Genomic DNA, 115,343 nt, shown 5'->3' on the forward strand with positions numbered 1-115,343 from the left:
AAAAATTGCTCTTAAATTTCTGCCCCCCAAGGCAGGAAATTTAAGAGCAAGTACATTGAAATGAATTCACTTTGGTTTACATGGTCTTATAACCTTGATAGTCTTCAGTTCTTAACAAACGTTTTGCGTTCTCTACCCGTTCCTGAGTCGGTGGTTCGATCCCTTTTAATGGATAACGAATACCTAAAGCTTCATATTTATATACGCCTAACTTATGGTAAGGCAAGACTTCAAACTTCTTTACATTATTTAAAGTAGCGACAAAATGCCCTAATTCCATTAATAGTTCATCGTAATCTGTTCGACTAGGGACCAAAACATGACGAATCCAGACTGGTTGATTGACTTCAGATAAGTACTTGGCTAGTTCGATAATATTATCATTAGGTAGACCGGTTAATTTGATATGACCATCGCGGCGAATATGTTTCAGATCATAAAGAATCAAGTCGGTGTATTCTAACAATTCATTAAAGGTCGAAAACCATGGGTCTTCACGAGTAAACGGCGCCCCGCAGGTGTCGATACAAGTATTAATGCCTTGGGCCTTGGCCAATTTGAAATATTCTAACAGGAAATCAACCTGTAACAAAGGCTCGCCCCCAGAGACAGTGATGCCACCTTTATCTCCCCAGAAAGCAGAGTATTGAATCGCTTCGTCCAATAACTCTTGAGGCGTGTAAGGTGTTCCTTTTTGTAAGTTCCAAGTATCTGGATTATGGCAGAATTGACAGCGCATCCGACATCCCTGCATAAACGTGATAAAACGAATTCCTGGACCATCCACAGAACCAAAACTTTCGGTAGAATGAACGCGCCCAATGACTTCTTTCTTAACTTCAGTCATATACATCCTCCTTATCATCCTTGCTGATAATAAGAATGCTGCTTAATTAAGAATTAAGCAGCAGTTCTTAATTATTTTCCTTTAAGCAATCTTAGCATGGATAAACTATTACATTGATTCGTGCATTGTTCGATTAATAACATCCATTTGTTGTTCACGAGTTAATTTAATAAAGTTAACCGCATAACCAGATACACGAATGGTCAATTGTGGGTAATTTTCAGGGTGTTCCATCGCATCTAATAATGTTTCACGGTTGAAGACATTAATATTTAAATGGTGACCGCCTTTATTTGAATAGCCATCTAACATTTGAACGAGGTTATCGATTTGAACAGAATCTTCCTTACCTAAGGCTTTAGGGATGATGGAGAAGGTATTTGAAATACCGTCTAAGGCATAATCATAAGGAATCTTAGCAACGGATAATAAGCTAGCTAGCGCTCCGTGGGTATCGCGACCATGCATTGGGTTAGCCCCTGGTGCAAATGGCGTTCCACCTTCACGACCATCTGGAGTATTTCCAGTCTTCTTACCATAAACCACATTTGAAGTAATAGTTAGGATAGAAGTTGTGTGGATTGAATTTCTATAAGTTGGATGTTTCTTCACTTTAGTCATAAAGGTCTTCAATAATTCAACACCGATTTGATCGGCACGATCATCATTATTACCATATTTAGGGAAGTCACCTTCGATTTCAAAATCAACGGCTATCCCATTTTCATCACGAATTGGACGAACTTTAGCGTATTTAATCGCTGATAGTGAGTCGATAGCTACTGAGAATCCTGCAATACCTGTGGCCATGGTCCGTTTGATATAAGTATCATGAAGAGCCATTTCTGCAGATTCATATGAATATTTATCATGCATATAGTGGATGCAATTAAGAGTATTAACATATAAAGCTGCTAACCATTCTAACATTTGGTCATATTTAACCATCACTTCATCATAATCTAAGTAGTCTGAAGTAATTGGTCGGTAAGCAGGACCTACTTGAGCTTTAGATTTTTCATCGACCCCACCATTGATCGCATATAATAAAGCTTTCGCTAGGTTAGCGCGCGCACCGAAGAATTGCATTTGTTTACCAATTTCCATCGCAGAAACGCAGCAAGCAATTCCATAGTCATCGCCGTATTTAGGTCTCATGACTTCATCGTTTTCATATTGAATGGCTGAAGATTGAATAGACATCTTAGCTGCGAAACGTTTGAAGTTCTTAGGTAGACGTTCAGACCAAAGGATGGTCAAGTTTGGTTCTGGAGCTGGACCTAAGTTAGATAATGTGTGTAAGAAGCGGAATGAGTTCTTAGTTACTAACGGTTGGCCATCTACAGTCATCCCACCAATACATTCAGTAACCCAGGTTGGGTCTCCTGAGAATAATTCGTTGTATTCTGGGGTACGGACGAATTTAACTAAACGTAATTTCATAACAAAGTGGTCGACAAGTTCTTGAGCTTGTTCTTCAGTTAAGGTTCCATTTTCTAAATCACGTTGGATATAGATATCTAAGAAGGTTGAAGTACGACCAAGAGACATTGCAGCCCCGTTTTGTTGTTTAATCGCAGCCAAGTAGCCCAAATATAACCATTGGAAAGCTTCTTGAGCTGTTTCAGCTGGACGACTTACATCAAAGCCATAGATATTACCTAATTCAATAATTTCTTTAAGCGCACGATATTGTTCAGAAACTTCTTCACGAAGTTGAATCACATCGTTAGACATTTGACCATTGCCAATGTTGCCGTAGTCTTTTTGTTTCTCTTCCATTAGACGTTCTACACCGTAAAGAGCAATCCGGCGGTAGTCACCGATAATCCGACCACGGCCATAAGCATCTGGAAGACCGGTAATCACACCAGAGTGACGAGCTGCACGCATTTCTGGTGTATAAACATCAAATACCCCTTGGTTATGGGTTTTACGATAATCGTTAAAGATTTTAATAACTTCTTCATCAATTTCGTAACCATAAGCTTTAGCAGCACTCACCGACATACGGATACCGCCAAATGGTTGTAAAGCACGTTTGAATGGTTGATCAGTTTGGAAACCTACAACGGTTTCTTTGTCTTTATCTAAATAACCAGGACCATGAGAAGTAATTGTAGAAACTAATTTGGTATCTAAATCATAAACGCCACCACGTTTGCGTTCTTCTTCAGATAACTCCATAACTTGATTCCAAAGTGCCGTCGTATTTTCTGTTGGACCCGCTAAGAAACTGTCGTCTCCTTCATACAAAGTATAATTATCATGAATAAAATCACGTACACTAATTTCTTCTTGCCATTTTTGTCCTTTAAAGCCTTGCCAAGCATCTTGAGTGGCTGGATTGACAATCTTTTCCATTTATATTTCCTCCTTGTGGATAGTTTGTTAAAGCTTTCCCAAATTTACAAGTTCATTATATCACGATCTGTTGTGCTTTTAAAGAGCAAACTGTATTTATTTACCCTTGTGAAAACAATGTAGTTTGTGAAATTATTTCGAGTATTTTCAATGAAAACTTGTGATGTCAAGTATCATCAAGTGTTTTTGCTTACATTTTCTGTGCCAACCAATAATGCAACAGACGGAAGATTCTGTTTCTTTCTGTACTAATCTAGAAATTATATAATAAATAGACTGGTAAAAATTTTTTTAGCTCTAGAGATACAAAAAAATACCAAATATTTCTCTGCCAATAATTCGGCTATCAGCTAGATGATTTGATTCAACTGGATCCAATCATCTTGCTTCGTAAATCCTTATTCAGCAGTTAAATATTTGGTATTTTCTAAAACTTTATGATGTTTGTTAAAGTTTCTAAATTAAGTCCTGAATTCGGTTGACCTAATTACTAGCTCGGTCTTTATGAGTGGATAGCCGTTTCAATTCGGCTCATCGCCTCTTCAATGATAGAGCGCGGGCTGGCAATATTGAATCGACAGAAACCTCTACCTTGCTGACCAAAGATGCTTCCATCCTCAATAATAATCTTACCCTGATGGATGAGCCGATGCATCAAAACTTCTGGATCTCGGCTAACTTCGGTGAAATCTAGCCACATGAGAAAGGTTCCTTCTGGTCGATGCGCATCAACCTCTGGAAGTCGCTCAGTTAAATAATCCAAAACATAGTCCACATTGGCTTCAATATAAGTCAAGGCCTGATCCAACCAGTCTCCTCCATAACGATACGCTGCTGGAAATCCGGCCGCTGCAAAAGAATTCATATGCATAAACCCTGAACTACATAACCCTTCCTCAAAACGCTGACGAATTTCTGGATTGGCAATGATAGCCACTGACTGACTCAGACCAGCCACATTAAAACTTTTACTTGGAGCCATCAGTGTGATTGTTTGTTGATCAATGGCCGAAGATAAACTAGCTAACGGTGTATGTTTATAACCCTTAAAAATTAAATCCGAATGAATTTCATCAGCTACTATAATAACCCCATGTTTCAAACATAGTTCAGCCATTTTTTGCAATTCGTCTACTCGCCAGACTCTTCCTACCGGATTGTGTGGACTACACAATATAAACATCTTACAGGTCTTAATTTTCTCTTCAAAGTCGGCAAAATCGATGACGTATTGGTCTGCTTTTCGAATCAGTGGATTCTCAACCAAACAGCGCTGATTAGTCTCAATGGCTTTAAAAAACGGATAATAGACGGGCGTTTGAATTAAAATTCGATCTCCGGCTTGAGTCAAGATACGAATCGCATTACAGATTCCCGGCACCACTCCACTCACAGGAACTAAAAAATCGGACGACACTTGCCAATGATTTCGCTGTTCTTGCCAGTCGATAAAACTCGAAAAGAAGTCATCCGCAGGTGCATCATAACCGTAGATACCATAATCAACAACTGCTTGCAAAGCTTGGCGAATCCGTGGCTCACATTTAAAATCCATATCAGCAATCCAGAGTGGTAAGATTTCGTCAGAAACCGGAACACCAAAGTGCTGGTAAGCCGTCCATTTCTTTGATTGTTGTTGTCGACGATTAACGACTTGATCAAAATTATATTGAACCTCCATATAAGCTTCCTCCTGATTATCCGTATCTTTTTCTATTCCAATAGGATAAGTAAACTATGTATTTACTATAGCACAATTTTGGAGGAGGGCCTATACTATTTCTTCTATAATATAGCGCTCATTCTCTAACTAAGGGTTCGTCCCTTCATCGTCAATCTGATCCGTCAGAAAAGCTTTCGCACTATCACGCACAAAATCCAATTGATCAATCATAATATTATGACCGGCATTCTCAATCAAATAGATCGAGGCGTTGTCTTTATCGATAAAAGCTTTAATTTGATCTTTAAAGCCAACAATTTGATCATTTCGGCCAAGAATTAGACACAATTGAGGATCCATGGCATACATTTCTGCTTCAAAAGGAAGCTTAAGATAGCGCTGATCTTCTCGCTGAAGAAATTTATCATAATCTGAATCAAAAACTTCAATACCTGGCAAACTAATACGCTGATAACGTCTCAAAGTTTCAGGACTAATGACCACACTCATATTATAGTAGGCTTTGGCATATTTAGGATCGATTTCAAACTCAGAGAAACAGACATTCTTATGTTCGGCTAATTTTCGTTCTTCTTTGATTGCTTTTACCGGAGGACAGGTTAAGAATATTTTCTTAATTCGCTCAGGCATTAGATAATTGATAGCTAATGATAAATAACCTCCATACGAATGGCCAAAAAGTATAATTTGATCATCCGGTGTCAAAGACTTAATCAGTTCGACTAAAGCTTTGGCAATGGCATGACTCGAATCCAATTGATAGTCTGCAACACTTTGGCCCATGCCCGGCAAGTCAATATAGATCCGTTGATAGTTTGACAAATCTGAAAAAATTTTCTCATAAGTTTCAACCATGGACACCAGTGATAAACCGTGTCCGTGAATAAAATAAATTGATTGCCCTTGACCATAAATCTCGTAGTGCATATAATTCCTCCTTTTCTAATAAAGACAAAATGTTCAAAATACTAGTCTTTCAAGTATTTTTTAAGAAAAAGTAAAACTTCTTAAAAAATTCATAAACATTTCTTATTAACTTCATCGTAACCACCTTGTAACAATTGTGTAATATTGTTACAATATAGCCAAGATAAGGACTTATATATTACATTTATATTTCAAAGAAAGGATGCGAGTTCCATGACCCCATCATATAAACAAATGATTCTTCCACTTATAGCAACTGCCAGCCTATCTTTAGCTCAAACCGTAGCCGCCGAAGAAACCTACCACACTGTTCAAGCAGGTGAGACGCTTTATTCAATTTCTAAACGTTATGACATCAGTGTCGAAAATCTTAAAAATTGGAACCAACTTCAATCCAACAATTTAAACGTCAATCAAGTATTATTAGTGGCTCAAGATACAGAACAAGTTGATAGTTCAACTGATCAAGAAGAAAATCTTACAACAACAGAAGAAGAAAGCCCAAGCCTAGAAATAAGTTCAGAAAATACACCTGAATCAGTATCTAATCCAAACTCTCAAAATACTTATACCGTCAAAGCGGGTGAAAGTGTTTATATTATTGCCTATAAATTTAATATTACCGCAGATCAGCTTAAAGCCGCAAATGGACTTAAATCAGACTTAATCCATCCCAACCAAGTTTTGATTATTCCAAGCGCTAATCATGAAAAACCAGCAGAGCCGAAACCAACCCCACAACCCGATAAAAATACCTATACGGTCAAAGCCGGTGAAAGCTTATACATTATCGCCAACAAATTTGGGGTAACCGTTAAAGAGCTTAAAGCGGCCAATGGGCTTAAATCTGACTTAATCCATCCAAACCAAGTTTTGATTATTCCAAGCGCTAATAACGAAAAGCCAGAAGATCCTAAACCAACCCCACAACCCGATAAAAATACCTATACGGTCAAAGCCGGTGAAAGCTTATACATTATCGCCAACAAATTTGGGGTAACCGTTAAAGAGCTTAAAGCGGCCAATGGGCTTAAATCTGACTTAATCCATCCAAACCAAGTTTTGATTATTCCAAGCGCTAATAACGAAAAGCCAGAAGAACCAAAACCAACGCCTCAACCGGATAAAAATACCTATACGGTCAAAGCCGGTGAAAGCTTATACATTATCGCCAACAAATTTGGGGTAACCGTTAAAGAGCTTAAAGCGGCCAATGGGCTTAAATCTGACTTAATCCATCCAAACCAAGTTTTGATTATTCCAAGCGCTAATAACGAAAAGCCAGAAGAACCAAAACCAACGCCTCAACCCGATAAAAATACCTATACAGTCAAAGCCGGTGAAAGCTTATACATTATCGCCAACAAATTTGGGGTAACCGTTAAAGAGCTTAAAGCGGCCAATGGGCTTAAATCTGACTTAATCCACCCCAACCAAGTATTAATCATTCCTACAAGTCAAGATCAGGATACAGATAAAGAAAAGCCAAAAACACAAATCGAAAAGAATGTCTATCGCACCTTAGACTTAGCAATTAAAGCCGCTAAAGATCACTTCAACTACAAGATTCACTCCCAATGGTACGTGGATTGGACAGCAAATGGTTACAAAGTACGTTACGATTATAAATAAAATTCTAGCTGAGAGCAGCTGATAATAATATCCCGAATTCTCGCCAGATAACCGACCCTGGCAAAAATTCGGGATATTTACCTTGGATTGATAAATCTATTCAGCTAAATGTTGGGCATGAAAAGCCAAATGATCCGCAATAAAAGTTTGAATCATATAATAAGAATGATCATAGCCTTCTTCCAAATGATAAGACAAAGGATAATCTAGCTCGTCAACTAACTTCAACAAGGCTTCAGCGCCAACCTGAACTGGATAAAATTCATCGTGATCGCCTTGACTAATCAGGATTGGCACTCGTTTCTTAACTTGTGTCAATAAATGCAAAGGATCCCATTCTTGCCATGAATCTTTATTAGCTCCCAAATAAGCCTCAAAAGCTTTCTCACCCCAAGGAACATTTTGCGGGTTAGAAATGGGAGCAAAAGCTGACACCGATTCAAAACGATTCTCATCGCGCAAGGCTGATACCAAAGCGCCATAGCCTCCCATCGAGTGGCCAGCGATACTTTCTTTACCGGTAAATTGAGGAATTAAACTATATACAAGTGGTGGCAATTCATCACTTAAATAACTCGCCATTTGATAATGATCACGCCAAGGATCTTGAGTCGCATTCAAATAAAAGCCAGCCCCTTGTCCTAAATCATAGGCTTCATCATCAGCAATATCCTCACCTCTAGGTGAAGTATCGGGAATCGCTACAGCGAGACCATATTGACTAGCAAATTGTTGAAAACCAGCCTTAGTAGAAAAATTCTGATCAGTACAGGTTAATCCCGATAACCACCATAATAATGAAACCGGCTGTTCTTGAGCCTGCTCTGGTAGAAAAAGACTAAAACGCATGGTACAATTCAAAACCTGGGACTCATGTTCGTACTGACATTGACTTCCGCCAAATACCTTATGTTGGTCAATTAATTTAAGCAATGTATTCGTCCTTTCACTTAAATACTAAAATATCACGAAGCGACTTTCCTTGTTCTTGAAGCTCAATAGCGTGATTAATTTCATCGATTGACATTCGATGGGTAATAAAAGGATCTAAATCTATTTGTCCTTGTCGATAATCCTCAAAGACCTCTGCTAAACCAGTCCGCCCGGTAACCCCACCAAAGGAACTACCTTTCCAAGTTCGGCCAGTAATTAGATGGAAAGGACGGGTCTGAATCACTTCGCCACTGGCAGCGACGCCAATGATAATACTTTCTCCCCATCCCTTATGGGTACATTCTAAGCCGGCATTCATGGTCGGCGTATGACCGACACAGACGAAGCTATAATCGACGCCTCCATCGGTTAATTCAACAATATAGTCTTGAATCGGTTGATCGATTTTGGCTGAATTAATGAAATCCGTCGCACCGAATTGTTTGGCCAAGGCTTCTTTCTCATCATTAATATCAATTGCAATGATCCGACCAGCCTGACGTTGCTTCAACATTTGAATCGCTGCTAAACCTAAAGTACCTATGCCAAAGACAGCAGCTGTCGAGCCAGCTTCTACTTGGGCATCATTCTTAACTGCTCCCATCCCGGTAGTCACTCCACAACCTAACAGAGCTACTTTATCATAGTCCACTCCTTCAGGAATCTTAGCAACAGCAATATCAGCAACTACCGTATACTCGCTAAAGGTTGAAGTCCCCATAAAATGATAAATGGGTTTACCTTGATAAGAAAAACGAGTCGTTCCATCGGGCATTAAACCTTGACTCTGGGTCTCACTAATCGCCGAACAGAAATTTAAGCCCCGCTTACAATATTCACACTCTCCGCATTCAGGTTTCCATAAAGGAACCACCTTATCTCCTACAGCTACATTAGTCACACCAGGGCCCACTTTTACCACGGTTCCACTAGCCTCATGTCCGAGAATGCAAGGAAACTTTCCTGAAGGATCCTTACCTGACAAAGTATAAACATCCGTATGACACACTGAAGTAAAGTCAATCTTAATCATTACCTCGTGGTCTTTAGGATCTTCAACATCAATCTCTACGATTTCCAAGGCTTGCCCGGGGGCAAAAGCCACTGCTGCTTTACTTTTCATAAGCATCTCCTTTTCAAAACTAGTACCTCTTAATAACAACCGCTAATTATAAATTACCATTTTTTAGGCTAAATAAAAAGGAAAGGCCTCTAATCAGAAGCCTTTCCCAACTTATCAAGCTATTCTGCATCAGCCTGATAATACCATTGTCCAAATACGTCTTTGATATCAACATTTTCAGTTAATTTGAAATTAAAGGTCTCATTTCGTTGGCTATCTTGGCTGACCCAAACTTGGGGAGTCCCCTCAACATCCACCATCACATAAGTGATTGGGCCTACTTGGTTATAAGAATCGGTCCCAACGGTTGAATAAATAGCATATAAGCGATAGCCCTCTGCATTGTTTAAATCGATGGATTCACCTTCAAAGGCCATATGAGTGAGCACCTCTTGAGAGAAACTATTGACTACCGCCTGATCATCTTGCGGATAGTAACGAATGTATTCTTGTCCCATATTTTCTTGCCAGACTGCCATCGCCTGATCTAGATCAGCAATATTTAAGTCGGCAGAATTATCTGGAATCACTTCAGAAAGAACTTGGTAATACCCCTGTTGACTTTCTTCAACATTCCCCGCGTAGTTCGGAATCAACATCTGAACGCCACCCATAGAAGCTAGATCAGTTAAATAAATTGTCCCTTGATAATAATCCCTTGGAGGATCGGGGATAGTAATCGCAATCGTTGACTGGTAGTTTTCGCCATCCGGTAGCACAGGAACTTCTGTCGGCTCAATTTCTTCAATTTCAATCGGCATGACCTCGTCTTTTGATGCATCATCTAAATTCCAAACCATGCGAATCTGCGGTTGATCAGAATCTAATTGCTCAAGACTTACCTGGATAGGGAAGTTAGGTAATTCCCGATATTGACCATCTACCTCAGGGTTTCGGAATATAATTTGTCCACCAGAATTTTCCACGATGGAGTCTAATAAACTACTTGCTTGAACACTTGGCACAAAAATAAACAAGAGACTTAATCCTAGTAAACTCAAATACGAAAGTACTTTTTTCATTTTTTGCCTCCTTTTGTAGTTCAATAGTGACATCCTACTAATTTAATTATAACAAGACTAAACATTATTAAAATTGATAAGCCTTATTCAGATATTTATCATATCAAGACGACGATTTAACTATTCGAGAAGTTGACGGTCTGCGTTCTCAAAGATAATGGAAACGTCATTTCGCTGATTCCATCCTTTCTCGATCCTTTGATTCAAGTTTTCCCGGGCAAAACCTTGTTGATGGGCAAAAGAGAATAATATAAGCGCAAATAAAGCTAAAACTGTCAATATTTTCTTCATCTTCTTCACCTCAATGCTTTCCTTAATAACTTTCTATTTTTATTATAGACTTTAAACGCAAAGAATTTTTGAATAGTCAGCCTAAATTTTGTGATATTTCAGTGCAAATTATGAATAATGTTTGAGTTATGAATCCCTCTCTCTTTAAGTCATAAACTCTCTTTTATCTATGGACATGAAACTATCTCAATCATTTATTATTTTTTCAATAAAAATAAGACCCGAGTTAGTCCTCGGATCTTATCTGTGGTGTGACCATATAAGTTCTTGATTTCGTTAGCTTATGTTCAATAGTCTGCTTATTGTTTTTTCTTCCAGAAAAGCAAGCTCGTTCCTAAGGCCGTTAAGCTAGTAGCCAATAAGGTTAAGCCTTGACCTTCACCGGTTTCTGGTAGCGACTTCGCACTTGATTCAGGTGCAGTCTCCATCATTTCTTCCCCACTATCTTCCATATCTTTTTCAGGTTCTTCAGGGGTTTCTTTAGGATTTGTTTCTTCCGCACCGTCACCACCAACTAGCGGTTTATCTTCGACTTCTGGTTTTTCTGGTGCAGGGGTTACCGGTCCATCTACAATTGGTTTTTCTGGTTCTTCAACTTCAGGAACATCTACACTAGGACTGGCTGGATCAGCCATGTTCATCAATAAGTTATAAAGAATCGCTGAATAACTGTATAAGTGGTCTTCTACCCGTCCTGGGTATGTTTCATTTAAGAATTCAAGATTATCCATACCAGTATGGAAGATAGGTCCATTATCTTCAGTTTGAACATAACCATCTTTATCGCCAATTTCCCAGTTTGTTCCTTCAAAATAAACAATTGGAATTCCTAACTTATTAAATGGCGCATGGTCACTCCAGTCTCCTGTTTCAGCAAAAGGATAATCTTCATTCAAGCCTGGATTCGGTTCCATATCATCGATTTTTAGGAGTTTAGCAATATCAAAGGCTTGATTAAGGGCCCAATGTTCGCCACCCATTCCAGCGTGAATGTATTTCTTATCGCCAGCAATCAGTGAGTCCATATTGATCATCGCTAGGGTATTCTTAACTTGATCTTCCGTCATTGAGGCTGCATAAGCTTTTGACCCTTTTAAACCGACTTCTTCTGCGCTAAAGGCGATAAACTTCAAGGTAAATTTGCTGGCTTGATCTGCAAATCGTTTGGCGGTTTCTAAAAGTACACCAATCCCTGAAGCATTATCATCCGCACCGACAGATCCACCAGAGTTTACTGAATCATAGTGAGCCCCGACAATGACTTCCTTATCAGATTCTCCTTTTTTGGTAGCAATAATATTATGTGAAGTATATTCTTTCTCTTTTACCTTATAGGTAAAGGTTTGAATTTCAGGTTTATAGCCAAAACTGCTCAATTGGTCTAAGATATATTTCATAGCCTGTGCTTCACCTGGCGTGCCCACTACCCGACTACCAATCTCTCCTGAAAGCACTTCGACGTGTTCTAAAGCCTCTTTACCAAAGTCTGGATCTTCTAAAATGTCCGCCCCTTGTTCTTTCAAGGTTGGATCATTTCCGACGGTTGGTGTTTCTTCTTTTTCAGTGGTTTCTTCCTCTGTTGTAGTCAGGTCAGGTTCTTCATCAGCCAAATCCCCTTCGAGAACGGCTGGGTCTTCTTCATCTGTCACAACGGTTTCTTCAACAGCGATCTCTTCAACCGCTTCTTCAGCTTGAACTTCAGTCTGTCCACCGAAGAATAATAATGAGGCAGATAGAACTGATACCACTCCCACACTTAAACGACGAATTGTAAATCGTTGTTGGCGGTCAGCCAGTCGACGACCTTTCTCAACAAAATTATTTCTTCCTAACATAGTATCCTCCCATTTTCTGCTTTTCACTTTCGTGAAAGCGTTTTATTTACTTTCATCATATCACGTTCTCATGTGAAATACTATGCTTTTAATCGTAATATAATTATCTTAGCATTTACTCATAAATATTAGGTGAAGATAATAGGAAAGCGAATCCTAATAGTTTGATAATTATCTTTCTGCGAAGATTAGCGCTGTTTTATGATACAATGAAACAAATTTAAATGAGAAATATTGTTTTTGGCGCCAAATTTTAACTTTATTTTAAATTTGAGACGATCTGATTGAAGAGCTGAACAAGTTCTTCTTGAGCGTGCTCGGTCCGTCCCGATACAATCTTGGGTGAGCCGCCTCCTCTTAAATTAATTTCCGCTTCTAAAGAATTAAGAATGTCTCGTGCTTGACCTGCAGGAGAAACAATAGAAAAATGGCAAACACCGTCTTCTTGGTTGGTTAATATTTTTAAATCAATTGGGTGTTTGAGCAAGTTCTGCGAAACCTGACGCATACTCTCGATGGCAACCTGGTCTTGAATAATTATCTCAGGACTTTGAGCAATCGCCTCACTTTGATAGTCTGCTAGAGAATCCGATAAAACTTTCAATCGATCTTTATTCTTTTTCTTAAGATCAATCAGCTCTTCAATATCTTCTACTATAGTTTCTTCTTTAGTATTCAGTAAATGACGGATAGCTTCTACTTTATGATTCTTAGCTTGCAAAAGCTGACTCGCAGCCAAACCGACGGCGATTTCCACCCGAGTCTGGTCTCCATGTTTCTTCTGTCCTAAGATTACAAAAGAAGCAATCTGACTGGTATTGTTGACATGAGGGGTCCCACAGGGTTGACGATCTAAATTACCAAAACTCACCACCCGAACTTCATCGTGTTGGGCATAAGCTGGGTCGGGATATTTGGAGCCAGGATAGTATTCGTAAGTCACTGGAATCGCGGCTAAGATAGCATCTTGCATATGGTTCTCAACCTTAGCCAAATCTTCTTCTGTCACTTGATTGCGATTAATTTGATACCATTGGTTTCCTGGCTCAACCGACACAGCAGTTAACTGAATATCATAAGGTCGATAGTAACCATCTAGTAAATGTAAGGCTGATTGAATTTGACTATTCAATAGACGACGCTTCCCATCTAAAGCTAGATGAATCGGATTACTTAAGGGCTCAGCAACCTTATGAAAGAGTCGATCCCCTTCCCATTTAAGATCGAGGACCGGCTGTCCGTTAATCGTACCGTGATCGGCCAGCATTCCTCCTTTGGCTCCATAAAAAATAGTATCTTCAAAGCGATAGTAACCATCTTGCTCTTCTGCAATGGTCGTTGTCAAATTCCAATCAAACAAATCATCATAATGTCGTAACATATTATTTCCTCCTCTTCCCAATCCACGTTCTATTCCTTTCCATTGTACAATATCCGCTAGAAATAGGAAGCTGTCTGAATTTTAGATATATAAAAACTGCCCAGTCTTAATAAACTGAGCAGACTCATCAACGAATATTCAATTAAAGATTAATATTCTGACCACCTGTGACGCCGTAAATCTGTCCGGTCACATAGGAAGCTTGTTCAGAAGCTAGGAATACATAAACATCAGCCAATTCGACCGGTTGACCCGCTCGGCCGAGTAAACTATTTTGGCCGAAGTCCTTCAGTGCCCCAGGAAGTTGTCCGGCATCCAATTGGAGCGGTGTCCAAATTGGACCAGGGGCCACCCCATTGACCCGAATTCCTTTCTCAGCAAAATATTGGGACAGATTGATTGTTAAGTTGCTGATTGCAGCCTTTGTCGCCGCATAATCTAAAAGTTGAGTACTTGGATTAAATGCTTGCACAGAGCTGGTTGTAATAATACTTGCTCCCGGTGCTAAATTGGGTTCAGCTTCTTTAATCATCTCAATCATCGTAAAGAAATTAACTTGGAAAGTCTGTTCGACTTGTGCTAGCGACAAATCACTTAAGGAAGCGACAGCAAATTGCTGGGCAGCATTCAAAACTAAAATATCTAAATGGCCGAGGACTGTAAAAGCTTCTTTCACCACTCGCCGGCCTTCTCCTGGCTGACAAAAATCAGCAGCGATTATTTCAATGGAATAGCCATCTTGACTCAATAAATCTTGTAACGATTCAGCATCTTCCTCTTCTCCTGGTAAATATTGGACACAAACTTGAGCACCCTCACGAACGAAAGCAATGGCCACCGCCCGGCCGATTCCAGAATCTCCACCAGTGATTAAGGCTTTACGTCCTGAAAGGCGTTGTTGACCTTGATAAGATTGCTCTCCGCAATCTGGCAGCGGGGTCATTTCACTTTGTAGCGCAGGAGATTTACTGGATTGCTCAGGAAAACCATCCGCCTTATATCGATCTCTAGGATTAGTCGTCATGATTTCTCCTCCTTCAACTTAATTTGTTATTACTTAATTAAAGTATAAATGAGATAACTGAGAACTTCTAACTATCTGTAAAGTATTATATAAGCATCTTTTGAAAAATTAATATTGACAATAATCTATCAAATAATTATACTCTAATAGTAATAGTTACTTTTTAGGAGGAATTTGATGTTAAAGAAGAAATTTTATCGTTGGCTGGCCGCAAGTACTTTGTTACTAGCTATTTCAAGTGAATCGAGTTCACTGGTTTTGGCCGAAGAGATCGATGCTCCGCAGAATGCTGGGGTAGAAGACTACGGCGGTGGCACAAACACTGACAATAATGGTGAAGAAGATTTAATCATCCATATCGGTGAAAGCAGTAGTGCCCAACTTAGAATTGTTTATAGCAATGGACTGCCAGTAGACGAAGGCAGCCTAGTTCGCTTGAGCAATGGCATCCATCAAATGGAAAGAATGACCGATGCCAATGGCTACGTACAATTCTTACCTTCCGATGGCTTGGAAAATGGACAAACTTATCAGGTGAGCGTTAACCAACAGGCCAATGTTTTTAGCTTTACTAGTCAAGGGGAGCAGGAACATGTGATTTCACTACCACTTCCGGGAGCAGTAGATCCTTTACTACTGATCTTACAATTATCTTATCAAGATGGTAGCTCACTACCGGTGGGAACACCCATTACCTTGACCAATTTAAAAGATGGTAGCCAATTCACTAAGAACATAACTGAAGAAGGGGTCTTACTACTTACCGAAGCAGATGGCTTAAAGAAAGAAGTAAATTATGAAATCAGTGTCGATGGAACGAACATTGGTTCGACTTTCCGCTATGACCTTGGTGGTGAAAAAGAGCTAGCTGTTGTGGTACCTGACTATGCTAAAGCCAAGGAAGTCAGCCAAATTTATTTAATCTTACGCTATACCAACGGTCTTCCTGTTGAAATTGGTCGCAAAGTAAGTCTCAGTCATCAAGACCAAAAGATTACTAAAACTATCGAATCTGCCGGAGATTTATCTTTCAGCGAAGAAGATGGGCTAATTCTTGGTCAAGAATATCAAATATCGGTTGACGGACAGGAAAACATTACTTCCCTAACAGCTGAAGCAGATCAAAGCTATCGAGTATATCTTCCTTTAGCCGGAGCCAAAGATCCGCTACAAGTTGAGCTTGAACTTCATTATAAAGACGGCAAGAAATTAGCTAAAGGAACCCGCCTAACTTTCCGCGATCTTAAATCCGACCAAAGCTTCAGCAAAACTCTGGAAGAAGATGGACAACTTACCTTGCTTGAAAGCGACGGCTTAAAGAAAGAAGTTAACTATGGCATTGAAGTAGACGGAACAAATATTGGTTATACCTTCCGTTATGACTTAGGCGGACCAAAGACGCTATCGATTGAATTGCCTGAATACATGACTGAAGATGAACAAAATAATTCAGACTCAGAAGATTCAGCAAAACCCGATCAAGATAAAGACCAGTCCAAACCAAACCAAGATGATTCAGTAAAAGAAGAGCAAGATCAGCCAGATCAAAATAATCAAGCGTCCGATGCTAAAGAAAAAGACAAACAAACAGATTCTGCTGCGAAAGATTCCCAATCTAACTCAGATAAGAATGCTTCACCTGCTCCTCATCAACCAAACGATGGACAAAAAACGCCTGAGTCAAATGCTTCAACCGACGCAAAGACAAAATCTATAAAAGAAACACAAAAGATGAACAGCCAAGCAGAAGCTAACAGTCAAACCACTACAGAAGTTATGAAAGAAGATGCAACCCAAAACAGTCAGACTGATCAGAAAATGAAGCAAAAAACAGAAGAAAAGACAACGACAGATGGACAAAGTCAAAAATTGCCTGAAACAGGGGAAGCTTCATCCTTAAATCTTATTCATGGTTTAGCTATGCTTATCTTATTAGCTGCCCTTAGCCTGTTTAAGAAATTAACTGAAGAACATTAATCATCAGCTGAAAAAGAGGAAAACATACCAGCGAGTATGTTTTCCTCTTTTTTCTTTAGCTAGATTTTATTCATCTTGGCGTTTTTTGTTGATGAATGATATACCGACGATTTAAGCAGACGCATACTGTTTAAGGTAACTAATAAGGTGGCACCGATATCAGCGAAGACAGCTAACCACAAGGTCAGCCAGCCAGGAATGACTAATAAGAGGGCAATCAATTTTAACCCGAGTGAAAAGATAATATTTTCTTTTATAATCCGTAAGGTTCGTTGACTCAGTTTGACCGTTGCCGGAACTTGTAGAAGATTATCTGACATTAATACAATATCTGCCGTTTCTAAGGCTGTATCGGTGCCGGTTCCACCCATCGCTATCCCAATATTCGCCGCAGCTAAAGCGGGCGCATCATTCACGCCATCACCGACCATCGCAATCGGAGCTTGAGAACCTAGTTGACGAATGACAGCTAATTTGTCCTCTGGTAACAAAGAAGCCTTAATCTCTTCAATCCCTACTAATTGTCCCATGGCCTGGGCTGTGGCCAGATTATCTCCCGTTAACATCCATGAAGTTAAACCTAAATCATTCAAATAGCCAATAGATTCAGCAGCCTGATCACGAACCTGATCAGCTACGGCTAAAATTAATTGAATTTCCTGCAGATTACCGAATAAAACCACCGTCTGACCCTCTTCTTGTAATTCGGTCAACTGTTCGCTAATCCTTTTATCGATTGAATCAAGATGATTCTGCCAAAGAATGGGTTGACCCACATAATAAGTCTTTCCTTGATAAATCCCCTTTAGACCCTTTCCAGTGATGGACTGAAATGCTTCAAGATCGACCATTTTTTTGTTATCTAATTTGTTGGATAGACCTTCTACGATAGCCTTAGCTAAGGGGTGGTTAGCCCGGCTCTCTAAAGCGATTAAAATTTCGTAACGAGGTTGGTCCACTAAAGCAATGGTCTGATTCAATTGTGTTTGACCTTGCGTCAGGGTTCCTGTCTTATCAAAGGCAATGGTACGAATCTTGGCCAGGTTCTCTAAATGGCGTCCCCCTTTAATTAGAATACCCTCTTTGGCTGCTGTCCCAATGGCGGTTAAAATCGCTACCGGTGTAGAAATCACCAAAGCACAAGGACAACCAATAATTAACACAGCGAGTCCTTGATAGAACCAATGAGACCAAGAGAGATTGAAGAATAAGGGTGGAATAAGCATCACCAAAGCCGCGATGACCATAATGGCTGGCGTGTAATATTTAGCGAAACGATCGATGACAGATTGGACGCCAGCTTTTTCTTCCTGAGCTTCTTCTACTAAATTGATAATATGAGCCAAGGTGGTATCTTCAGCTAGTTTAGTGACGCAGACATCAATCACACCTTCTTCATTAAAGGTCCCCGCATAGACGGTATCACCAAGTTCTTTGACCACTGGCATGCTTTCTCCAGTGATCGTTGCTTGATTAATACTTGTACTGCCTTTGATAACTTCTCCATCCAGAGCTACCCGATCGCCTGGTTTAATTCGAATAATCTGGTTTAGCTGGATTTGACTGACATCTTTTACAATCTCTTGATTATCTTCAATCACCCAGGCTTGATTTGGTGCCAATGAGATTAGGCTAGCCAATGAATGACGGGCCTTGTCGGTTGAGTAACTTTCTAAGGCTTCACTGATGGCAAAAAGAACAACGACCATTGCTCCCTCGGCCCATTGATGGATGGAAACAGCGCCAATAATAGCCACGGTCATTAAGGTGTTCATATCAAATTCGAGTTGAAATAAATTCCGCAGACCGGTTCTAAAGAGGTCCCAGCCACCGACAACAATCGCTAAGATATAGCCATATTCGATCAAGTCTTTTTGACCAGGATTGAAATAGCCCAATACGAAGGTTAAGACCATGATCAAAGCAGCTAAGAAAGCTGGCAGATTCTCTTTCTTAAATATAATAGGCTGCGAAGATGTCGTCTGATCTGGGCGCGCTACTTTAATATTATCGAAAGCTCCAGCTTGTTCGATTTCTTCAATGCTGGCGGTTCCGCTAATCCGAACCTTGGTCGCTGCAAAATTAACCGAAGCTTGAGAAACTGAATCTAATTTCAATAAATTCTCTTCAAATTTCCGCGCACAATTTGCACAATCTAAATTCATTAATTGATAAGTACGTTCGCTTGCATTCATTAATCTTCCTCCATATGTTCAATCGTCTTATTGATAATTGCTTGAACATGTTCATCTTCTAAAGAATAGTAAACTTGTTTGCCTTCTTTTCGATCCTTAATCACCCCTACTTTATATAACTTGCGCAGGTGACTGGAAGCATTGGCTTGGCTAATGCCCAAAATATTGGCAATATCACAGACACATAATTCTGGGTAACGACTGATAGCCGTGACAATCTTAGTCCGATTATCTTCGGCAATCGCTTTAAGAAAATTGGTAACTTTATCTAAGGGTAAACTTTCTAATTCTTGGCGAACTTGTTTTACCCGGTCGGGATGATTTTGAAACTCTTGGCATACCGGCATGGTCATTTGGAACACCTTCTCATTCAATTATTTAATTGAGTATAGTATAACAGAAAAGTCTTGGTCATTCAATTATATAATTGAATGATAACCATTATCCTTAATCATACTTTATCTTTCAATTTTTTAATGAGCCCTCGATAAAGCAAAATAAAAAAACTACCCCTATCCCTAGACTAAATTGCTAAGGATGAGTGAGTAGATCAATTTTATTGGTTCTATAATTTTCTATATGTGAAAGTTAAATCGAGATCCAATCAAATACTGATTAAAAAAGCTTCAGCCTGCGCTAGTTTTAATATCTTAGCCTAGCGGTTTAGTGGCTTCACTAGATGGACAAAATGGTATAATCGAAACCAATCGCTTTCAAGAATTTAAATAGATCGGTGGTTTTCAGGAAAAGTGTCTTCTCATTGGTATTAGGATGGAAACTCATTCGTTCTTCATCAACAATTTCTTGGTCAAAATAAACTTGAATATCCTTCTCCTGATTATTCAATAAACCAAAGGGAGAAACCACACCAGCAGGTAAGGCCATTTTCTCGAAAAGACTATCTTCAGAAGCCATACGGATTTTATTGGCTTGAACTAATTCTTTGAAATGATTCATGTCAAGTTGTTTGCTATCATCCATAATTAAGAGGTAATAGGCCGTCTTCTTTTTATTGGTTAGAAACATGGTCTTGGTCCGGACCCCTTCAACCCCCTCAATAAATTGATCGGCTTGCTCCGTGGTTAAAGCAGGAGGATGTTCGACAATCTCAAAAGGAATGTCGAGTTTATCCAAGGCTTCTTTAACTTGATTATATCCTTCCATGATATCCTTCCTCTCTCATTTTACTCTCATTATATCATAGAAATGGATTGATATTGCTAGGACTTTCTCAGTGATTCAGTTGAAATACCAGAAAAAACCGATGATCAAAATGACCGCTCCAATTAAATGGAAGGCTAAAGCTAAGCGCGCTCTCTGCTTATAATGCTGAACTTTTTCTGGATCAATGATGCTTTCATCTTTAATCGGAAACTGACGCCGACCTAGTAAATATAACAAAATGTTGCCGCCGCCATTATTACCACCGAGATTGAAGATGCCCCAAAATCGTGGATAAGGTAAGTGCCGAGCCTTGGCATCCATCACCGTGAGTCGATAGATCATTCGTGCTAATTGAATTCCTCCGAATACACAAATCGCCAGACCACAAACAAATATTATTAAGCGCGTATCCATTCTTTTCCCTCCTTAAAGTCGACGAATGAGTTCAAAATAAATGAAACCAGTCATACATAGAGCCAAGATAAAAATGGTAACTAAGCCATAAATCTTCAGGGGTAAGAAATAATTAATCAGTAAAACTATTAAAATTAGTAAAATGTTGATTACAATCGCTTTGATAAGTTTTCGGTTGCTTTTAACCACATTGGTATTGTCATCAATATGTTGAACAAATTCTTTATTCTTCTTCAACAAGGCATCCAGACTCAACTGATACAGTTCACTTAATTCAATGACCGTTCGTACATCGGGATAACACTTATCATTCTCCCAATTAGAAATCGTCTGCCGACTAACATCTAAGGCTTCTGAAATCTCTTCTTGGGTCATACCTGCTTGCATGCGAGCAGTCTTTAATTGCTGACCTATTGTCATCGCAATCCCTCCTTGTGTCTCTACTGTATTCATTTTATTGATCGATGTCTATCAAATCTTTTAGACAAGGCCATTTTTTCGTCAAAAATTCCCTGTCAAACTTTTTTGACAGGGCTATAAATGGTGATTTAATGCTATTTCGAAGGTCCATCCTCAAATAATAATTGACTCCCTTTAAGTTGATTAAATTCGCTGATAAATTTTTCTACATTGACTTCTAGCGGAAATTCTAACTCGATGAGATAAGCCTGATCCGACTTATGCGTCGAACAGGGTCGTATTTTATTAATCGTAATCAGAGAGTCATTGATAAAGGCGATGGCTTGATTAAAACTATCTATGTCTTGGGTTTGGAGAATAAATTGTTCATAAGGCGATCGATCTTTAAGTCGATGTTTAACCTTTTGCAAATAGACGAGAGTGATAATCAATATGATCGCAACCACTAAGGCGACCTCATAGAAACCAATGCCCACCGCTAAACCTAAACAGGCTGACGACCACAAACCGGCTGCTGTGGTTAATCCTTTGACCTTATCGCGATTGGTAATCAGAATCATCCCAGCGCCAAGAAAGCCGATACCACTGACCACTTGAGCACCCATCCGACTCGGATCCACTCCTGGATAGAATTTGGCGACAAATTGATTGGTCATCATTACCATGGCTGAAGTGACACTGACGAGGATATAAGTTCGCATCCCGGCCGGTTGATTATTTAAACCACGCTCAAAACCAATTAAACCACCCAGAATCATGGCCATCAAACAGCGAATCAAAATGGTTATAAAATTTAATTCTTCAAAGTTAATCGCTGGTATCTTCATTTAATCCCTCCTCTCTGTCAAACATCCGTTTTCCTTGATTCTATTATAGCGTAAAGCTATGCTTTTCTATAGATATGTTGTCTTGGGTATGATTTAACCAAGATTTTTACCAAATCCGCTATTGACTGAGGATCTAGTTAAAGAATAAGCTCTGATGAATAATTTGTGCAAATCTGTTGGATAAAAGGATTCATCCTTAGAAATGACAAATTGACCATAGAAAGGAATGCTAATGCTATATATTATTCGAAAAGGAGATTCAGTACCTTCTCATTTGTTAGTAGCTATTGAAGCCATCGATTGGCCAGCTGGAACTTATGTAGCCGATATTTTGCGTCAGCAATCGATGGCGCCCTCCGATTATTACTTCATATTAAGTCAAGATAGCCCCGATGCTAATAAAAAAGACCAACTGGTGGCCTTCGCCGCTTATGTCGAACAAGATATTATTGCCGATCCAGCCATTTGTCCTTGTATTGCTACTGTCTATGTTGAGCCTAGTTTCCGTCAACGCGGCTTAAGTCGAGACCTCGTTCACTTAGTCGAGCTCCACGCCAAAGCCCAGAATCAGCAAGACTTATATATTAACACTCAACATCAAGGTTTATACGAGCCTCTGGGCTATCAGCAGTTTGACTGCCAGATTGACACCAAGGGCCGAACAATTTATCTCTATCATAAAACACTGTATTAGATTAGAATAGTGCTAGCCCGAAAGCCAGACTTTTTGGTGTTTAGAAAATAGACAAACCGAATATTTACCGGCGACCCGACCTTTATAGGTCTATGTTTCCCCTAAAGTAATGCGATCCATAATTGTCTAGCTAAAACTTGCCAGACAATTGGGCTGAATCTATGGGGAAATTTCATCGGTAAATATTCGGCTATTTGTGTTTCTATTTTATCGGCCTTCTTCCAAAGGATAGGAGGTGATAATCATTCAGATTCATTTTTGTCTTCTCTAATTCATGGTGACCACTAAACACTGACATCTCATGACTTCAACACTCATCCTAAAACTTATTTTTCATTTTGTTTCTTGCCTTCTTTGGTATAAGGTACCACTTTAGATTCTTTATTCTTAGCTATTTCTTTAGCCCGTTTAATCGCCTCAGCCTTACTAGCAAAACTGTCAGAAGCTCTTTTCGCTTTCTTAGTCTTAACTTTCCACTGGTCATCTTCAAAATAAACTTCAACATCTTCATCTAATAAATCAGGATTGGTCGAATCACGGTCATGTTTATCTCTTTTAGAAGGATTCGCTTCTGCTTTAAGCTCCTTCAATTCTTTATCAGTCGCCTTGGCAAACCACTTCTTTCCTTCAGCAATGGCAATGGGGATGGCCCGATCTTCATCGTAACCATTGGCTAAGAGGGCATTGGCAATATCAATCATCTTCTTCCGCTCTAAGGTTTCGAAATTCTTAAACGATGGCGGATAATCTTGCATATTCCATGGCATACGTCTCACCCTTTCTATTGAAATTATAACATGCATCTACTGCCAACCCTATTAAAGCGAATTAAAAAACCAGCCCCGTCAAGGGACTGGTCAATAAATTCTATTCTTCATGACCAAGGATTTGATTAATTTCCTGGCTATATAAATCTGACTTGCCACCGAAGACTGCTTGAATTCCATTAGCAACGTCGACAACTGCCGTAGCTCCAAGTTGTTTCAACTTAGTCTTATCAACTTGCTGGGTGTCCACCACGGATACCCGCAGCCGTGTGGCACAAGCAGTTACATTTTCAATATTTGTTGCTTGACCCAAAGCCGCAATGATTTCTTGAGCTCTTTGACTTAAATCTGTCGATGATTGTTCGGTTCCAGATTCAAATTCACCCACATTCAACTCCATACCAGGTACGGCTACTTTGAATCGTTTGACTAAATACCTAAAAATAAAATAATAAACCAGTGCCCAAATAATTCCGACCGGCAGAACGCGCAACCAATGAGTTTGCGCTTGACCTTGCAAAGGTCCAAAAATAGTAAAGTCAATCAGTCCACCAGAGAAAGTATTACCAATTCGGATTTGCAATAAATCGGCTACCAAGAAAGAGACACCATCTAAGAAAGCGTGAATGACGTATAACCAAGGTGCTGCAAATAAGAAAGAAAATTCAATCGGTTCGGTAATCCCAGTTAAGAATGAGGTGAGTGCACTAGACATATAAAATCCGGCATTGGCTTTGCGATTTTCTTTAGGAATAGCATGATACATCCCTAAACATGCAGCAGGCAGACCAAACATCATTGTAGCAAAACGCCCAGCAAAAAAACGCGTTCCATAAGTGAACAATCCGCTAAAGTTTGGATCCGCAAGTTGAGCGAAATAGATATTTTGAGCACCCGAAACTGTTTGTCCCGCCACCGTTTCTACCCCACCTAAGGATGTATACCAGAATAATGGATAGATGGTATGGTGTAAACCTACGGCTCCTGTAAGCCGTAAAAAAATCCATATAGGAAAGAACCCAAGCTACCCATTCGAGCAATTTGTTCACCCAAGACTACTAAGAGATTTTGAATGGGGGGCCAGATTAAATAGAAGATACTACCTAATACAATGGCTGATAACGATGAAACAATCGGAATAAATCGTGATCCGCCAAAGAAACCTAAAAATTGTGGTAGCTCAATTTTACGATAGCGATTATGTAAATAAGTTACCGTCAACCCAATGACCAAAGCACCAAGAACACCAGTATCAATTGTCGCGTCAGCGTCAGAATACAACTGCAAAAGTGAACTAATAGTTGCTGTAAAGACTAGAAAAGCAACTCCAGCCGACAGACCCGCAGTTCCTTTGTCACCTTTAGCCAGTCCCACAGCAATACCAATAGAGAAGATCAATGGTAAATTGGCAAAGACCGCATTCCCGGCTCCAGCCATTACTGCAAATACGGACTGAATCCATTCTGCCCCTAAAAAGGGGAAGGCAGCAATAGCAGCATCATTTGATAAAGCAGCTCCCAGACCGAGTAATAGCCCTGCTACCGGCAAAATTGCAATCGGGAGCATAAACGCTTGGCCTAACTTCGAGAATTCTTTAAACATATGCTTTCCTCCTTATCCTTCTAATCCTTTAATAAAACGTTGAGCAATTTCTTTAGGTCGAGTAATCGCCCCACCGACAACGATTCCAGTCGCCCCGAGTTCTTTCATTTTTCGCGCCTGTTCAGGATAATGAATCTTTCCTTCAGCAATGACGGGAATTCCTTCAGCCACTAAATTTTTTACCAATTCAAAGTCAGGCTGATCTGATTGACGACTATAGTTGGTATAACCAGAAAGTGTCGTTCCAACAAAATCAATACCTGCTTGATAAGCTGCCAAGCCTTCATTAAAGGTCGATATATCTGCCATAAATAACTGGTCAGGATATTTAGCTTTAATCTGTTGGATAAATGCTTCAATGCTCAAACCATCATACCGGGGTCGCTGTGTACAATCTAAAGCAATCACTTCAACTCCAGTTTCAATGAGTTGGTCTACTTCTTTCATCGTAGCCGTAATAAAAGGTTCTTGAGGTGGATAATCACGTTTAATTATCCCAATCATCGGCAGATCTACTTGCTGACGAATGGCTAAAATATCACGCACTGAGTTGGCTCGCAATGCAACTGCTCCTGCTTCTTGAGCTGCCAGAGCCATATAAGGCATCAAACCTTGACCTTCTTCTATATATAGAGGTTCTCCTGGCAAGGCCTGACATGACACAATCAAACCTTTTTTTATAACATCTATAAAATCCTGTTTATTCATCTTTATTATCCACTCCTTTTTCTATCGCAAATAAAGTATCTAGGAAAACTTTTCCTCGTTGGACTCGGTCGAGGTCCATAATATAATCATAAATAATATCAATCACCATCAAGATGGGTAATTGGGGCGAGATTCGATTGCCAAAATTTAAATTCGCCAGACTGGCACAATTCAGAATCACCTGAATTTGATCATCATAAAGCGGTTTGGCTTTAGAAGTAATCAATAGGGTTTTGGCCCCTTGGCTAGCAGCTTGTTTTAACGATTTTAGTACAGAAAAAGTCTCACCAGAAATTGAAAAACCAATGACTAGACAGGTCGAATTCAGTACAACTTGATTCATTGCCATCATTTCAGGATCAGTAATCGCATCAACCGTCAATCCTAAACGCATTAAGCGATAACGCGTCTCTTGGGCAGCGTAACCAGAACTTCCAATTCCATAAATATATATTCTTTGCGTTTCAGAGATGAGTTGAGCAATATGTTTCAGTTGTTCTTCCTTCATCAAACTATAGGTTTTATTAATAATTTCAGAATAATCCTTTAAAACATTCTCAATCGCCAACGCATTATTCTGATAATTGGGTTGATCCTTCTGTCGGTATGCAAAGATAAATTCCCGATAACCCTGATAGCCACACTTCTGGGCAAATCGAGTCAGTGAAGCTTCCGAAACATGGAGAGTTTGAGCGATAGATTTGGCAGAATAATCTGATGACTCTGTCGGCGGCTGAATAAAATACTGAGCAATGACTTTCTCTGTCTCAGTAAATGAAGGATAGAGCGACTCGATTACTGGCACTAAGCTATCTTTAATTTCCATCTCAATCTCCTTTTCTTTAACAAACTAAATAACCTCAACCGCTTACAAATATTTTATTGGAAATTGTTTAGATTTTCAATATTAATATATTTTCAGAAAGTACTTTCAATAAACAAATCAAAAAAACCAGCCCCGTCAAGGGACTGGTCCATTCACTTTAACTTATTTCTTTTCAGAAAGTCCGTCTACAAAACCTTTAGCTGCGTTTGAAGCATCTTCGATAACTTCTTTCGCTTTACCTTTGGCTTTTTGAGTAGCACCTTCTGCTTTTAATTTTTCGTTATCTGTTACTTTTCCGACAGTTTCTTTGACTGAACCAGAAACTTTATCAAACATTGAGCTTTTTTTCTTTTCTTCTGACATGAGTAATTCCCCCTCTTTATTTGATAAGTATATTATAAACCAGATAGAGGCAGATGTATAATGATATGATTTATATACGAATTCCTAAACAAGATATTCTGAGTTAGACCCAAATTACTGATAAATAGACACTAAATGATATTTGGATTAAATTTTCCGGTAATTATAATGAAAAAGTTAATCTATTGCTAAAAGCTATATGGATATAATTATTACTTATAGGACTTATCATTGCAGTTTATGGATTTATAGCTTATACTCTTGTTAGCGTTTCCATCAGGGATTGTTGTAGGTATATGGGTATCTATTTTTCTTGGTTGAGACGAAATTATCGAGAGGAGTTATGGAATGAGTCATAAGAAATTTAATTTTGTTGGAGCTTCAATGGTAGCAATTCTGGCCTTAGGTGTTGGCGTACAAAGCGCCCCAATTATTTGGCAAAGTCCTATCGTTCTAGCTCAAGAAGAAGAAGCGAGCACTGAGATTCCAGATTATAAGGAAGATTTCTTTGAGGCTGTCAATAAAGAATATTTAGATAATATGGAAATGGCTGCTGACGAAGTCGCTATCGGAGTCAATGATGAATTAGATGAAATTGTTGATGAACGTTTGAAGACCATCTTAGGAGATCTTAAAGATGGTAAAGTTGAACCTCAAAACGAAGAAGAACAACAAATGATGAATTACTATGATTTAGCCTATGATTTCGATCGTCGTGAAGAAGAAGGCGCTGAACCGGTTAAACCATATTTAGAAAAGATTGAATCGCTAGAATCTGCTGAAGATTTAGCTGATCGTTTAGGTGAATGGATTGAAGAAGACCTGCCATTACCTTTCTATGTGTATAGTTCACCAGGTTTGGAAGATCCTAAAACCAATGAATTAATGATCGCATCTGGTAGCTTAATCTTGCCAGATACTTCTTATTATGATGAAGGTAATGAAGATGCGCCTGAATTACTTAAAGTTTACCGTGAATCAGGCGAAAAAATCTTAGTTGCTATGGGATACAGCGAAGAAGAAGCAGCTAAACATCTAGAAAATACTCTTAATTTCGATGCTTTGATGGCTGAATACCGTACGCCAAGTGAAGAACGTCCTAAATATAGTGACAATATCTTCTCAATTTCTGTGGAAGATGCACAAGGCATGACCGATAGTTTCAAATTATTATCAGCTTTAGAAAATATTATCGGTACAAAAGTTGAAAAGATTAATATCGATGATAAATCATTCTCTGGTGGTCTTGCTGATATGATGGGTGAAGAACACTTTGAAGAATTGAAATCATGGATGTTAGTTAAACAAGCCATCGCAGCTGCTCCATATTTAACCGAAGAACTTCGTTTATTACAAGCTGAATATGGAATGGCTCAACGTGGTATTGAAGAACCAACACCTCAAGATAAAGCCGCTTACAAAGAAATTATCTACCAATTCTATGATGTTATCGGTAATGCTTATGGTAAAGAATACTTCGGTGAAGAAGCTCGTAAAGAAGTTGAAGATATTACCTATGATATTATTGATATGTACAAAGAACGCCTAAATAATAATGAATGGCTAAGCCCAGAAACCCGTAAAAAAGCCATCGAAAAATTAGACAAGATGGATGTTATGGTCGGATATGGTGATGAATATAATAAGAATACCCCTGACTATAAAGTAGACCCAGAAAAATCATTCTTTGATGGTATTAAAGGAATTAATAAGGTCGATGTGGTAAATGATTTGAAAGATTATGACCAACCTGTGGCCGAAAACCAATGGGGAATGGAACCATTCGCTGTCAATGCGTATTATAGCTCAACTTCAAACTTAATTTGCTTACCTGCAGGTATCTTGCAAGCACCATTCTACGATAAAGATCAAACAGATAGCCAAAACTACGGTGGGGTAGGTAATGTGGTTGGTCACGAACTGACTCACGCTTTCGACCCAAGTGGTGCAGAATTCAATGCCGATGGTGCATTCGAAAACTGGTGGACTGAAGAAGACTACGCTGCCTATGAAGACCGCACTAAAGTGATGATTGATCAATATGATGGCTATGAAATCTATGATGGCCAAGTTGACGGTGAACAAACTTTAGCTGAGAATATTGCCGATAATGGTGGTATGTCCGTAGCTTTAGAAGGTTTGAAACGTAAAGGAGATCCTAACTACAAAGAATTCTTTGAATCTTATGCTCGCACCTGGGCCATTAAACTTCGTCCTGAATTTGGTAAGATGAGACTAGTCACTGACGAACATGCTCCAGCCGAAACACGGACAAATATCCCAGTGCAAAACTTTGAAGAATTCTATGAAACCTATGGTGTACAAGAGGGCGATCCAATGTACATGGCACCTGCTGATCGCATGATTTTCTGGTAAACTTTCACAATAAGTTAGCTCGTCCAAGAATTATCCCTATTGACAATATAACGTTCATAACTTTACCTACAATTCAAGTCTAGTCCTTGAATTTATCGATGTAGCTAACTTGTTTGAGAGCCACCCTCTATTGCAAAGAGTGGTTAACCTGTTCGCTTGGCGGGCAGGTTTTTTGATGCGTTTCTATTTATGGTTCACGTTGGCAACCATAAACTCGTAACATTGAATGGTTAGTCATTCTATTTTAATTCATTTACCTATATATCAAATAAACAGTAAACAAAAAGAGACCCCTAAAGTTGGACTAGAAAATCCGACTTTAGAGGGTCTTTCCGCATTTAATTTAAAGCCTACTGCTTTTATTAAGCTTTTATTTTATAATTCATTTTCTGAGCTTCCCTTAGTTAAGACATCGTTGAAATTATCATAAGAAATCTCAATCATGTTGGTCAAAGCTTCATCCGTATTAGACCCAACGTGAGGTGTTAATAGGACTCGTGGGTATAAATTCATCAAGTCAAGCACATCTTGACGAGGGACTGGGTTAGCTTGATCAAATTTCTTGAAGAAGACATCACTTTCGCCAGGAAGCACATCGGCAGCAAAACCGTAAAGTTTATTGTTCTTAATCGCATCAATAATCGCTTGGTTATCTTGCAATTCGCCGCGGGCGGTGTTAATTAGAATCGCGTCATCTTTCATTTTGCTGATAAATTCCCGATTGATCATGCCTTCATTTTCCCCTTTAATTAATGGGACATGAAGCGAGACAATATCTGATTGAGCTAATAGGTCGTCTAGTTCCACAAATTCAACCACTTCTTTAGCAGCCTCAGATTGAAACACATCATAACCTAGGACTTTGGCTCCTAAACCTTTAAATAATTTGGCTTCGGTTAATCCAATTCGACCGGTACCAATAACACCTACTGTACAATTCCGCACTTCACGACTAAACATCCGCGGGGTTACTCGGAAATCTTGATTGATTGAAGTATTGTGTGCGGTGTACTGTACATTGCGCAATAAGGTCATCCCTAGAGTGAGAGACAATTCGGCAATGGCATTAGGTGAATAACCAGGAACTCGTGCTACTTTCATACCCAAACGCTTAGCTTCTTCAACATCGATATGATTAAAGCCAACCGTCCGCGTAAAGACATATTGAATCCCATATTCTTCGAACTTAGCTAAATTTTGCGCATCAGCAATACAATTACCACGAAGTAGAACTGCATCGTGACCTTCAGCTGTGGCAACATTCTCATGATTTAAATATTCTGAATACAAAGTCAAATCATAATCATATTTGTTCAATTTATTGAAGAATTCAACTTCATTCTCCCGTACACCATAACATGCAATCTTAAACATTCTATCGCACCCTTTCTATAATATGCCTGTTTGACTAATAATTTCTAAAATTACAATCCAAAGTGGAATCATGATTACTGCGGCTAAGGTTGACAATAAAGAAGCATTGGAAGCTAAGACAGCATCCTTATCAAAATTAATGGCATAAGCGGCTGCAACGGTAGCAGTTGGGGTTGCCATCATAATGACTGTGGTTGCTAAGCTAGTTGGATTGAAATGTAAGAGCCCCGTCCCATGTAATAGATAAATGCCTAGAATGTTAATCACTGGCACAGCGATAATTTTCATCACCGTATAATACCAGGCTGTGCGGTTGGAAGCTGCTTGTGAGAACTTCAGACTGCCCAAAGTGGCCCCGATCGATAACCAAGCTAACGGTGAAGATAATTTAGCCAAATATTCTAAAGGTTTATATAACCAAGGGGCGGTCGCATCAATCCGCAAGAATGCCACGGCTCCATCAGCAGTCTGAACTTGTGGCAGTTGGTCTTGGAAGAGCCAGATGAATAAGCCACCAAAGGTCGCTAAGACAATTGGATTTAAGAACATGGTTTTGACATTCTTCTTATCCATTTTCAATCCAGACATAGCAATGAAACCATAAGAGTATAAAAAGATACGATAACCAATATTAAAGATATTGGCATAGATTACCCCTTCATCACCATAAATCGCCGAAATAATTGGAATCCCGAAGAAAGTCGTTGAACCAAAGATGGTCAAGATTTCTAGCGTGGTCTTGCGATCGCCTTCATACTTCAAATAGAAGATCTTTGTCACAAAGATTAAGACGATGTAAATCAAGATCCCCCAAATCAGCACACTCATTCCTTGTTGGAGTTGTTCCTGATTGATTGGTTTCATAAAAGCATTGAAAGCCAATGCAGGTAAAGCAACCGTCAAGACTACCTTAGACAAAATCTTGCTCACTGCTTCAGAAAAAATCTCGCGCTTCCGACAATAGTAACCGACCAAAATAACAAAGACGGTCGAAGTAATGGCACTGACCACATTCATGTCGGTCAGCGTCTGCTCAAAAATATTCAATAAGTCCATAAGAAAAATCCTCTCATTGATGAAAACTCATCATAAAATTTACTGGTAGATTATAACATAAAAAGTTAGTTGTTTTCATCACAAAGTTAATTTAATACGTTTTCATAGAATTATCATGAAAATATTTTGCTATAGACTGGTTGTAACCCAAACATATCAACCATAACAATCGTTAGGGAAATTTACAAAACTTTTACATTTCTCTACTCCAAATTTACATAAATTAAAAAATTAGCCCTTATAATGAAAGTAAATCTAGCCAAAAAGGAGTTAATGAAATGCGCAAATTTCCTATCACTGCTGCAAGTCTACTATTATCATCAATGACGTTAGTTGGCTTAACGGCTAACCAATCTGTCGAAGCTAAGACAGTAGAAGAAGTCCAAGCCATGATAGATCAGGCCCCTGAAGGATCGGTTCACACTACCGTGAATGAGAATGGTGAAAACGAAGTTGAAAATACCGGTGATTATTATAATGCCGATGCCGACCCCCTTAAACTTGCTGACCAAGGTCAACTCGCTGAAGACCCTACCGTTCCTAGCGAAGAACGAATTGTTACCGGTGAATTTCATAATCATACCAATCAATCGAACGACGCCTCTGAGAAATATATGACTTTAGAAAATGTGTTGAATGCAGGATTTCGTGAAGATTTAGATCAATTACCTGAAGAAGCTTATCCTAACCTGGATTATGGTCAAGCCTTCGATTATTATATGTCGCAGGATCATTTCCGCAAATCTCCTCGCAATATTAATGGCGATCCGCTGGTCAAAGATGGGAACGGATATGAAAAGCCAACCTGGAAAACCATCCAATCTCAAATTGATAAATATAATGAGCTTAAAGCCCAAGGAAAATATAGCGGTAAAATCTACTATCCTGGTTTTGAATGGGACTTATTCGGCCTGGACCATGTTACTGTAGGTATTATCGAAGATTCAACTAACCGAGTACCCCTGGATGCGATCCGTCATTTCGAATGGTTATATTCATACGATACTCCTACTTCCGCTTTTACGGATAATGAATTGGAAGTCTTCGGGCCAAGAGACAATGTGAAGGCTGATAAGACGAATGCTTATGATGGCCTCCGTTGGTTACAAAAATACTACCCTCATTCATTCTTCTTAGTCAACCACCCTTCCCGACACAATGGCGGGGGCGGTGAAGTTCGGGTCGAAGATATTCGCGATATGTTGAACGTTGCCCCCGACATCGTTGCTGGCTTAGAAGGGATGCCTGGAAATCAAATGGGAGGCGACCGTGGTGAAATGCGAGATATCTATGGGGGCGCCGACCTGATGATTGCCAAAGTTGGAGGCGTCTGGGATTCCCTGCTTGGTGAAGGTCGTCAATTTTACAACTATGCAAATTCTGATTTCCACTTTAAGATTTCGTCGAATGGAATCTACTCTTCAGGCTATTGGCCATCAGAATATTCCCGCAATTATACTAAGGTTTCAGGCAACACCTTCCAGGATATCTCTGAAGGATTAAAGATAGGAAACTCTTGGTCAGTCTATGGCGATCTTATCTCTGGCTTAGAATTCTATGTGGAAGCAGATGGCAAAAAGGTTGAAATGGGCGGTACACTTGAAGTTGCTAAAGACACTTTGGCAAACCTCACCATTCGCTTCAAAGATACACAAAAGAATAATTATAAGCCCCTCTCTGCTGATCACCGATCAAATGTAAGTAATCATCCCATTTTAGACCATATTGATTTAATTGTAGGTAATATCTTTGGCGAAATGGCAGACAAAACTACTGCAGAAAACCCAACCACCCGGATTGCCAGACGATTTGATCAGACAAATTGGTCTCAAGCAGATGCTGACGGTTGGCACACAATCAAAGTTCCTTTCATTATTAATCAAGATATGTATATGCGTCTTCGAGGAACCAATCATGGCCTTGGTGTAGCTGGAGAGACCGACCAAGATGGCAATCCACTTCTCGATGAAGAACTGAAGAAACCAATGCCTGCCAATGAAGCGACCTACGATTGGAGTCATCCGACCGAGGAATACAAGAAACAAATGATGGCGCATTTCAACCGGATTAACGATCGCAATTACAGTGATCTATGGTTCTACGCTAACCCGATTCGTCTCATGGTAGCAGATAGCACCTACACCATTCCTAAAGAATATGAAGCGATTGTCAAGAATTTAGTCAAGGACCCTAGCTCGATCAACCAAGTTGAGAATGATATTGCAAACAATACCCCAACGATTCCACAACCCGAGAAACCGGAGATTGATCCTGAGCTCCCTGATCAATCCGGAGATAAAGATAATCAAGCTCCCGATAAAAATACAGATGCCAACCAAGAGATTGATGACACAGATAAAACCACAAATGATACTGAAAAAGAAAATATTTCCACAATAAAAGATAACAGTCTCCCTCAAATTTCAAATGCTTCTGATATAAATATCCAAGCTGCTGGTAGCTTACCAGAAACCGGTGAACAAGATCCAAGCCTTATCTTCACTGGCGCAGCCCTATCTATTATCGCCGGACTTGGATTAATTAAAAGTCGGAAACCGTAGACTGATAAAATATTTTCGCAAAATATATAGAAGACCCCTAAAGTTGGCTCTTATTATTCCATCTTTAGGGGTCAATGTAATGTTTCAATGTATTTTCTGATCACATTGGATTCTTAGGTTATTAAATGCTTAACTCATTTTTTTCACGGCTTCATTTAAGCCTTGTAAGTATGTAAGCCCCAAAGCCCGATCATAAAGTCCGTATCCTGGGCGAGAAATTTCTCCCCAAATAGTCCTTCCATGATCCGGTCTAACAATACCGTCGAATCCGATATCGTATAGTGCACTCATTATAGCAAACATATCTAAAGAACCTTCTTCACTAAAATGAGCTGATTCAATAAAATGTTTATCGCCCAAGACTTTGACATTTCTAAAATGAACAAAGTGAATTTTTTCTTTAAAAGAATAAACCATATCTACGAGATCATTTTCAGGATTAGCCCCCAACGATCCTGTACAAAAGGTTACACCATTACACGGAGAATCTACAGCATTTATAATTCGAAGAATATCTCCTTTGTTCTTAGTAATTCTAGGATAATCGAATAGTTCAAACGGAGGATCGTCTGGATGAATCGCCATCTTGACTCCCACTTCTTCACAAACTGGAATAACCTTATTAAGAAAATATACTAGATTTTCAAAAAGTTTTTCCTCAGTAATTCCTTCATACATTTTTTGTAATTCCTGAAATTTTTCTAGTCGCTCTGGTTCCCATCCAGACAATTGAAAACCTGAAGTCTGTCCAGAAATCAGTCCATACATTTGTTGGGGTTCAATCGTTTGGACAATTCGATCATCATATTCTAAAGTCAGTGAGCCATCCGACAACTTGTACTGCATATTGGTCTTAGCCCAACCAAAAATCGGCTTAAAACTATAACAAATTAACTTCACACCACATTTGCCTAAATTACGGATTGTCTTTTGATAATTATGAATATAAAAATCACGATCACTAGTTTCAGCTTTGATAGCATCATGAACTGATACTGATTCAATTCCAGCTAATTTTAATCCATGCTTTTCGACTAGGTTTTGTAAGGTTTTAATTTCTGATAACTCCCATACACTTCCTGGTAATTTTTCAACAATTGTTCCCACTACACCATGCATGTTTGGAATTTGCTTAATATTTTCAAGGCTAACAGTATCTTGTGGGCCATACCATCTAAATGTCCATTTCATCCCATTAATCACCCCGAGTATTCTTAAATTCTAAATATTTTTCAAGTTTTACATAGACTTCAGCTAAGATTTCTTCATTAATCTCCAGTGGTAACAAACGAATTTTTTCTTTGCTGACCATAAGTTTAGTGATCTTACTCATCTCTTCATCGGTAAAAGGATATAGCCCCATCTCTGTCAGAGAAGTTGGTAATCCCAATTCACGATAAAAAGGCAACAATCTATCAATTTCTTCCCATTTCTCTTCTAAAGCTAATTGGTAAAATGTCCCATAAGCCACTTTTTCACCGTGTAAATATTTATGAATACCAGGAAGTATCGCAGATAGAGCATCATGAACGGTATGAGCTGCTGTATTTCTAGCATATTTCCCAGCTAACCCGCCAACAAGACCAGAAATCACAATAACGACCTCAGATACATTGTAAAATGCTGATGAGCATTGTCCGTTTTCCATATCTTTTATGGCTTGAGTTGCTTGGTTAAGAATGGTCTCTTTACACAATAAAGCTGCATATCTCCCCATTTTTACCAGAGGTGAATCTTGTAAAAAATCTTGAGAAGTAACTAAATCAGATTCATACCATTTAACAAGTGTATCCGCAATCCCTGCTACAAAATATCTGACCGGAGCATCAATGACCAAAAGTGGATCGGCAATAAGGAAAGCAGCGTTATGATTTTGATGGGCAGATTTCCCTTCTGACATTCCATTTTCTTTGTACATCACTGATAATGCAGCCCATGGAGCACAATTTGATGCTAACGTAGGAGTCAAACCAAAAGGGGTCATTGTGTATGAAGTTGCCAATAACGTCAAGTCACATAATTTGCCCCCTCCAATACCAATAACGAAATCTATATTATTTTGTACTATAATCTCTGAAATTCTCGTTGCCTCTAAATATGAACACTCCCCAGAATATTTCTCGAATACAAAATCAAAATCACTTGTAAATACATTCGAAAAAAATGGTTTTGCTTTTTCCCATGATTTCTTTCCATGAAGAATTAGTACCTTTTTAGCTCTATATTCATCTAATAATTTGGGGATATTATCAATAGCACCTTTTCCATAAGAGTAATATTGTGGTCCAGGTTTAATGGTTAATTCTACACTCATAAATTTCACACTTTCTGACTAGTAAAACAAATTTCTATTAAAATTCATCTTCATCCTCAAGATTAAAATCTAGTTGATTAATATTCCAATATCCTATTGATTCTTTTCCTTGAGAAGTTATCGAATCGATGGTTTCGTGAATATTCGTTCCTAAAATTTGATGATTTACTGCTTCCAAAACCATTGGTAAATTAACTCCACCTACGACATAAACTTTATCTTGAAAATTTAAATCAACTTCTTTTATGGCTAATATTGATTGATTATATGGACTGGCTGAAACTAAATCAGTGAATATAATAACTCCAGTTTCTTCATTCGTTTCGTTATCTGCTTCTTCGACAGTTTTTAAAATTTTATCTTTTAGATTTTCTATTGATTTTCCCGATAATAAATTTATAGTTTTTATATTTTTACTCTGTCCAATTATCGTATTAACAGCGTCTTTGAAGCCATCAGAAAGTGTCCCATGAGTTACGATAATAATTTCAAACATGTTGAACCTCCTTATTGAAATAAAAAACTCTCAATGATATTTAAATTTTCATCTTCGATTTCTTGTAAGTCAATAATTCTTCGTGGCAAAAAATATTTATCTTTTTCTTTTATAGCTGAAAAAATATAATTTATTCCCTTTATCAATTTGTCACATCTGAAATTAGTTATGGTTTCATCTTGTTTTATCCATAGTTTTTCTTTAGTAGCTATCGAATCTAAATAAACAATTTTTGCTGAAGATTTTACTGCGGAATTCAAAGCTTCTAACCCATGATTATTTGTTACCCCATTATCTAAAAAGGCAAAGGCATATTCTTTGCCATGATAAACTTTAATCATATTAATCATCCAAATAATCGCTACTGTATTGCGAACGAGATTTTTTGAACGAGCTATCCCTGAGGAGAAATGACCAATAGACCATGACAGAGAGAAATATACCAGAATAACCAAGCACATTGATACCGGAGATACATTAGACTGATTGAAAACTGGGATAGTAACAAATATCGTAAAAAGAATTCCTAAAATAATAAATAAAACAGAAAATATAGCATTGAATAAAAGAGTCTTTTCAAGCTGATTTTTTTCGTCAAAAAAAGAATATGGTCCTAGATGAGCGGCTGGAGTATCATAATAACTGGATATAATTAATTCAGCATTTTTAACATCACCAACATAAATATTTCGACTGATTGTAGACTTATTGTTTATATCCTGTGCTTCAATCACTCTAATATCATCACGAATTCGACTGAGATCTGAGAGCAAACTTCTTATAAATCTACTTTTTTGTTTGTCAGTTTTGCGCTTACCTAAAATATAATTATATCGAATTATTAAATCCTCTGTTTGCAAATCTAATTCCATATTCATCACCATCTATAAATTAAACATTGAAAGAACAGTCTCTAGTGAAGTTTTTTCTGCAGAGGGGGTTGACTGAAAATAGATGTCTTCAACGCCAAAATTTTCATGCAAATCTTTTAACTTTTCTGCATCTGCTTGATTTAAATAAACTGTTTTCGTTACTTGTTTATCGGTTGAATTTTTTTGAGCAATTCCTCCTAAATTCAACTCTTTCATAGGGATACCATATTTCACTAGTTCATATATCACATCAATCGTTTTACAGATTAATATCGCTGAGTAATCTTTAAATTTGAATTCATCCCAATAAAATTTTGCTTTATCTGTTGTCATCACAATGGTTTTTTGACCAGTCCGCCCACCAGCAGATTTATACAAGTCTTTCATAAATTTATCCTTAGCCACAACATCGTCAACAACAAATATCGAATTTACTCCTTTTCGTTGAGATAATGTAATCATGACTTGACCATGAATAAGTCTTTCATCCACTCTAGCTAAGTTAACTTCTCCCATTCTCTAAGCGCTCCTTTATTATAAAATCCCAGTTATAGCTAATACGATCAAAATTCCTGTTAGCCACAACATTGCTTTCATTACATTCAAACCATATTTAGTATAAAACCAATATACAAACATAACGGTCGCTAAAGGAATAATCCCTGGTAATATTTTATCTAATAACTCTTGGAAAATGAATTCTTTTCCTGAGATTGTAAAGGTCAATGATGAACTTAATTTAATATAGCTTCCTGCTAAAACACCCATCATAAATAGACCTAAAACTGATAAAAATTCAATTACATTTTGGATACTTGAGTCTGCCATTAAGCTCGTAGCATTTCGTCCCATTTTGAAAGATTGCTTAGCAAAGAATAATCCAACTAATAGTTGGTAAATAGCAAAACATATAAAAGGAAATAGTGCACCCATTGCAGACCCTTGTTGTGCCCATGGAACTGCGATAGCAATAAAAATATATTGAACTGTACCTGAATCTATTGCATCACCAATACCCGCTAATGCCCCCATTAACCCAGCTTTGGTATTGTACATTAAATCATCGGTCATAGTTACTGGCTCATTATTATTAATTTGTTGAGCACGAGTTTGCTCCATTGAAGACATTAATCCAGTGATTACTCCGCCTCCCCAAGTCAATTGGGTGTTAAAAAAGAGCAATTGTCTTTTATATGCAGCTTTCAAATCTTCATCATTTTTATACAACTTTCTCAATACAGGCATCATCGCGTAAAGTAATGATGGTGCTAAATATCTATCAAAAGAATGAGGAATTTCATTTGCAAAGTGCCAACGCAAATAGGCTTTGGTAACATCTTTTTGGTTAATTATTTCCTGTGTATTCGAATTATTAACATTAGTCATTATTTTTCCTCCATTCGTTTAAAAATCATCGTCATCATCAAAATCTGTGGCGACTGAAGCTGAACGACTTTGTTTTTTTAAGGTAATAAATATACCTGCACAAATTGCTCCTAAGATTGCATAAGTTACCATCGTGACTTCTAGAGGTTTAAAAATAACACTTAGGAAATAAGCCAAAAAGAAAAAGACCATTAAATCTTTTCGACCAATTACATAAATCGTTGTAGCAATACCGATAGCTGCAAGTCCGCCACCTAAAACATCTAAAACATGAATGGCAACTGTACCTTCTAATCCACTGATGATATCAGCTATGACAGGTGCTCCCCAATACAAGGCAACAAAAACAAGCGGAACAAACAAAATAAATGAAGTTAATGTAGGAATTAAAATAATTGCTCGAGAAATACTTCTATCATCAAGTTTCTCTACCGCTTTATCGATAAGACGACCAGTGAAGGTATTTAAAAAAAATCTGAATTGATATAAATATGATCCCATTAAACCAACAGGCACTGCGACGGCAACAGCTGCTTCAGGATTCATATTTCCTAGTAAAGCTACTGGTACGGCAATCGCCGCTGCAATGGATGGTTCAGATGGCATTGATCCTCCCGGAGAGAAAACTCCCATATAAATCAATTGTAAGGCGGCGGTTATTTTCATCGCACCTGCGATATCTCCCATTACGACCCCTACAACAAATCCAGTCATCAATGGAGAGAAACGTAGAGTTAAGGTAGCCCCTCCCCCTAACCATCTTGACATAACTGCTGCGGTCCATAAAGCAATAATCAGGCTTTGTGTCATCGTCAATGTTTGCATTTCAATACTCCTCCTATCCTATTTAAACTTTTTTAATATAAATACTTTGAGATTGGACAGATCTGACTGGAAATTTTCCATCCATTACTTTTAGTACGTCTTCTACACATTTATTTCCCATGGCTTCCAAACATTCCATTGTATATGCGCCAGTATGGGGAGTGATAATCACATTTGGAAAGTCTAATAACGGATGTGATGCTCTACCAGGCTCAGTTTCTAATACATCCGTAGCATAGCCTGCGATTTTTTTAGTTCCTAGACCCGATAATATCGCTTCTTCATCCACAAGGGCACCACGGGCACTATTCGAAATATAAACACCTTCTTTCATTATTTCGACTTCTTTATTTCCAATCAGATGTAAAGATTCTTGGGTTAAATTTGCAGATAGGCAAATTACATCGGCACCCTTTAGAAGGCTTTCTAAGTCTACTTTTTTTACCCCAGACATTTGCATTTCTAATTTCGACTTATTAGGATCATAAGCAATAACTTCACACCTGAACCCGTTTCTAAGTGTCTCAGCGATACAGGATCCCGTATTACCTAATCCAATAATGCCAACTGTTTTATTAAAAAGTGTATGACCTACAAAGTTTGCCCTGTTTTCCCATCTATCTTCTTTTACTTCCTGATACGAAAGACAGACCTTTCGCATAAGATTTAATAAATTAGTAATAGTTTGTTCGGCAACAGAATCTCTTTCTACTAACGCAGGAACAAGCGAAACAATGGTATTGTGCTTTGCGGCAGCTTCCAAATCTATATTATTATACCCTATACCATGGCGAGAAATTAAACGGAGATCCTCTATATTCTCGAAGAATTCTTTAGTAAAAAAAGGCGTTACACTAGCAATGATATAATTATACCCTTTTAATGCTTTTGCAAGTTCATTACCTGGAATATTTTGATCAAATTGAAAAAATTCTACAGATCCAACTTTTTTTAATTCATTAATATGTTTGGGGAAAATTTTTCCGAAGGAACTGGAATTAACAATAGCTATCTTGTTATTTTTCATAAACTCCCTCCTTTGTACGCACGATATTAGTTTCAGAAAAGGACCTACCTGAAGATAATATATCACTTAATATTTTTTGTGTAAAGGTTTACAAAAAAGAATTTTTTTCTTTTTTTAGAATATCTTTAGTGTAGAATGAAAGTGAAATATTTGTAGGAGGTGATAAGTTTATGGCGAATACTTATTTGAAACAGTTGATTAAGAAAAATAAAAAGAACTTCTCAAAATCAGAAAATCTGCTGGCTGATTATTTTATGAACATTGGAGAAGATTTAATCAATAAAACAATTTCTGAAATCTCTCTGGAATCAGAGATTTCACAAACAACAGTATTTAATTTTGTAAAAAAATTAGGCTTCTCCGGCTTTCAAAATTTTAAAATTGAATTAGCTACTAACACTAGCAATAAATATCAAAATGGTCCTTTAACAGCCTATAGCGATATTACTGCTCATGATTCGCCCATGGAAATAGCTCACAAAATCATTTCTTTTAATATCCAATCATTAAAAAACCTCGTTAACAATCTAGAAGAAAATGACATTAAGAATGCTGTGAGCCTGGTAAACTCATCGAGTGCTTTACATTTTTTTGGACAAGGTGGCTCTTCTGTAGTAGCTTTTGATGCTTATCATAAATTTCTGCGCAGTACTTACAATTGTAGCTATAATCCTGATTACCATATACAGCTTAGTTATGCCACAAAACTAAATAAAGGGGATTGTGCGTTTCTCTTCTCACATAATGGTGAAACTATTGAAACTATTAATATTGCTAGAACTTTAAAAAACAGAGATTGTTCCGTTATTTGTTTGACCGGAAATCCTTCAAGCCCCCTCCTTGAGTATGTTGACCAAGCGTTTATTATTACTTCCGATGAATCTAAATTCCGAACCGAAAGTTTAACATCACGCATTCTCTATCTCACTGTAATAGATATTATCTATACTCTTATCATGTATTTAAATGAAGATGAAAATTACTCCAATATTGAAAATATTCGTCATACACTAGAAGTTACCAAATTTTTATAAGAAAGGAATGATTTGGGTTGAACACCTTAAAAAAACAGCTTAAACACGAAAAATTACTTCCTCTATATACTTCAACTAATCTTTCTATGCTACCTCTACTTGAAGATGTTCTAGTTGAAAATGAAATTAATTTTATTGAAATTGCCTATCGAAGCGAATTAGCCAGTCAAGCAATCAAAAAACTTGCTATTTCTAATAAACTTATTGTTGGAGCTGGAACCGTTTGTGATTTAAGGACAGCAAAAGATGCGATTAATAATGGCGCTAAATTTATTGTAATGCCAGGGATCAATGAAGAGGTTATTGAGTTTTGTTTAGAAAACAATATTTTAGTGGTTCCCGGCTCAGTTACCCCTACCGAAATTATTCAAGCCAAAAATCTTGGATTAGATACCGTTAAGTTTTTCCCTGCAAATATTTACGGTGGTATTGCTGCTTTAAAAGCATTATCTGGTCCGTTTCCTGAAATTAATTTTGTCCCTACTGGCGGAGTGACTAATGAAAACTACATCGAATATCTTAATCTTAATTCCGTCCTTGCTGTTGGCGGTTCATTTATCATTTCTGAAAAAAGTTTGGAAAATGATAATGGTATTTCTGCTAAAGAAAACTTACAAAAAATTACAGCTTCTATTCATAATACTAACCAATAACAATTTGATGATTAACTTTATAGAATAATTATAGACCTTTGCTAGAATAGTCTTACTAGCAAAGGTCTGATTTAATTTATTAGCTTTCTTCTTAGTAAATCATTATAGACTTCTTTAAAATCTGCAAATGTGCCTACCACATAATCAGTTACTAATACCTCTGTTTGAATCAATGATTGATCAGGAATGAGGAATACTGATAAATTTGATTGCGAAGCTGCTTGTACCCCTGCCCACGAATCCTCCATAACAATAGCTTCGTCCGAAGATAAATTAAAATGCATTAAACATTTCTGATAAATTTCTGGTGCTGGTTTTAAACTTTCTACCTGATCACCAAATATTTTATAATCGAAATAATTAGCCAATCCTAAACTATCTAAAATTAAAGTTCCTCGTTCACGATAAGTGGAAGTTGCAAGACACAATTTTATTCCTTGATGTCTCAGTATGTTCATAAACTCATAGGCAAATGGCTTTACTTGAACAAATCCTTCAGACAAAACTTTATTAAAATAATTCTCTCTATGTTGACGAAGTATAGGTACTATCTCACTATTCCCTATATGGTTAGAAATAATCTTACTAGTATCCTTCGCACTTAAACCGACCCATGATTTAAGTATTTCATCATCCATCGAGATTTTTTCTTTGTTAAAAGCATATTTCCATCCATTAAAATATGCTCGTTCGGAATCAACTAATGTTCCATCCAAATCAAAAAATACAGCCTGTAGTTTTCCCATATTATCTCCTCATAAAATCTATCTCATGAAAATTGGAGGATAGATACATCTATCTTCTATCATCTTGCGTCCGAAGGATACAATCAGCTTGTATAATATCAATATCTGACCATTAATAACATAAAAATCCATCTTTCTATGTTAAATAGAATATACTTTCCATAATTATTCCGCTCTTTTTATTGGTGTGATTTTTATTTTGTCACGCGAATATTTCGGATTGTCTTCATTCAACTGATATGTTGCGCCATTTAAATAAGTAGCAAAAGCTGACCAGGCCACATAAGGAATCAGTATACTACCCGCTAATTTATTTTTTTCGAAGAATTTAACGGTTGTAGTTATGACACTCGCCAATAAGATAAAACTTTCAATAAAAGCGGCTCCCCGAAGTTTAAACTTAAAATAAAGAACGGACCAGAGATAATTCAGAGCGAGTTGAAGATCATACTTCGCGATCGCGTCTTCCTTATCTGCTTCATCTTCAATCAGACAACGGGCAATCCCCATGGCCGTATACAATAAAGGCCATACGATTCCAAAGGTTTCTTTAGGGGGAGCAAAAGTAGGTTGCTTAAATTCTTGGTAATCTGCCTTAGCATGAGGCGTCGTCAATTTTCCAACCACAGCACCACCCAATAAAGGGGCTGCCACTAAAAATAATTTTTTAATCGACATACAAACACTCCTCTCCTTCTATTATATCTAACTTTGAGGAAAGCTGATAATGTTATAGTCTAGTGGATTTTTGCCAAATTTAGCAGGTTGTTAATTTCCATCTTAAAATCTTATATCCTTCAAACTGGATTTATATAGTTTCCCTTGCCTTTTCTTCCAACTCAAATTCTAACTCTAAATTCAAAGTTTCGGGGAAGGAAGCATGGTCAAGATGGCTAAAAAGCATGGTTAGCCAAATAAAAGCAATCATAAAAGATATGATCTCAAAGGCAGTTAGCGTTATATAATTGCCAAATTCGTAAGTGACATAGAATCCAGCCAGAAATATTGCTACACCATAAGAAAGCCATTCAAAGGAAGGGTGATTTTTGGGCAAAAGCCAACGGTTGCAAAACATCATTGTAGTTACCAGGACAACCATTAGCTCGGCAAATTTATTGTGCAGAAAAGGTTGAATGCGAGGCCCATCAAATGGAAATAACCCTACCATGGCGAGACTAAAACCAGTCGCATAAAGCAAATAACGCAATATTCGTAATCCTTGGTGAGCTGGGAGATCTTTCTCTAAAGTGATAAAAATTGAATCAACCAAAGCAATCATCAACAAACCTGATAAAATCAAAGTGAGATTGAATTGCCATGCGTTCAAAGCTTTGGATGAGCCCAGAAAGCTTAAATGACGCTGCCACCACAAAGTTTCCGAATTGGTAATGATGGCAATAACTACACCACCAACCATCATCCGAGTCAATAATTGAGTCAAGCTGGTTGTCGACATGGTGAAGATGAAATACAAGACTGCATAATTGACGACTCCTAAAATTATACCAGTCATAACACTCGTTAAATAAATATCCAACTGCAGACCGTGAAATAATTTATCAAATAAATAAAAGAAAAACAGCAAACTTACTAATGTAATAATCATTAGTGATAAAAGTAAGGCTGGGTAATGGCGCCAAGGAAACCGGCGAACATAATCTAGCTGCTTCTTCTTACCGAGAACAAAGGAACTCGTAAATAAAACAAAGACACCAATAACCCCTAAAATAACCGTTGCTTGTGACATCGACGTTTGACCTGAAATCGGGATCAAGTCAACTTTTCGCCAAATAAAATATAAGACAAACAATCCCATTTGCAGAATTGTTGGTAGAAAGACCCAATGCAAAGCATTCTTCTGATCTTCTTGATGGCGATTACGTTTGATTTGGTATAGGGCCTGGGGCGTGGTAATCCTTAGATTATCATGTTCTTCAATCTCGGCCATGATTTGCGAAGATGTTTTGATAACCAGCTTTTGCATGAGAACCTCCTGACTAACTTATTAACCATAAATAACATGTTAATCAATCTACATCTATCTCGAAATTGTATTTTTATCACTCGCATCAATCTGCAAGGCGTCATAGTCAATATGGTACAAATCAAAAAGCTTTTGAATAACATTAAATTTATCCCCATTATTAATACCTTTTTTTGCATAAATTCCTTCAGTGACCTTCTCAAAACCTTTTTCTGCTTCTATTGAGATATAATTCTCCCAACCTTTTTCTTTTTTAATCTGGGCAACACTTAATAAAAGATTATAATCAATTTTTGCAAGTTCTCCTAATATATCAATATATAAGTCAATCCATACCCTTGTAGGTTGGTACCCTTTATCTTGGAAGATATATCCGCTGAGTGAATAATTAGAAAATGACATATCACCGTCGTAAATAAATAATTCTGGTTCCTCTTTTGTGACTGCAAGACTAGTGGTGGGATATGGCCAAACTTTCAAAGCAATCTCAAGTAATTCTTCTGTTCTTCGCTTAATTTCATCCTTACCCCACTGACTCACTTCTTTTGGAATACGATTTAAATTCACAAAATGACTCTCATCATAACCTTTTTCCATCGATTTTTTCTCATCGAAAGAATAATTACTATACTTACTGTTATATCCAGTTAATGTCAAATTACCCATTTGATTAAGGTAGGTTTCATGGATTTGTTTATAATCTTCGCCAAGTTCTTTAATCCAACTATCTGATAATTTCTGAGGCATTATATGTTCGATAGAATATTGTCCCTCACTGATACCCTCATATATATTCAAAGCCTCAATATGATTATGATTCTCTAGTCTTTCAAAAATATAGGTTCGATAATCCTTGTTCATATTATAGAAATTGCGGGTTCTAAAGCTGTTGATAAAATCTATGTCCTTTGGAAAAATACCTGTATTTTCTTTTTTCAACAATAAATATGCAAGTATATCTCTCGAAGTATGATTACCGTACTTACACGGGTTATTTAGGATTGAACTGTAATCCTTGTAAAGACTTGCAAAAATTTTATTTAATCCACTCGAAGGAGTTTCCGTAATTAATCTGCGGACAATGTAACTTTCTACTAAGGACAACATTTCTAGTAAGTTGTCTTCGGAAAGTTGATTATTATTAAATTCATATAGGAGTTGCATCAAAAAAGGCTTCACTACACTAACTCCTAAGAAATTTAAGCGAAAAATTATTCGATTAACTTTCTTTTGACGGATACTGTTATTAATAATTTGCTCATAGATATAAGCATAGTCATTGAGTTCATCAAAAAGCACATCTTTTGAAATAGCCTTTGCATTAAAGTATGTCTTAAAAGATTCATACAATCTACTTTTTACAGGAAATGAATTTTGCTTAATTGTTAAATAGTATCGAAAGAATTCTGATAAATCATATTTAGTTCTCTTTTCAATAGGTTCCCAGTAATTTGAGAAATAGTAATTTTGCTTCTCTGTATCTTCATTCATCAATAGAAAATTTCTGATCTTATCTGCTTCTGATAGTTCTAATCCAGTTGAGTTTAAACTTTCAAATATTAATTGGGCATCATCATCTGGTGAATTTAAATTTACAACCATGACTTGAAGTTTAAGAATTGATTGCATTAATGCTTCCAGGGAAATATCATAAAGATTTAATTTTTTTATTTCTTCAAGATAGTATTTGTAATTTAAGGTAATGTTTGATGGCTCATATAAAAACTTTGAATCCCCGTATAAACTTCTATAAGCCTCTTTATCATTTGGATTTGGTACTAGTTTCTGTTTATACGTTTCCATCGCAAAATCGTCAACCAAAAAGGCTGATTTAATGTTATCTTCTCTATATCTTCCATCAGTGATGTTATTATCATGCAAATAATTACTGATTGCTAACAAAAGTAAGGAAACACTCGTTATTCTTTGTTGACCATCGATGACAATCGTTTCATTATTCTTATCTCCGGGTTTTACAACTATATTACCAAAGAAGTGTGTGGCTCTACCCTCTTTATGTATCTTTAATAAATCTAAAAATAATCTTTCACAATTATCTATTTTCCAATCATAATTTCTTTGATAAACAGGAATAATAATTCTACTTTGACCTCGCATAAAATTTAATAAATGCTGAATATTTCCATCCATCAATTGTTCCTACTTTCCTGAATCATACTTTAATGATTGACTATATTACTTCACAAGCTATTAAATTTAACTAACTTGCTTCACCCACACCAAGCATGGGTTATGTTCGTCCCAAAGGTCGGGGAAGACTTCGAGCTTTTTGAACCCGCAATGTTGATAAAATAAATTAGTTGCATCGTACTCTTTATAATATCCTTGATCGACGGTCTTAACTTGGAGCAGAGAATAATCTTTGGCAGACCATTCTTCAGCTTTCTCAAATAGCTGGCTGCCGATACCTTGATGGTGATAAGCTCTCCTGACGCCCATGCAGACAATTTCGGCACAATCCGGGCTAGTTGGCGTCAATGTGATGAAGCCAACCGGCAGATGATCATCATAAGCGACAAAACAGGTACTAATCTTAGCATTGTCTATATACCACTGTGTCGCTTCTTCGATTCCGAACCATTCTGGCAAATCTCTCAAAATATCAGCCACGATTTCGGCTTTCTTTTCTCTCTGAATTTCTTCCTCAATCGTATACACAATATGCTCCTTTATTGCAACCACACCATCATAAATCTCTCTTGATTATAGCATAATTTAATATATTTAAACCGTTGACTCTGTTTTACAAACAGAAATGATGCTACCTTCTACTCGTTGACTATAACTTTCCGGTCAGACCAGACGTTCACTTTCATCAACATCACTGCTAATATTTCCTCAGTAATCTATTTTTTATAAAAGAAATGGCCCCTTCAGCGATTGCCGAGGAGCCTTCATCAATTACTTCAGTTTGTTAATCATTTATTTTCAATTCTATTCTATGCTTTGATCCATCAAGTTGGTCAATACAAGCAATATTAAACATTAGATAACACTTAATTTTATGAATCATTCTTTTCTTTCTCGGATCATACTATCTATTTGTTTATCTAAGCATTGAGCCCTTATTATTCTCTGGATTTTTGCAATCCTGTTAATCACGAGCTACGAGTTGTTCTAATTTAATGGATCCCGCTGTAAAAAGAACCAGACCCATCAAGATGATAATCCAACCATAAGGCCAGAATGTTGAGTATTCCAATCCCTTAAGTACCCAATAGAAAGGTGAGATGACCCCTAAATATTCCATGCCAAATTGATCGGCAAACATGGGTAAGAAGACAAAAGCGATACCTATGACAACACAAATACTTTGTAAGACTTCAACCGATTTAAAGACTCTAAAGAGGGCCATGATATAACCTAAGACAAAGATTATATTAGCAGCCAGTAAAGCAATCATCAGTCCCAAATTATTCATCTCTACTTGGAAAATTTGAGTCAATGCGAAAATTGAAACGAGATTTGCCACTAATAATAGAAAACCATACGTTAGGAGCAGACTAGCCATAATCATCCAATTTGAGGCTTCTGAAACAATTGACCGTTTCAGAACTTGACTTAATTTCATCTTCAATAAATCACCTGATAGGATCGAAGCATTCAGATACATGAAGTAAAAGATCATGAATAAAATCATCAACATCATGACTGAAAAAGCAGCCCGTTCTTCTTGGACTTTAATTTCGGGAGCTTGTTGCCGATTCTGACTCAAGCCAAAGGTCTGGTATAGATCATCTTGGCGTTGCTGATACCATTGCTTGTGGACATCTTCTTGAAAATACTGGTCTTCAACGTCTCCTTCTAATGACTGAGCAATAATTCGTCCCGTCGATTCAAAGTCTTGTGGAATCTGATAGATAATAGAAATTTCTTTTTGTTCTAAGGCGGCTAGTTGATTTTCACTATTGACCAAGGCTTGTTGATGTTCTTTCAATAACTTTGGATAAACCTTCTGATTGAAATATTCCGACTGACTGTCAATGACGAAGTCGCCCGTACTCTGATTACTCCGACTGGCCATCAAAAAGGCCATAAAGGATACCGTCACTACTGGAAAAATGATTAATAATAGCAGTTTCGGATTCTTTAGAATGCGTTTGAGATGAAAAATACATAATTGCCGAAAAATTCGCATCTACGCCACCGCCTTTCGTCGAGAAATTAGGTAATTCAGTAATACTAAAATGAACACAAGCCCAAGTAATATAAGGTAAATTGAACCATGTTCGAAGACATGATGCCCTAAGAGAATATCCTGCATGGGTTGGAAGAATAATTTCTGACCCCAATTTTGTTTGAATATTTGGCCGAATTCCCCGCCAATTATATCGCCCATGGGCACAATGCCAACGAAAGCAAATAGCAGAGAAATCACTTGAACACTGACCATCACCGCCATCTTCGAACCGATTTGACTTAATACTTGGCCCAATCCAATAAAAAGTCCGGCATAGACTAACATCCAAGGAATTAATTTCCACAACGTATTAATAGTAAAAGCAGGATAAAAGCTGACCAGGATCATCAGTAATATGGAAAAGAAGGTTATCTGCAAAGTATTGGACGACCAATTAAAGAACGTTTTCTGCCATTGATTAAGAGGCACAATCGCTAATCGTTTATTTAATCCTTTGAAGTCATCCTTAATGACAAAGGTCGTGGAGGCATTCATACCAATCATACAAATATAGAGAATCGCTACCACAAAGTAATATTCAACCGCCTTCAGTGATGGAGTCGTTTGCATTGCTTGAAAACTTACGAAATCTTGTTGGTAACTCTGGTTCAATGCTGCTAATTTCTTGTTAAAGGCTTCAGCCTGCTGACCTTCTAACTGCTGAGTTTCTTTGGCTAGGTTTTGCTGGTCAATGATGGTCTGGTGCCAAGATTGCATGAAATTCTTGACCAGGCTTAAATCGATTTGTGAGTACTTGCCTGAAGTGATGATTTCAATGTTTTCTTGAGCTGGATTGGCCGAGAAATTCTTAGGAATCACGATTTTAATGGCTGCATCTTCCTCAAGTTGAAAGTATTCTTTCAACGGCTCTTGGGCTAAATAACTTTGTAATGACTTGCCTAAGTGCCCCTGATCAAGATTTTCAATAGCCAGAGGCAGCTCAATGTCTGTAGATTCCGCTTGAAATACTGAAGACATCGAAAGCGTCATTATGGCCATCAAACAGATGGGTAAGAATAAGTATAAAATTATGACTTTCTGCCAACTCTTAAATGCTAGGACAAAATCATTCTTCAGATAGGCAAAATATTTTTGCATCTTGCTCCCTCCTATTTATCTCGAAGACGCTTGCCAGTTAACTGCAAGAAGGCTTCTTCTAAACTTAATTCTACTTTAGCTAGCGCGATTAATTCCAAGTGACGATCGTGAATAAAATCAATTAATGCACTCACTTTAAACTGACTGGGATCGACCACTAAATCAAAGCGATTGAATTCTGCCTGCAATTGTTCAATGCCGGCAATCTTTGCTTGCAAGTTTTCTGCTAAGTCACTGGGTGCTTTTGCCAATTCTAATCGCCATTTTACGGTGTCTTGAACCATGGCTTTAATCTCGTCCTGTGTTCCATAAGCCACTTGTTTACCTTGGTCGAGAATAAATAGCCGCTCAGTGAGTGCTTCAATCTCTTCCATGTAGTGTGAAGTATACAGGACGGTTGTTTGATAATTCTCATTCATAAATTTAACAAATTCAAAGATTTTATTACGTGATTGTGGATCAACACCTACGGTCGGCTCATCTAATATTAGCAGTTTAGGATGATGTAAGATGGCTGCGGCAATATTTAGGCGCCGTTTCATCCCGCCGGAGAAAGTTTTGGTGGCTTTTTTAAGGTGGTCTGTTAAACCGGTAACCTCTAGTGCTTCATCAATTCGTGTTCTGAGTACTTTGCCCGATAGGCCATACAATACACCAAAATATTCTAAATTCGATCGGGCATCTACGTCTTCTAAGAGTGCAATCTCTTGCGGCACTAAACCAATATTCTGGCGAATTTGAACCAAGTTCTTCTTTAATTCTAGACCATCTACATAAATATCTCCTGAATCAGCAGCGACTAAGCCGGTTAGAATATCAATTAAGGTTGATTTACCAGCCCCATTCGGCCCGATTAAACCGAAACGTTCGCCAGATTCAATCATTAGCGACACATTTGAAAGGACTTCCTGTTTACCATACCGTTTAAAGATATTATTAATCTGTACTTGACTCATCGAGAACCCCTCCTCTTATTTACAACTCCATTATAGAAAAAACGACTAGGCGAACCTAGTCGTAAAAGTCACGATATGGCATGACTAAAGTCACGATTATTTAAATCCTACTTTATGTAAAAAGTCATTCATTCGATTTCAAAGCTATAAACTCCTGGAATAGCCGTATTTTTAGTCTAGATTTAACTGATTCAGTCTTGGGCCAGACCATGTTTAAAGGCAAAGATGGCTAATTGGGTACGATCTCGTAAATTCAGCTTAGTCAACAGATACGAGACATTATTCTTAATGGTCCCTTCAGAAAGAAACATCGCCTCGGCAATTTCTTTATTATTTAAGCCCTGAGCCAAATACTCCAAAATTTGAATTTCTTTGGGGGTTAACTGATATTGGTCAAGCCGTTCTGATTGGGGTTGCACTGAGTCTAGCTTGATAATTTTATCGCTGACACCCTGATCCAATACTAATTTATTTGACAAAGATAATTTAATACCATCATAGATATCCTGATGACTGGAATCCTTTAACAAATATCCAGAAGCTCCTAATTGCATGGCCTGGGAGATATATTCCATATCTTGAAAAGTTGTTAAAATAATAATTTTAATCTCAGGATACAAGTTTTTTATTTGTCGGGTAGCTTCAATGCCATCCATCACTGGCATCTGGACATCCATGAGGATCACATCTACTGCGTGTTTCTGCAGACAGTCGAGTGCTTCTTGACCGTTCGCGGTCTCTGCCACCACTTCAATATCTGTAAAACTAGATAATAAAATCGCTAAACCGGAACGAATCAGCATCTCATCATCAACGATCATTAATTTAATCAAGTGTATCTCCTCGTTTCAATACAATGCGTGTCTGAAAACCCCGACCTGGGCTAGTGGTAAAGCTTACTTTCCCACCTAAGGCATGAATTCGTTCTTCCAAGCCCATTAATCCCATATGGGGCACAATTTTTTGGGCACCCTGGCCATTATCCTTCAGGGTCAGAATATATTCTAAATCTGTATAATGTTCGTTAATCCGAATTTGATCCGCTTGAGCATGCTTGTTGCTATTGGCTAAAAACTCCTGAACAGCACGGATAACTACCTCTTCCATTGCTGTAGTTAGTTGCCAACGACTTGGATTACGATTAATTAATACTGCAATCTTGGTTAATTCTTGAAATTCCTTGGTCAGTCCTTCGATGCGCGCAGTAAAAGCATAGTCCTGATAATCGTCGGGTTTCATTTGATGAACAATCTGTCTGACTTCTTGCATTCCTGATTGGGCAAAAGCTCGCAGATGTTCAGCCATCGCAGAAGCCTGTGGAGAACTGTCTTCGCTAAGCTTGGCGATAGCTCCTAATTGCACAATAATCGTGGTTAAGACATGACCGACCGAATCATGGATATCGCGCGAAATTCGATTGCGTTCTTTGCTGACATAAAGTTCACGCATTAAGTTGATATGATTCTGCATGGTTTGGGAATCCGCTTGCCATTGGTCAGCTTGCTTGATGTTCTCAAAATGTTCTTCTTTCAATTCGCGATATTGTCGCAGATAAGGCCGGAAAAACAACAAAGCTAAAACCAGTGCCATTAAAAAAAGAAACGAAGGTAAAACCTGTCCCAAAGGAAAATAAAAAGCAATGATGGCTAAGGCCAGTATATTCAACAAACTGTAAGATAGAAAATAAGGTTGGCTCAACGCTAGGAAAGCTTCAAAGAGACTCAATCCAATCAATATCTGGGGGAAAGCCTTGAATTGAAGGAAGATCGCATATATCAAAGCTTGAATAATAAAGAGCATTCCGACTTTTAATCGATTTGAGTGAATTAAATACCAATGTAATTGGAAGGCTAAAAGCAAGAACAAGATAAGAATCGTGGTCTGCCAGTTGAGTTTGACTGAACTGGACACAATTATTTGAACTAAACCCAACAATAAAATGATATAGCGAAACACACTCGTCTTCATTTCCCACCTCCTATCCTCCCTATTGTAGCAAATTCAATCTATAAAACGTAATTTAAATTTATTGAATGATATGCTGAGAAATAATCTTCGATACTTCGACGATGTGTTTCAAAAATATTCCTCTTAAGCAAATAAAAAGCAACCCCGCAGGATTGCTTTGCTCTATTCAAATAAAGAATTGAGTTTCAGATGATTGAGCCTACATCTCAATATCTTGACCAATATTTTTGACGAGGGCTTGTTCATAAATCGCTTTGGCGACCACGATATCTAAAACAGCAGAACCTGTCGTTTTAAAAATGGTTATCTCGTCGTCTGTTTGTCTACCCACAGTCTTATCAGCTACCAATTCACCTAATTCACCGGTAATATCACTTTCTTGGATAATTCCAGCTTTTAAAGGATTTATCAAATCACCTGATTCATTTAATACGCCATCACGCGTATCAAGATATATCTTGCCCGCCTGACCGAATATTTCTTCTGGAAGTTCTTGCATTTCAGGGGTATATGATCCGACTCCATTAATATGAACTCCAGCTTTAATATCGGCCAGATCAAAGACCGGCGTCTTAGTGGTGGTAACTGTGGTAATAATATCTGCATCTTGGACGGCTTCAGTTGGTGAGCTAGCCGCCTGAATGCTTACCTCAAAACGCTCGCCAAAGAGTTCATTCATTCTATGCGCAAAATCTTTAGCTCGATCCAAATCAATATCGTAGACCCAGACTTTCTCAATCTTTCTAACGGTCAATATAGCTTCAAGTTGATATTGCGCTTGACCCCCAGTACCGAATAAGGCGAATACCTTAGCATCTTGACGGGCTAATAGGTCCGTTGCCGCTCCTGAAATAGCGCCCGTCCGTAGACGTGTTAAGTATGTTCCGTCCATTAGGGCGGAGACTTCTCCGGTCTTTTCATTTAACATAATCATGGTTGCCGGTACAGAATTGATTCCTTGTTTAATATTATTAGGGTAGACGGAAACAATCTTAATACCGGCCGCATCCCCAGCTAAGCCAGGCATGTATAAATTTTGCCCTTGATAAGCAGTGACGTCAATATTGGTGCGCAATGGGATATTAGACTTGCCTTCTGAATATAAGCGAAGTGCTTCTTTATCTGCCTCAATGGCTTCCCCCATGGTCATGACTTGCTTCATATCACTTTCATTAAGTACACGAATTTTCATTAATTATCCTCCTTGAATAAATCTGAATATCATTCATCTGTCCCAAGCTGGCTATCTTTATCATAAGCCTTTAGATTATAAACTTAAAGTAAAGTCCTTGGATTATTAATTATTCTTCTTCACTCTGACGCAAACTTGACAAAAGGCTCAAAGCTGAATACAAAATCACTGCGACCACTACCCATTGTAAGATGGATACATCAAGACTCTTTACAATAAATACGGCTATCAAGACCCCAATCACTCCAGCCGTTGCAGAGAAGAGGGTAATCTTCCGTGAATAAGCATCTAATTTAATAAATTGCATGGAGCCAACAGGGACCGAGAAAGTACAAGCACCCATCATGATTGGGAATGCAATTCTTGGATCAAGTCCCAAAGCAAAGACAGTAGCCATGGTTAATGCATAAGAACCGATACCCATATTATTAAAGGCACCGAAAATAAAACTACCAATTCCTAGCACCACTAACTTCCAACCCGTTAAGCCTGTCGCTGTTCCTCCTGCTGGCATCCAACCAAATTTCCCAGCTAGAATCACAGCAGCAGCGACAAATAAACCAATTGATACAAGATATTTAATCGTTCTTGCGGGTAATTTAACAACGAACTTCGGACTGATATAGGCTCCTATAACTTGAGCTACAATAGCCACGATCAAAGTTGGCAATGCAACTTCAATCGAGGTAATATAAGCCAGCGCCATGGTAGCTACTGGGATAACACAGGCCGTGTTTAAGGTTCCGGGAAGCCGCTTAGCATTGACCCATTTCATTTTTGGATATAAGGCTGCACCAATAGCAAAGTCTGAAATACCAAAGGTGGACAAGAAATAAATAATAAATTGACTAATGAACATCGTGATTGGATTTCCTGGTTCATCCTTCAATTCTGACCAATGTAACTTAAGATCTTTGATAAAACTATAAACAAATAAGCCATTCACAATCACAATTAAAGTTAAAATGATGTTTACAAGCACGTTAATGCTCCTTTCTTATTCAAAACTCTTAAAAATATCTCGAATGCCAATTAAATTCTCACCAAAAATAGCTTTTAACTCAGGCATGGCTTTCTCTTCAATACGCAAGCAATAAGCATCATGTTGTACATATTCTCTCGAGAAAAAGACAAAGCTTTTATTAGACGTATAAGTCGCCTCAGCAGTCAAACAATCTTTGATACTGGCGTAAATCATTTCCTGATTATCGACGGCTAAGTTAATCCATCGTGTTTGATGGCGTTCTTCAAGTTTCTCTTCTTCAAAACCATGGATATAACAATTTTTCATTTTCTTTGAGAAGGCATATTTTTTGTCCGGGTCAAAAAGAATGATTACAATTTTTAGCCCAGCTTTTTCTTTTCTTAATAGAATTTCTTGGAGCTGATCAGTTAAATCTTCAACCCAGATATGAAGTAAAATCTCTTCTTCAGCCTGTTCAATCATCTGCTGAGTTTTTAATAAAATAGCTTGATAATCTGACATATGCCACAATTGATCATTAAATTCATTCGGTTGGAAAAAGTTGGTAGCTAACGATAGATCGCGTAAGGCTTTCTCCGTATTTAATCTTAATTTCTCAATTAAGAATTCACTGGATTCCGCCTGATAATAAGATACTTTATCCTGATTATTAACTCTGACGACCCCTTTGCTGACTAAGTTAGCCAAGACGCCATAGACTTTCGAGCGGGCGACACCTGATAGTCTTGCTGTTTCATAGCCTGATAAAATGCCATTCTGAAGTAAGGTTAAATAAACTTTCGTCTCACTCTCTGAAAAATCGAACTGCTTCATCAAGTTGATAATGTCCAAAAAATTCCCCCTTTCATATTAGCTACCTTCAGTAACTATTATAATTTCTTGTGATTTTTTTATCAATGTTTTTTAAAAAATTTATTGCCTTTTTCAAAGGGAATTTATTGTTTTTAAAACTCAATTGTGATATTTGTAACTAATCAGAAGAGTTTTAAACAAATAAAAAAGACCAGCCACTCGGACTGATCCTTGTAAATAATATGATTGGTACTCGATTTCTGACGAAATCTCCGTCCCCAAATACATCCGTAACTCGCTCTGCTCGAACGGCTGTTGTACTAACGTTTTGAGAATTGTGAGCTCTTACGGGCTTTCTTACGGCCTGGTTTCTTACGTTCAACCATACGTGGGTCACGGGTAAGTAAACCAGCTGTCTTAAGGGCTGAACGAAAGTCTGGATCTACATTAAGTAGGGCACGAGCGATTCCGTGACGGATTGCGCCGGCTTGTCCTGAGACACCGCCACCTTGGACGTTCACCAAGATGTCATAAGTTCCCATAGTTTCGGTAACTGCGAATGGTTGGTTCATAACCACGTGTAAGTGAGCGAAGGGAACATATTCTTCTAATGATTTACCGTTGATCGTATATTTTCCAGTTCCTGGAACTAAACGAACGCGGGCTGTGGCATTTTTACGACGACCTGTACCTAAATATTGAACTTTAGCCATTTATTTATTTCCCTCCTTAAATTAATGTGTTGATGTCTAGTAATTCTGGTTTTTGAGCTGCATGTTTGTGATCAGCACCAGCATAGACAAATAGCTTGTGGAATTGTTTGCGTCCTAAGCGGGTGTCTGGAAGCATTCCTTTAACAGATAATTCAACAAGGCGTGGTGAGTTCTTAGCACGCATTTCACCTGCTGGAATGGAAGTTAATCCGCCTGGATGTCCTGAGTGACGGTGGTACATTTTATCAGTAGCTTTATCTCCTGTTAGAGCTACTTTGTCTGCATTAATAATAATTACGAAATCTCCGGTATCTACATGGGGAGTAAAGCTTGGTTTGTTCTTACCACGTAGGATAGATGCAGCTACAGTAGATAAACGACCTAATGGAATATCAGTCGCATCTAGCATAACCCATTTGCGTTCAACTTCGTTCTTTTTAGCCATATATGTTTGACGCACGATGTTTTCCTCCAATTTCTTCTTCTTGTTTACGGTAACTATTGAGTTTCCGGGGCTCTATAGTGGGGTAAACAATACCGTCTAGTATTATACTTGGGCAAGTCTCTGCCTGTCAAGGACTTGGACTAAAGTATTTATATTTTTTTCTCATTGTTGGTCTTTAGGTTCAAAAAATCATCCGAAACCTTGGCCTTAAAGATTCTATAGCAGGCTTTCCCCTAAGTGCTCTACTTCTGAAAAATTTACTTTCACCAACATCCATCCTCTACTAATTTATGATTCATCGCAGATCTATGCTGCCCATGCTATAATAAGTTCGATAAGGAGTGTGTTTATATGAAAGCCAAAGAACGTCGGCAGCAGATCTTGACTGATTTGCGACTGAGTCAAAGCCCGATTACCGCGAATCAATTTGCTGATAAATATCAAGTCAGTCGCCAAGTGATTGTCGGGGACATTGCCCTCTTACGAGCAGGTTATGCCGATATCTTAGCGACCAACCAGGGGTACGTCTTAGCCGAATTAGCCGGTCCCAAAAATTCGACCGCTTACCAAGGTAAGATTGTCTGTCAACATGGTCCTGAACAAACGGAAGAGGAGTTACGTATTATTATTCAAGATGGCGGCCAAATTGAAGATGTCCAGGTGGATCATCCGGTCTATGGTATCTTGAAAGCCTCCTTAAAAATTAGCAGTTTAGCGGATATTGAATACTTTATTCAGCAAATGTCTGATTACCAAGGCGAAATGTTAAGTTCTTTGACCGATGGCATCCATATTCATAGCTTAACGACGCCAACCGTCGAAGAATTTAAGCAGATTAAAGCCGATTTGAAAGCCGCTGGCATTCTATATACCCGTTAGGTGTCTTGACAGGTGTAAAGTTAATTGCTAAACTAACTCCATAAACTTTAGGAGGAAATTATGCAAGCACCATTAAGTAAAACTAGATCGATGACGATTGCGGCTGTCTTAACAGCAGTAGGCATCATTATCCCGATGATTATGCCAATCAAAGTAATTATCGGTCCTGCTTCTTATACCTTAGCCAGTCATGTACCTATCAACATGGCCATGTTCGTCTCTCCCCTCGTCACTACAGTCGTCGCCTTAGGGACCACCTTGGGCTTTCAAGTCGCCGGCTTTCCTGTCGTGATTGTCGCCCGAGCTTTCACCCATCTGATTTATGCCAGTATCGGCGCTCGGATAATTCAAGAACAGAAACAGATTCTCACTCGAGTGAGTTCACGTTTTCTACTTAACTTAGGACTGAACTTAGTCCACGCCCTAGGTGAGGTTCTAGTCGTCTATCTCTTCACCAGTTTTGGACTGAGTCCAATGGGCGATAATTTCTTTTATATCTTAGTTGTTCTGGTGGGTCTGGGTACCCTCATTCATGGCATGGTCGATTTCGAATTAAGTTATCAATTCACCGGCCTATTACAAAAACGCACCGGACGGACTTTTGTAAATTTTGCTTAAGGATGATTTCACTAAATCACCCGCTCACTACAATGACCCCCTTAAAGTTAGATCAAAAGCATCTAACTTTAAGGGGGTCACTTTTTTATCAAAACCAACGTAAAATTTTGCTTTATTCTTGATGGGCTTTCTTAGCTTGATAGGCCCCTAAATACAGGCTGCCTAATAAGGCAATGACGACTATAGCTGTGAGCAACCAGCTCCATTGACTATTATATTGTCCAAGAAAGTAATAAAAGAGCGGACACACTATCAGTAAGCCTAAGATTGTTTGCCGACTACGAAGTAAGATATAGGGCCAATTCTGATTATTAAAGGAGATTCCTCGCAAATTCATCCGCAAGATGCCATCCGTATAGAAGGAAATGGCATGTTCATCGTAATAATTTGGTAAGCTTTCATGGATGATAAAGAAGAAGCCAATCGCAAAGATTAATAAGAGTACCGATGGTATCCAATAAGCTTCTTGCCACAAGGGAACTTGTTTCAGATAGAGATAAAGGTTCTCCAACAGCCAGATTCCTAAAGCCAATATCAAATAGCCTTGATATTGACGACGTCGGACGAGTCGTTCTTGCGCTCTAGCTTGTTGATTGACTTTCAGCTCGATGGTTTGGCCTAATAATTGGTCGACCGTTTGTACTTCATATTGGTCGACATGGTCTTTACTGCCTAATAAGAGTTGACTAACCGTGAGTTCGAGTTCATCAGCTAGCGGTAATAATAGCTCCACATCTGGTAAACCTAAGCCTCGTTCCCATTTACTGACCGTACTATCCGAAAGGAAAAATTTATCAGCCAATTGTTTCTGGGTAAGTTGTTTATCAAGGCGACACTGGCGGATTAAGGCGCCTACTTTCTTCGGATCTATTTGCTCCATATTATCTCCTTCTTTCTTTGTTCTTTAATTTAAGTATATGTTAAACTGAATGAAAGACAATCAATCCTGAGGCAATATGGGTCGACGCTTCGTCGACTTGCGCCTAATTAACATTAAAGGAGTCCTTATGACAAATCATTATGATGTAATTGTAGTTGGGGCTGGGACGAGTGGTCTAATGGCTGCCATCCAGGCAGCCCAGCAAGGAGCCAAGGTTCTCATCTTAGAGAAGAATAAAGTTCCCGGACGCAAACTCTTACTATCTGGCGGAGGTCGTTGTAATGTCACCAATCGTACTCAGCGCGAAGAACTCATTCGTCACATTCCGGGTAATGGTAAGTTTCTGTATTCTGCCTTGAATCAATTTGACCAAGAAGATATCATAGCCTTTTTTGAAACGCGAGGCGTTCCATTGAAAGAGGAAGATCATGGGCGTATGTTCCCGGTTAGCGACCGGTCACGAACTATTCTCGATACCTTGCTCGCCGAATTAGATCAACTTGGTGTTACAATCTATTACCAAAATACGGTTCAGTCCTTGAAATTCTCCGCTGACCGACAAAAAATTGTCGGTGTCGAAACCCAAGATGGGCAATCTTTCGCCTGTACTAGTCTAGTTCTGGCGATGGGCGGGCGAGCCTATCCCAAAACCGGTTCGACCGGAGATGGCTATGCATTAGCGCGGTCAGTCGGTCATAGCATTCGCCCCCTTTATCCTACGGAAGCCGGTCTGCTATCGACCGATCAAGAAGTTACATCGAATGAATTAAAGGGCATTTCCTTACGCAATGTGCGGGTCAGTCTGTGGGATGATGCTGCTGAAAGCAAAGAAATCGTCCACCATCAGATGGATATGATCTTCACTCACTTTGGTTATTCGGGCCCCGCCATCTTACGATGTTCAGGCCATGTCAACCTTTGGTTAGCAGACCATCCTGAGGCTCAAGTTGCTCGACTTTCCATCGACTTAGTTCCAGAACAGAGTATTGAGGATCTCTGCCAGCATGCAGAAGATCAGCGTGACAAACACGTCTTAACCCTATTAAAAAATTGGATGCCAGAACGAATGGCCCAAGCCATTCTGTATCGCTGTAAAATTCTTCCCGACCAGGCCTATAAACAACTTGAACATCAAGCAGTAAATGAGCTTTGGCAAACTGTTAAACATTATTCAATCAGTGCTAGCGGATCGCAACCGATTGAAAAAGGGTTTGTAACGGGCGGTGGCATCTCCGTTAAAGAAGTTGAGCCTAAATCGATGGCCTCAAAATTGGTGGATGGACTCTATTTCTGCGGTGAACTCTTAGATATTAATGGCTACACAGGTGGCTATAATATCACTGCCGCATTCGTCACCGGTTCTATTGCCGGTCAATATGCAGCTTGGGCTGCGCTCAGTCAATAATAGAAAATCCCTCCTGACAGAGCCCTATCATGAGCTCGCCAGTGAGGGATTCTTTACGATTCATTGAGAAATTATGATTCACTAACCGTTGTTTCTTCTTCACTTGATTCTTGACTGGCTTCTGTTTGGCCATTGTCTGCAGAACTTTGTTCATCAGTATTAGCTGCTTCTTGGTCAAATTCTACCCCTTCAGGATCGACCACGGCCAAGGTACCGTTAAAGAATTGTACAGTTTCAGGTAAATTGTTCCATTGAATTAACTGTTCCTTGCTGATGCCATATTTCTTGGCAATCGCTTCTAAACTTTCTTTCGGTTGAACCTTATGTTGACGTGGCGTCGGATCTGAAACGACTAATTTGTCGCCTTCCTTAGCGGCAGCCCCATTCAACTTGTTCCATTCATCGATATCTTGGGTCGAGATTTCAAATTGACTGGCAATCGAGTCTAAGGAGTCGCCAGCAGCTACTTCATACACTTCAGGGATATAGCGCGGATTGGAGACATAAATTTCTTCGCCAACTGGAACTTGATCGTCGCTCAATTCGTTCCATTCTTTAATGGAATTAACGGAGAAATTGTAAGTCTTCGCAATCGATTCTAAACTTTCACCTTCGGCAACCTTATGTTTTCGTGGACGGGCTGCTTCTGGTAGTTCTTTATAAAGTTTCTCTAACTCTTCTTTAGAAAGCTCTCGTAAATCTTGTTCGGTATCTTTCTCTTTGTCGCTTTCTTTCTCTTTATCTTTCTTGTTGCTATTGCTGGTCGAACTTGCTTGGTCCGTTGATGGCTGGCTTGACTCAGCAGCTGAATCATTCGCGACTACTGTTTCAATATAACCAGGAACAGCGATTTGATCACCGACATTGAGATAAGAAGAACTCAAACCATTTGCTGCCATTAACGCTTCATAAGTTGTGCCATAGGCGTTGGCGATATCCCAGAGAGTTTCCCCCGCTTGGACTGTATGATAACCTGACCAATCATCGGTATAAGTAATTCCTGAATCTACTGAACTTGCGCCGGATCCGGTCAAGGCTAATTTATCCCCGACATTGAGCCAAGTGCTGGTCAAACCATTAATGGCCATGATATTCTCAACGGTTGTGCCATTAGCGATTGCAATATAGGATAAGGTATCGCCTGGTTGAACCACATGGTAGCCACTAGCTGAAGGTGTGGAAGTAATTGGAGCAGGTTGACTAGCTTGACCGCCTCCGGCTGTTAGATAGAGGACATCTCCGACATTGAGCCAAGATGAGCTGAGGCCATTATTGGCCATTAAAGCATCCACAGTTGTCCCAGTCGCAATCGCGATGGTATATAAGGTATCACCGGGTTGAACCACATAGGTGGATCCACTGATTACTGGAGTGGCTGAACTCGATTCAGAAGCGTTGCCTGGATTTTCGATATATAATACTTGGCCCTCGTCTAGCCAATCACTGGTTAATCCATTCCATGCTTGTAAATCAGCTAAAGAAACGCCGTGATCATTAGCAATCTTCAATAACCATTCACCTGATTTGACAGTATAAGTGGCTTGGGCATGAATCGATTGAACGGTTCCCAAAGCCATGGTTGAAGCTAGTAAGCCAACCATTAAGTGTTTTAAATTCTTCTTCAAGGTAGGTCCTCCTTATATTAGTTCTTCACAATTATTGTATCATCATGGATAGCTAGATGAAAGTTATTTCAAATCTGTTATCAATCCGTAACTTTTCTGTGATTTATGTCACGATAAAGCTGATTAAGCCGTCGACTCAAATCCAAAGTATTTACTGCCTGGAGTGCTCGACGTCGATTGTAACGATTAAGCCATTGTTCCAACTTCTCCAAGAAAGACTCTTGCTTACGGACGGGTTCGGCTAAACGATACCAATATAATTCTTGTTCCGGCCAGCTCCTAAACTTTGAAATGACAATCCCATCATATTCTTCACTACAATAAATCATCCGGTGGCGGTCGATGACCACGCCGGTATAACCAATTTGTGGCTGATCTGGATCGGTCGAAATAAAGATATCGCCTCGCCGGACTTCCCGGTAATCAATACAATGGAGTAAGGAACCTTCTAAATGCAATAAGAGCGACAGGTCACCAATCCAAGAATGTTGAGGAAGGTAATCGGCATAGATTAAGGCAGAGAACATGGCTCCTGCACTATCATAACTATGCGGTCCTCCACGATTTTCTTTGGAATAAGAAACTAAGCCTTGCTTATCTTTATACCATTTGATTAAACGATGTTTACTTGCCAACTGAATCCCTCCCTTATTATTCTCTTGTCAGTGATTCTATTATAGTACAAGTGGGCCAGAATTTCATGATTGACCCTTTCTCTCTTTTATACCGTAAAAAAGCGATTCGAATACTCTTAGATGCTCAGCGATAAATGCCTACAATGTCTGTCCAGATGCGTGAATCTTCGAATCCATTTACTTTGGGCTTAAAAAGATAAAAGTCATCTGACACAGTCTTTCCAGCAACAGAACGTCGAGTACTTTTTCAAATATTATGAATCCTCTAATTCAAATTTCAAACTAAAAAACACCGAATACTTTCCAAGATCAGAGCGAAAATCCAACTTGCTTTAACGAGTGGAGTTTAGATCTTGTTTAAGCAATCTCAATCCAACTCTTGTAGAATATTTTAGGATGATCTCTCTAGGTAAGAATTCGGTAGTTCCTTATGATTAATAGGTTTGTTCTAAAATCCCAGTTTTGCCAAATCTGTTGTTTAGCGTAATTTCTGAGCCAAATCTTGCAGATAGGTCTTTAGACCACTTGCCGTTTCAGGATGCTGTAAACCATAAGCTAAACTCATCTGCATATAACCAAATTTATTGCCGACATCATAGCGCTGACTATCGATTTCTTTGGCAAAGACACGTGTCTGTTGATTCAATCTTTCAATCGCATCGGTCAACTGAATTTCATCGTCAACACCTGGATCAAGGTCCTCAAGGACATCAAAGATGGTTGCTGGCAAGATATAACGGCCCGCAATTGCCAAGTTTGACGGCGCTTGCTCAGCAGCTGGTTTCTCAATAAAATGCGAAACTTCATAGACACCTGGATGATCTGCTAGTTCTTGATTCAATTGAATTACGCCATAATTCGAAATTTCCGCCTTATCGGTCGGTAATACGGCAATCAAGGGGGCTTCAATCTCTTCATATAAATCGATTAGTTGCTTGGTTGCGGGTTGGTCACCAACCATAATATTGTCCCCTAACATGACCACAAAAGGCTCATCATTGACAAAGGCCTTAGCATGATAAATGGCATCACCCAAACCCTTTGGATAAGATTGACGGACAAAATATAAGTTGGTCCGCGTAGTCGAGCGAACAATCTCTAGAAGTTCAGTCTTGCCTTTCTTCTCTAAATTGTCTTCTAGTTCAATATTCGAGTCGAAATGATCTTCAATCGCTCGCTTATGTTTACCTGTAATGATTAAAATTTCTTCAATCCCGGACTGAATGGCTTCTTCAATAATAAATTGAATGATAGGTTTATCAACGATCGGTAGTAATTCTTTGGGTTGGGCTTTGGTTGCTGGAAGAAATCCAGTCCCATATCCTGCTGCTGGAATAACTGCTTTACGCACCTTCACCATGCATGCCTCCTTTTATACTTATGTTTATCATTATAACCTAATTGATGTGGAGTCTCTACTCTTCTAAGTTTAATTTCAATAATTGTTCCAGCGGATCGAAGAAGAATCGATTGACTAAAGGATAGATCAGAATCGAGCCTAAGACACAGACTAGCATCAACACCAAAATATATAATAAATCCGAGTTAAACCAATTCCATAATTTAGCTTCTCCATAGAGCTTGACAATTTTTAGAAAGAGGACATGAAGGACATAGATATCTAAGGACATGCTGGACCAGCGATTTAACCAAGAATATTCTCCTGGACGTTGAATTACATAGGCTAATAACAAATAGGTTAATGCCACTAAGGCGACTTCATTAAGCAGATTAAACTGACTAAAGTTGAAGAGCAAGCCATAAACCACGCCACTCAGCAGGATATGCCAACGCTGAATCCGTATCTTTGGCGGATGTTGGACCGCCATCGCCCCTAAAGAAATATATAGCATGGCTTTGGGAATGCCACCATAACGAAATAGCATATCTAGAAATTCAGATCGCGGGGTCAACCAAATCACCGCGTTTAGCGATAAACACAGGAAGAATATATAACGAATATCCCAGCGCCATTGCAAGAGCTTACCCACACCATAGCTGGCAAAGATTAGAGCGAACAAGAACCATAAATGATATTGTCCCCAAGTCCCATTGAAGAATGAATACAGATTCCGCTCATTGAGCCAAGCTGAGGCTGCTTGAAGCAAATTCTTATGTAAGGACAGCAAGATGAGGCCATCGACCAGAACATAGAATAACGAATAAATTATAAAACGAAAACTAATATTCCGACAATAGCGGCGAACAAAGGCATCTTCTTTGGCATTGAGCAAATAGCCAGACACGCCAAAAAAGAAAGGAACGCCCAGATTTAATATGGGCCGATACCAGTAATAATTCTCCAAAGTTTCGCGCCCCAAATTAGGTAGATATGAGGTCACATGAATTAGAACCACAGCAATGGAAGCCCAAATTCGTACTTGGTCTAGCTTATAATTATATTTCATGGACATCGCTCCTTTATAAATACTCTTGTATGATAGCATGAAGCCTCAGCCAGACCTAGAAAAAACCCTTCCCCCAAGTTAAACACTGGCGAGGAAGGGCTATATTTACTATTGATAAATACAATTAACGGTAAATCGGATTGGTAAAGAGTAGCAGTTGGTTAGCTGAATCTAAGACTTCTAAGCGTAAGAGTCGGTGGTCTGCCATTGGTAAAGTGAACTGGCCGTGATAACCGTTTGAACCCGCTATCGATTCGGTAAGCAAACATTGATCTTCGCTCCAGAGTTCTATCCGCTGAGCTTGTTCAGGTAAATCGTATAAGGCTATATCTACCTGCCATTGATCAAAAATCTGCGGCACCCGATCGCCAAGCTGATAGTGTTGGTTGACCGTAAAGCTTAGCTCTGGCTGCAGACTGATGTAAGAACGACCCAATGATAATGCCTGCAGAATCTGTGCGGCTTGAGCTTCTTTAGGAGCCATCACATGCGTTATGGCCACTTGGTCAGTTGGATCGCTTCGATGCCAATCACGACCAGCGGTTGCATTAATTTCAAGGCCTGCTTTAAGCAGTTGTAGCCAATGTTGATAGGCTTGCTCGTTCTTTGCCCGGCCAACTGGATTGGCTTCATTCCAAACTTCAATATTATCCACATAGCGATAATCTGCGAGCGGATAGTCGAAACGGCAGCCGGTACAATAAGGATTGCCCACGTCAAATGGATGAGCAATCGTGACCATCAGCCCTTCCTCAACCAAGGTTTGCAAATAATGATTAAAGTTATCCCAAGTCACCCGGGTCCAATCCCGACATACCTTAGCTTGCGGACCGTAGATTAAGAAATGACCATAGAAAGTCGTCAGCTCCATACCAGCCAGTAATTTAACCCGGTAGCTATCTTGCGGTAATTTCTCAGCTTCCTGCAAAGCACTGATTGTATTATGGTCGGTGATGGCTAACCAATCGAGTGATAGTTGGTCCGCTGCCTGCAATAATTCCTGCGTCGATTGCTGGGCATCACTATGGATGGTATGGGCATGGAGTTCAAGTCGATAATCCACGAGATCTTGACTACCGATAAAGGGCCGGTCTTTAACTTTGAGATCAGGCCGAGCCTGAGCAAAAGGACAGAGAAATGGCTCTGCTGGCTTGCTCAGCCAAGCTTCAATCTTCAAGGTGGCCTGAATTTCATCTGAAAAGATGCCGTGACAAGATAAAATAAGCTCCCATTGTCCAGCCTGGATCTCACCGGCAATGAAACCCAAAGATGCTTCACTCGCACTCAGAATCATTTCTTGTTGGGTATTAAAGTAATGGTGCGCCCCCCGGAAATTTTCCGGATCATTGAGAGAAACAGTGATTAAATTTCGGAAGCCTGCATTTTCCTCAACTTTATCCTGATATAAGCCCGCTAAATCTAAGGCACGACGCATTGTCTTTGGATTCTTCTCCCATAAAGGGTCATACTCAAAATAAATCTTTAAGATTGCACAATTAGCCGGCACATTAAAACGATAACTCAAATGACTCTGATGAGCCTGGTAACTTACTTTAAATGCTTGCTGAAAGAGAATCTGCGGACTTAATTCAGTGAATGCTTCTTTATTCATGCTTCTCTCCTTATACTTCTAGCCATTCTGGTAGGGGGGCCTGCCAAGTTTCAGGGGCAGGACCATCACAAACCACTAAATCAATAGCTGCTAAAGGGGTGACTTCAAAGAGCGTACGGACTCCTAACTTACTTTTATCAACTAACAAAATTGCTTGATCACAACAATCGATCATCGTCTTAGAAACTAGAGATTCTTCCATATCAAAATCATAGACCGCATCTTGTAATAAGCCGCCACAAGAAATAAACGCTTTATCGACATGAAATTTCTTTAGAAAATCGACCGTATAACTACCTTTTATCGAGGCCTGAGCCGGATTAGTAAATCCCGGTAAGACAATGACCTGCCCTGTCATTCGCCCATCTTCAATAGCATTATTGAAGCTTTGAGCAGCAGCTAAAGAATTGGTAATCACCGTAATATCTTCTAAACCGCTAATCAATTCGCCGATGAACAGAGTAGACGTGCCAATATCTACGGCAATCGTATCCCCAGATCGAATCAGATTACAACAAGCTTGGGCAACCCGTTGCTTAGCCTTCTTATTCACTGCCATCTTCTTGGTAAACATCATTTCCACTTCTTCAGGTGCATAAGGAATGGCTGCCCCATGAATACGTGTAATCAATTGATTACTTTCTAATTCATCTAAATCTCGGCGGATAGTTTCTGGGGTTACCGCCAAAATGTCGGCTAGATCGTTTACTGACATTTTCCCAGCTTGGCCGACTAATTGATTAATTTCTGCATGTCGCTGGTCTTTATTCATTGCTAATCCCTCCAATCATTGATTTCTTAGATATCTTCACGACGCCAATATTCACGCCAACGACCAAAATGGTGGCCAGAAGATAATTGTTTCATTAAATATTGATAGCCTTTAATCAGCCAACCTAGACCCAACAAGTAGAATAAAGCAGGAATCCCTTGCCAACATGCCAACAGGGAAGCCAGCAACAAGACGGTGGTCAGCAACCATTCGGCCAAATAAGCCAAGACATAAGCCCAAGCATTCTGTACTCTTTCTTTGGTTGAAGTCTTTGGATAATGGGCGCTTAAATATGCGAAAGCGATCCCCATGGCTATCACAAGAGCCCATAGGAATAAATTGATCAGGAAGATCGCCAAACCTAGCCAATGACCGCGCGATAAAAATAAAAGATTGCAGGTCAAAATACCCAACACCAGTGACCAAATCAGACTAGGGATAAGATAGCTTCTCAAATTTTTAAGAGCGGATTTCCGAACAAAATCTCCTACTTTAAAGCGTGAAATCCCTATCGAGTCCTGAGTCAAATGATAAAATTCAAAGACGGTAATGAAAGCTGATAGACTGGATAAGACTCCCCCCGCTGACATAAAGACCAAAATATAGATCCATTGCCCTACTAGGACTTGGTAGATGATTTGTAAGAATTTACTAAATAAGCGACGATGCTCTGACATTGCTTTCCCCTTCTTCATCCTTAATTGAGCCAATCTGCCTGGCGCCAACGCCGAACAAACAGACTTAAACGAAATACTTCATCAATGATAAAAATAACCCAAATGGCCGGTAAACCAAAAGTTGTCATTCGTGTAATGAGAAAGACCGCCGGTACCGTGAACAGATAGGTTACCAGAATGGCTAAAATTACCGGATAGCGTACCTGACCCATCACATTTAAATTGGCGATCATCACTTCATTTCCTACCCGGCCTGGATCATAGAGTACATTCAGCCATAGTAGAATCTGGCCAATTTGGATAATCTGAGGATCGTCAGTAAAGATCATCAACAATTGACTCCCCATCAAGGCAATCAGTAGATTAATCCCCATGCCCCCAACCATGGCTAACAAGGTATTCTGCCAACCAAATTGAAGGAGTTCAGGAATTTTATCTTGTCGATGCAAGCGACCAATCACCACTTGACTGGCTTGGCCTACGGCAACCGCTAAGGCAAAGACGACAGCGGTAATAGTCTGACAGTAAATTCGTGCACTAACCTGAATCGTTCCCAGTGATGAAATTAGCGCGGTAATAATTGTTTGGGAGAAATTATAAGAGACATTTTCCATTCCTGAGGGAATGCCTAAGACCAAGATCTGCTGACTAATTTGCCGATTAAAGCGAAAATGATCCCAAAGTCCCTGCCAGACTTGGGGCAAGTGTTGCTGCAGAAATTTCAAAGAAATCCCGGCCCCGATAGCGCGGCTAACAATGGTCATCAGGCCGATAGCCAGTATGCGCTGCTGTAAATTAGCTAGTGGCAGGAAGATTACCAAGACATTGCCTGAAATAGTTAATAAAGTATAGGCGACCGACAAGCGCATGGCCATCTTTGCTAGACCATAAGAACGGAGAATGGCGCTAACCGCCCCTGACAAGGCTTGGAAGATTAAACTACAAGCAATCACTCGTAAATAGCTGACCGAGAACGGACGAATTTCCCAAGGGGTCTGCATCCAGCCCATAATGACTGGACCCCATAGACTGGTAATGATAATAATGATTAAGCCGAGCGCCAAATTTAACATCAGTGTCTGTCGGGCTACTCCTTGGAAATAAGCCAGTCGGTCATCGGCAGCATTTTGCAGAAAGAGAATCGTAGAGCCGAGGCCCACAATTCCCATAAACATCGTCCCAATGACAATCACTTGTTCAGCGAGACCAATGGCGGCAACAACTTGATCCGAATAATAAGAAAAAATAAGGACATTCACATTGCCAATCAGAATCATAAAAAGTTGCTCAACCATGAGCGGCCAGACTAAATGGCGGTAATCGGCATTAAAGGCTTTAGCTTTGGAAATCATTGACCGTTACCGTATATGTTTTAATGGAATGATTGTGTTGGTTCAGCTCAATCAAACGCACTCCCCGTTCCAATTCACCGTAAGTCTGATAGCCTGATACATTCCCATACACCAAATGAAGATCTTGATAGAGGGCGTCGAAATTATTATCGTGATCATGGCCGACAAACATGCCCCAAATTTCGCCATGCAAGACCATATTGGCGAATAATCCAGTATTGATATGAGGAGCCGAAATCGCCTCATTCGTCTCCAAATGTAAACCAGAAATAATATGTTCGGCTGCTTGCCAGTATTCTGGAAGTGGAATATGTTGGAAGACTAAATGGCGACGAACCCCATCCCCATGCCGGTAGCCCTGGCTGGTTTGACGGAACCAATCTACTTGTTCTGGCAGAATCCAATCATAGATACCAATATCCAAGGGCGCCTGAGCTCCTGAATCTAAGACAAATAGCGCATTCACCACTTCTTCACTATCAGCCGCTTTAATCTCCAATACATAGGATTCGCGGTCGTCTTTCAGATAACTATGATGTTTATCGGCAACACATTCGACCGTATCACTGAATAGCTGGCGCAAGTCTGACCGAGTAATGATTTCCTCACTATCATGATTGCCAAAGGTCAAAGCCATTGGTTTCTTGAAGCGGTCAAAATATTCTAGCGTTTGGACAAAGACCTGGTCTGCATCCTTAACGCCCTCGGACCAAATCACATCGCCCGTATGCATAATTAAATCCACATCAAAGGCTTTCTGAGCCGCTTCAATCAATTGAAATGTTTTATGATCGTCTTCATGAAATGGCATATTGCCAATATGCGTATCGGTAAATTGTATAATCCGAAAGCTTCCATCCGGCCGATAACGTAATTCCATTATATCATCCCTTCCTTAGAATCGTTTCATATTAGATGCTATTCTTTCACCGAACCAATCGTAATCCCTTGGACGAAATATTTTTGAATAAAGGGATACATAACAATAATCGGTAGAATGACGACAATAATTGTTGCCATTTGCAAGGATTGGCCGGTAATTTCAATTGCATCTAATTGTTGATAGGCGGCTGAACTGGAGCCAGCTTTCAATAAGACATCGGCTAAGCTCGCTTGGCGGGTCAGCATCTCTTGTAAGATGGTAGCAAGTGGTTTCAATTCTGCTTTTCGTACATAGAAAGAACCAGAGAACCAATCGTTCCAATGGCCTACCGCGGTAAATAAGGCGACCGTCGCCACAGTGGGTTTGGACATCGGCAAGACAATATTGGTAAAGATCTTAAATTCTCCCATCCCATCAATCCGCGCTGCCTCCATGATCGACATGGGCAGTTGCTTGAACGATGATCTCAATAAGAGAATATTAGTCACGGAATATAGACTTGGTAGAATATAGACCCAGATCGAATTTGTTAGACCTAGTTCGCTTAAGACCAGATAGTAAGGTACTGTTCCACCCGAAAAGAGCATGGTAAAGAAGATAAAGAAGGTAATCTGACTGGAAAAGGGTAGACCAGGAATTGTCAAAGCCCAAGCACACATAGCCATCAGAAACACACCAATGACCGTGCCGACCACCGTCCTGAAAATTGAGATTCCTAGTCCGGTTAACAAATTATCTTGCTTGAATACTTCGGCGAAGTTCTCAAAGGACCAAGCTCGAGGCCAGAACCAAATTCCGCCCACAGCCGCATCTTTACCCGAATTAAAGGCCAAAGCTAAAATATGTAAAAAAGGTAAAATAATTAATAAACATAGAACCAATAAAATCAAATGGAATAAGAATCGGGTCCATTTGCTGGTTTTCATTGTTTCTGACATGGATTTCCTCCTAAATAAGTCGAGACTAGCTTGCGCTAGCCTCGCCGTCGCAAAAATTTACTTTGCTTAATAGAATATAACGTCTCCATTCTTTTCTTTCTCTTGTAAGAATTGACAATAGTCTTCAATGCCAGCATCTAATAAGTCTTGACGCGCAGCATCCAGAATTGCTTGAGCTTCTTCGTCTGAGTTGGCATAGTAGGCTTTGACGACACTTTCTTCCCAAGCATCCAAGGCTGCATTCAAGTCCCCTTCTTCACCTTCAAACTCGTTGAGGTAGGCACGGGCATACAGGCCATCGATGACTTCTTTCTCCTCATAACGTTTATCATAATCGTAAAGTTTAATAATTTCTTGGGCGGCATTGTTACCAGATTCTGCTTCGCGAACCTTATCACCCCAAGCAGCTTCACCAAATTGTTCTAGATTATTCATATCAGTGAAGGCTAAGTGTTCACCCCAGAAAGCACGGACACCACGGAAGCCTTCTTTACTTGCTTCTTCAGGATTCTCATCTTGTAATTTGACTAAATCTGCATTTGGAATTGGTTTCCCATCTTCTCCTAATTCATAATGTTTACCTTCAAGTCCATAGAAATAAAGCAACTTACCTTCAGGTCCAGCCAACCAATCAGCGAATTTAACGACCTCTTCAGGATTTTCAGTCGTGGCAGGGACTGCCCAGCCAGCATAGCCAGATTTATAGGACATCACCATATGATTGCTACCATCCACTCGGTTAATTGGGCCTAAGGGAACGTATTTCAAATCGCCAATTTCAGGACGATATGAATGGATATCCGAAGTAATCGCAAAGGATCCATTCATGACCCCTTCTGCTGCCCGTGTTTCTTCCATCGTGTAGAATTCTGGATGCATCAAGCCTTCAGCTAATAAATTACGGACATAGGCTACTCGCTTTTCAGCATAGTCAGTCATTGATTCATGCTTAACTTGGTCGCCATCTTTCCAGAACTTCTCACCACCAGCACCTTCCCAAACTAAGTCATTGTAGATGAACGGACGTTCAGAACCGCCCCATACAGTAGGTCCTAAAGGTACCACTGGACTCCCATTATCATCTTTGAAGTCGCCCTCTTTGATTTTAATTAATAAATCTTTCAATTGTTCGGTAGTATTAATTTCTTGGGGATTAATACCTAATTGCTCAGCGATATCACGGCGAATATAAGGTCCACCAATTTGTTTGGTACCAGGGTCAGCAGGATTTTGATCAATGGCCATATGGACCAGATAGGTCGCCCCATCTTGATCTTCCCGCATCATAATGTTCTCTTTAGTGTCACGAGGTAAATAACCTTCTTCAAAATATTTGCTGTAAGTCTTACTTTCTTTTAAATAGGGAGCGATATCATGGAACATGCCTTCATTAGCTGCTTGTAAGAGTAAAGGAAACTCAGGACGACCAGAATGATTCAAATAGAAAGCGATAAAATCAGGCATGTCACCGGCAGCAAGACCCGCTGCTAAAGCTTGGGTTGAATCCTCAGAAGTGACTGTCTCTAATTTCAAGGTAATTCCAGTTCTTTGTTTAATATATTCGGCGATTTCTGGTGACATCGTATCAACTCCAGCATCTCCCGCTGATTGGAAGATCAGGCCAGTAATTTCACGATCGGCAATAAAAGCATCTGATTGTTCTTCCGCTTGACCTACTACACTACTTCCACTTGCCATACTCGTCATAGCTGTTAAAACCATAAAACTTTTCTTCAATATTTGTTTGATTGACATGTTTCCACTCCTTATTAATTGATTGAGATTTACCATACGGCATTGTCTCCATATTTATCAGCAAGTTTATTAACTATCAGGGTCAAGACCAATCCAACCACACCCTGCATTAAACCTACTGCTGCAGCAGGTCCATATTTGGCCTGCTCTAAACCTGTCTTAACGATATAGGTATCAATTGTTTCCGAAACGGTAAAGTTCCCCGGATTCTGCATCAGATAAATTTGATCGAAGCCGGCGGTTAAGATTCCCCCTAAAGACAGAATAAAGAGAATCATAATCGTACCGCGGATACTTGGTAGAGTAATATTCAATGTTTGTTTCCACCGACTCGCCCCATCGATGGCCGCCGCTTCATAAAGCGAAGGGGAAATGCCCATGATTGCAGCGAAATAAATAATGGAATCCCAACCGATATTCTTCCATAGATAGGAGAAGAAGACTGCGGGATAGAAGAAGGCATTCTCCATCATCCAGAAAGTAGAACCATCATTAATCTTGAGGGCCTTCAGTGCTAGATTAATCAAACCTGTATTGGGCGCGAATAAGCGATTCAAAATCCCAATGACCACGACCCATGAAATAAAATAAGGCAAATAAGAAATGCTTTGGTAGAAGCTTCTTAATTTAGGTCGACGCGTTTCATTGAAAATTAAAGCTAAAGCAATCGGGAAAGGTAAATAGATAAACAGTTTGATGGCTGAAATCACTAAAGTGTTACGGACATACATCCAAGCTTCCCGATTCTTGAAGAAGGCTTGGAAATATTTTAGACCGACCCAATCTTTCCCATACATCCCTGAGGTAAAGGTAAACTTTCGAAAAGCGATTAGAATCCCGGTCATTGGCCAATACGAGAACACCAAGAAGAAAATCAAAGCAGGCAAGAGCATCAAATAAAAGACGCGATACTTACGCCATACTTGTTTAAAGCTGCGACGATGGGGCTTGAAATTCGGATCTGGGGTCTGGCTACTTTCTACTTTTTGCTTAGGGAGCAAATTACCTAGTGACAGCCATTGATTCTTCTCACGTTGCATCACTCATGCTCCCTTCCTCTGTTAATTGCGAATCTGTATTTCGATGAAGTTCAATTCGCTCTTGGCTCTGCGGATCAAAGAAATGGATATACTGGCGATCAAAACATAATTCTAGCTGTTGACCCGCTTGGAAAGGATCCATGGTAAATAATTTACAAATCAGCGGCTGATCTAATAAATGGAAGTGAATTAAGGTTTCACTGCCTAACATCTCAGCTAAATCGACCTCGATCTTAAATTTATTGGCTTGATCGCTTGGAGCTGCCTGGTCTGCTAAGAGAATATTCTCTGGTCGTACTCCCAAAATAATCTCCTTATTAAGATATCCCACCTCAATCAATGCATCCAATAGGTCATGATCAATGGCTAGGACTTGGTCATCTTTGACCAATCCTTCGGCGCAGACTGTCAACGGAATGAAATTCATCGCCGGCGATCCCATAAATCCAGCTACAAATAAATTATTGGGATGTAAATACACCTGACGAGGCGTGCCCACCTGTTGAATGAAACCTTGATTCATAATCACAATCCGATCCGCCATGGTCATCGCTTCAACTTGATCGTGGGTTACATAGACGGTGGTAATTCCTAATTTACGGGTTAACTGAATAATTTCAGCTCGGGTTTGCCCCCGTAATTTAGCGTCTAAGTTAGAGAGCGGTTCATCCATTAAGAAGACTTTGGGCTGGCGTACAATCGCTCGACCTAAAGCGACCCGCTGACGTTGACCCCCTGAGAGTTCTTTCGGTAGACGATCAAGTAAATCAGTCAACCCGATAATTTCAGCAACTTCTTTAACCCGTTGATGAATAGTCTCGTTTTTAATCTTTTTCATTTTTAAACCAAAAGCCATATTCTCACGGACAGTCATGTGAGGATAGAGGGCATAATTCTGGAAGACCATCGCAATATCACGATCTTTTGGATGGAGATTATTTTGAACTTGGCCATCCATGGTAATGGTTCCCGCCGTAATATCTTCTAGGCCGGCAATCATCCGTAAAGTGGTTGACTTCCCACAACCAGAAGGACCGACCAAGACGATAAATTCTTGATCTTCAATTTCTAAATTAAAATCTGTTACCGCTCGTACCGCATCACTATAATCTTTATACAAATGTTCAATACTTATCTTTGCCAAGCTAACCCTCCGTCGGCCAAATTCTGTATTTTTTCTTTGTTTGACCTTTATTTCTTTTTTGTTTACACAAAGAGTATACAAAACAAATATTAAATAAACGTAAATCTATTGTAAATTTTCAAAAAGTTTTATTAACTTTGTAAATTTTATGTAAAGGCGTCTTACTCCAAAATAATCTAGCACGGCCCATCGTGATAAAACGTGCCTTTTAATTTAGTCTTCTGCAAATTTTCTCGGATAGAAACTTGCTATCCGTTCTTACTTTTGCTCGCAAAAAAAAAGACTAAACAGAATCAATCTGCTTAGTCTTTGGCACTAAGTGTCTATCTTGCTTAAATCATCAAGATAATACTTATTTATTTTATTACATCATACCCATACCAGGGTTCATTGGCATTTCAGGTTTATCTGAAGGGATATCCGCTACTACAGCTTCGGTAGTTAGAAGTAATGCGGCCACAGAGGCTGCATTTTGTAAAGCAGTTCGGGCTACTTTAGTTGGGTCAACAATACCAGCGGCAATCATATCTTCATAACGATCGTCGGCAGCATTATAACCTACCCCAGCTTCGGCTTTCTTAACTTCATTGACTACTACAGAACCATCTTGACCGGCATTGGTTGCAATTTGACGGACAGGTTCTTCTAAAGCACGAGCAACAATCTTAATACCCGTTGCTTCATCGCCTTCGGCTTCTAGCGCTTCTACTTCTTTTTGGGCATTGACTAGCGCGGTACCTCCACCGGCAACAATACCTTCTTCAACGGCGGCGCGAGTTGCATTTAAAGCATCTTCAATGCGAAGCTTACGTTCTTTTTGTTCAGTTTCGGTAGCTGCCCCGACTTTAACCACAGCCACCCCGCCGGCTAATTTCGCTAGACGTTCTTGCAATTTCTCACGGTCATACTCTGAACTGGTTTCTGCAGTTTGAGCGCGAATGAGATCAATACGTTGTTGAATTTGTTCGGATTGACCGCCACCTTCAACAATCGTGGTATTATCTTTGGTTACATTGACTTTAGAAGCAGAACCTAGATGTTCTACAGTTGCATCTTTCAATTCGAAACCAAGTTCTTCAGAAATTACTGTAGCACCCGTTAAGATGGCAATATCTTCTAACATCGCTTTACGACGGTCCCCAAAACCAGGAGCTTTCACGGCAACTACATTAAGTGTACCACGTAATTTGTTCAACACTAAGGTTGGTAGAGCTTCCCCTTCAACATCTTCAGCAATAATTAAGAGTGGACGAGATTGTTGCATCACGTTCTCTAATAATGGCAAGATGTCTTGGATATTGTTAATTTTGCGGTCGGTAATGAAGATCAGTGGATTTTCTAAATCAGCCACCATTTTTTCATTATCAGTGACCATATATTGAGATAGGTAGCCGCGGTCAAATTGCATTCCTTCAACCACTGATAATTCTGTTTCAATGGTTTGAGATTCTTCAATGGTAATAACCCCATCTTGACCTACTTTTTCCATCGCATCGGCAATCAATTCACCAATCTTTTGGTCACCAGAAGAGATGGCAGCGACTTGAGCAATCGCTTCTTTAGATTCTACTTTCTTAGAAGCCTTGCTTAAAGCTTCGACAGCTACTTGGGTCGCTTTTTCAATACCACGACGGATTCCCACTGGATTTGCGCCAGAGGTAACATTCTTCATCCCTTCACGGACAATGGCTTGTGTCAGCAAGGTCGCAGTAGTAGTTCCGTCCCCAGCAACATCGTTAGTTTTAGAAGCTACTTCTTGAACCAATTGAGCTCCCATATTTTCAAAACGATCTTCTAATTCAATTTCACGGGCAATAGTCACCCCATCATTAGTAATCATGGGTGAACCAAATTGTTGATCAAGGACCACGTTTCTACCCTTAGGTCCAATGGTTGTCTTGACGGTATCAGCTAAGATATCAACCCCACGTAGTAAGGCTGCGCGTGCATCTTCTGAGAATTTCAATTCTTTTGCCATGTATAAATCTCTCCTTTAATTCAGTATTCTGTTGATAATCTGTTTGATTAGTCAATCACAGCAAGTAAATCTTTTAATTCTGCGATTAAATATTTTTCTTCTTGGTATTCAATTTCTGATCCAGCATAAGATTTAAAGTAAACTTGGTCCCCTACTTTAACCCCGTCTTCAGCTTCTACTTCTGGACCAACGGCAATTACTTCGCCATATTGTTCTTTTTCTTTAGAAGAAGAAGGTAGGACGAAGCCGCTAGCTGTGGTTTCTTCTGTTTCAGCCACTTTAATGATTACACGTTTTCCTAAGGGTTTTAACATTTACAATAACCTCCAATGATTGATAATTTTTCTTTAGCACTCTTTGACATTGAGTGCTAAATCTATGCTTCTATAATAGTCTAATTAGGTCAAGATTGCAAGCCATAACCTCTAAATAAATAAAAAAACGGGCCTAAGCCCGTCGGTTACCATTATTGAGATAAATCACTTTCGATAAAATAGATTAAGGTTTGCAACTCATTGGTTAAGTCCACATTCTGCACATGAACACCGGCTGGAACTTCAAAGCGCAAAGGAGTAAAATTCAGAATTCCTTTGATGCCACTTTTAATCAAGCGATCAACCACATCATGAGCGGACTCCTCCGGAACGGTTATAATCATCACATCAAGTTGTTGTTGTTCCATTTGATATTCAATATCATCCATCGAATACACCGGTACCCCAGATTGAATCGTTCCGACAATCTCCTCACGAACATCAAAGGCCGCACCAATCCGAATATTAGAACTCTTCCTAAAATTATAATTCAATAAAGCGTGACCTAGATTCCCCACGCCAATCAGGCCGACATTGGTCAAGCGGTCTTGACTCAGAATCTTCGTGAAAAACTGTAACAAGTATTCCACATCATAACCATAGCCTCGTTTACCTAAAGCACCAAAGTATGAAAAATCACGCCGAATGGTCGCACTATCTACTTTAACCGCCGCACTTAATTCTGTGGATGATACTCGATCAATATCTGCATCATGCAAATACTGTAAATAACGACGATAAATAGGTAGACGCAATGCGGTAGCTCTCGGTATGTTCTGTTGCATTTGCGACACTCCAATCTCTATTATCCTTTTAACTTCCATAGTATAGCAGATAATTTCTTGGATTGCGACAGTTGCTCCCTAAGTTTGTGAATTCTTCCCAAAGTCGTTCGCTTTTAACATATTAGCTATTGAAGCTTTTTGACCGAGAAATATAAAGGCTCTAAGCTTTTTTGCGAGCTTAAATCGCTCATGCTATAATGAGGCGACAACCATTGGGAAGTAGGAGAAAATCATGATTCTATTGCAAGCGAATAATGTGGCACGTCGTTTCGCTGATGTGACCTTATATGAGCAGGTAAATTTTAATATTCAAAGTGGCGACCGGGTGGCCTTGGTCGGTCGTAATGGAACAGGTAAGTCTACATTAATTGAACAGATTATGGGACAAGAACCCCTCTCAGAAGGTGAGATTACCACCGCTAAGAATTTACGGATTGGCTATTTGGAACAACATGTGGCGATCAATTCTAATCGGACCATTTGGGATGAGATGATGACAGTCTTCAAAGACCGGTTAGCTTTAAGAGACGAGGCCGAAACACTGGCGAATCAACTGGCTGATTTAGCTGACCGAACCCACAGTCCAGAATATCAGCAGACTTTAGCCCACTATGATCAGATCCAAGAACAGATGATTCAAAATAATGTCTACGCGATTGAATCTGATATCCGTACAGTCTTACATGGTTTTATATTCTATGAAGAAGACTATCAAAGACCGGTTAATTCCTTGTCCGGTGGCCAGAAAACTCGTCTAGCTTTGGCCCGGACTTTATTGACGGATTATGACTTGCTCATCTTAGATGAACCTACCAACCATTTGGATATGGAGACCTTAGCTTGGCTAGAGAATTATTTGATGTCTTATCGGGGAGCCTTGTTACTGGTCTCCCATGACCGCTACTTCCTGAATAAAGTGGCTCAGCAAGTCATTGAATTACGTCATAAAACCCTCCATACCTATGCGGGAAATTATGATTATTATTTAAAAGAAAAAGCCTTACGCCAACAACAAGAACAACAAGCCTATGATAAGCAACAAGAAGAAATCGCCAAATTAGAAGATTTTATCCAAAAAAATATCACCCGGGCATCGACCACCAAGCGTGCTCAAAGTCGGCGCAAACGCCTCGAAAAGATGGAACGAATTGAAAAACCCTTACAAGATCAACAAGCGCCAAGAATTCAATTCTCAGCTGCCAAAGAAAGTGGCCAGCGAGTCATTGATGTCAATAATCTAGCCATCGGTTATTCGGCGAGTGAGGCTCCCTTAGCCCGCCACCTTAACCTAGAATTAGGACGTCAAGAAGCCATTGCCATTGTCGGTCCTAACGGCGTCGGTAAAACCACCTTGTTAAAGACGATCTTGGGACAAATACCTGCCCTAGCGGGTGATATACGCCTGGGCAGCAACGTGCAAATAGGCTATTATGACCAAAATGTCAACCAGCTCGACCCTAATCTCACCGTATTGGAAACCTTGTGGCAGGCTCATGACTTAACCGATGAATGGCAAATCCGCTCGATTTTAGGTTCCTTCTTATTCTCAGGGGAAACGGTAGAAAAGAAAGTCGGTTTACTTTCCGGAGGGGAGAAGGCGCGTCTAAGTTTAGCCTTATTAGCCACCAACCATGATAATACCCTCTTATTGGACGAACCGACCAATCACTTAGATATCGATAGCAAAGAAGTCTTGGAAGATGCTTTAATCAACTATGATGGTAGCTTGCTCTTTGTCTCCCATGACCGCTATTTTATCAATCGGATTGCTAGCAAGGTCCTAGAAATTCACCCAGAAGGCGCGGACCTCTACTTGGGTGACTACGATTATTACCAAGCCAAAAAAGCTGAACTCTTACAAATTGCTGCCGCCCAAGAGGCTAATCAAGAAGATTTAATGCAGACGAAAACTGCACCGATGAGTCAAAACCAGCGTAGTTATGAAGATTCCAAGTTACTCCGCCAACAATTACGCAAATTAGAGAAACAAGTCGAAGATAGCTGGCAAAGCAATGAAGCACTCGAGCTTGAATTAGAACAAATTGAAGCCAAGATGGCTGAGTTGGCACAGGCTAACGATAGTCAAGCCTTAGCTCAACAACATAAAGAACAACTGCGAGTCCAAGCTGCCATTGACCAAGCTGTGCAAGCTTGGGAAGAAGCTGCCCTGAACCTCGAAGCCTTTAAAGAAGAGCATGAACTTTAATCCTTAATCAATAAAGGGTAGAGATCTTCTTGATTGATTTACTATCCAGATTCCTGGTTAATCACAATAAACCGAATATTTACCCAGCAAAAAGGACCCACGAGCATTACAACTTGGTAATTGTTCGCCAAGTAATCTCTAGAGGGTCCTATTCTGAAAGTCAGCTATTCATGCTTGACTTCCATTGGGTAATATTCGGTTTTTTAAAATTTCTTTGCCATCAAGAATAACGATCAACGAATGATTTCAGTCTGATTCAGCGAGTTAAATATACCGCTAGGATTATGACTCAGCCATATTTTACTTAAGTTTAACCAGCCTATAGATCTAAGCCAGGTTGAGCGTTCAAATCCAATTCAACAAATCTGCCTTGTTGATACAAGCTATAGGCTGCTGCTCCGATCATTGCGGCATTATCGCCGCAGAGACTAAAATCAGGAATGAGCAGGGTTAAGTCAGGATGCTTCTGGGCTAAAGTCTGAGCAAGTTGTTGACGCAAGGCTGAATTAGCAGCGACTCCGCCCGCCAATATGAATTGACGAACTTGTGGGTAACGATCCAGAGCCCGCATTGATTTGTCCACTAAGATTTCAACCGCCGCTTGTTGAAAAGAGCAGGCCAAGTTGGCTGTGTCAATCTTTTCCCCACGTTGCTGTGCATTATGCACTAGGTTCATCACTGCCGATTTCATGCCCGAAAATGAGAAATCAAGATTATCCTCTTGAAGCATGGCTCGTGGAATCGCATAGGTGTCCTGACCTTGGTGGGCCAATTGATCTAAATACTTTCCTGCTGGATAGGGCAAATCCAAAATCCGCCCCACCTTGTCATAGGCTTCACCTACGGCATCGTCTTGGGTCTCGCCGACAACTTGAAAATCGCCATCATCAGCCATATAAACTAATTCGGTGTGCCCACCAGAAACTATTAAGGCCAACAAAGGAAATTCAAGCGCTTGAGAGAGTTGATTGGCATAGATATGGCCCGCCAAATGATTCACTGCAATTAAAGGTTTATGGTGAACAAATGCCAAAGTTTTGGCAGCCGTGACTCCTACCAAGAGGGCGCCGACTAAACCAGGTCCGTAGGTCACAGCAATCGCATCAATCTGATCCATTTCAACCCCAGCTTGGTCGAGGGCCATTTGATAGACTTGACTGATTTGTTCCACATGATGACGACTGGCAACTTCCGGCACCACACCGCCAAAGCGCATATGACTCTTCACTTGCGAAGCGATAACATTGGACCGAATGAATCGACCGTCTTCCACGACGGCGACACTGGTTTCATCACAAGATGATTCAAAAGCTAAGATTAAAGTCACTCACTTATCTCCTTTCCCAAATCATAATAAAAGCATCTTCTCGAGGCTGCTGATAATAATCTAGCCGACTTCCCCTTAATTCAAACGCCGATTGTTGATATAAATTAATGGCCGAGCGATTTGAGACCCGAACTTCCAGATAGATCTCTTGAATACTGTCAATCCTTTGCAAGGCTGCAATCAGTCGCTGACCATAACCTTGCTTCCGCCATTCAGGACGAACATAAATCTGAATTAAATCGGCTTGGTCGAAGATTTGACGATAGCTTAGATAGGCTATCATCTTTCTTTCTTTTTCAATGACGATGAATTGGGTCTGTTCTGAAGCTAATTCGGTGATAATTAAGGCAGGAGACCAAGCAAATCCTTCTTCAATTAATTTTGCCAATTGCCGTCTTTGACGACGAGTAAGATCTTGACTTGAAAGATGTAATAATTTTATTTCTGACATAAGGACAACACCATCTCGAAGGCATCTTCATGATTATCTGAATAATAAAAATGCTTAACATGCCCTTTAACAAAACCGGCACCGATATAAAGATTCTGAGCCCGATAATTAGACTGGCGAACTTCTAAGGTAATCTTTGGTAGGCCGATTAACTTAACAGCTTCAATCCATTTATCTAAGAGTAGTTGACCATAGCCTTGACCTTGATAATCAGGATGGACCATCAGATGGCTAATATGGGCTCCTTGAGGTTTAAAGCGACCGGTCACCGCCCCTAAAATCTGACTCTGACCATCGACCTGGATTTGCTCTAAGATTAAATAAACGGCAAACGGATTTCGCTCCCAGTCCGCCTGAAAATCTTTCAAACGCCAAGCTAAATATCCCTGATAAGCTTGATCTTCTAAATGAACAAACTCTGCTAAATCGGCTTCGCCGCCCAAACGAAATCTTAAATCCTGGTCTTTAGTGACCAAACTCAACTCGTTTTGTAGCTGATTCATGATTGTGTGTTTGACCACCTTGCGTTTAGGTGAACCACTACGAAAAATGTTCAATATATCTTTCATTTTCTTCCTCATTTGCTACGGGTCGCTGATGTTGATCGGCCCATTGTCGTTCAGCTAAGGTGGCATGAACATAATTAGGATTTAAAGTATGAATATCTTTGACTGGGTCTATCTTTATGCCAGTAAAAGCAAGATCGGCCCGAGGATAATATTCGGCGCTGGATTGAAGTTTAAAAGAAAGTTGCGGGTATTCTTGATGCAGAAGGTCAGCAAAGGCTTCAATTTGATAACCGATCAGAATCAGTTCTCCATAAGACTTATCTCGTAAACGCGTCGTCAATTTAGGAATAACGCTTTGCCAATCTACGTGTTGATCATGACCTAAGGCCGTCAACTCACCCTCTGCTTGAGCGAAAAGATTGCAATAAGCGGATAAGCGACGAGCGTCTATGATTGGTAAAATTAAATCGTCTGGCTGGGCCTGTGCTTGTTGAGCTAATAAGGCTAGACTAGAAACCTGATAGACAGGAATTTGCCGGGACAAGCCCCACATCTTAGCTAAGCTCACCCCAATTCGGAGTCCTGTATAAGATCCTGGACCGACGCCCACAATCAATCCAGCCACATCTTCCACTTTCCAGTCCACACTTTGCAATAAACGTTGAATTTGGGGCAACAAGCTGGCCCCATGTTGCTGGCTCAATTGTTGATGAAAAGAAGCCACCGGAACTATATTGCCCAGACTCCCCTGGCCAAGGGCTAGCGACAAGGCTGCTGATGAGGTATCCAGGGCTAACCATTTCATAAAATTTCCTCCTAAATATAACTTAATATGCCCGTGCCAACCAAACTGTGGTTGTGGCAGGTTCGCCAGTAATAATGTCTTTTTGTTTGGCTTCGACGGTACCCGCGAAAGGAATATTTCGGGTAGTAAAGCCCGTTCGTTCTTTAATCTCGGCCTCAGTTTCGGCTTTACCATTCCATCCAGCTAAGACAAAACCGAGTGGCTCGCCAGCGGATTGTTTAGCTTCGATATGTGCTTCCAATTCTTCAATCGTATTAATATGAGTGTAAGATAACTCTTTAACCCGTTGACGGGCTGATTCTAATAATCGACCTTGCATTTCGCTTAAAGCAGTTTGGATTTCTTTAACGAAATCTGCCAAATCGATGCTCTCCTTATCGGCTAAATCACGAGCCTTAAGAATCGCTTGTTGATTAGCCAAGTCACGAGGACCAATTTCCACGCGTAATGGCACTCCTCTAAGTTCCCACTCATTAAACTTATAACCTGGACGATTATCACTATCATCAACGATAGTGCGAATGCCCTCTTTCTTCAAGTCATTTTGCAATTGTTCAATGGTTTCCATAATAGCAGGGTTCTTTTGCCATGGGCCAACTGGAATAAATACCACTTGTTGGGGAGCAATTTTTGGTGGTAGGACCAGCCCTTGATCATCACCATGGGTCATAATCATCGCCCCAATTAATCGAGTAGAAATTCCCCAGGAGGTAGTATAGGTAAGGACATGCTCGTTATCTTGATTCAAATAGCGGATATTGAAAGCTTCGGCAAATTTTGTGCCCATATAATGGGAAGTTCCTGCTTGGACTGCCTTACCATCTTGCATCATGGCTTCAACTGAGAAGGTGCGTTCAGCACCGGCAAAGCGTTCACTTGGCGTTTTCTCACCTTTAAAGACCGGGATTGCTAAGACATCTTCGATAAGTTCTGCATAGACATCTAACATCCGCATAGTCCGCTCTTGCGCTTCTTCAGCCGTAGCGTGGGCCGTGTGTCCTTCTTGCCAAAGAAATTCTGAGGTTCTTAGAAATGGCAGAGTACGTTTCTCCCAACGGAAGACATTGGCCCACTGGTTAATTTCCAAAGGCAAATCACGATAAGATTGAATCCACTTAGCAAAAGAATCACCAATAATCGTTTCAGAAGTTGGTCGAAGCGCCAATTTCTCTTCAAGCACTTCACCTGCTGCTTCGGTCACAAAAGGTAACTCAGGACTGAAACCTTCAATATGATCTTTCTCTCGTGAGAAGAAGGATTCAGGAATCAACATTGGGAAATACGCATTACGGATACCTTCCGCTTTGAATCGACGATTCGCTTCGTCTTGGATATGTTCCCAGATTTCATAACCGTTGGGCTTAAAAATCATACAGCCGCGGACAGGGGCATAATCCATTAAATCTGCTTGTTGTATCGTTTGTAAGTACCACTTCGAAAAATCTTCTCGTCTTGTTACCATTTACTTTCCTCCTAAAAATAAATAGGCTGTCCATCCTAATTAAGGACGAAGACAGCCTGCTCCGCGGTACCACCTTATTTGTTATGTGATCATAACCGACTTAGGGACCGATAAGGGAGTCCAGACCATCCTTAAGGAATAGTAGGTTCAATCCGCCAGTACCATTATTCTTTCAGCCGAGGAATAACTCTCTAAAGGCCTGCACGTATTTACTAATCTATTCTAGTCCTAATCATTATATAGCCTTTGACTTTATCTTTCAATCCTTAGTCATCTCAATGAAGTGAAACTATTCTTTGACAATCTCCTGACCATCGGCCGACAAATTATATTGGTCTAAGAGATGGATTTTATCCAGCGGCCAGTGAACCAGATCGGCTTCTCCGACAATATCCTCAAGATTAATAAAACCAAAAGACCGACCATCTAAAGAATTCCGTCGGTTATCGCCCATTACAAATAACTTACCTTGGGGAACCTTTTGTTCACCGGTCACATCTTGTAAACGAAAATCATAAGTAAACGGTCCAGAAGTTTGTTGGGCTAAATCCTGTAAGTAAGGTTCGGTCAAAGCATGGCCATTCAGTATTAACTGGTCATTCTTATATTCAATCGTATCCCCAGGTAGACCAATCACGCGTTTGATATATAATTTATCTGCTTCAATGGGTGAGGGAAACACCACGACATCAAAGCGTTCAATCTTATTTTGTTTTAACATCAATAGACGTTCACCACTTTGTAAGGTATTGTCCATTGAACGGCCATTCACGATAAAAGGTTCAGCAACATAAAAGAATACTAATTTAATCGCCAATAACATGACTGCTAAGGTCAGTAATAAAGAGACTATTTCTTTAAGAAAGGCAGTAATTTTTGACATAATATCGTCCTATCTATGATATATTCTTCGCCTATTTTATCACAAGACGGCCAACAGCTAAAAGTCCTCTGACCCACTTTCAATAAATAAGCGATTATTTGTGATATGGTTGGTGGTGGATAATCCGAAATGCCCGATAAATTTGTTCAACAAGTACCAGCCGCATGAGTTGATGGGGATAAGTAATGCGACCAAAACTTAAGAGCAAATCGGCCTGATCTTTGATCGATTGGGCGATGCCTAAGGAGCCACCAATCACAATGGTTAATTTGCTCTGACCATAAGTCGCATAGTCTTCCATGGTTTGGGCAATCTCCTCTGAGGACATGAGCTTCCCTTCAATCGCCAGAATCCATAATTTTCGATCAGCTTTCAGGTGGGCTTGAATGCGCTCGGCCTCTTTTTGTAAGATGAGCGCTTCTTGGGTCGCAGTCAAATTCCCTTCGGTCGCTTCATCTGCGACTTCGATAATTTTACATTTAGCATAGGATTGCAGACGTTTAAGGTATTCTGCGATTCCCATTTTTAAATATTTCTCTTTTAATTTACCGACAACAATAATTTCAATATTCACTTGCACCACCTCCAACCTATCTTATCATAATATTTCAATCATGGAAGAGAGAATAGTCTTGCATAAAGGGCCAACGACCGTTATAGTAAAACAGAGTCGAGCCATCAATTAACTTGTTGGCCCAAATTAGATAAAGAATGAGGAATGCCCTATGAAATCAAAAATTGTTGGTGTCCTAGGTCTGGGTGTATTTGGTCGAACCGTAGCCAAAGAATTGGGGAACTTTGGCACAGAGGTCATTGCCATTGACAGTAATCCTGATCGGGTTCAAATGGTTGCTGATACGGTCACTAATCCGGTAGTCGGTGACTTCACTGACATAGACTTGTTAAAAAGTACCGGATTAGAAAATTGTGATCTTATCGTCGTGGCCACGGGCTCTAACCTAGAGTCTGCTGTCCTCGCTGTCATGCATTGCAAAAAAATGCGCGTTCCCCAAATTATTGCCAAAGCGCGCTCAACGACTTTCGAAGAAGTCTTATATGAAGTTGGGGTGACCTCCGTGGTCTCACCAGAACGTGATTCTGGTTATCGCTTAGCTTCAAAGATTCTCCGCAATAGTATTGACGAGGTCTTACGCCTTGACGAGAATGTCTCATTAATTGAATTCGAAGTTCCCCAACGTTGGGTAGGAAAGAGTGTGGTTGACCTAGACTTACGGGTAAAATATGACCTTAACTTGATTGGTATGCGTGAAGAACGAGGCGAACCGTTGAAGACCATTCCCACAGATCTTAAACTTCCTGACGAAATTATTATTGTGGCCATTGCTAGCTCACGCAAATTCGAACGCTTTGATTATTTAAATGAATTAGACTAAGAAATGGACTTATGCACAAATTTTGTGTATAAGTCTCTTTTTTTACCCTATTTATCCAAACTTATCCACAGTTTGTTGTTAACAACTGATAAAAAGGTTGATATCTCTGTATTTTACTGCATTATTTCTGAATAATCTATGCATTTATGCTGATTTTATCAGGACTTATCCACAAGTTTTTCCATTTTTAAGCTAAAAAAGAGGAGGTCTCTTCGGTTAAAAAGGCTTCCTCCTTATTCTGATGAAATTATTGGTTATTGTTTTGAACAGTGTCGGTTAACTTCACATCTATGGTTTGTTCTTTGCCTTCACGAATAATCTTAAGTTTAATTGTATCCCCAACTTTGTATTGGTAGAGCACTTCTTTCAAGTTCATCGCATCAGTGATGGTTTCATCGTTAATACCAGTAATGACGTCATATTGTTGAAGTCCAGCAGCCTCAGCGGCAGATTGAGATTGAATACGCATCACGATGACGCCATCAACTTGATCTTCAGCTAATTTGAGGATATTGGTTCGAGATTCAATCGAAACTTGAGCCAGATCCCACATTTGAATACCTAGGGCTGGTCGTTCAACTTCACCTTTCTCTTCAAGTTGAGACACTATATTCTTCACGTCATTGATTGGAATGGCAAAGCCCATTCCTTCAATGGCAGTGGAGGCGAACTTACTTGAATTAATACCGATTAATTGGCCTTGTGTATTGACTAAGGCCCCACCAGAGTTGCCTGGATTAATGGCGGCATCTGTTTGAATTAAGGTCATATCCCAATCTGGATTTTGATCACCATCGGTATCAACTGAAACTTTCCGATTAAGTCCTGAAATAATCCCTTGGGTCACTGAAGTCGCAAAATCTTCGCCAACAGGAGAACCAATGGCAATGGCTAGGGAACCTACTTGAAGGTCATCAGAATTGGCAAATTCCAAAGTTGTTTTAGCATATTTAGCTGGAATGGTTAAGACAGCAATATCACTGAGTTTATCGGTTCCGACCAAGGTTGCTTCCGTCTTTTGGCCATCGGCCATTTGAACTTCTAAGGAATCATTATTTTCAATCACATGGTTATTGGTTACTATATAGGCTTTGTCGCCATCAATCTTGTAAACTACACCTGAACCAGAACCGGCCAATTGGGGTTCAGCATCAAATTTATCCAAATTAATACCACCATCGCTGCCGAAGAAATCACCATACATGGTTCCACTGGTGCCCGCCAATTGATAATTTTCAACAGAAACGACCGCATCACTGGTCTTAGAAACGGTATCCACAATGACCGATTCAAAGTCGGATAAATTTTGGCGTGCTCCGGCTGTTTTTTGACTATCATCCATATTTAGGTTCACTCCGAGTAATAGCATGGTAAGTAATAAAATTGCACTTCCTAACACCCCGCCAAAAATGCCTTTCCAAAAAATAGAAGGTTCTTTGCTAGTGTTAGTATGTTGAGGGGCGTTTTTTGACATTTTGTTTCAGTCCTTTCAAGTATATCTTTAATTTATGAGTTAATCTTAGCACCAAATTATGAATAGATTATGAAAAGCAAAATAGTAATTATGAATTAATTGTCAAAATATGCAGAAATAACTAAGTTTGAAAAAGGAGAGCAGTCTAAAACTTGCTCCCCCAACTTTCATCATCTATTTCCTAAAACAAATGCGTAGCGGTCCAACGAATGGCTTCATCTTCTTACAAACGATTTAAAGCCGTTGCCTTAATTGGATCCGTCATGTAGACGTGGAATGCCTCATCGACAGCAAAATCTTCTTGACTCAAGGTTTGTCGCATGGCTTCCATCGCGAGTTCTTTGGTATTATTGTCTCGGCTTAGATGGCCTAGATAAATACTCTTGGTCTTGTCACCAATTAAATCAACCATCGCTAAAGCCCCATCTACATTGGAAAGGTGGCCTTTGTCACTAAGAATCCGTTGCTTCAAAGACCAAGGATAACGCCCCGACCGCAGCATTTCAATTTCATGATTGCTTTCGATTAGATATGCTGAAGCGTTCTTCAAATCCCAACGTAATTTCTCAGAGACGTAGCCAGTATCGGTCAACATCACAAATTGTTTATCCGCTTTTTGAAAGGCATAAAATTGTGGTTGAATCGCATCATGGCTCACTTCATAACTTAAGACATCTAAATCACCGAAGGTTAACATTTGCTCTGCTTCGAATAGACGTCGATTGTCTGGATCAATCTTACCAATCATTTGATCCATCAAGGACCAAGTTCTGGCATTGGCATAAATCGGTAGATTATACTTACGCGATAGGACGCCGACCCCATGAATATGATCCTTATGTTCGTGGGTGACCAAGATGGCATCAATATCTGCTAGATTGCGACCGATTTGTTTGAGTAAGGCTTCAACCTTCTTACCAGAAAGACCCGCATCAACCAGTAGTCGTTGATGGGCTGATTCTATATAGGTGCAATTCCCACTTGAACCAGAGGCTAGAATCGAGAATTGCAGACTATCACAATCGGTTTCCTTATATTTTATCTTTTCTTGACTAATATTTAACATGAACATCACTTTCTAATGCTTGCTATTGTGCTAGCTTATCACGATGACACGGCCAATGCAAGTTAGCTTCTTGAAAGCCAAATGATTAGCTTAGAAACCACCTGCACCGCTGCCCCCGCCACCGCCACCAGAACTACCACTGGAGAAGCCACCTCCTAGACCGCCACTATTGGAACCGCTATAGCTACTTGAGCCAAAACTTGAATGATTCACACTCTCAGAAACTGAATCATTGAAGTGACTCAAGAATACTCCTTCATTGGCATAGAAACTGAATGGTAAGCTGGCATTCATCAATTCTTCTTGACTAAAGCTATGGGTCATCGCCTTAATAACTTTCTTTCCGTAACCAAAAGCCACTGCATAGACCAGATATTCTTCCCACAGCGCTAAGGAACCAATTTTGCGTAAATCCATCTGGCCAATATCTTTCAGCATCTGGGCAAAAGCACGCCAAGACCGATATTGCTTGTCCGCTTCATAGGTCCTGAATGGTTGACGTATAAAGAGGACCAGGAAGATTAGCAATAAGATAATCGCACAGGCAACACCCATTATAAAATAAGTCCAAACTTTTGCACTCACGATATGGGTAAAGCCGCCAATCAATCCAGATCCAACGATGCTAAAGATAGCGAGGAAGAAAGCTAAAAGAAAATTAAAGAATCCTCTTCTTTCATAAGGTGATTTATCGGGACGAATCGCGTCAACTTGGTCAGCCAAATGGTCACTAAAATCATCCATCAAATCTTGCTGTCGTTCTTGATAATCCTCATCCGCTTCCATTAAATCGCCTAAGTCACTTAAACGTAGAGCTTGACCATCCTCAAGGGTAACCAAGGCCAAGGCGTCCTTCTCATATTCTGTAAGGGCGTCATCTGCCACTTTCAGCGGTAATATATCTACCGTATCTTCGCCATCAACCTGGCTAATCTCTTCAATCTGTAGGTAACCACGCCGGGCCAAGTCCAACAAAGTGCTGGAGAAATCATTCGGATCGGCCACATTTTGGGACCGCACAAAGGCTTGGGCCGCTAACGCTGGTTGCAGAGCTGAAGGCGGTTGGAAGAGATGTTCAGGTACATGAGCTGGCTGCGGATTAGCTTTCTTGACTAAGGACCGATGACGAAAAATACCCATGATTAAGCCTAAAATGCCGATACTTGTTAAAATGGTCATTGCCAATTGACCTAAAGATTGTTGGCGTTCAAAGTTAATACGATCCTGTTCAACTCGAGCTTCTTCTTCTTTAACTTTCTGTTGGTATACTCTGTCAGGACTTTGCTTTGGATTCTTAGCCGTTAAGCGCGGTGGGAATAAAGCGTGAACCTCAACAAAAGTGTGAGACGGATTATCCGCTACTTGGACATCAATATAAGCTGAATCAGTCTCTCTGACTGGATAAACCTTACCGAAAGGGGAACCATGTCCCCATACATTGAAGTGTTCAGCTTCATCTAAGCGGTCAGGTAAATAAATACGAGCTTCAACAGCTAAATTCTCACTAATACCACTCCCCACAATTCGCCAATTAAATTCTGCTGTATCTTGATAATTGTCAACAATGGAAGCTAGCCGATAATCCAAGACAAAAGTCTTAGTATCATTCTCACTTGGATAGAAAATTTTAAAACGAGAGACCGTTCCTTCTTCACTGCGTTGATAGGTGCCCGGGGCTTCACTATTATTTTCTTCAAAATACTGAACTTGTCCATTATCGTCCAACACACCAATATGTAAATCCAATATTTCATGGCCTGAACCATCAACATCAATCCAAACACCATTGACTTCATCAATTTTATATAGATATTCCTGCTTGAAATGGACATCGCCATTGTCTAAAATCTGAGCTTCTATCTTGGTAGATTGGATATCAAAACTTGCCGCTTGAACTTGGTCTAGGGGCAACATAAGATTCATCAGCAAGAAAAGTAAACATAGGAATTTCTTCATTGAATACTTACTCCCTTCAAAACTGTTAAAAACCACCCATGCCGCCGCGACCTCCGGATCCACCCGAAGATCCACCCGATGCACCGCCACCAAAACCACCGATATTGCTTCCTTGATACTTGCCCCAATTCGCAGCGGTTTTAGGTTGAGCTGCAGCTATGGATGAAGACATGGTCGTACGTAAGGCTCGATGTAATAAATAAGGGTTATTATAGAACGGTGTCGGCAGAGCTAATTCATTTAACTCATCCATACCATATTGCTTATTCATCGCTTCAATAACCTTATCGGCCACACCAAGCGAAATAGCATAGACTAAATATTCATCCCAGAGAGGTAGACTGGCAATCTCGCGCATGTTAAATTGACCAATATCCTCCAACATCTTAGCAAAAGCACGCCACATCCGTCGTTGATAATCTTCTTCTTGAGAATATAAGGGGGCTTTCCGATTCATAAAGAACAGAATCAGAATGAGGATAAAATTTAACGATAACAAGAGGACGATTAAGACGATATGTTTCTCAATTTGGTCAAAGCCTAGGAAGAAGAACAAGAGCGGCCAAACCAGTATACTCGCTAAGAGACTCAGAGCAATCCAGGAATTCACTTTGCGACGGTATGGAAGAGATTCACCGACAGCTTGTTGTCCCATTACTTGGCAGAAATTCTTAAAGCGAGTCCAGAGACGGTTTTGTCGTTTAGCAAATTGACTGTGTTGATGAATCGCCGTTTCAATCTCGGATAATTTGACCTCGTCTTGGTCCTCAGTAAATAAATATTCTAAGACATAGAGTTCATGTTTCTGGAGTTGATCTTGTTGGCTCGGTTCCTTTAACAATCGTATGCGGATTGTTTTACTATCGCCACGATTGAAGAATCCCGTCCGTTGATGTTTGGCTTCTTCGGCCAAGTCTAAATAGCCTTTACGGGCTAAATCAACGATGGTTGCCGAGAAATCATCCGCATTGAGTGGACGATTTAAATAGGAAGCAGCCATAATGGCAGGACTGATTTCTGCCGGCAAGTTAAATACATGGTCAGGAACATGTTTAGGATTCGGATTGAGCCGTTTTTTATGGTGGAAATATAAATAGAAACTATAAAGCGTCAATAAAGGAGCAAAAGCTAACAAGGCAACCAGTTTCAAGAGTTCTAATCCTTGACGTTTTTGGTAATCAGCCCGGTCTTGTTCAACTTGAGCATTGGCCTGATTAATAATCTCTTCTTTCTTGGCTTGATCCACCCGATTCTGATTGTTAGGCGTCAAAGCGGTGGGAAAGATTGCCTGAACTTCGAGAAATTGATTCGCCGATTGGTTCAAAACGCTGACTAGAATTCGACTTTGATTCTGGCTTTGATCCAACTGGATTTGCCCTTGAGGATCCCCATATAGCCATGCACGGAAATCATTCTTTTGTTCAACTTTTCCGGGTAAAATAATCTCCGCATCCACATCGAAACTTTCATCAGTCCCTGTTCCGAGTAGTTTGCGATTTAATTCGGCGGTGTCCTGATAATTCGTGATTAAATTTTCCAAACGATACTCAAAGACGAAGTCCACTTTTTCATTTTGACTCGGATAAAAGACAGTAAACTTCAGTAAATCATCTTCAATCTGGGTTTGGAAGGTGCCAGCTTGACGACTGGTCGATTCTTCGAAGTAGCGAGTCTTCCCTGTTTCTGGATCTTTGACCCCTACTCGATATGGACCAAGGTTAACCCCTTGTAAATCAACCTGGTAGATAACCCCATTCAATTGTTTAATATCATAAGTCTGAGTTTCAGTAAATAAGACATCTCCCTCAGCGGTAATATCGCCAATTAATTCAACATGGGTAATATCATAATTTACTTGATTATCTTGAGCAGCTACGGGCAGGCATCCCATCCCTAAAACCATTATGGATAATATTATAATAAAGAGCCCTCTTGATAATTTCTTCATGGCATTCGCTCCCTTAATTTTCATAGTTTTATTCTAACATGTTTGTTTCCTTTTCTACAGTAAGTTAAAAAGCTTTCAAAAATTTAATCAACTTATTTAAGCTAGAGAGGACGAAAGAAAGACTGATCGCAAAAAAATTTAATATGTGTCAGTAATCATAGCTTGTCGGCAGTTGATTTGGATAGCAAGCTTTGTTGTTAATTCAATTAAAAAGTTTCTTTTATCGTACCAGAGAATTAACAAGTAAGCCGATTGCCAGTTTATAGTGGTTAAATTTCATGGCACAAAAAAACAACTACAAAGACTGAATTAAACAGTTTTGTAGCTGTTCCAAATTTTATAATTGTACATATAAAGATTGATGTTGTTAGCCATTTTCAACTTGTAATCGACTTTGGAGGATCCGAGACCTCAGCAGCATTCTATCTTAACGTGGACCCAAAATAGTACCGCGTTTAGCTTCAATATAGACCGTACGAACCGTGCCATCCGGTTGAGTATACATAATTTCCCAGACTGGCGAAAACACCGAAAAATCTTTTAACTTATCGATTCGATAATAACTTAAACGTGAATAATCGATCCGTGAGTTATCAGGAATAAAAGTTTCGACCCGGCCATCGATAATCTGAAAAGCATCACGTTCTGAAATAGTTTGGGTATTGGTATCCAGAAGTTTGAGTTGATCTTGGTAGGTTTGAGTGTAGGAAACAGCTTGATAGTCTTCATTGAGCATCAATTTAATTTCTGCGGTCCCATCTACAATCTTATGGTCTTCATAAGCGGTCATTTGCATATAAATTGCCCGTTCCAAAAGCGAATAGCGAGAAAATTTATATTGATTGCCCGCTACGAAATACGTCTCATCGGCAAAGAAATTTTGTTCTAACTTTTTCACCTGATCATCCGATAAGCGAGCGGTTTGATTATTTAAATTCAAGCCCAAATCAATTGGTTCGATAAAGGTCGCCTTGACCCGATTATTCTCATCTATCTCAACCTCTTGATTGGCTAACTGTTCAATATGATCTGCTAAATAAGTTGAATTGTCTGCCTTAACCAAGGGTAGAGAAGTGGCTTCCTCAGCAATATCATCGAAAACCACCCCACGGTTCTTCAATTCTTCTTCAATGGTATACTGCATCACCGCTTTATCGGGTTCTGCCCCACTGACGCGATTATACAGGATAAACAGTAAATAGAGGTCAAAGATCAGGAAGAAAGCTAAAAGCAAGACCTGTATGCGTTTAAAGTCCATTGCTTACTCACCTCCTGGTAAAGTTTCAGTATTATCTTGAAATTCAGCCTCAAAAGCGGCTGAGTCCATCTGATCCAAACTATAAAAATTATCATCGATTTTGATATACCATTTTGGAATTAGGTGGGCTTTCTTTCCTGCTTCCATATCGTCCTGCCATTGATAGCCGATAAAGACATCATCAAACTGGCTTAAGCTATAACCATGATCTTTAACCTGTTCGAAAATCTCGGCCGCTGAAGCCAATTGAATCGACTGACTTTGATCTGGGATGTGGGCATGGAATATTAATAAAGGAAACTGATAACGATAGATATCGCCACTATTATTGTTTCGTATATACATTTTACTAGAACCATAATCATTGGTTCGACCCAGACTAAATATAGGCAAGTTATTTAGATATCGTCGATATTGGGCCAGGTTATGCTTAGCCCCCATCAAGCGTAAATCACCTGGCCAATAGTCGTAACGCTTAATATATTTAAAGGTATTCTCAATCTTCTCTGCGAAACTCCGTTGATTCGTATCTCCTGGCCGGTTGACCCGTACTGATAACATTTGTTTATCCTCAGTGAAGTCTAACGTATATTGATAATTAAAATACGTAACTTTTGTGCTCGAGGTCTCAGTATTTTTAAGCGCCGCATTTTCTGAAAAGGCACTTAAAAAAAGGTGCTCAGGAATACTCTCTAAAGTATATACCTGATCATCGAGATGAACAGGATCATTTGGTAAATAAATCATCCCTGCTTTCCCAATGTAGCCTTGAACTTCGATCGCTTGTACCTTGCTTTGGCTGACTTCTTGATGTAGACTCTTTCGATCCACCGCTTTATTCAAATGACCTAAATAATATTGGTTCGTTCGGGTATTTAATAAATATACAGTCCGTTCCCCATCTAAGGGATAAATTATTTGGTTGATGTATGATTCTGCCTGATCTTCTTGATGAATTTGGACATAATCTGTCAGAAAACTTAAGGGGATTTCATCGGCAAATTGAACTTGAAGATGATTTAAAGCATAAAGATTCTCAATAAATTTTTGATCCTCTTGGAAGTCATCACGACTTAAATTAATCTGATTCTCTGCCAGAGTGCTTGCTAAACTTTCAATTAAAGTGGGATCAATGATCCATTCAGTAGCTTCTTCTGAGCGATAAATATATTTAAAAGGTTTGTATGTGTCTTTAAATTCTAAAGCACTGGTTTGATAGAAATTGGGAATATCGCGTTCACCTTGCATCACCACTTCCTGGTTCCCCTCAGTCTTACCGGGTTGAAGAAGTTGTTTGAGCGAAGTCATATCATACAAAAGATAATAGGTTAGCAGCACACTCAACAAGACACAGAAGGTTAATACAAAGGATAGGATTCGATTTCTACGCATTATTCCCACTCCTCATCAATATCATCATAGTTGGAATAGGGCAACTCAAAAGAGAATTGAGAGCCTTGGCCTTCAACACTGTTGACCCAAATCGTTCCCCCATGAAGCTCAATAACTTCTTTAGAGATGGCTAAGCCCAGACCACTACCTCCTTGTGCCCGCGATCTCGCTTTATCGACCCGGTAGAAGCGTTTAAAGAGGTGTTCCTGATCTGCCTTAGAAATCCCTAGACCTTGGTCTATGACCGTGAAGATAACACTGTCCAAATTATCCTCAATTCGAACCGTTATTTGCCCACCATCTGGGGAATATTTCAGGGCATTATTTAATAAATTATCAATCACTTGGGTCATCCGATCTTGATCGATATCAACATATATATCACGCGAAGTATATTCACGAACAATCTGGTAACGATCAGATTGGTCATCAGATTCTAGCGTAAATTGTATCCGGTCTAAGATATGGTCTACAATCCGCTTAAAATCTACATATTCCTTCTCTAAGACAATTTGACCCCCGTCCATTTTGGACAAGTTTAACAGGTTGGCAATCATTCGAATCATTCGATTACTTTCAGATTGGATGACTTCCAAGAATTGAGGTGCCAAATCAGGATCCTTCCAAGCTCCATCACTCAAAGCTTCACTGTAAGATTTCAAGCTCGTCAGTGGAGTTCGCAATTCATGAGAAACATTAGAAACGAAATCGCGTCGTTCTCGTTCGGTCTTTTCTTGTTCAGTAATATCCGTTAAGACACAAACTAAGCCGGTAGCAAAACCTGTCTCACGTCGGATGACCGAGAATTCACCTTTGAGTATCGAATTATTACCATGTCGATCCGGCCTTTCAATTAAGATATCTTGGTCGCCTTTAAGTAAATCACGCATTGAATAATTCTGGTGAACATCTAGAAGACGGAGAATCGACTTGCCAATGGCCCGTTCGTGAGGCATATCCAGTAAGTAAAGGGCTCGGTCGTTGACTAGCAAGACATTCCCCCGTTGATCGGTTCCGATAACCCCGTCAGTCATATGACGCAAAATCCCGTCCAATCTTTGCCGTTCGGACTCCGTTGATTCTTGGGCATCTTTAACTTTCTCGGCTAATTCATTAATGGTTAAGGCCAGCTCTCCTAGCTCATCATAGCCCATAAGTTCTGCTGGATAATTATAGACCCCTTCTGAGATTCGGATAGCCTGCTGACGCATGTTCTCAATCGGTCGAGTAATCCCTTGCGAGACAATCACCGATAAAATAAGGGCTAAGACGGCCGCAAACAAAGCCGATTGAATAAAGAGATCAATAATATTATCCGTCTGCGTATAGACGGATTCCATATTCGTTTCAATAACAACAGCACCTAATACTTGGCTTAAGTCGTTATTCATGATGGGTTTAATCAGTTGGTACAGACGGTCTTGTGTATTGCTATCGGTCATTTCACTGGCGATAGTCGTCTGCGATAAGAGCACTTCCCTTAACTTAGGCATTGAGGTTTGGGCTCCGACACCCGTTTCCCCCAAATCTTGATTCGTCGCAATGATGGTTTCCTGGGGATTGACGACCAACAGCTTGGTTGGATTCGCGGTGGTAAAGGTACTTAACACTTGATTCAACCGGTCATTCTGTTCGGTCGCATTCAAGTCTTCTGAAAGGATTGGCGATAAATTATTCGTCAAAAAATCAGCTTGCGAATTAATCTGGGTCTTGAATTGACCCAAGGATTGCATCTCAAGCTCATTGATAAAATACACCCCAATAAATTGAAAGACGATCAAAAGAATGAAAACAAATAAAAGGGGGATTTTAAAATATATCGATTGAAAAAAATTAAAGGGCCGTCGGTTCATTAAAAATTACTCCTGTTCTGGATTCTTCAAGAAGTAGCCTACACCCCGACGGGTCATTAGAAATTCAGGTCGGCTAGGTTGAGTTTCAATCTTCTCACGTAAACGGCGAATGGTCACATCCACGGTTCGAACATCACCAAAATAATCATAACCCCACACGGTTTCCAATAAATGTTCCCGGGTCATGACTTGACCGATATGTTTGGCCAGATAATGTAAGAGTTCGAATTCACGGTGAGTTAATTCAATTTCTTGACCATTCTTGGAAGCAATATAGGCATCCTGATGGACCACAAGGTCACCAATCTGAATATCGCGGTTTTGTTCGGTTTCTTGATCAGCACCCTGCAAAGCGTTCCGCCTCAAGTTTGCTTTCACCCGAGCTATCAGCTCACGATTTGAGAAAGGTTTGGTCACATAGTCATCGGCTCCTAATTCTAAACCAAGAACCTTATCTATCTCTGAATCTTTTGCCGTTAACATAATAATTGGGACGGCACTGGTCTTGCGGATTTCGCGACAGACTTCCAACCCATCTTTCTTCGGCAACATCAAATCTAAGACAACAAGATCAGGCTTACTGGCTTCGAAGACACTTAAAGCTTCTTCGCCATCATAAGCTTTCTCAACTTGATATCCTTCATTCACTAAATTAAATGAAATAATATCCGAAATTGGCTTTTCATCATCTACGACTAATATTTTCTTCATGCCAATCACTCCTTTGACTCTAATTGTTATACTTGTTGTCTTTATGTATTTTTAGAGAATTCTACTTGGACTGAATCTTTCACAATATAAACTCATTATACTCTTTTTACCTATAATAACAAACCTTGCTAGCTTTTCACAAGTCCATTCATATTTCGAAAATTTCCCGGCAGATAGAAGGAGACCCCCCAATTCAATTAAAATGGGGGGCGGTAGTTGGTAGTTATGTAGATAGGCATCGGAGAGAGGTGATCCCTCAGACTTTATTCAAAGACAATCACTGGTGTACCTAATTCAACAGCAGCAAAAACTTCTGGCATAATATCTGGTGGCGTATTGATACAACCTAGAGATCCAGAAACTTGGTAAGTGTTACCACCGAAATTGGACTGCCAGTTCGCATCATGAATTCCTTGGCCGGTATCGTCAAAAGGCATCCAATAAGCCACAGGTTGAACATAATCTCGTTGGGTCCGTGGATTATAACCCTTTAATTCAGCGTTCTCTTCTTTGTCCCAGACAGAATATGCACCCGGAACGGTGTCTGTACCAATTTGTCCCGTAACAATCGGTGTTTGCAGAACTTCTTGGCCATCTTTATAAATAAACATAGTTTGATTAAGAACATCAATTTCTACGTAAGTGTCGCCAATATCATTACCGTTATTGCCATAACCGGTGCCAGCAATCGCTGGATCTCGTTTGACATCTTCACCTTTGTATAGGTCTTGAGCAATCTGAGCGGCTTCTGCTTCACGGTCAATCGACCAGCCTAGTGTCCCTGGTTGGACAGTGACTTCGCCTCTAAGCGTTGATTTAAAGGTTCTTTCTTTTAAGAAAGTAGCATACTGATCATTATAGGTCTTTAAGAATTCTTGGATCAGAGCTTCGTCATAGACAATCTGATTGGATCCATCAAAGTAAATCCATTTCTCAATTTCTTTCTGAGGGATCACTTCATCATGTCCATCGATGGTTAAGGTAATCTTGGTAGAAGTAGCCTCATCAATTTGTTTCATTGTGTTTTGAATGCTTTCATCATCCGCTGTCAGGGTTGGTTGCATATAATACTGATTGACTTCAATCTTTTGTTGCCCATCTTGAAGTTGACTCGCAATGGCTTCCTTCAATTGATTTAAATCCACTTGATTGCCTGCTTTGGCATCGACCACGTAGTAGCCCTTGCTTTCATTATAATCAATGGTCGCATCACTGGCAGGAGTTCTTTCACTATTATCTAGGCCTGCTTTCAATAGGGCTTGATTAAGGACCTTATCATCAATATCGATGTTTTTTAGTGTATCTCCATCAAAGTGTTGACCCTTGAAATAAGAGAACAACCATAAATTTGGATTTTGAGCATTATATATTTTTTGGAGTTGGTCGATAGTATCTAATTTTGGGTTTAAATCTTTCATAGCAAATTTGCCTAAACTTTTCCCATTTTCGGTAATTTCTACTTCTTGGTTGACCAGGTTCTGCTCTACGGCTTCCTTAGCTTCGGCCAAAGTCATGTTGCTGACGTCGACTTGACCAATTTTGGTATTAGGTTGGAATTTTTCGGCATAATGATAAATGCCAAAGCCATAGCCCAGCAAAAGAATTAGTACGATCGAAAGGGCACTAATAATAACTTTCTTCATATATGATACTCCCATCTTAGATTTTTCTACTGTATCCTATCATGTAATTGTGAATATTTTGCTACTTTTTTGCTACTAATTATTTTCTTTTCGAACTATTAAAAGGCCATCCCCCAGCGGCAAGTAGGATTCCCTTAAAGCTGGATTCGCCTCAACCACATCTAAGAGTTCATTGAGTTTACGATGAATCTTGCGAACCCGCTTGGGAATCTGCTCTTCGGCATCGAAGACGGTTCCCGCTTGAAAGACATCGTCAATCAACAATAGACCGCCACGTTTTAATAATCGCAGGCATTCAGGCAAGAACTCAACATACTTGGCCTTCGCTGAATCCATAAAGATTAAGTCATAGGGTCCCGATAGTGTCGGTAAGATATCGACAGCATCGCCCTCAATGAGCTTTATTTTATCAGTCAGTCCCAATTTGTCAAAGTTTTCTTTTGCTTTTTTGGCCATTAAGTCATAGCGATCAATCGTGGTAACGAGACCCTCAGCTCCGATATGCTGGGCCAACAAACTGGCTGAGAAGCCGACTGCCGTGCCAATCTCAAGAATTTGTTGGGGTTGGTAGATCATACACAATAAATCAATATACTTGGCGGTTTCATGGGGAATAATGGGGACTCCGGCCTGATGAGCTTCCGCTTCTAAGTTACCCAGGGCGCCAGGGAATTCTCCCTGACGGGTCCGCATAAAGTCTAGCACCTGCTGATTGACAATCGGCCGATACATCATTTCATTCTGCATATATTTTCCTCCAATTGAAAAACGAACGAAAGATATCCATTAAGACATCTTTTTCGCTCGTTTGCTTTCTCTTATCCTTCGTCTGCTTCATTTTCTTCTTCAATCTCTGCCTTATGTTCAACCACATTGTCTCGTTCATAATAGATTTCATCGATATTTTGAGTCAGGTCATAGGCCGAATCAAGATGATAATCTGGATCTCGTTGAACATGGATTCCCCGAATTCGACCATTCTCAATATGGCTCGTGGTCAGAACCCACTGATTACAACGTAACATAATCCGTTCATCATCGTCTGGAACATAGCCTAAATGATAAATAATTAAACCGGCAATCGTATCGACTTCATCCGATTCTAACTTCTCACCGAAGTATTGGTTAAATTTATCGAGAGGCAGAACGCCATTTAAATAATAATTATCTTTATCAATCTTGCGGATATCCGAGCTATCGTGAATATCCGATTCGTCTTCAATTTCACCAACAATTTCTTCCAAGATATCTTCAAGGGTTACTATCCCTTCGACCCCGCCATATTCATCTCGTAAGATGGCCAAGTGAGTCTGTTCTCGTTTAAATTCGACCAGTAAGTCATCGATAAAAATTGTTGAAGGAACAAATAAGGGATCTGACATGATCTGGCGAAAATCGACGTCGCTGAAATCTTGACGGCTTAATTGTTTCAAGACATTCTTAACATGGATGACGCCAATCACATTATCTTTATCTTCTTCATAAATAGGCAAACGTGAAAAAGGACTATCTAAAATCTCATTCAGTATATCTTGATAGTCATCTTCAATATCTAACATTTCTGTATCTGTCCGCGGTACCATAACTTCTCGAGCTAATTTGGTATCTAACGAGAGCACGCCTTGTAGCATGGTAAACTCTGCTAAGTCGATTGATCCTTCTTTTCGACTTTCTTGCAAAATTGCCTTCATCTCATCTCGGGTAAATTTCTCACGAATTTCAGAAAATTCAATCGGGGTAATTTTTTGCAAAAGATCAGTTGAAGTTGATAATAACCAAACAAATGGTTTAAAAATCGTCTTAACCACCGCCACAAAACCAGAGGTAAACATCGCTACCTCTTCCGGCATCTGTAAAGCGATTTGTTTAGGATAAAGTTCACCTAAAACTAAAGAAAGATAAGATAGAATCATTGTCACTAACACAATAGCAACCGTTGAAGCTGCTGGAATATCTTTCAAAACTCCCGACAAACGATTGGCAAAACTAGTTGCCGCAGAAGCAGAAGATAGGAAACCGGCTAAGGTAATGGCGACTTGGATGGTCGCTAGAAAATCATCTGAATCCTGTAAAAGGTCCAAGACCCTTTTCGCCTTCTTATTACCCTCTTCGGCAAGATTGGTCAGCTTTGTCTGATTCAAGGAAACAAAGGCCATTTCACTGGCAGCAAAGATGGCATTAATAACGGTTAATAAGATAATGACGAATATTTGAGGCCACAAGGAACCTGGTTCATCCATTTTTTGTACTCCTTTTATTGGTTAAAAATTTATATTACTTATAATATAAAAAAAACAAAGGGGAAAAGCAACCTTTTTAGCAGACACTTTTGCTTGATTTAGGTTTGCTTTACCCCGAAATTTCCTATAAGGGATACACTTCAAATTCATAATTTTTGGCTCGTAGATACTGGAGTAGAGACTTCAAGCGTAACTGATCCAAAGAATAGGGTAGGCCATATAAGATATAGGCACTCGTATTATAATCTGAAGCCTCAAGCGTCATTGCTGAACCGATATCACAAAAGCGATTAATCATCTGACTCACCTTACGCAAATCTCCCTTGAACCCTTTAGACTTGATGGCTAAGACACAAGATAGTCGACCCATCACCCAAGCTTGTTGTAAATAATCTAAGAAAGTTTCATGGTAAATCACACCCATAAAACTATTCTGTTCACTTAAAACAGCGATAAAAGGCAAATCCTTTAATAAAAAGACGAGGTGAAGGATCGAATCATTCTCAATAATTGTCTTGGTCGTATTCTTTAAGAAGAAAGTTACTGCCAGCTGACTCAAGTCTGCTTCTGGATGATGAAATTTATATTTATAAATATGATAGCGATAAATATTGCCCCGATACATATTGCCTGTCGCATCAACCACAGGAGCATTCCTTAGGCTATTATCTTCAAGAATTTCGATAGCGTCCAAGCAATTCATAGTTTCTGATATGCAAATCATCTTTTCTTTAGGAATCATGAGGTTTTTTAGCATAGCATACCGCTCCTACATTTTTTCTTAGCATTCATATTCTAACAAATTATCTAAGAATAAACAATATTCTCTCATCTTATTTTAATTGTTCTGCAAAAATGGATTGCCCACTTGCTCGCTTTGAACATCTGTTGCCGGTCCATGGCCTGGGAACAAGCGGAAATCGCCAGGTAATGTCAGAATTTCTTGACGAATATGACTCAATAATTGGTCTAAACTTCCCCCAGGGAAATCTGTCCGCCCAATGCTGGACCGAAAGACGGTATCTCCCGAAATCACAAAGCGATCTTCGGCAAAAATATAGATGACTGACCCCGGACTATGCCCTGGAACATGGCGAATTTCAAATTCAAAGCCAGCAACTTGCTTGGCTCCTGTGGTTTGCCAAAGATGCTCTGCAGGTCGCTGAATCACCTTAGGTCCCATATAGGCTGATAGATTCAATTGGGGATTGGTCAGGAATTCAGCCTCCGTATGATGAATATAAGCCTCAATCTGATAATGATCGCGAATCGCATCTAAGGCCCCAATATGATCGAGATGACCGTGGGTTAATAAAACAGCTTGTGGTTGCCAACCTTGGTCACTAATCCAGGCAATAATCTGTTCAGCTTGGTCGCCAGGATCGACTAAGAGGGCTTCCTTGTGCTCATTAACTAAGGCATAGGTATTCTCTCCGACCCGGGGTAATTCGATACTATGGACCTGAATCATGATTGATCACCTTCCTGAATATAAACTCGCGGTACCCGTTTGGAAATACTAGTCAATATCTCATAACCGATCGTGTTAATTTCTTTAGCCATTTGGGAAGCATGATTCTCAAGTTGGCCATCACGACCAATTAAAGTCACAGTGGTGCCAATAGGATAATATTTAGGCAGGCGAATCATTAATTGATCCATATTAATCACACCCACAACCGGACAAGCTTGACCATCGACTAAGATAGGAAGTTTATGATAATGGCGGAGCCAACCATCAGCATAGCCAATTGGAATAGTAGCAATCCATTCTGTTGCTGAACTGGTATAGGTCGCCCCGTAAGAAATTCGTGTTCCTGCTTCAACTTCTTTGACATAAACGATTTCTGAGACTAAAGATAAAATAGGTTGAAGTGGATCTGGCGCCGGATATTGGTCTTTGGGATCCAAGCCATACATACTAATCCCATAGCGGATAATGTCTGACTGAGGTCGTCGGTTCTGCCAAAGTCCCATGGCTGAATTAGCATAATGACGTAGGCTGACACTTTCAGGGACCACGGTCAGTAAATCTTGCCAGTGCTCCCACTGATGCTCAACATATTCAGCAGGTCCACCACCAATCGTAGAGAAATGGGTAAAGACCCCTTCCCATTCAGCCCAAGGATAGGCTGAAATTCCTTCAGCAAATTCTTGAATCTCAGCTTTCGATCTTAAACCGATTCGGGTCATTCCCGTATCTAAGGCTAAGTGGAAGTTTAGTTTCGACTGATCCAATAAATCTAAATGATCGGTGGCCTGCAATTGTTGATAAGCTTGCTCAAAGAAGTCTAAATGAGAAACGGTGATAGTAATTTGATAAAGTAAAATCTCTGCCACTCCCCGCGGATCCGTTAACCCCAAGACCAAAATCGGCAGCTGATCAATTCCGTTCTTTCTTAAATGAATGGCTTCATCAACGGTAGCCACAGCTAAACCTTGGGCACCCGCACGAATAGCAGCCTTGGCAATCGGAACTGCTCCGTGACCATAGGCATCCGCTTTAACGACTGCATACAACTTTTGGTCTTCTTTCATTCGTTGTTGAATGACTTCGATATTATGATTTAAAGCATCTAGATCAATAATTGCTTCGGTTGGCCGATGTTCATAAGCGTTCTTCATAATTTAAATCCTTTCTCTAGCAAACTCTGTTTAATCTCGTTCTCACTTAAATCAATTAGGCAAGTTGCCATAGCCACACTATGGGAATGGCTAATTGATAATAAGACTGAATCTAGAATCGGGCCTTGACTGAGGACTGGACGGCCTGTCTTATCATTTAAGACACTAATCCCAGCCATCTTAAGGGGATGAATCAATCCGGTCCCCAAAGCTTTGCTATAAGCCTCTTTAACACAAAAGCGCCCAGCCAAGAATTCAATCTGACGCTGCTCATTTTGCAGCAATTCGAAAAACTCTAATTCTTTCGGTGAGAGAATTTTTCGAATGATTTGTGGATTACGAGCATATGCCTGTTTGATTCTTTCTATCTCAATAATATCTGTTCCTAACCGCATGATCCCACCTCAAATTAAACTTAATCACGATGTTGACGAATTTTAAATTGACCTTTTTTCTTGGTTTTCTTTCGCGGATGTCCTTTACGATCCCGTTGACGAGATGAATGCTCCTGATGATGATCTCCGTGTTTCGCTTTGTCCCCTTTATGTCTTGAACGATGTGACCGTCTGGATTTAGCTGATTTCTTGTCGTAATGGCTGTGTGGTAAAGGTTTCTGCGGAGAAATCTCCACTTCAATATCAGTCGATGAGGAAATAATCTCACTTAGTAAAGCAGCAATCACGTCATTAGCTACATAGTGTTCTAAAAGTTGCTTAGCCACATTACGGTATCGATCTAAATTATCATGAGCAATCTTATCATCCATCCGTTCGATTAATTGAAGAACCTGTCCATGGAGGGCTTCTTTATCAGTTGGAGGACTTAATGGTTTCATATCCTTGCGAGTTAACTTCTCAATCGTTCTTAAGTAGGCCATCTCGCTGTTTTGGACAAAAGTAATCGACATCCCATCTTGACCGGCTCGCCCAGTTCGCCCAATACGATGGACATAGGATTCAGGGTCTTGTGGAATATCATAATTATAGACGTGGGTTACCCCTGAAATATCTAAGCCACGAGCAGCCACATCAGTAGCCACTAGTAATTCAACACTTCCCTTACGAAATTCGTGAATGACACTGGTTCGTTTTTGCTGGGTGATATCGCCATGAATTAATTCTGCATTAAATCCTCTGAGGCTTAAGCCACGGCCCACTTCATCGACCCGTTTCTTCGTCCGACAAAAGACAATAGCCTGGCTAGGATTCTGCACTTCCAAGAAACGGGTTAAGATGTCAAACTTCTCATCGTCACGACATTTCACAAAGAACTGTTCGATTAAATCGGCAGTCATTTGGGCGGCTTTAATCTTAACGATTTGAGCATCATTTAGAAATTGGCTCCCCAATGCTTGAATCGCAGGGGGCATGGTCGCCGAGAATAAGAGCGTCTGCCGACTGGTAGGTGTTTCAGCAATAATGGCTTTAATATCATCAATAAACCCCATATTCAACATTTCATCGGCTTCATCCAGTACTAGGGTTTGGAGTTGGTCGAGTTTCAGCACCTTGCGCCGGATTAAATCTAAAATCCGTCCAGGCGTTCCCACAACAATATCAGGTTTCAAGCGCTGAATCCGATCAATCTGTTTGCCAATCGGTGATCCGCCATAGACCACATAAACCCGGGCACGCTGCCCTTTCCCTAAACGGAAAATTTCCTCTTGGACTTGAATAGCTAGTTCACGGGTCGGCGCTACAACCAAGCCTTGAATCGAGGATAGGGAATCTACTAATTTATTGAGCATTGGCAAGCCAAAAGCGGCCGTCTTTCCGGTTCCGGTCTGAGCTTGACCAATTAAATCTTGTCCTTCTAAGGCAATCGGAATCGCTTCTTGCTGGATGGGAGTGGGTTCTTCAAAACCCATCTCTTCTAGGGTTTCAATTAATTCTTTTCTTAAATGTAGTTCGTTAAATTTCAATAAATCTCCTCTTTTTCTTTCAATGAATATTTCATAAACAAATAAAAACCGCACATCCTGTTCGACAAAGCAGAAACGCCTTGCGAGCAGGTCGTGCGGTATATCTACCGACTGCTTAAAGGTCCACACTTACAGTAACAGTCTAACATGGATGAAGACGAGTCACAAGAAAATCTTTACCAAATCCCTTAATGGGTAGCGTGACCCGTTAAAGCTGTCACAACTTGTAATAAATCAACACCCCAGCTTGACTTCACTAAGACTAAGTCATCCGCTTGAACATCTGCCTGTAAAGCTCGAATTAAAGTTTGATGGTCACGAGCTTCGTAGAAAAGTTTTTGGGGGTCGTATTTGTGCAATAGTTCTTGGTAAAGGTAGGCCATCTTCTCCCCGAATAAATAAACCGTGTCAATCTTTTCCGGATCGAGTGCTTGGGCTAAATCACGGTGGTAAGCTTCGGAATTCTCACCCAATTCGCGAATATCGCCTAAAACCGCAATCTTTCTTCCTTTAACAGCAAGTTGAGCTGTAGACAAGGTATTAAGAACGGCCTTCATTGAGGTCGGACTAGCATTATAAGCATCATTAAGGACTTGTGCGCCATTCGGCATCTGCAACCATTCCAAACGATTAGCCGTTAGTTTGAATTGAGCCAATTGGAAGATGGCTTGTTCGATTGGAACGTGCAAGGAGCGGGCGATACTTAACGCGATCAGGGCATTGGACACATTATAAGAGCCAATCACTGGAATCATGCATCTTACATTCTCATCGAGATTGGTTCTGAAGAATGTTTTATCTTGTGTTTCTTCTATATCATAGGCATAAACATCGTTCGTTTGGGCTAAACCGAAACGCACCGTGTTAATGGTCTTATTCAGCTCAGGCATTTCCTGTTCAATCAAGACTTCTTCGCCTGGATAGAAGAAGGTTCCGCCATCTTTCAAACCATATAGAATCTCTAATTTAGCTCGAGCAATCCCTGCCCGCGTCTTAAGAAATTCAAGATGACTTTCACCAATCAAGGTAATCGCAGCGATATCGGGTTGAACAATCTTGCTCAGTGTTTCAATTTCGCCAAAGTTACTCATCCCTAATTCAGTGACCACCACTTCGGTATCTTCTGGCATCTGTAGAATGGTATAAGGAACCCCGATTTCATTGTTGTAGTTTCCCTGGGTCTTATGGACGCGATATTTAACAATCAATACCTGGGCGGTCATATCTTTGGTGGTTGTTTTACCATTGCTTCCGGTAATGGCAATCACGATCGGATTAATCAATCGACGATAATACTGAGCGAGTTCTTGCATTGCTAATAGAGTATCCTCAACATATATGACGGATATCTTATCCGTAGGCGCAGGTAAATCTTTACGCGACCAGAAAGTTGCTACCGCTCCTTGTTCAATCGCCTGTTCTATGTATTGATGGCCATCCGTCTTACCCCCGGTTAAAGGAACGAAGAGGGTCCCTGGACTGACTTTACGAGAATCAAACTCTACATTACTAATATAAATATCTGGTTGGCGAAGCTGGCAGTCCAAGGTTTGAATATTAGCCAAGGCCTGCTCAAGTTTGATATTTTTCAAGAAACAATGCTCCTTTACTGATTTTTTAATGCTTGACGCATTTCATAACGTTTCAGTGCCAGTTGAATCAGCTCCTCGATGAGGTCACGGGTGCTGAGGCCCGTTTCATTCCAAAGACATGGATACATACTATAAGGGGTGAACCCAGGCATGGTGTTTAATTCATTGATATAGACATCATTATTGGCAGTCACAAAGAAATCGGCGCGGGATAGACCGCTCCCGTCGATGGCTTGGTACGCTTTAAGAGCGTAGTCCTGAATGGTCAAGGAAACACTTGGATCAAGCTCGGCAGGAATCTGCATTTTCACTGTATTGTTGATATATTTCTCGTCATAATCATAGAAATCACTATCCTTAACTAACATCCCGACCACAGAGGCATGAGGATCTTCATTGCCCAAGATGGCCACTTCACATTCGTAGGCAGTAATTCCTTGTTCAATTACAATCCGGCGGTCAAATTTCAGAGCGGTTTGAATGGCTTCTTTTAAATCTTCACTGCTTTCCACCCGACTGATGCCGACTGAAGAACCCATATTGGCTGGTTTAACGAAAAGTGGATATAAGAGACTGCCTTCAATTTTTTGAATTAAGGCTTCTTGATCTTCCAGCCATTCTCGTTTAACAAAAGCGATATAAGGCACTTGAGGAAGCCCCGCTTTATCAAAGAGTTGCTTACTGATAATCTTATCCATCCCAGTCGCTGAAGCAGTCACCCCCGCTCCTACATACGGCAAGTTTAATACTTCAAGCAAACCTTGAACCGTTCCATCCTCACCATTAGGTCCATGAAGAACTGGGAAGACAACCGTATCCTTGTCCTTAATATCACCTGGATTGATCACCACACCGGTTGAGATGTCACCGGGCTGTTCAGCCCATGATTCTACAAAAGCCTGTTCGAATTTCAACTGTGAGGCATCTTCTAAAGGCTTTTCCATCAAAGGCCCCTTTAGCCATACGCCTTTGCGCGTAATATATACAGGTAGGACTGAATAAACATCCAACATAATTTCTTGACTAATATTAAAGGCAGAAATGATCGAAATATCGTGCTCTGCACTCTGTCCTCCATAAAGCAACACTATTTTCATTAGAATACTCCTCCATAACTAATCGGTGTCAGATAATTTTAGTTCAACATCCCACTGCTCGCCATTGGTATCATAGATGATAAATCCTATGTGATCACTCGGCCTTTGGTCACGACTCAGTAAGGTTAATTGATCTTCGATAATATTTAAAGGAACATACCAACGCGTTCCTTTCTGATAAGCCTGGTTAAAATTAACTTTCAGGCCGGTGGCAAAGATGGGGGCAATTTCCTCGACCCTATCTTCGACCATAGATTGAACATGGGTTTTGCGTAGAAAAGCCAGTGGGTTTCCCTCGTTAATTAACTCAACCATCTGTTCTTTCATGGCTCGTTGGAAACGAGGATAAAAGTGGCTGACGTACCGATAATAGACTTTGTTGAGTCCATTGGGCAGTGTCAAATACACATAATTATTCTGTAGCTTATAAAAAAACGCCGATCGCAGAGATTTATTCGCATGGAATAAATACAGAATTTCGGCAATCTCACTCGGTGCGAGTTGGTGCATAGCTTCGACACTTTCAAAATCAATCCAATTCGAAATTCGCAAGCCAGCCTTAACGACAGAAGAAAGATAATCTTGAATTTCTATTTTCCCTCGCAATATTTTAAAATTCGTTAAGCTATCATAACGCCCATAATCTTGCGGGGCCTCAGCTAAAATCATATTATCCGGAAAGTAGCGATCCAGAAAATCATTGGCCACAAAATTTATACCCCGAGTCATTACATGATTCGTTACCGAGTCATAATGTATATATAAATTCTTGCGTTTCATCTCTGGCCCCCTTTCCTCAAACTTAGACTGTCTATATTTTACCGTGTTTAACCCAACTTGAAAAGACTCTAGAAACTATATTATAGCACTGCTTAAGCTAAAAGAAAGCCATCATTCAAAAATTACACCTTGAAATTCTTACATTCGATTAAATATCTAGATCTCTTTTGGAGATTTTACCTTCAAACGATTAGAAAATTGAAATACAAGCTACTAATAAAATATGGATTAAATCGAAGCAGGATTCCCAATAGATTTCCTAACTAAATTTATTTGCTTAAACAGATCGAACATCTCAATCAACTTTCAAAAACAAAAAGACGAATCAGTTCGACTCGCCAGCACTCGAAGATCCACCCAGCTTACAAGGGCTTAGCGACTTGTCGCTTAGAACTTGTCTAGTGGATTTAGTACGCAAAATCAACACTTTGAAGAAGGGTCATTCGCTAGGCCAGCTAAGTTTTCTGACTGCTTAAACCAATAAAAGCTAGATTACTTAAATAAAAAAGCTTAGGTCATTACATGGGTTAGGGGAAACCAGCGGATCAGCATACTTTACCCACATCATTCCCTTGAAGCTTCTTTCTTAAAGGGAAGTGAGGCCTAAAGTAAGTCTGTAGCTTATGAAATAAGCGAAAGACGGTGCCCTCTGGTTTCACATGGCCCATGTAAACCTAAGCGTTAAATATTTTATTTAATTTTCTAACTGTTAGAACTGAACTTCTGGAACCGCACGATCTTCTGCCGGTGTTTCCAACACTTTCTGAGTTTGGAATCCATGAACCCCTGCCACAATATTATTGGGAACTGTCTCAACTAAGTTATTATACTCCGTCACACTTGAATTATAAAGTTGACGAGCAATGGCGATTTCCTTTTCAATTGTCTCCAAGCTGCTTTGTAATTGTAAGAAGTTCGTATTGGCTTTTAATTCAGGGTACTGCTCAGCCACAACCAATAATCGCGATAAGGCACCCGTTAGCACATTCGATTTAGCATTGATTTCTGCGGGGTCAGCATCATTCGGCAAATTAATTAATTGTTGCCGTGCTTTAACTACCGCCTCAAGCGTTGAAGACTCGTGTTGAGCATATCCTTTTACTGTATTTACCAGATTTGGAATTAAATCATTCCGCTTTTGTAATTGCACATCGACTTGACCAAAAGCTTCTTTAACCCAGTTTCTTTTTTTGATCAAATTATTATAAATTCCTACCCAAAATAAAGCAATTAGGGCGACAATACCGAGAACAATAAATAATGCTAACATGATCATTCCTCCTTTAATTAAATCCATTATACTCAATCCCTGCAACCTTGTCGAAAAGAATTGATTGGCTAACTTCAATTCGTCACCCATCAGAGTTAGCTATCTTCTTGACAACTTTTATCTTATAATATGTAGCGGAAAAGAGGAAAACTATGAAACGTATTTATACTAAAGACCGGGTATTATATTGGATGACCCTGAGCCTATCTTTAATCATCTGCCTTTATTTTGCTAATCAAAAAGTCGGTTATCATATTGATGAACTTTATAGTTATGGCTTGGCAAATTCATATAGTCATCCTTTCCCCAATGCGATTAATCAATGGCTTAGCGGAAGTTATTACCATGACTACCTGAGTGCCGACTGGGCTCATCGGTTTAATTACCTTGCCGTCTATCAAAATCAAGTCCAAGATGTCCACCCACCACTCTATTATTTCCTATTACATACCATTTCTTCTTGTCTACCAGGTATCTTCTCCAAATGGCTGGGCCTCGGTCTGAATTTAGTGACTCATCTGCTTAGTTTAACGATGATCATTCTGATCGGCCGTAAAATGAGCACCCAGCCCTATATCCCCTATACCCTAGCCCTATTATGGGGACTCAGTGTCGGTGGATTGAATACTTTTTTATTTATTCGCATGTACAGTCTGTTGACCTGTATGAGTCTGATTCTTTTATATCAAATGATCTGTTTGCTGGATCAAGGTCATTATCATCTTAGAAGCTGGATCGGCCTTAGCTTGACAGTGATGCTTGGGAGTTTGACCCATTATTACTTTATTATCTATGCTGGCTTCCTATTTATCTTTTGGCTAGTTATTCAACTCCGTCGTGGCCAGTGGAAATTCCTCATAAAAGTAGGATCTGCGGGACTGGTTGGTTTGGGCTTAGCCTATCTCTTCTTTCCAGCTATGATCAGCCATCTGACCCAAAGTAACCGGGGCAGTGAGACGCTTACTAACCTGAAACAAGTTGGCTTTGGCCAAAATCTATTGACCTATTTACGTTTTATCAATTGGGAACTCTTAGGTAAGATGCCTTGGGGACTCTTTCTAGCGATCTTTATGATTTCTGTGATCGTTTATTATCAAAAGCGACCCTACTTAAAACATACTCGTTCTAACCTGGCGCAGAAGCTTCTTATTATTGGACCCGCTTTGGCTTTCTTTGCCTTAGTTCAAGTGATTTCTCATTATTTGACCCCAAGATATATTTATCTCATCTATCCGCAACTGATTCTATATTTTGCCTATTATCCCCTAGCCGCTTGGTCAAGCTTCAAAGATTGGCGCAAGTACCTTACCGGGGCTGTCTTTGCTTTGATGCTAATCTTTAATTTATACCAGCCGACCTTGACCTATACCTATCCACAGCAAAATCAGTTGAATCAAATCATCAACAGTCGGTCGCCAGTCAATGCCATCGTCCTGACCGACCAAAAATGGAAATTGATTCGTTTGACAACATATTTACAAGATTATCAACATGTCTATCCCTGGTCGGCCAAAGAATGGTCGATTGACTCATTTCCTCAATTAGCCGACCATCAGCAAAGTTTAGACATTTATATCCTAGATCAGGCCTTCCCACTCAGTCAGATTAAGGGTACACTTAAACAAGTGTATCCAGACTTTCAAAGCAAGATTACTTACCAAGACCAAACGCTGACCCTAATTCACTTAGAATAATCTTTAGAAAAG

103 protein-coding genes and 1 pseudogene are annotated in these 115,343 nt (G+C 39.7%); 13 read left to right on the top strand and 91 right to left on the bottom strand.

The genetic code is table 11. The features are described from left to right. Nucleotides 1-76 precede the first annotated feature (76 nt). The 4 genes from pflA to M0R79_RS07900 all read right to left on the bottom strand — a co-directional run bounded on the left by pflA (nucleotide 77) and on the right by M0R79_RS07900 (nucleotide 5,822). Nucleotides 77-847 carry a pyruvate formate-lyase-activating protein gene (gene pflA / locus M0R79_RS07885; protein ID WP_092571242.1) on the bottom strand — a complete coding sequence of 257 codons (771 nt, stop codon included), beginning with the start codon at nucleotides 845-847 and terminating at the stop codon, nucleotides 77-79. A gap of 108 nt (nucleotides 848-955) precedes the next feature. Next, nucleotides 956-3,211 (bottom strand): formate C-acetyltransferase, encoded by a 2,256-nt coding sequence (gene pflB, locus M0R79_RS07890; protein WP_092571240.1) that lies wholly within the window; start codon nucleotides 3,209-3,211, stop codon nucleotides 956-958. Between the two features lie 502 nt (nucleotides 3,212-3,713). Continuing rightward, entirely contained in the window at nucleotides 3,714-4,892 is a 1,179-nt protein-coding gene (locus M0R79_RS07895) for a MalY/PatB family protein (RefSeq protein WP_092571238.1), read from the bottom strand. Nucleotides 4,893-5,021: 129 nt separating this feature from the next. After that, complete coding sequence (locus tag M0R79_RS07900) at nucleotides 5,022-5,822, bottom strand: alpha/beta fold hydrolase (RefSeq protein WP_092571236.1); 801 nt, start codon at nucleotides 5,820-5,822, stop codon at nucleotides 5,022-5,024. A 213-nt stretch (nucleotides 5,823-6,035) separates the two neighbouring features. Here M0R79_RS07900 and M0R79_RS07905 point away from each other — a divergent pair, with 213 nt between their 5' ends. Then, nucleotides 6,036-7,454, top strand: a complete 1,419-nt coding sequence (locus M0R79_RS07905) for a LysM peptidoglycan-binding domain-containing protein (RefSeq protein WP_248417144.1) — start codon at nucleotides 6,036-6,038, stop codon at nucleotides 7,452-7,454. A gap of 96 nt (nucleotides 7,455-7,550) precedes the next feature. Here the strand turns inward: M0R79_RS07905 and fghA are convergent, their stop codons facing one another. The 7 genes from fghA to M0R79_RS07940 form a co-directional block, all read right to left on the bottom strand. Beyond that, nucleotides 7,551-8,387, bottom strand: a complete 837-nt coding sequence (gene fghA, locus M0R79_RS07910) for an S-formylglutathione hydrolase (RefSeq protein WP_092571234.1) — start codon at nucleotides 8,385-8,387, stop codon at nucleotides 7,551-7,553. 13 nt (nucleotides 8,388-8,400) lie between these two features. Next, on the bottom strand, nucleotides 8,401-9,510 hold the full coding sequence (locus M0R79_RS07915; RefSeq protein ID WP_092571232.1) for an S-(hydroxymethyl)glutathione dehydrogenase/class III alcohol dehydrogenase: 1,110 nt from the start codon (nucleotides 9,508-9,510) through the stop codon (nucleotides 8,401-8,403). A 119-nt stretch (nucleotides 9,511-9,629) separates the two neighbouring features. Next, the gene (locus M0R79_RS07920) at nucleotides 9,630-10,532 is read right to left on the bottom strand and encodes a DUF4767 domain-containing protein (RefSeq protein ID WP_159428849.1); all 903 of its coding nucleotides are present in this window, start codon (nucleotides 10,530-10,532) and stop codon (nucleotides 9,630-9,632) included. 120 nt (nucleotides 10,533-10,652) lie between these two features. Beyond that, nucleotides 10,653-10,823: a hypothetical protein gene (locus tag M0R79_RS07925; protein ID WP_159428848.1), complete on the bottom strand. Its 171-nt coding sequence runs from the start codon at nucleotides 10,821-10,823 to the stop codon at nucleotides 10,653-10,655. A 299-nt stretch (nucleotides 10,824-11,122) separates the two neighbouring features. Continuing rightward, nucleotides 11,123-12,658 carry a M20/M25/M40 family metallo-hydrolase gene (locus M0R79_RS07930; protein ID WP_092571226.1) on the bottom strand — a complete coding sequence of 512 codons (1,536 nt, stop codon included), beginning with the start codon at nucleotides 12,656-12,658 and terminating at the stop codon, nucleotides 11,123-11,125. 259 nt (nucleotides 12,659-12,917) lie between these two features. After that, the gene (locus tag M0R79_RS07935) at nucleotides 12,918-14,039 is read right to left on the bottom strand and encodes an alanyl-tRNA editing protein (protein ID WP_092571224.1); all 1,122 of its coding nucleotides are present in this window, start codon (nucleotides 14,037-14,039) and stop codon (nucleotides 12,918-12,920) included. Between the two features lie 142 nt (nucleotides 14,040-14,181). Beyond that, a complete protein-coding gene (locus M0R79_RS07940) occupies nucleotides 14,182-15,063 on the bottom strand; it encodes an SDR family oxidoreductase (protein ID WP_092571222.1) in 882 nt (293 codons plus the stop codon). 177 nt (nucleotides 15,064-15,240) lie between these two features. On the opposite strand from M0R79_RS07940, the gene M0R79_RS07945 reads away from it, so the two are divergent. Continuing rightward, entirely contained in the window at nucleotides 15,241-17,040 is a 1,800-nt protein-coding gene (locus M0R79_RS07945) for an MSCRAMM family adhesin SdrC (protein ID WP_248417143.1), read from the top strand. A gap of 59 nt (nucleotides 17,041-17,099) precedes the next feature. Here M0R79_RS07945 and M0R79_RS07950 read toward each other — a convergent pair whose 3' ends face one another. From M0R79_RS07950 to M0R79_RS07975, 6 genes are all read right to left on the bottom strand, one after another. After that, nucleotides 17,100-19,235: a heavy metal translocating P-type ATPase gene (locus M0R79_RS07950; RefSeq protein WP_092571218.1), complete on the bottom strand. Its 2,136-nt coding sequence runs from the start codon at nucleotides 19,233-19,235 to the stop codon at nucleotides 17,100-17,102. After that, on the bottom strand, nucleotides 19,235-19,588 hold the full coding sequence (locus tag M0R79_RS07955; protein ID WP_248417142.1) for an ArsR/SmtB family transcription factor: 354 nt from the start codon (nucleotides 19,586-19,588) through the stop codon (nucleotides 19,235-19,237). Before M0R79_RS07955 ends, M0R79_RS07950 begins: the two co-directional genes overlap by 1 nt. 322 nt (nucleotides 19,589-19,910) lie before the next feature. After that, entirely contained in the window at nucleotides 19,911-20,399 is a 489-nt protein-coding gene (locus tag M0R79_RS07960; RefSeq protein WP_092571213.1) for a prolyl-tRNA synthetase associated domain-containing protein, read from the bottom strand. A 75-nt stretch (nucleotides 20,400-20,474) separates the two neighbouring features. Then, complete coding sequence (locus M0R79_RS07965) at nucleotides 20,475-20,813, bottom strand: hypothetical protein (protein ID WP_092571211.1); 339 nt, start codon at nucleotides 20,811-20,813, stop codon at nucleotides 20,475-20,477. A 12-nt stretch (nucleotides 20,814-20,825) separates the two neighbouring features. Further along, nucleotides 20,826-21,233: a helix-turn-helix domain-containing protein gene (locus M0R79_RS07970; protein ID WP_092571209.1), complete on the bottom strand. Its 408-nt coding sequence runs from the start codon at nucleotides 21,231-21,233 to the stop codon at nucleotides 20,826-20,828. A gap of 134 nt (nucleotides 21,234-21,367) precedes the next feature. Next, nucleotides 21,368-22,060 (bottom strand): MgtC/SapB family protein, encoded by a 693-nt coding sequence (locus M0R79_RS07975; protein WP_092571206.1) that lies wholly within the window; start codon nucleotides 22,058-22,060, stop codon nucleotides 21,368-21,370. A 232-nt stretch (nucleotides 22,061-22,292) separates the two neighbouring features. On the opposite strand from M0R79_RS07975, the gene M0R79_RS07980 reads away from it, so the two are divergent. Further along, the gene (locus tag M0R79_RS07980; protein ID WP_159428847.1) at nucleotides 22,293-22,754 is read left to right on the top strand and encodes a GNAT family N-acetyltransferase; all 462 of its coding nucleotides are present in this window, start codon (nucleotides 22,293-22,295) and stop codon (nucleotides 22,752-22,754) included. Between the two features lie 326 nt (nucleotides 22,755-23,080). Here M0R79_RS07980 and M0R79_RS07985 read toward each other — a convergent pair whose 3' ends face one another. The 5 genes and pseudogenes from M0R79_RS07985 to M0R79_RS08005 all read right to left on the bottom strand — a co-directional run bounded on the left by M0R79_RS07985 (nucleotide 23,081) and on the right by M0R79_RS08005 (nucleotide 27,020). Next, nucleotides 23,081-23,521 (bottom strand): DUF2188 domain-containing protein, encoded by a 441-nt coding sequence (locus M0R79_RS07985; protein ID WP_092571193.1) that lies wholly within the window; start codon nucleotides 23,519-23,521, stop codon nucleotides 23,081-23,083. 100 nt (nucleotides 23,522-23,621) lie between these two features. Continuing rightward, a pseudogene (locus M0R79_RS07990) lies at nucleotides 23,622-25,123 on the bottom strand (PTS transporter subunit EIIC). A gap of 12 nt (nucleotides 25,124-25,135) precedes the next feature. Next, nucleotides 25,136-25,831 carry an N-acetylmannosamine-6-phosphate 2-epimerase gene (locus M0R79_RS07995; protein WP_092571189.1) on the bottom strand — a complete coding sequence of 232 codons (696 nt, stop codon included), beginning with the start codon at nucleotides 25,829-25,831 and terminating at the stop codon, nucleotides 25,136-25,138. Then, nucleotides 25,824-26,657, bottom strand: a complete 834-nt coding sequence (locus M0R79_RS08000) for a MurR/RpiR family transcriptional regulator (protein ID WP_092571187.1) — start codon at nucleotides 26,655-26,657, stop codon at nucleotides 25,824-25,826. The genes M0R79_RS07995 and M0R79_RS08000 overlap by 8 nt, the downstream gene beginning before the upstream one ends. 162 nt (nucleotides 26,658-26,819) lie before the next feature. Further along, nucleotides 26,820-27,020, bottom strand: coding sequence for a CsbD family protein (locus M0R79_RS08005; protein WP_092571185.1), 201 nt, complete (start codon nucleotides 27,018-27,020; stop codon nucleotides 26,820-26,822). A gap of 348 nt (nucleotides 27,021-27,368) precedes the next feature. Between M0R79_RS08005 and M0R79_RS08010 the strand changes: the two genes are divergently transcribed. Next, nucleotides 27,369-29,396 carry a M13-type metalloendopeptidase gene (locus tag M0R79_RS08010; RefSeq protein WP_092571183.1) on the top strand — a complete coding sequence of 676 codons (2,028 nt, stop codon included), beginning with the start codon at nucleotides 27,369-27,371 and terminating at the stop codon, nucleotides 29,394-29,396. 375 nt (nucleotides 29,397-29,771) lie between these two features. Here M0R79_RS08010 and M0R79_RS08015 read toward each other — a convergent pair whose 3' ends face one another. Next, nucleotides 29,772-30,770: a 2-hydroxyacid dehydrogenase gene (locus M0R79_RS08015; protein WP_092571181.1), complete on the bottom strand. Its 999-nt coding sequence runs from the start codon at nucleotides 30,768-30,770 to the stop codon at nucleotides 29,772-29,774. A 15-nt stretch (nucleotides 30,771-30,785) separates the two neighbouring features. After that, nucleotides 30,786-31,826, bottom strand: a complete 1,041-nt coding sequence (locus M0R79_RS08020) for an AEC family transporter (protein WP_092571179.1) — start codon at nucleotides 31,824-31,826, stop codon at nucleotides 30,786-30,788. A gap of 278 nt (nucleotides 31,827-32,104) precedes the next feature. Between M0R79_RS08020 and M0R79_RS08025 the strand changes: the two genes are divergently transcribed. Further along, on the top strand, nucleotides 32,105-34,387 hold the full coding sequence (locus tag M0R79_RS08025; RefSeq protein WP_248417141.1) for an LPXTG cell wall anchor domain-containing protein: 2,283 nt from the start codon (nucleotides 32,105-32,107) through the stop codon (nucleotides 34,385-34,387). A 129-nt stretch (nucleotides 34,388-34,516) separates the two neighbouring features. On the opposite strand, the gene uxuA is transcribed toward M0R79_RS08025, so the two are convergent. From uxuA to M0R79_RS08065, 8 genes are read right to left on the bottom strand one after another with little or no spacing between them, the layout of a single operon-like run. After that, nucleotides 34,517-35,578 (bottom strand): mannonate dehydratase, encoded by a 1,062-nt coding sequence (gene uxuA / locus M0R79_RS08030; protein ID WP_248417140.1) that lies wholly within the window; start codon nucleotides 35,576-35,578, stop codon nucleotides 34,517-34,519. 4 nt (nucleotides 35,579-35,582) lie between these two features. After that, nucleotides 35,583-36,701 carry an iron-containing alcohol dehydrogenase family protein gene (locus M0R79_RS08035; RefSeq protein WP_248417139.1) on the bottom strand — a complete coding sequence of 373 codons (1,119 nt, stop codon included), beginning with the start codon at nucleotides 36,699-36,701 and terminating at the stop codon, nucleotides 35,583-35,585. Nucleotides 36,702-36,738: 37 nt separating this feature from the next. Beyond that, complete coding sequence (locus tag M0R79_RS08040; RefSeq protein ID WP_248417138.1) at nucleotides 36,739-37,197, bottom strand: PTS sugar transporter subunit IIA; 459 nt, start codon at nucleotides 37,195-37,197, stop codon at nucleotides 36,739-36,741. A gap of 11 nt (nucleotides 37,198-37,208) precedes the next feature. Continuing rightward, nucleotides 37,209-38,069, bottom strand: a complete 861-nt coding sequence (locus M0R79_RS08045) for a hypothetical protein (RefSeq protein ID WP_248417137.1) — start codon at nucleotides 38,067-38,069, stop codon at nucleotides 37,209-37,211. 12 nt (nucleotides 38,070-38,081) lie between these two features. Further along, nucleotides 38,082-38,585 carry a PTS sugar transporter subunit IIB gene (locus tag M0R79_RS08050; RefSeq protein WP_248417136.1) on the bottom strand — a complete coding sequence of 168 codons (504 nt, stop codon included), beginning with the start codon at nucleotides 38,583-38,585 and terminating at the stop codon, nucleotides 38,082-38,084. A gap of 18 nt (nucleotides 38,586-38,603) precedes the next feature. Then, complete coding sequence (locus tag M0R79_RS08055; RefSeq protein ID WP_248417135.1) at nucleotides 38,604-39,455, bottom strand: PTS system mannose/fructose/sorbose family transporter subunit IID; 852 nt, start codon at nucleotides 39,453-39,455, stop codon at nucleotides 38,604-38,606. Nucleotides 39,456-39,473: 18 nt separating this feature from the next. Further along, nucleotides 39,474-40,280, bottom strand: a complete 807-nt coding sequence (locus M0R79_RS08060; RefSeq protein ID WP_248417134.1) for a PTS sugar transporter subunit IIC — start codon at nucleotides 40,278-40,280, stop codon at nucleotides 39,474-39,476. Nucleotides 40,281-40,302: 22 nt separating this feature from the next. Continuing rightward, nucleotides 40,303-41,307 (bottom strand): D-isomer specific 2-hydroxyacid dehydrogenase family protein, encoded by a 1,005-nt coding sequence (locus M0R79_RS08065; protein WP_248417133.1) that lies wholly within the window; start codon nucleotides 41,305-41,307, stop codon nucleotides 40,303-40,305. Between the two features lie 170 nt (nucleotides 41,308-41,477). Between M0R79_RS08065 and M0R79_RS08070 the strand changes: the two genes are divergently transcribed. Next, the gene (locus tag M0R79_RS08070) at nucleotides 41,478-42,341 is read left to right on the top strand and encodes a MurR/RpiR family transcriptional regulator (RefSeq protein WP_248417132.1); all 864 of its coding nucleotides are present in this window, start codon (nucleotides 41,478-41,480) and stop codon (nucleotides 42,339-42,341) included. 17 nt (nucleotides 42,342-42,358) lie between these two features. Next, nucleotides 42,359-42,994: a bifunctional 4-hydroxy-2-oxoglutarate aldolase/2-dehydro-3-deoxy-phosphogluconate aldolase gene (locus M0R79_RS08075; RefSeq protein WP_248417131.1), complete on the top strand. Its 636-nt coding sequence runs from the start codon at nucleotides 42,359-42,361 to the stop codon at nucleotides 42,992-42,994. Between the two features lie 71 nt (nucleotides 42,995-43,065). On the opposite strand, the gene M0R79_RS08080 is transcribed toward M0R79_RS08075, so the two are convergent. From M0R79_RS08080 to rplM, 15 genes are all read right to left on the bottom strand, one after another. Then, nucleotides 43,066-43,740: an HAD family hydrolase gene (locus M0R79_RS08080; protein WP_248417130.1), complete on the bottom strand. Its 675-nt coding sequence runs from the start codon at nucleotides 43,738-43,740 to the stop codon at nucleotides 43,066-43,068. A gap of 165 nt (nucleotides 43,741-43,905) precedes the next feature. After that, nucleotides 43,906-44,418 (bottom strand): TspO/MBR family protein, encoded by a 513-nt coding sequence (locus M0R79_RS08085; protein ID WP_248417129.1) that lies wholly within the window; start codon nucleotides 44,416-44,418, stop codon nucleotides 43,906-43,908. A 130-nt stretch (nucleotides 44,419-44,548) separates the two neighbouring features. After that, entirely contained in the window at nucleotides 44,549-45,724 is a 1,176-nt protein-coding gene (locus M0R79_RS08090; protein ID WP_248417128.1) for a DUF998 domain-containing protein, read from the bottom strand. 54 nt (nucleotides 45,725-45,778) lie between these two features. Continuing rightward, nucleotides 45,779-47,875: a DUF262 domain-containing protein gene (locus M0R79_RS08095; RefSeq protein WP_248417127.1), complete on the bottom strand. Its 2,097-nt coding sequence runs from the start codon at nucleotides 47,873-47,875 to the stop codon at nucleotides 45,779-45,781. Nucleotides 47,876-47,941: 66 nt separating this feature from the next. Then, a complete protein-coding gene (locus M0R79_RS08100; RefSeq protein WP_248417126.1) occupies nucleotides 47,942-48,403 on the bottom strand; it encodes a GNAT family N-acetyltransferase in 462 nt (153 codons plus the stop codon). 436 nt (nucleotides 48,404-48,839) lie between these two features. Next, the gene (locus tag M0R79_RS08105) at nucleotides 48,840-49,883 is read right to left on the bottom strand and encodes an ABC transporter permease (RefSeq protein ID WP_248417125.1); all 1,044 of its coding nucleotides are present in this window, start codon (nucleotides 49,881-49,883) and stop codon (nucleotides 48,840-48,842) included. Beyond that, nucleotides 49,884-51,023 (bottom strand): ABC transporter permease, encoded by a 1,140-nt coding sequence (locus M0R79_RS08110; protein WP_092572629.1) that lies wholly within the window; start codon nucleotides 51,021-51,023, stop codon nucleotides 49,884-49,886. A gap of 11 nt (nucleotides 51,024-51,034) precedes the next feature. Further along, the gene (locus M0R79_RS08115) at nucleotides 51,035-51,979 is read right to left on the bottom strand and encodes an ABC transporter ATP-binding protein (RefSeq protein WP_092572628.1); all 945 of its coding nucleotides are present in this window, start codon (nucleotides 51,977-51,979) and stop codon (nucleotides 51,035-51,037) included. 191 nt (nucleotides 51,980-52,170) lie between these two features. Next, nucleotides 52,171-52,812 carry a response regulator transcription factor gene (locus M0R79_RS08120; RefSeq protein WP_248417124.1) on the bottom strand — a complete coding sequence of 214 codons (642 nt, stop codon included), beginning with the start codon at nucleotides 52,810-52,812 and terminating at the stop codon, nucleotides 52,171-52,173. Next, on the bottom strand, nucleotides 52,805-53,947 hold the full coding sequence (locus M0R79_RS08125) for a sensor histidine kinase (protein WP_248417123.1): 1,143 nt from the start codon (nucleotides 53,945-53,947) through the stop codon (nucleotides 52,805-52,807). The genes M0R79_RS08120 and M0R79_RS08125 overlap by 8 nt, the downstream gene beginning before the upstream one ends. Nucleotides 53,948-54,146: 199 nt before the next feature. Beyond that, on the bottom strand, nucleotides 54,147-55,133 hold the full coding sequence (locus tag M0R79_RS08130; protein ID WP_248417169.1) for an ornithine cyclodeaminase family protein: 987 nt from the start codon (nucleotides 55,131-55,133) through the stop codon (nucleotides 54,147-54,149). Between the two features lie 115 nt (nucleotides 55,134-55,248). After that, nucleotides 55,249-56,121 carry a sulfite exporter TauE/SafE family protein gene (locus M0R79_RS08135; RefSeq protein ID WP_092572625.1) on the bottom strand — a complete coding sequence of 291 codons (873 nt, stop codon included), beginning with the start codon at nucleotides 56,119-56,121 and terminating at the stop codon, nucleotides 55,249-55,251. 15 nt (nucleotides 56,122-56,136) lie between these two features. Further along, a complete protein-coding gene (locus M0R79_RS08140; protein WP_259560523.1) occupies nucleotides 56,137-56,937 on the bottom strand; it encodes a TrmB family transcriptional regulator in 801 nt (266 codons plus the stop codon). 299 nt (nucleotides 56,938-57,236) lie between these two features. Further along, nucleotides 57,237-57,629 (bottom strand): 30S ribosomal protein S9, encoded by a 393-nt coding sequence (gene rpsI, locus M0R79_RS08145; RefSeq protein ID WP_092572323.1) that lies wholly within the window; start codon nucleotides 57,627-57,629, stop codon nucleotides 57,237-57,239. A gap of 16 nt (nucleotides 57,630-57,645) precedes the next feature. Next, complete coding sequence (gene rplM / locus M0R79_RS08150) at nucleotides 57,646-58,089, bottom strand: 50S ribosomal protein L13 (RefSeq protein WP_310795409.1); 444 nt, start codon at nucleotides 58,087-58,089, stop codon at nucleotides 57,646-57,648. 336 nt (nucleotides 58,090-58,425) lie between these two features. Between rplM and M0R79_RS08155 the strand changes: the two genes are divergently transcribed. Together M0R79_RS08155 and M0R79_RS08160 are read left to right on the top strand one after the other, a co-directional pair. Beyond that, a complete protein-coding gene (locus M0R79_RS08155; protein ID WP_248417121.1) occupies nucleotides 58,426-58,953 on the top strand; it encodes a transcription repressor NadR in 528 nt (175 codons plus the stop codon). 60 nt (nucleotides 58,954-59,013) lie between these two features. Further along, nucleotides 59,014-59,571: a hypothetical protein gene (locus M0R79_RS08160; protein WP_248417120.1), complete on the top strand. Its 558-nt coding sequence runs from the start codon at nucleotides 59,014-59,016 to the stop codon at nucleotides 59,569-59,571. Nucleotides 59,572-59,683: 112 nt separating this feature from the next. Here the strand turns inward: M0R79_RS08160 and M0R79_RS08165 are convergent, their stop codons facing one another. Beyond that, nucleotides 59,684-60,451 (bottom strand): helix-turn-helix domain-containing protein, encoded by a 768-nt coding sequence (locus M0R79_RS08165; protein WP_248417119.1) that lies wholly within the window; start codon nucleotides 60,449-60,451, stop codon nucleotides 59,684-59,686. 127 nt (nucleotides 60,452-60,578) lie between these two features. Here M0R79_RS08165 and M0R79_RS08170 point away from each other — a divergent pair, with 127 nt between their 5' ends. Beyond that, a complete protein-coding gene (locus M0R79_RS08170) occupies nucleotides 60,579-61,856 on the top strand; it encodes a BaiN/RdsA family NAD(P)/FAD-dependent oxidoreductase (protein ID WP_248417118.1) in 1,278 nt (425 codons plus the stop codon). A 71-nt stretch (nucleotides 61,857-61,927) separates the two neighbouring features. Here the strand turns inward: M0R79_RS08170 and M0R79_RS08175 are convergent, their stop codons facing one another. The 16 genes from M0R79_RS08175 to M0R79_RS08250 all read right to left on the bottom strand — a co-directional run bounded on the left by M0R79_RS08175 (nucleotide 61,928) and on the right by M0R79_RS08250 (nucleotide 79,774). Continuing rightward, the gene (locus tag M0R79_RS08175; protein ID WP_248417117.1) at nucleotides 61,928-63,481 is read right to left on the bottom strand and encodes a LysM peptidoglycan-binding domain-containing protein; all 1,554 of its coding nucleotides are present in this window, start codon (nucleotides 63,479-63,481) and stop codon (nucleotides 61,928-61,930) included. Between the two features lie 80 nt (nucleotides 63,482-63,561). Next, the gene (locus M0R79_RS08180; protein ID WP_159428891.1) at nucleotides 63,562-64,116 is read right to left on the bottom strand and encodes a peptidoglycan amidohydrolase family protein; all 555 of its coding nucleotides are present in this window, start codon (nucleotides 64,114-64,116) and stop codon (nucleotides 63,562-63,564) included. 478 nt (nucleotides 64,117-64,594) lie between these two features. Continuing rightward, entirely contained in the window at nucleotides 64,595-65,476 is an 882-nt protein-coding gene (gene galU / locus M0R79_RS08185) for a UTP--glucose-1-phosphate uridylyltransferase GalU (RefSeq protein WP_092572337.1), read from the bottom strand. A 55-nt stretch (nucleotides 65,477-65,531) separates the two neighbouring features. Next, complete coding sequence (locus M0R79_RS08190) at nucleotides 65,532-66,524, bottom strand: acyltransferase family protein (RefSeq protein ID WP_248417116.1); 993 nt, start codon at nucleotides 66,522-66,524, stop codon at nucleotides 65,532-65,534. Nucleotides 66,525-66,648: 124 nt separating this feature from the next. Next, nucleotides 66,649-68,136 (bottom strand): CehA/McbA family metallohydrolase, encoded by a 1,488-nt coding sequence (locus M0R79_RS08195; RefSeq protein ID WP_248417115.1) that lies wholly within the window; start codon nucleotides 68,134-68,136, stop codon nucleotides 66,649-66,651. A 10-nt stretch (nucleotides 68,137-68,146) separates the two neighbouring features. Then, nucleotides 68,147-68,908: a DeoR/GlpR family DNA-binding transcription regulator gene (locus M0R79_RS08200; protein WP_092572343.1), complete on the bottom strand. Its 762-nt coding sequence runs from the start codon at nucleotides 68,906-68,908 to the stop codon at nucleotides 68,147-68,149. Between the two features lie 26 nt (nucleotides 68,909-68,934). Continuing rightward, entirely contained in the window at nucleotides 68,935-69,585 is a 651-nt protein-coding gene (locus tag M0R79_RS08205) for a hypothetical protein (protein WP_248417114.1), read from the bottom strand. A 20-nt stretch (nucleotides 69,586-69,605) separates the two neighbouring features. Continuing rightward, nucleotides 69,606-70,937 (bottom strand): MATE family efflux transporter, encoded by a 1,332-nt coding sequence (locus M0R79_RS08210; protein ID WP_248417113.1) that lies wholly within the window; start codon nucleotides 70,935-70,937, stop codon nucleotides 69,606-69,608. Further along, nucleotides 70,921-71,817 (bottom strand): metallophosphoesterase family protein, encoded by an 897-nt coding sequence (locus M0R79_RS08215; RefSeq protein ID WP_248417112.1) that lies wholly within the window; start codon nucleotides 71,815-71,817, stop codon nucleotides 70,921-70,923. The genes M0R79_RS08210 and M0R79_RS08215 overlap by 17 nt, the downstream gene beginning before the upstream one ends. A gap of 38 nt (nucleotides 71,818-71,855) precedes the next feature. Further along, on the bottom strand, nucleotides 71,856-72,758 hold the full coding sequence (locus M0R79_RS08220; RefSeq protein ID WP_092572351.1) for a carbohydrate ABC transporter permease: 903 nt from the start codon (nucleotides 72,756-72,758) through the stop codon (nucleotides 71,856-71,858). A gap of 66 nt (nucleotides 72,759-72,824) precedes the next feature. After that, nucleotides 72,825-74,513: an extracellular solute-binding protein gene (locus tag M0R79_RS08225; protein WP_248417111.1), complete on the bottom strand. Its 1,689-nt coding sequence runs from the start codon at nucleotides 74,511-74,513 to the stop codon at nucleotides 72,825-72,827. Between the two features lie 29 nt (nucleotides 74,514-74,542). Then, nucleotides 74,543-75,553, bottom strand: a complete 1,011-nt coding sequence (locus tag M0R79_RS08230) for an ABC transporter permease (protein WP_092572355.1) — start codon at nucleotides 75,551-75,553, stop codon at nucleotides 74,543-74,545. Beyond that, a complete protein-coding gene (locus M0R79_RS08235) occupies nucleotides 75,543-76,697 on the bottom strand; it encodes an ABC transporter ATP-binding protein (protein ID WP_248417110.1) in 1,155 nt (384 codons plus the stop codon). The genes M0R79_RS08230 and M0R79_RS08235 overlap by 11 nt, the downstream gene beginning before the upstream one ends. 364 nt (nucleotides 76,698-77,061) lie before the next feature. Then, nucleotides 77,062-78,675, bottom strand: coding sequence for a chaperonin GroEL (gene groL, locus M0R79_RS08240; RefSeq protein WP_092572359.1), 1,614 nt, complete (start codon nucleotides 78,673-78,675; stop codon nucleotides 77,062-77,064). A gap of 47 nt (nucleotides 78,676-78,722) precedes the next feature. Next, nucleotides 78,723-78,989, bottom strand: coding sequence for a co-chaperone GroES (locus tag M0R79_RS08245; protein ID WP_248417109.1), 267 nt, complete (start codon nucleotides 78,987-78,989; stop codon nucleotides 78,723-78,725). 152 nt (nucleotides 78,990-79,141) lie between these two features. Next, entirely contained in the window at nucleotides 79,142-79,774 is a 633-nt protein-coding gene (locus M0R79_RS08250; RefSeq protein ID WP_092572363.1) for a redox-sensing transcriptional repressor Rex, read from the bottom strand. A 232-nt stretch (nucleotides 79,775-80,006) separates the two neighbouring features. On the opposite strand from M0R79_RS08250, the gene M0R79_RS08255 reads away from it, so the two are divergent. Next, complete coding sequence (locus M0R79_RS08255) at nucleotides 80,007-81,980, top strand: ABC-F family ATP-binding cassette domain-containing protein (protein WP_248417108.1); 1,974 nt, start codon at nucleotides 80,007-80,009, stop codon at nucleotides 81,978-81,980. A 319-nt stretch (nucleotides 81,981-82,299) separates the two neighbouring features. Here the strand turns inward: M0R79_RS08255 and tsaD are convergent, their stop codons facing one another. The 7 genes from tsaD to rlmH form a co-directional block, all read right to left on the bottom strand. Next, the gene (gene tsaD / locus M0R79_RS08260) at nucleotides 82,300-83,307 is read right to left on the bottom strand and encodes a tRNA (adenosine(37)-N6)-threonylcarbamoyltransferase complex transferase subunit TsaD (RefSeq protein ID WP_248417107.1); all 1,008 of its coding nucleotides are present in this window, start codon (nucleotides 83,305-83,307) and stop codon (nucleotides 82,300-82,302) included. 4 nt (nucleotides 83,308-83,311) lie between these two features. Then, complete coding sequence (rimI, locus tag M0R79_RS08265) at nucleotides 83,312-83,758, bottom strand: ribosomal protein S18-alanine N-acetyltransferase (RefSeq protein WP_248417106.1); 447 nt, start codon at nucleotides 83,756-83,758, stop codon at nucleotides 83,312-83,314. After that, the gene (gene rimI, locus M0R79_RS08270; RefSeq protein ID WP_248417105.1) at nucleotides 83,746-84,327 is read right to left on the bottom strand and encodes a ribosomal protein S18-alanine N-acetyltransferase; all 582 of its coding nucleotides are present in this window, start codon (nucleotides 84,325-84,327) and stop codon (nucleotides 83,746-83,748) included. The genes rimI (M0R79_RS08265) and rimI (M0R79_RS08270) overlap by 13 nt, the downstream gene beginning before the upstream one ends. Then, on the bottom strand, nucleotides 84,299-85,072 hold the full coding sequence (tsaB, locus tag M0R79_RS08275) for a tRNA (adenosine(37)-N6)-threonylcarbamoyltransferase complex dimerization subunit type 1 TsaB (RefSeq protein WP_248417104.1): 774 nt from the start codon (nucleotides 85,070-85,072) through the stop codon (nucleotides 84,299-84,301). Before tsaB ends, rimI (M0R79_RS08270) begins: the two co-directional genes overlap by 29 nt. A 22-nt stretch (nucleotides 85,073-85,094) precedes the next feature. Next, nucleotides 85,095-86,534 carry a proline--tRNA ligase gene (gene proS, locus M0R79_RS08280; protein WP_248417103.1) on the bottom strand — a complete coding sequence of 480 codons (1,440 nt, stop codon included), beginning with the start codon at nucleotides 86,532-86,534 and terminating at the stop codon, nucleotides 85,095-85,097. Between the two features lie 289 nt (nucleotides 86,535-86,823). Then, a complete protein-coding gene (gene lepB / locus M0R79_RS08285; protein WP_248417102.1) occupies nucleotides 86,824-87,417 on the bottom strand; it encodes a signal peptidase I in 594 nt (197 codons plus the stop codon). A gap of 94 nt (nucleotides 87,418-87,511) precedes the next feature. Beyond that, a complete protein-coding gene (rlmH, locus tag M0R79_RS08290) occupies nucleotides 87,512-87,991 on the bottom strand; it encodes a 23S rRNA (pseudouridine(1915)-N(3))-methyltransferase RlmH (RefSeq protein WP_248417101.1) in 480 nt (159 codons plus the stop codon). A 151-nt stretch (nucleotides 87,992-88,142) separates the two neighbouring features. Between rlmH and M0R79_RS08295 the strand changes: the two genes are divergently transcribed. Continuing rightward, nucleotides 88,143-88,811, top strand: coding sequence for a potassium channel family protein (locus tag M0R79_RS08295; RefSeq protein WP_248417100.1), 669 nt, complete (start codon nucleotides 88,143-88,145; stop codon nucleotides 88,809-88,811). 247 nt (nucleotides 88,812-89,058) lie between these two features. Here the strand turns inward: M0R79_RS08295 and M0R79_RS08300 are convergent, their stop codons facing one another. The 20 genes from M0R79_RS08300 to M0R79_RS08395 all read right to left on the bottom strand — a co-directional run bounded on the left by M0R79_RS08300 (nucleotide 89,059) and on the right by M0R79_RS08395 (nucleotide 113,637). Beyond that, nucleotides 89,059-90,285, bottom strand: a complete 1,227-nt coding sequence (locus tag M0R79_RS08300; RefSeq protein ID WP_248417099.1) for a S1C family serine protease — start codon at nucleotides 90,283-90,285, stop codon at nucleotides 89,059-89,061. 223 nt (nucleotides 90,286-90,508) lie between these two features. Next, a complete protein-coding gene (locus tag M0R79_RS08305) occupies nucleotides 90,509-91,351 on the bottom strand; it encodes an MBL fold metallo-hydrolase (protein WP_248417098.1) in 843 nt (280 codons plus the stop codon). 90 nt (nucleotides 91,352-91,441) lie between these two features. After that, entirely contained in the window at nucleotides 91,442-93,307 is a 1,866-nt protein-coding gene (locus M0R79_RS08310; RefSeq protein ID WP_259560537.1) for a DUF2207 domain-containing protein, read from the bottom strand. Between the two features lie 25 nt (nucleotides 93,308-93,332). Continuing rightward, a complete protein-coding gene (locus M0R79_RS08315; protein ID WP_248417096.1) occupies nucleotides 93,333-95,255 on the bottom strand; it encodes a DUF2207 domain-containing protein in 1,923 nt (640 codons plus the stop codon). A 427-nt stretch (nucleotides 95,256-95,682) separates the two neighbouring features. After that, entirely contained in the window at nucleotides 95,683-96,513 is an 831-nt protein-coding gene (gene yycI, locus M0R79_RS08320) for a two-component system regulatory protein YycI (protein ID WP_092572388.1), read from the bottom strand. A 3-nt stretch (nucleotides 96,514-96,516) separates the two neighbouring features. After that, nucleotides 96,517-97,905: a YycH family regulatory protein gene (locus M0R79_RS08325; RefSeq protein ID WP_248417095.1), complete on the bottom strand. Its 1,389-nt coding sequence runs from the start codon at nucleotides 97,903-97,905 to the stop codon at nucleotides 96,517-96,519. Beyond that, complete coding sequence (gene walK / locus M0R79_RS08330) at nucleotides 97,905-99,758, bottom strand: cell wall metabolism sensor histidine kinase WalK (protein WP_248417094.1); 1,854 nt, start codon at nucleotides 99,756-99,758, stop codon at nucleotides 97,905-97,907. The genes M0R79_RS08325 and walK overlap by 1 nt, the downstream gene beginning before the upstream one ends. A gap of 6 nt (nucleotides 99,759-99,764) precedes the next feature. Continuing rightward, nucleotides 99,765-100,469: a response regulator YycF gene (yycF, locus tag M0R79_RS08335; RefSeq protein WP_092572394.1), complete on the bottom strand. Its 705-nt coding sequence runs from the start codon at nucleotides 100,467-100,469 to the stop codon at nucleotides 99,765-99,767. Between the two features lie 263 nt (nucleotides 100,470-100,732). Then, nucleotides 100,733-102,112 carry a L,D-transpeptidase family protein gene (locus M0R79_RS08340; RefSeq protein WP_248417093.1) on the bottom strand — a complete coding sequence of 460 codons (1,380 nt, stop codon included), beginning with the start codon at nucleotides 102,110-102,112 and terminating at the stop codon, nucleotides 100,733-100,735. A 75-nt stretch (nucleotides 102,113-102,187) separates the two neighbouring features. Then, nucleotides 102,188-102,859, bottom strand: coding sequence for an O-methyltransferase (locus tag M0R79_RS08345; RefSeq protein WP_248417092.1), 672 nt, complete (start codon nucleotides 102,857-102,859; stop codon nucleotides 102,188-102,190). Nucleotides 102,860-102,930: 71 nt separating this feature from the next. Then, entirely contained in the window at nucleotides 102,931-104,352 is a 1,422-nt protein-coding gene (locus M0R79_RS08350) for a hemolysin family protein (RefSeq protein WP_248417091.1), read from the bottom strand. Nucleotides 104,353-104,476: 124 nt separating this feature from the next. Beyond that, a complete protein-coding gene (gene cbpA / locus M0R79_RS08355; protein WP_092572401.1) occupies nucleotides 104,477-105,109 on the bottom strand; it encodes a cyclic di-AMP binding protein CbpA in 633 nt (210 codons plus the stop codon). An 81-nt stretch (nucleotides 105,110-105,190) separates the two neighbouring features. Next, the gene (locus M0R79_RS08360) at nucleotides 105,191-105,823 is read right to left on the bottom strand and encodes an MBL fold metallo-hydrolase (protein WP_248417090.1); all 633 of its coding nucleotides are present in this window, start codon (nucleotides 105,821-105,823) and stop codon (nucleotides 105,191-105,193) included. Continuing rightward, nucleotides 105,820-106,977: an alanine racemase gene (alr, locus tag M0R79_RS08365; RefSeq protein ID WP_248417089.1), complete on the bottom strand. Its 1,158-nt coding sequence runs from the start codon at nucleotides 106,975-106,977 to the stop codon at nucleotides 105,820-105,822. The genes M0R79_RS08360 and alr overlap by 4 nt, the downstream gene beginning before the upstream one ends. Then, nucleotides 106,974-107,372: a holo-ACP synthase gene (gene acpS / locus M0R79_RS08370; protein WP_092572407.1), complete on the bottom strand. Its 399-nt coding sequence runs from the start codon at nucleotides 107,370-107,372 to the stop codon at nucleotides 106,974-106,976. The genes alr and acpS overlap by 4 nt, the downstream gene beginning before the upstream one ends. A 20-nt stretch (nucleotides 107,373-107,392) precedes the next feature. Further along, on the bottom strand, nucleotides 107,393-108,898 hold the full coding sequence (gene cshA, locus M0R79_RS08375) for a degradosome RNA helicase CshA (protein WP_248417088.1): 1,506 nt from the start codon (nucleotides 108,896-108,898) through the stop codon (nucleotides 107,393-107,395). Between the two features lie 188 nt (nucleotides 108,899-109,086). Next, on the bottom strand, nucleotides 109,087-110,490 hold the full coding sequence (locus tag M0R79_RS08380) for a UDP-N-acetylmuramoyl-tripeptide--D-alanyl-D-alanine ligase (RefSeq protein WP_248417087.1): 1,404 nt from the start codon (nucleotides 110,488-110,490) through the stop codon (nucleotides 109,087-109,089). 14 nt (nucleotides 110,491-110,504) lie between these two features. Continuing rightward, entirely contained in the window at nucleotides 110,505-111,587 is a 1,083-nt protein-coding gene (locus tag M0R79_RS08385; protein WP_092572413.1) for a D-alanine--D-alanine ligase, read from the bottom strand. Nucleotides 111,588-111,605: 18 nt separating this feature from the next. Then, complete coding sequence (locus M0R79_RS08390) at nucleotides 111,606-112,367, bottom strand: hypothetical protein (protein ID WP_248417086.1); 762 nt, start codon at nucleotides 112,365-112,367, stop codon at nucleotides 111,606-111,608. A 709-nt stretch (nucleotides 112,368-113,076) separates the two neighbouring features. Then, the gene (locus tag M0R79_RS08395) at nucleotides 113,077-113,637 is read right to left on the bottom strand and encodes a LemA family protein (RefSeq protein ID WP_248417085.1); all 561 of its coding nucleotides are present in this window, start codon (nucleotides 113,635-113,637) and stop codon (nucleotides 113,077-113,079) included. Between the two features lie 152 nt (nucleotides 113,638-113,789). Between M0R79_RS08395 and M0R79_RS08400 the strand changes: the two genes are divergently transcribed. Then, a complete protein-coding gene (locus M0R79_RS08400; RefSeq protein ID WP_248417084.1) occupies nucleotides 113,790-115,331 on the top strand; it encodes a glycosyltransferase family protein in 1,542 nt (513 codons plus the stop codon). Nucleotides 115,332-115,343 lie beyond the last annotated feature (12 nt).

Source organism: Ignavigranum ruoffiae (genome assembly GCF_023195815.2).
Taxonomy (GTDB): Bacteria; Bacillota; Bacilli; order Lactobacillales; family Aerococcaceae; genus Ignavigranum; species Ignavigranum ruoffiae.

Bases quoted from the DNA above. Each gene is read 5' to 3' on its own strand.
- M0R79_RS08305 (WP_248417098.1), bottom strand. From the start codon at position 91,351: ATGTTAAATATTAGTCAAGAAAAGATAAAATATAAGGAAACCGATTGT.
- M0R79_RS08310 (WP_259560537.1), bottom strand. From the start codon at position 93,307: ATGAAGAAATTCCTATGTTTACTTTTCTTGCTGATGAATCTTATGTTG.
- M0R79_RS08345 (WP_248417092.1), bottom strand. From the start codon at position 102,859: ATGCAGAATGAAATGATGTATCGGCCGATTGTCAATCAGCAGGTGCTA.
- M0R79_RS08385 (WP_092572413.1), bottom strand. From the start codon at position 111,587: ATGAAAATAGTGTTGCTTTATGGAGGACAGAGTGCAGAGCACGATATT.
- M0R79_RS08200 (WP_092572343.1), bottom strand. From the start codon at position 68,908: ATGAATAAAGACCAGCGACATGCAGAAATTAATCAATTAGTCGGCCAA.
- M0R79_RS07915 (WP_092571232.1), bottom strand. From the start codon at position 9,510: ATGAAAAGTAAAGCAGCAGTGGCTTTTGCCCCCGGGCAAGCCTTGGAA.
- M0R79_RS07975 (WP_092571206.1), bottom strand. From the start codon at position 22,060: ATGAAGATACCAGCGATTAACTTTGAAGAATTAAATTTTATAACCATT.
- M0R79_RS08340 (WP_248417093.1), bottom strand. From the start codon at position 102,112: ATGAAGAAAGTTATTATTAGTGCCCTTTCGATCGTACTAATTCTTTTG.
- M0R79_RS08220 (WP_092572351.1), bottom strand. From the start codon at position 72,758: ATGTCAGAAACAATGAAAACCAGCAAATGGACCCGATTCTTATTCCAT.
- M0R79_RS07905 (WP_248417144.1), top strand. From the start codon at position 6,036: ATGACCCCATCATATAAACAAATGATTCTTCCACTTATAGCAACTGCC.
- M0R79_RS08035 (WP_248417139.1), bottom strand. From the start codon at position 36,701: ATGAGTGTAGAATTAACCATTAAACCTGGACCACAATATTACTCTTAT.
- M0R79_RS08225 (WP_248417111.1), bottom strand. From the start codon at position 74,513: ATGTCAATCAAACAAATATTGAAGAAAAGTTTTATGGTTTTAACAGCT.
- galU (WP_092572337.1), bottom strand. From the start codon at position 65,476: ATGGTGAAGGTGCGTAAAGCAGTTATTCCAGCAGCAGGATATGGGACT.
- rimI (WP_248417105.1), bottom strand. From the start codon at position 84,327: ATGAAAGATATATTGAACATTTTTCGTAGTGGTTCACCTAAACGCAAG.
- M0R79_RS08090 (WP_248417128.1), bottom strand. From the start codon at position 45,724: ATGCAAAAGCTGGTTATCAAAACATCTTCGCAAATCATGGCCGAGATT.
- M0R79_RS08055 (WP_248417135.1), bottom strand. From the start codon at position 39,455: ATGACTAATGTTAATAATTCGAATACACAGGAAATAATTAACCAAAAA.
- M0R79_RS08390 (WP_248417086.1), bottom strand. From the start codon at position 112,367: ATGAAACGCAAGAATTTATATATACATTATGACTCGGTAACGAATCAT.
- M0R79_RS07955 (WP_248417142.1), bottom strand. From the start codon at position 19,588: ATGACCATGCCGGTATGCCAAGAGTTTCAAAATCATCCCGACCGGGTA.
- M0R79_RS08400 (WP_248417084.1), top strand. From the start codon at position 113,790: ATGAAACGTATTTATACTAAAGACCGGGTATTATATTGGATGACCCTG.
- M0R79_RS08190 (WP_248417116.1), bottom strand. From the start codon at position 66,524: ATGAAATATAATTATAAGCTAGACCAAGTACGAATTTGGGCTTCCATT.
- M0R79_RS07980 (WP_159428847.1), top strand. From the start codon at position 22,293: ATGCTATATATTATTCGAAAAGGAGATTCAGTACCTTCTCATTTGTTA.
- yycF (WP_092572394.1), bottom strand. From the start codon at position 100,469: ATGAAGAAAATATTAGTCGTAGATGATGAAAAGCCAATTTCGGATATT.
- M0R79_RS08040 (WP_248417138.1), bottom strand. From the start codon at position 37,197: ATGTTTGAAATTATTATCGTAACTCATGGGACACTTTCTGATGGCTTC.
- M0R79_RS07925 (WP_159428848.1), bottom strand. From the start codon at position 10,823: ATGAAGAAAATATTGACAGTTTTAGCTTTATTTGCGCTTATATTATTC.
- M0R79_RS08395 (WP_248417085.1), bottom strand. From the start codon at position 113,637: ATGTTAGCATTATTTATTGTTCTCGGTATTGTCGCCCTAATTGCTTTA.
- groL (WP_092572359.1), bottom strand. From the start codon at position 78,675: ATGGCAAAAGAATTGAAATTCTCAGAAGATGCACGCGCAGCCTTACTA.
- M0R79_RS08125 (WP_248417123.1), bottom strand. From the start codon at position 53,947: ATGAAGACGAGTGTGTTTCGCTATATCATTTTATTGTTGGGTTTAGTT.
- M0R79_RS08210 (WP_248417113.1), bottom strand. From the start codon at position 70,937: ATGATTTCCAAAGCTAAAGCCTTTAATGCCGATTACCGCCATTTAGTC.
- M0R79_RS08010 (WP_092571183.1), top strand. From the start codon at position 27,369: ATGAGTCATAAGAAATTTAATTTTGTTGGAGCTTCAATGGTAGCAATT.
- M0R79_RS07950 (WP_092571218.1), bottom strand. From the start codon at position 19,235: ATGAATGCAAGCGAACGTACTTATCAATTAATGAATTTAGATTGTGCA.
- cbpA (WP_092572401.1), bottom strand. From the start codon at position 105,109: ATGCTAAAAAACCTCATGATTCCTAAAGAAAAGATGATTTGCATATCA.
- M0R79_RS07970 (WP_092571209.1), bottom strand. From the start codon at position 21,233: ATGACAATAGGTCAGCAATTAAAGACTGCTCGCATGCAAGCAGGTATG.
- M0R79_RS08015 (WP_092571181.1), bottom strand. From the start codon at position 30,770: ATGTTTAAGATTGCATGTTATGGTGTACGGGAGAATGAAGTTGAATTC.
- walK (WP_248417094.1), bottom strand. From the start codon at position 99,758: ATGAACCGACGGCCCTTTAATTTTTTTCAATCGATATATTTTAAAATC.
- M0R79_RS08065 (WP_248417133.1), bottom strand. From the start codon at position 41,307: ATGAAAAATAACAAGATAGCTATTGTTAATTCCAGTTCCTTCGGAAAA.
- M0R79_RS07985 (WP_092571193.1), bottom strand. From the start codon at position 23,521: ATGCCATGGAATATGCAAGATTATCCGCCATCGTTTAAGAATTTCGAA.
- M0R79_RS08005 (WP_092571185.1), bottom strand. From the start codon at position 27,020: ATGTCAGAAGAAAAGAAAAAAAGCTCAATGTTTGATAAAGTTTCTGGT.
- M0R79_RS08070 (WP_248417132.1), top strand. From the start codon at position 41,478: ATGGCGAATACTTATTTGAAACAGTTGATTAAGAAAAATAAAAAGAAC.
- M0R79_RS07960 (WP_092571213.1), bottom strand. From the start codon at position 20,399: ATGGAAGGATATAATCAAGTTAAAGAAGCCTTGGATAAACTCGACATT.
- M0R79_RS08155 (WP_248417121.1), top strand. From the start codon at position 58,426: ATGAAAGCCAAAGAACGTCGGCAGCAGATCTTGACTGATTTGCGACTG.
- M0R79_RS08300 (WP_248417099.1), bottom strand. From the start codon at position 90,285: ATGTCAAAAAACGCCCCTCAACATACTAACACTAGCAAAGAACCTTCT.
- M0R79_RS08060 (WP_248417134.1), bottom strand. From the start codon at position 40,280: ATGCAAACATTGACGATGACACAAAGCCTGATTATTGCTTTATGGACC.
- M0R79_RS08255 (WP_248417108.1), top strand. From the start codon at position 80,007: ATGATTCTATTGCAAGCGAATAATGTGGCACGTCGTTTCGCTGATGTG.
- M0R79_RS08095 (WP_248417127.1), bottom strand. From the start codon at position 47,875: ATGGATGGAAATATTCAGCATTTATTAAATTTTATGCGAGGTCAAAGT.
- M0R79_RS08360 (WP_248417090.1), bottom strand. From the start codon at position 105,823: ATGATTCAGGTCCATAGTATCGAATTACCCCGGGTCGGAGAGAATACC.
- M0R79_RS08110 (WP_092572629.1), bottom strand. From the start codon at position 51,023: ATGCAAAAATATTTTGCCTATCTGAAGAATGATTTTGTCCTAGCATTT.
- M0R79_RS07995 (WP_092571189.1), bottom strand. From the start codon at position 25,831: ATGAATAAACAGGATTTTATAGATGTTATAAAAAAAGGTTTGATTGTG.
- M0R79_RS08165 (WP_248417119.1), bottom strand. From the start codon at position 60,451: ATGGAGCAAATAGATCCGAAGAAAGTAGGCGCCTTAATCCGCCAGTGT.
- rimI (WP_248417106.1), bottom strand. From the start codon at position 83,758: ATGTCAGAAATAAAATTATTACATCTTTCAAGTCAAGATCTTACTCGT.
- M0R79_RS08205 (WP_248417114.1), bottom strand. From the start codon at position 69,585: ATGTCAGAGCATCGTCGCTTATTTAGTAAATTCTTACAAATCATCTAC.
- M0R79_RS07940 (WP_092571222.1), bottom strand. From the start codon at position 15,063: ATGACGACTAATCCTAGAGATCGATATAAGGCGGATGGTTTTCCTGAG.
- M0R79_RS08085 (WP_248417129.1), bottom strand. From the start codon at position 44,418: ATGTCGATTAAAAAATTATTTTTAGTGGCAGCCCCTTTATTGGGTGGT.
- M0R79_RS08000 (WP_092571187.1), bottom strand. From the start codon at position 26,657: ATGGAAATTAAAGATAGCTTAGTGCCAGTAATCGAGTCGCTCTATCCT.
- lepB (WP_248417102.1), bottom strand. From the start codon at position 87,417: ATGTCAAAAATTACTGCCTTTCTTAAAGAAATAGTCTCTTTATTACTG.
- M0R79_RS08020 (WP_092571179.1), bottom strand. From the start codon at position 31,826: ATGGACTTATTGAATATTTTTGAGCAGACGCTGACCGACATGAATGTG.
- M0R79_RS07920 (WP_159428849.1), bottom strand. From the start codon at position 10,532: ATGAAAAAAGTACTTTCGTATTTGAGTTTACTAGGATTAAGTCTCTTG.
- M0R79_RS08250 (WP_092572363.1), bottom strand. From the start codon at position 79,774: ATGCAACAGAACATACCGAGAGCTACCGCATTGCGTCTACCTATTTAT.
- alr (WP_248417089.1), bottom strand. From the start codon at position 106,977: ATGAAGAACGCTTATGAACATCGGCCAACCGAAGCAATTATTGATCTA.
- M0R79_RS08245 (WP_248417109.1), bottom strand. From the start codon at position 78,989: ATGTTAAAACCCTTAGGAAAACGTGTAATCATTAAAGTGGCTGAAACA.
- M0R79_RS08080 (WP_248417130.1), bottom strand. From the start codon at position 43,740: ATGGGAAAACTACAGGCTGTATTTTTTGATTTGGATGGAACATTAGTT.
- M0R79_RS08160 (WP_248417120.1), top strand. From the start codon at position 59,014: ATGCAAGCACCATTAAGTAAAACTAGATCGATGACGATTGCGGCTGTC.
- pflB (WP_092571240.1), bottom strand. From the start codon at position 3,211: ATGGAAAAGATTGTCAATCCAGCCACTCAAGATGCTTGGCAAGGCTTT.
- M0R79_RS07965 (WP_092571211.1), bottom strand. From the start codon at position 20,813: ATGGATACGCGCTTAATAATATTTGTTTGTGGTCTGGCGATTTGTGTA.
- tsaB (WP_248417104.1), bottom strand. From the start codon at position 85,072: ATGAAATGGTTAGCCCTGGATACCTCATCAGCAGCCTTGTCGCTAGCC.
- rpsI (WP_092572323.1), bottom strand. From the start codon at position 57,629: ATGGCTAAAGTTCAATATTTAGGTACAGGTCGTCGTAAAAATGCCACA.
- M0R79_RS08140 (WP_259560523.1), bottom strand. From the start codon at position 56,937: ATGAAGCAGTTCGATTTTTCAGAGAGTGAGACGAAAGTTTATTTAACC.
- M0R79_RS08045 (WP_248417137.1), bottom strand. From the start codon at position 38,069: ATGGAATTAGATTTGCAAACAGAGGATTTAATAATTCGATATAATTAT.
- M0R79_RS07895 (WP_092571238.1), bottom strand. From the start codon at position 4,892: ATGGAGGTTCAATATAATTTTGATCAAGTCGTTAATCGTCGACAACAA.
- yycI (WP_092572388.1), bottom strand. From the start codon at position 96,513: ATGGACTTTAAACGCATACAGGTCTTGCTTTTAGCTTTCTTCCTGATC.
- M0R79_RS08025 (WP_248417141.1), top strand. From the start codon at position 32,105: ATGCGCAAATTTCCTATCACTGCTGCAAGTCTACTATTATCATCAATG.
- M0R79_RS08215 (WP_248417112.1), bottom strand. From the start codon at position 71,817: ATGGAATTACGTTATCGGCCGGATGGAAGCTTTCGGATTATACAATTT.
- M0R79_RS08105 (WP_248417125.1), bottom strand. From the start codon at position 49,883: ATGCGAATTTTTCGGCAATTATGTATTTTTCATCTCAAACGCATTCTA.
- uxuA (WP_248417140.1), bottom strand. From the start codon at position 35,578: ATGAAATGGACATTTAGATGGTATGGCCCACAAGATACTGTTAGCCTT.
- M0R79_RS08325 (WP_248417095.1), bottom strand. From the start codon at position 97,905: ATGCGTAGAAATCGAATCCTATCCTTTGTATTAACCTTCTGTGTCTTG.
- M0R79_RS07900 (WP_092571236.1), bottom strand. From the start codon at position 5,822: ATGCACTACGAGATTTATGGTCAAGGGCAATCAATTTATTTTATTCAC.
- M0R79_RS08170 (WP_248417118.1), top strand. From the start codon at position 60,579: ATGACAAATCATTATGATGTAATTGTAGTTGGGGCTGGGACGAGTGGT.
- M0R79_RS07935 (WP_092571224.1), bottom strand. From the start codon at position 14,039: ATGTTACGACATTATGATGATTTGTTTGATTGGAATTTGACAACGACC.
- M0R79_RS08350 (WP_248417091.1), bottom strand. From the start codon at position 104,352: ATGGATGAACCAGGTTCCTTGTGGCCTCAAATATTCGTCATTATCTTA.
- M0R79_RS08195 (WP_248417115.1), bottom strand. From the start codon at position 68,136: ATGAATAAAGAAGCATTCACTGAATTAAGTCCGCAGATTCTCTTTCAG.
- M0R79_RS07945 (WP_248417143.1), top strand. From the start codon at position 15,241: ATGTTAAAGAAGAAATTTTATCGTTGGCTGGCCGCAAGTACTTTGTTA.
- M0R79_RS08315 (WP_248417096.1), bottom strand. From the start codon at position 95,255: ATGAAGAAATTATCAAGAGGGCTCTTTATTATAATATTATCCATAATG.
- M0R79_RS08230 (WP_092572355.1), bottom strand. From the start codon at position 75,553: ATGCAACGTGAGAAGAATCAATGGCTGTCACTAGGTAATTTGCTCCCT.
- M0R79_RS08050 (WP_248417136.1), bottom strand. From the start codon at position 38,585: ATGGGAGAAGTTAACTTAGCTAGAGTGGATGAAAGACTTATTCATGGT.
- M0R79_RS08115 (WP_092572628.1), bottom strand. From the start codon at position 51,979: ATGAGTCAAGTACAGATTAATAATATCTTTAAACGGTATGGTAAACAG.
- proS (WP_248417103.1), bottom strand. From the start codon at position 86,534: ATGGTAACAAGACGAGAAGATTTTTCGAAGTGGTACTTACAAACGATA.
- pflA (WP_092571242.1), bottom strand. From the start codon at position 847: ATGACTGAAGTTAAGAAAGAAGTCATTGGGCGCGTTCATTCTACCGAA.
- acpS (WP_092572407.1), bottom strand. From the start codon at position 107,372: ATGCGGTTAGGAACAGATATTATTGAGATAGAAAGAATCAAACAGGCA.
- M0R79_RS07930 (WP_092571226.1), bottom strand. From the start codon at position 12,658: ATGTTAGGAAGAAATAATTTTGTTGAGAAAGGTCGTCGACTGGCTGAC.
- M0R79_RS08295 (WP_248417100.1), top strand. From the start codon at position 88,143: ATGAAATCAAAAATTGTTGGTGTCCTAGGTCTGGGTGTATTTGGTCGA.